The 115,343-nt window shown below is 60.6% G+C and carries 69 protein-coding genes and 18 pseudogenes (2 of these 87 only partly in view); 41 read left to right on the top strand and 46 right to left on the bottom strand.

The window, feature by feature from the left end:
- Positions 1-1,334 (top strand): annotated as a pseudogene (locus ACZ89F_RS23710) (ISNCY family transposase) (its annotated part extends 52 nt beyond the left edge of the window); the annotation flags it as partial.
- Between the two features lie 633 nt (positions 1,335-1,967).
- Here ACZ89F_RS23710 and ACZ89F_RS23715 read toward each other — a convergent pair.
- Together ACZ89F_RS23715 and ACZ89F_RS23720 are read right to left on the bottom strand one after the other, a co-directional pair.
- Positions 1,968-2,544 (bottom strand): annotated as a pseudogene (locus tag ACZ89F_RS23715) (restriction endonuclease).
- Positions 2,516-3,067 (bottom strand): hypothetical protein, encoded by a 552-nt coding sequence (locus ACZ89F_RS23720; protein WP_476094463.1) that lies wholly within the window; start codon positions 3,065-3,067, stop codon positions 2,516-2,518. The pseudogene ACZ89F_RS23715 and the gene ACZ89F_RS23720 overlap by 29 nt, the downstream one beginning before the upstream one ends.
- 117 nt (positions 3,068-3,184) lie before the next feature.
- Between ACZ89F_RS23720 and ACZ89F_RS23725 the strand changes: the two genes are divergently transcribed.
- Genes ACZ89F_RS23725 through ACZ89F_RS23735 form a run of 3 tightly spaced genes read left to right on the top strand, consistent with a single transcriptional unit; the run spans position 3,185 to position 8,963 of the window.
- Complete coding sequence (locus ACZ89F_RS23725) at positions 3,185-5,677, top strand: ABC-three component system protein (RefSeq protein ID WP_476094464.1); 2,493 nt, start codon at positions 3,185-3,187, stop codon at positions 5,675-5,677.
- Positions 5,674-6,357, top strand: a complete 684-nt coding sequence (locus ACZ89F_RS23730; RefSeq protein ID WP_476094465.1) for an ABC-three component system middle component 1 — start codon at positions 5,674-5,676, stop codon at positions 6,355-6,357. The genes ACZ89F_RS23725 and ACZ89F_RS23730 overlap by 4 nt, the downstream gene beginning before the upstream one ends.
- Complete coding sequence (locus tag ACZ89F_RS23735; protein ID WP_476094466.1) at positions 6,354-8,963, top strand: AAA family ATPase; 2,610 nt, start codon at positions 6,354-6,356, stop codon at positions 8,961-8,963. The genes ACZ89F_RS23730 and ACZ89F_RS23735 overlap by 4 nt, the downstream gene beginning before the upstream one ends.
- 444 nt (positions 8,964-9,407) lie before the next feature.
- Here ACZ89F_RS23735 and ACZ89F_RS23740 read toward each other — a convergent pair whose 3' ends face one another.
- Positions 9,408-9,539: a hypothetical protein gene (locus ACZ89F_RS23740; RefSeq protein WP_476094467.1), complete on the bottom strand. Its 132-nt coding sequence runs from the start codon at positions 9,537-9,539 to the stop codon at positions 9,408-9,410.
- 134 nt (positions 9,540-9,673) lie between these two features.
- Here ACZ89F_RS23740 and ACZ89F_RS23745 point away from each other — a divergent pair, with 134 nt between their 5' ends.
- Positions 9,674-10,993 (top strand): DUF2130 domain-containing protein, encoded by a 1,320-nt coding sequence (locus ACZ89F_RS23745; protein WP_476094468.1) that lies wholly within the window; start codon positions 9,674-9,676, stop codon positions 10,991-10,993.
- A gap of 151 nt (positions 10,994-11,144) precedes the next feature.
- Positions 11,145-11,446: pseudogene (locus tag ACZ89F_RS23750) on the top strand (Y-family DNA polymerase); the annotation flags it as partial.
- A gap of 46 nt (positions 11,447-11,492) precedes the next feature.
- Here ACZ89F_RS23750 and ACZ89F_RS23755 read toward each other — a convergent pair.
- Together ACZ89F_RS23755 and ACZ89F_RS23760 are read right to left on the bottom strand one after the other, a co-directional pair.
- Positions 11,493-12,266 carry a GIY-YIG nuclease family protein gene (locus ACZ89F_RS23755; RefSeq protein ID WP_476094469.1) on the bottom strand — a complete coding sequence of 258 codons (774 nt, stop codon included), beginning with the start codon at positions 12,264-12,266 and terminating at the stop codon, positions 11,493-11,495.
- Positions 12,196-13,398, bottom strand: coding sequence for a DNA cytosine methyltransferase (locus ACZ89F_RS23760; protein ID WP_476094470.1), 1,203 nt, complete (start codon positions 13,396-13,398; stop codon positions 12,196-12,198). Before ACZ89F_RS23760 ends, ACZ89F_RS23755 begins: the two co-directional genes overlap by 71 nt.
- A 96-nt stretch (positions 13,399-13,494) precedes the next feature.
- On the opposite strand from ACZ89F_RS23760, the gene ACZ89F_RS23765 reads away from it, so the two are divergent.
- Entirely contained in the window at positions 13,495-13,911 is a 417-nt protein-coding gene (locus tag ACZ89F_RS23765; RefSeq protein ID WP_126038273.1) for a very short patch repair endonuclease, read from the top strand.
- Positions 13,912-14,646: 735 nt separating this feature from the next.
- Here the strand turns inward: ACZ89F_RS23765 and ACZ89F_RS23770 are convergent.
- Genes ACZ89F_RS23770 through ACZ89F_RS23785 form a run of 4 tightly spaced genes read right to left on the bottom strand, consistent with a single transcriptional unit; the run spans position 14,647 to position 19,598 of the window.
- The gene (locus ACZ89F_RS23770; protein WP_476094471.1) at positions 14,647-15,555 is read right to left on the bottom strand and encodes a protein NO VEIN domain-containing protein; all 909 of its coding nucleotides are present in this window, start codon (positions 15,553-15,555) and stop codon (positions 14,647-14,649) included.
- Positions 15,548-17,440 (bottom strand): DEAD/DEAH box helicase, encoded by a 1,893-nt coding sequence (locus ACZ89F_RS23775; RefSeq protein WP_476094472.1) that lies wholly within the window; start codon positions 17,438-17,440, stop codon positions 15,548-15,550. Before ACZ89F_RS23775 ends, ACZ89F_RS23770 begins: the two co-directional genes overlap by 8 nt.
- Positions 17,437-18,756, bottom strand: a complete 1,320-nt coding sequence (locus ACZ89F_RS23780; protein WP_476094473.1) for a ParB N-terminal domain-containing protein — start codon at positions 18,754-18,756, stop codon at positions 17,437-17,439. The genes ACZ89F_RS23775 and ACZ89F_RS23780 overlap by 4 nt, the downstream gene beginning before the upstream one ends.
- Before the next feature lie 2 nt (positions 18,757-18,758).
- Entirely contained in the window at positions 18,759-19,598 is an 840-nt protein-coding gene (locus ACZ89F_RS23785) for a hypothetical protein (protein ID WP_476094474.1), read from the bottom strand.
- A gap of 869 nt (positions 19,599-20,467) precedes the next feature.
- Between ACZ89F_RS23785 and ACZ89F_RS23790 the strand changes: the two genes are divergently transcribed.
- Complete coding sequence (locus ACZ89F_RS23790; protein ID WP_476094475.1) at positions 20,468-20,851, top strand: hypothetical protein; 384 nt, start codon at positions 20,468-20,470, stop codon at positions 20,849-20,851.
- Positions 20,794-21,393, top strand: coding sequence for an HNH endonuclease (locus ACZ89F_RS23795; protein WP_476094476.1), 600 nt, complete (start codon positions 20,794-20,796; stop codon positions 21,391-21,393). The genes ACZ89F_RS23790 and ACZ89F_RS23795 overlap by 58 nt, the downstream gene beginning before the upstream one ends.
- Positions 21,394-22,038: 645 nt before the next feature.
- Here ACZ89F_RS23795 and tnpC read toward each other — a convergent pair.
- The 4 genes from tnpC to ACZ89F_RS23815 all read right to left on the bottom strand — a co-directional run bounded on the left by tnpC (position 22,039) and on the right by ACZ89F_RS23815 (position 25,578).
- Positions 22,039-23,658 (bottom strand): IS66 family transposase, encoded by a 1,620-nt coding sequence (gene tnpC / locus ACZ89F_RS23800; RefSeq protein ID WP_476094477.1) that lies wholly within the window; start codon positions 23,656-23,658, stop codon positions 22,039-22,041.
- A gap of 70 nt (positions 23,659-23,728) precedes the next feature.
- Entirely contained in the window at positions 23,729-24,073 is a 345-nt protein-coding gene (gene tnpB / locus ACZ89F_RS23805) for an IS66 family insertion sequence element accessory protein TnpB (protein WP_206079223.1), read from the bottom strand.
- The gene (tnpA, locus tag ACZ89F_RS23810; protein WP_476094478.1) at positions 24,070-24,489 is read right to left on the bottom strand and encodes an IS66-like element accessory protein TnpA; all 420 of its coding nucleotides are present in this window, start codon (positions 24,487-24,489) and stop codon (positions 24,070-24,072) included. Before tnpA ends, tnpB begins: the two co-directional genes overlap by 4 nt.
- Positions 24,490-25,251: 762 nt before the next feature.
- On the bottom strand, positions 25,252-25,578 hold the full coding sequence (locus ACZ89F_RS23815; protein ID WP_476094479.1) for a hypothetical protein: 327 nt from the start codon (positions 25,576-25,578) through the stop codon (positions 25,252-25,254).
- A 299-nt stretch (positions 25,579-25,877) separates the two neighbouring features.
- Between ACZ89F_RS23815 and ACZ89F_RS23820 the strand changes: the two genes are divergently transcribed.
- The 3 genes from ACZ89F_RS23820 (at position 25,878) to ACZ89F_RS23830 (ending at position 30,092) form a co-directional block, all read left to right on the top strand.
- Positions 25,878-26,930 (top strand): hypothetical protein, encoded by a 1,053-nt coding sequence (locus ACZ89F_RS23820; RefSeq protein WP_476094480.1) that lies wholly within the window; start codon positions 25,878-25,880, stop codon positions 26,928-26,930.
- A complete protein-coding gene (locus ACZ89F_RS23825; RefSeq protein ID WP_476094481.1) occupies positions 26,927-28,579 on the top strand; it encodes an ATP-binding domain-containing protein in 1,653 nt (550 codons plus the stop codon). The genes ACZ89F_RS23820 and ACZ89F_RS23825 overlap by 4 nt, the downstream gene beginning before the upstream one ends.
- A gap of 613 nt (positions 28,580-29,192) precedes the next feature.
- Entirely contained in the window at positions 29,193-30,092 is a 900-nt protein-coding gene (locus ACZ89F_RS23830) for a hypothetical protein (protein ID WP_476094482.1), read from the top strand.
- A 285-nt stretch (positions 30,093-30,377) separates the two neighbouring features.
- Here the strand turns inward: ACZ89F_RS23830 and ACZ89F_RS23835 are convergent, their stop codons facing one another.
- A complete protein-coding gene (locus ACZ89F_RS23835) occupies positions 30,378-32,720 on the bottom strand; it encodes a S9 family peptidase (RefSeq protein WP_476094483.1) in 2,343 nt (780 codons plus the stop codon).
- Between the two features lie 497 nt (positions 32,721-33,217).
- Here ACZ89F_RS23835 and ACZ89F_RS23840 point away from each other — a divergent pair, with 497 nt between their 5' ends.
- A complete protein-coding gene (locus ACZ89F_RS23840) occupies positions 33,218-33,937 on the top strand; it encodes a hypothetical protein (RefSeq protein WP_476094484.1) in 720 nt (239 codons plus the stop codon).
- 883 nt (positions 33,938-34,820) lie between these two features.
- On the opposite strand, the gene ACZ89F_RS23845 is transcribed toward ACZ89F_RS23840, so the two are convergent.
- Both ACZ89F_RS23845 and ACZ89F_RS23850 read right to left on the bottom strand, forming a co-directional pair.
- Positions 34,821-35,120, bottom strand: coding sequence for a DUF982 domain-containing protein (locus ACZ89F_RS23845; protein WP_476094485.1), 300 nt, complete (start codon positions 35,118-35,120; stop codon positions 34,821-34,823).
- 523 nt (positions 35,121-35,643) lie between these two features.
- Positions 35,644-35,814 carry a hypothetical protein gene (locus ACZ89F_RS23850; RefSeq protein ID WP_476094318.1) on the bottom strand — a complete coding sequence of 57 codons (171 nt, stop codon included), beginning with the start codon at positions 35,812-35,814 and terminating at the stop codon, positions 35,644-35,646.
- A 464-nt stretch (positions 35,815-36,278) separates the two neighbouring features.
- Here ACZ89F_RS23850 and ACZ89F_RS23855 point away from each other — a divergent pair.
- Positions 36,279-36,635: pseudogene (locus tag ACZ89F_RS23855) on the top strand (TCP-1/cpn60 chaperonin family protein); the annotation flags it as partial.
- Positions 36,636-36,755: 120 nt separating this feature from the next.
- Complete coding sequence (locus ACZ89F_RS23860; RefSeq protein WP_476094486.1) at positions 36,756-37,106, top strand: hypothetical protein; 351 nt, start codon at positions 36,756-36,758, stop codon at positions 37,104-37,106.
- Positions 37,107-37,172: 66 nt separating this feature from the next.
- On the opposite strand, the pseudogene ACZ89F_RS23865 reads toward ACZ89F_RS23860, so the two are convergent.
- Positions 37,173-37,271, bottom strand: a pseudogene (locus tag ACZ89F_RS23865) (IS5/IS1182 family transposase); the annotation flags it as partial.
- 7 nt (positions 37,272-37,278) lie between these two features.
- Entirely contained in the window at positions 37,279-37,887 is a 609-nt protein-coding gene (locus ACZ89F_RS23870) for a CDP-alcohol phosphatidyltransferase family protein (protein ID WP_476094487.1), read from the bottom strand.
- 50 nt (positions 37,888-37,937) lie between these two features.
- Between ACZ89F_RS23870 and ACZ89F_RS23875 the strand changes: the two are divergent.
- The 9 genes and pseudogenes from ACZ89F_RS23875 to ACZ89F_RS23915 all read left to right on the top strand — a co-directional run.
- A pseudogene (locus tag ACZ89F_RS23875) lies at positions 37,938-38,390 on the top strand (isocitrate lyase/phosphoenolpyruvate mutase family protein); the annotation flags it as partial.
- A gap of 354 nt (positions 38,391-38,744) precedes the next feature.
- On the top strand, positions 38,745-39,674 hold the full coding sequence (locus ACZ89F_RS23880; protein WP_476094488.1) for a TauD/TfdA dioxygenase family protein: 930 nt from the start codon (positions 38,745-38,747) through the stop codon (positions 39,672-39,674).
- 23 nt (positions 39,675-39,697) lie between these two features.
- Positions 39,698-40,783, top strand: a complete 1,086-nt coding sequence (locus ACZ89F_RS23885) for an ABC transporter substrate-binding protein (RefSeq protein WP_476094489.1) — start codon at positions 39,698-39,700, stop codon at positions 40,781-40,783.
- Positions 40,784-40,885: 102 nt separating this feature from the next.
- Positions 40,886-41,668, top strand: a complete 783-nt coding sequence (locus ACZ89F_RS23890) for an ABC transporter permease (protein ID WP_476094490.1) — start codon at positions 40,886-40,888, stop codon at positions 41,666-41,668.
- Positions 41,658-42,446, top strand: coding sequence for an ABC transporter permease (locus ACZ89F_RS23895; RefSeq protein ID WP_476094491.1), 789 nt, complete (start codon positions 41,658-41,660; stop codon positions 42,444-42,446). Before ACZ89F_RS23890 ends, ACZ89F_RS23895 begins: the two co-directional genes overlap by 11 nt.
- A complete protein-coding gene (locus ACZ89F_RS23900) occupies positions 42,443-43,333 on the top strand; it encodes an ABC transporter ATP-binding protein (RefSeq protein ID WP_476094492.1) in 891 nt (296 codons plus the stop codon). Before ACZ89F_RS23895 ends, ACZ89F_RS23900 begins: the two co-directional genes overlap by 4 nt.
- Positions 43,334-43,761: 428 nt before the next feature.
- On the top strand, positions 43,762-44,472 hold the full coding sequence (locus ACZ89F_RS23905) for a sulfotransferase family 2 domain-containing protein (RefSeq protein ID WP_476094493.1): 711 nt from the start codon (positions 43,762-43,764) through the stop codon (positions 44,470-44,472).
- Between the two features lie 574 nt (positions 44,473-45,046).
- Positions 45,047-45,481: pseudogene (locus ACZ89F_RS23910) on the top strand (TCP-1/cpn60 chaperonin family protein); the annotation flags it as partial.
- 397 nt (positions 45,482-45,878) lie between these two features.
- Positions 45,879-46,136, top strand: a complete 258-nt coding sequence (locus ACZ89F_RS23915; protein ID WP_476094494.1) for a hypothetical protein — start codon at positions 45,879-45,881, stop codon at positions 46,134-46,136.
- Between the two features lie 35 nt (positions 46,137-46,171).
- On the opposite strand, the pseudogene ACZ89F_RS23920 reads toward ACZ89F_RS23915, so the two are convergent.
- The 3 genes and pseudogenes from ACZ89F_RS23920 to ACZ89F_RS23930 form a co-directional block, all read right to left on the bottom strand.
- Positions 46,172-46,471, bottom strand: a pseudogene (locus ACZ89F_RS23920) (ProQ/FINO family protein); the annotation flags it as partial.
- A gap of 747 nt (positions 46,472-47,218) precedes the next feature.
- A complete protein-coding gene (locus ACZ89F_RS23925; RefSeq protein ID WP_473489902.1) occupies positions 47,219-47,410 on the bottom strand; it encodes a hypothetical protein in 192 nt (63 codons plus the stop codon).
- 623 nt (positions 47,411-48,033) lie between these two features.
- Positions 48,034-48,210 (bottom strand): hypothetical protein, encoded by a 177-nt coding sequence (locus tag ACZ89F_RS23930; RefSeq protein WP_476094495.1) that lies wholly within the window; start codon positions 48,208-48,210, stop codon positions 48,034-48,036.
- A gap of 1,863 nt (positions 48,211-50,073) precedes the next feature.
- Between ACZ89F_RS23930 and ACZ89F_RS23935 the strand changes: the two are divergent.
- Positions 50,074-51,527 (top strand): annotated as a pseudogene (locus ACZ89F_RS23935) (ISKra4 family transposase).
- Positions 51,528-51,538: 11 nt separating this feature from the next.
- Here ACZ89F_RS23935 and ACZ89F_RS23940 read toward each other — a convergent pair.
- Together ACZ89F_RS23940 and ACZ89F_RS23945 are read right to left on the bottom strand one after the other, a co-directional pair.
- Positions 51,539-51,736: a hypothetical protein gene (locus tag ACZ89F_RS23940; RefSeq protein WP_476097480.1), complete on the bottom strand. Its 198-nt coding sequence runs from the start codon at positions 51,734-51,736 to the stop codon at positions 51,539-51,541.
- 253 nt (positions 51,737-51,989) lie between these two features.
- Positions 51,990-52,889 carry a hypothetical protein gene (locus ACZ89F_RS23945; protein WP_476094496.1) on the bottom strand — a complete coding sequence of 300 codons (900 nt, stop codon included), beginning with the start codon at positions 52,887-52,889 and terminating at the stop codon, positions 51,990-51,992.
- Between the two features lie 117 nt (positions 52,890-53,006).
- Here ACZ89F_RS23945 and ACZ89F_RS23950 point away from each other — a divergent pair.
- Both ACZ89F_RS23950 and ACZ89F_RS23955 read left to right on the top strand, forming a co-directional pair.
- Positions 53,007-53,162, top strand: a pseudogene (locus tag ACZ89F_RS23950) (IS6 family transposase); the annotation flags it as partial.
- 439 nt (positions 53,163-53,601) lie between these two features.
- A pseudogene (locus ACZ89F_RS23955) lies at positions 53,602-53,688 on the top strand (hypothetical protein); the annotation flags it as partial.
- A 205-nt stretch (positions 53,689-53,893) separates the two neighbouring features.
- On the opposite strand, the pseudogene ACZ89F_RS23960 reads toward ACZ89F_RS23955, so the two are convergent.
- Positions 53,894-55,358: pseudogene (locus ACZ89F_RS23960) on the bottom strand (DUF4158 domain-containing protein); the annotation flags it as partial.
- A 213-nt stretch (positions 55,359-55,571) separates the two neighbouring features.
- Between ACZ89F_RS23960 and ACZ89F_RS23965 the strand changes: the two are divergent.
- A pseudogene (locus tag ACZ89F_RS23965) lies at positions 55,572-56,673 on the top strand (IS1595 family transposase).
- Between the two features lie 93 nt (positions 56,674-56,766).
- On the opposite strand, the gene ACZ89F_RS23970 reads toward ACZ89F_RS23965, so the two are convergent.
- The 3 genes and pseudogenes from ACZ89F_RS23970 to ACZ89F_RS23980 all read right to left on the bottom strand — a co-directional run.
- Entirely contained in the window at positions 56,767-57,399 is a 633-nt protein-coding gene (locus tag ACZ89F_RS23970) for a 4'-phosphopantetheinyl transferase family protein (RefSeq protein ID WP_476094497.1), read from the bottom strand.
- Positions 57,400-57,610: 211 nt separating this feature from the next.
- The gene (locus ACZ89F_RS23975; RefSeq protein WP_476094498.1) at positions 57,611-78,220 is read right to left on the bottom strand and encodes a non-ribosomal peptide synthase/polyketide synthase; all 20,610 of its coding nucleotides are present in this window, start codon (positions 78,218-78,220) and stop codon (positions 57,611-57,613) included.
- A gap of 659 nt (positions 78,221-78,879) precedes the next feature.
- Positions 78,880-79,114: pseudogene (locus ACZ89F_RS23980) on the bottom strand (hypothetical protein); the annotation flags it as partial.
- Between ACZ89F_RS23980 and ACZ89F_RS23985 the strand changes: the two are divergent.
- A pseudogene (locus tag ACZ89F_RS23985) lies at positions 79,114-79,365 on the top strand (IS30 family transposase); the annotation flags it as partial. The pseudogenes ACZ89F_RS23980 and ACZ89F_RS23985 overlap by 1 nt on opposite strands.
- 227 nt (positions 79,366-79,592) lie before the next feature.
- Here the strand turns inward: ACZ89F_RS23985 and ACZ89F_RS23990 are convergent.
- Complete coding sequence (locus ACZ89F_RS23990; protein ID WP_476094499.1) at positions 79,593-79,820, bottom strand: ArdC family protein; 228 nt, start codon at positions 79,818-79,820, stop codon at positions 79,593-79,595.
- Between the two features lie 143 nt (positions 79,821-79,963).
- Positions 79,964-80,749 carry a hypothetical protein gene (locus tag ACZ89F_RS23995; RefSeq protein WP_476094500.1) on the bottom strand — a complete coding sequence of 262 codons (786 nt, stop codon included), beginning with the start codon at positions 80,747-80,749 and terminating at the stop codon, positions 79,964-79,966.
- A 285-nt stretch (positions 80,750-81,034) separates the two neighbouring features.
- Here ACZ89F_RS23995 and ACZ89F_RS24000 point away from each other — a divergent pair, with 285 nt between their 5' ends.
- Entirely contained in the window at positions 81,035-82,375 is a 1,341-nt protein-coding gene (locus ACZ89F_RS24000; protein ID WP_476094501.1) for an anti-phage deoxyguanosine triphosphatase, read from the top strand.
- 54 nt (positions 82,376-82,429) lie between these two features.
- Here ACZ89F_RS24000 and ACZ89F_RS24005 read toward each other — a convergent pair whose 3' ends face one another.
- The 5 genes and pseudogenes from ACZ89F_RS24005 to ACZ89F_RS24025 all read right to left on the bottom strand — a co-directional run bounded on the left by ACZ89F_RS24005 (position 82,430) and on the right by ACZ89F_RS24025 (position 87,151).
- A complete protein-coding gene (locus ACZ89F_RS24005; protein ID WP_476094502.1) occupies positions 82,430-83,011 on the bottom strand; it encodes a hypothetical protein in 582 nt (193 codons plus the stop codon).
- Between the two features lie 138 nt (positions 83,012-83,149).
- The gene (gene ltrA, locus ACZ89F_RS24010) at positions 83,150-84,409 is read right to left on the bottom strand and encodes a group II intron reverse transcriptase/maturase (RefSeq protein WP_476094503.1); all 1,260 of its coding nucleotides are present in this window, start codon (positions 84,407-84,409) and stop codon (positions 83,150-83,152) included.
- Positions 84,410-84,664: 255 nt separating this feature from the next.
- Positions 84,665-86,285 (bottom strand): annotated as a pseudogene (locus ACZ89F_RS24015) (ISL3 family transposase).
- Positions 86,286-86,600: 315 nt separating this feature from the next.
- Complete coding sequence (locus ACZ89F_RS24020; protein WP_476094504.1) at positions 86,601-86,936, bottom strand: type II toxin-antitoxin system RelE/ParE family toxin; 336 nt, start codon at positions 86,934-86,936, stop codon at positions 86,601-86,603.
- On the bottom strand, positions 86,933-87,151 hold the full coding sequence (locus ACZ89F_RS24025) for a ribbon-helix-helix domain-containing protein (RefSeq protein WP_476094505.1): 219 nt from the start codon (positions 87,149-87,151) through the stop codon (positions 86,933-86,935). The genes ACZ89F_RS24020 and ACZ89F_RS24025 overlap by 4 nt, the downstream gene beginning before the upstream one ends.
- Positions 87,152-87,653: 502 nt before the next feature.
- On the opposite strand from ACZ89F_RS24025, the gene ACZ89F_RS24030 reads away from it, so the two are divergent.
- From ACZ89F_RS24030 to ACZ89F_RS24050, 5 genes are read left to right on the top strand one after another with little or no spacing between them, the layout of a single operon-like run.
- Complete coding sequence (locus ACZ89F_RS24030) at positions 87,654-89,708, top strand: multicopper oxidase family protein (RefSeq protein WP_476094506.1); 2,055 nt, start codon at positions 87,654-87,656, stop codon at positions 89,706-89,708.
- A complete protein-coding gene (locus ACZ89F_RS24035) occupies positions 89,695-91,692 on the top strand; it encodes a tyrosinase family protein (protein WP_476094507.1) in 1,998 nt (665 codons plus the stop codon). The genes ACZ89F_RS24030 and ACZ89F_RS24035 overlap by 14 nt, the downstream gene beginning before the upstream one ends.
- Before the next feature lie 39 nt (positions 91,693-91,731).
- Positions 91,732-94,386, top strand: coding sequence for a LodA/GoxA family CTQ-dependent oxidase (locus ACZ89F_RS24040; RefSeq protein ID WP_476094508.1), 2,655 nt, complete (start codon positions 91,732-91,734; stop codon positions 94,384-94,386).
- Entirely contained in the window at positions 94,383-94,799 is a 417-nt protein-coding gene (locus ACZ89F_RS24045) for a hypothetical protein (protein ID WP_476094509.1), read from the top strand. Before ACZ89F_RS24040 ends, ACZ89F_RS24045 begins: the two co-directional genes overlap by 4 nt.
- Positions 94,780-95,928, top strand: a complete 1,149-nt coding sequence (locus tag ACZ89F_RS24050; RefSeq protein WP_476094510.1) for an NAD(P)/FAD-dependent oxidoreductase — start codon at positions 94,780-94,782, stop codon at positions 95,926-95,928. Before ACZ89F_RS24045 ends, ACZ89F_RS24050 begins: the two co-directional genes overlap by 20 nt.
- Positions 95,929-96,313: 385 nt before the next feature.
- Here ACZ89F_RS24050 and ACZ89F_RS24055 read toward each other — a convergent pair whose 3' ends face one another.
- Complete coding sequence (locus ACZ89F_RS24055) at positions 96,314-96,967, bottom strand: helix-turn-helix domain-containing protein (RefSeq protein WP_476094511.1); 654 nt, start codon at positions 96,965-96,967, stop codon at positions 96,314-96,316.
- Between the two features lie 356 nt (positions 96,968-97,323).
- Positions 97,324-97,452, bottom strand: coding sequence for a hypothetical protein (locus ACZ89F_RS24060; protein WP_476094512.1), 129 nt, complete (start codon positions 97,450-97,452; stop codon positions 97,324-97,326).
- Positions 97,453-98,629: 1,177 nt separating this feature from the next.
- Here ACZ89F_RS24060 and ACZ89F_RS24065 point away from each other — a divergent pair.
- Positions 98,630-99,796 (top strand): annotated as a pseudogene (locus tag ACZ89F_RS24065) (M16 family metallopeptidase); the annotation flags it as partial.
- The gene (locus ACZ89F_RS24070) at positions 99,793-100,221 is read left to right on the top strand and encodes a hypothetical protein (RefSeq protein ID WP_476094513.1); all 429 of its coding nucleotides are present in this window, start codon (positions 99,793-99,795) and stop codon (positions 100,219-100,221) included. The pseudogene ACZ89F_RS24065 and the gene ACZ89F_RS24070, both read left to right, overlap by 4 nt.
- Before the next feature lie 72 nt (positions 100,222-100,293).
- Here the strand turns inward: ACZ89F_RS24070 and ACZ89F_RS24075 are convergent, their stop codons facing one another.
- Positions 100,294-101,334 carry a carbon-nitrogen hydrolase family protein gene (locus ACZ89F_RS24075; protein WP_476094514.1) on the bottom strand — a complete coding sequence of 347 codons (1,041 nt, stop codon included), beginning with the start codon at positions 101,332-101,334 and terminating at the stop codon, positions 100,294-100,296.
- 420 nt (positions 101,335-101,754) lie between these two features.
- Between ACZ89F_RS24075 and ACZ89F_RS24080 the strand changes: the two are divergent.
- Positions 101,755-101,856, top strand: a pseudogene (locus ACZ89F_RS24080) (IS630 family transposase); the annotation flags it as partial.
- 47 nt (positions 101,857-101,903) lie between these two features.
- Here ACZ89F_RS24080 and ACZ89F_RS24085 read toward each other — a convergent pair.
- The 9 genes from ACZ89F_RS24085 to ACZ89F_RS24125 all read right to left on the bottom strand — a co-directional run bounded on the left by ACZ89F_RS24085 (position 101,904) and on the right by ACZ89F_RS24125 (position 110,204).
- Positions 101,904-102,395 (bottom strand): isochorismatase family protein, encoded by a 492-nt coding sequence (locus ACZ89F_RS24085; RefSeq protein WP_476094515.1) that lies wholly within the window; start codon positions 102,393-102,395, stop codon positions 101,904-101,906.
- A gap of 65 nt (positions 102,396-102,460) precedes the next feature.
- A complete protein-coding gene (locus ACZ89F_RS24090; RefSeq protein WP_476094516.1) occupies positions 102,461-102,601 on the bottom strand; it encodes a hypothetical protein in 141 nt (46 codons plus the stop codon).
- Between the two features lie 145 nt (positions 102,602-102,746).
- Complete coding sequence (locus ACZ89F_RS24095; protein WP_476094517.1) at positions 102,747-103,190, bottom strand: MarR family winged helix-turn-helix transcriptional regulator; 444 nt, start codon at positions 103,188-103,190, stop codon at positions 102,747-102,749.
- A 367-nt stretch (positions 103,191-103,557) separates the two neighbouring features.
- Positions 103,558-104,589, bottom strand: coding sequence for a 2,5-dihydroxypyridine 5,6-dioxygenase NicX family protein (locus tag ACZ89F_RS24100; RefSeq protein ID WP_476094518.1), 1,032 nt, complete (start codon positions 104,587-104,589; stop codon positions 103,558-103,560).
- A gap of 147 nt (positions 104,590-104,736) precedes the next feature.
- A complete protein-coding gene (locus ACZ89F_RS24105) occupies positions 104,737-105,381 on the bottom strand; it encodes an N-carbamoylsarcosine amidohydrolase (RefSeq protein ID WP_476094519.1) in 645 nt (214 codons plus the stop codon).
- Between the two features lie 10 nt (positions 105,382-105,391).
- Positions 105,392-106,144, bottom strand: coding sequence for a maleate cis-trans isomerase family protein (locus ACZ89F_RS24110; protein WP_476094520.1), 753 nt, complete (start codon positions 106,142-106,144; stop codon positions 105,392-105,394).
- Entirely contained in the window at positions 106,141-107,004 is an 864-nt protein-coding gene (locus ACZ89F_RS24115; RefSeq protein ID WP_476094521.1) for an alpha/beta fold hydrolase, read from the bottom strand. The genes ACZ89F_RS24110 and ACZ89F_RS24115 overlap by 4 nt, the downstream gene beginning before the upstream one ends.
- Positions 107,001-108,131 (bottom strand): FAD-dependent monooxygenase, encoded by a 1,131-nt coding sequence (locus ACZ89F_RS24120; RefSeq protein ID WP_476094522.1) that lies wholly within the window; start codon positions 108,129-108,131, stop codon positions 107,001-107,003. The genes ACZ89F_RS24115 and ACZ89F_RS24120 overlap by 4 nt, the downstream gene beginning before the upstream one ends.
- A 756-nt stretch (positions 108,132-108,887) precedes the next feature.
- Complete coding sequence (locus ACZ89F_RS24125; protein ID WP_476094523.1) at positions 108,888-110,204, bottom strand: MFS transporter; 1,317 nt, start codon at positions 110,202-110,204, stop codon at positions 108,888-108,890.
- Positions 110,205-110,643: 439 nt separating this feature from the next.
- Between ACZ89F_RS24125 and ACZ89F_RS24130 the strand changes: the two genes are divergently transcribed.
- From ACZ89F_RS24130 to ACZ89F_RS24140, 3 genes are all read left to right on the top strand, one after another.
- Positions 110,644-111,153 carry a (2Fe-2S)-binding protein gene (locus ACZ89F_RS24130; protein WP_476097353.1) on the top strand — a complete coding sequence of 170 codons (510 nt, stop codon included), beginning with the start codon at positions 110,644-110,646 and terminating at the stop codon, positions 111,151-111,153.
- The gene (locus tag ACZ89F_RS24135; protein WP_476094524.1) at positions 111,150-114,680 is read left to right on the top strand and encodes a molybdopterin cofactor-binding domain-containing protein; all 3,531 of its coding nucleotides are present in this window, start codon (positions 111,150-111,152) and stop codon (positions 114,678-114,680) included. The genes ACZ89F_RS24130 and ACZ89F_RS24135 overlap by 4 nt, the downstream gene beginning before the upstream one ends.
- A 223-nt stretch (positions 114,681-114,903) precedes the next feature.
- Positions 114,904-115,343 carry the 5' portion of a pyridoxal-phosphate dependent enzyme gene (locus ACZ89F_RS24140; RefSeq protein WP_476094525.1) on the top strand. Its footprint extends 106 nt past the window's final position, so only the first 440 of its 546 coding nucleotides appear in the window; it begins with the start codon at positions 114,904-114,906; its stop codon lies beyond the right edge, outside the window.

The raw sequence follows: 115,343 nt of genomic DNA on the forward strand, positions 1-115,343 counted from the left end.
CGAGGGTTAGTGAGCGAAGAATGACCAGCGCCACGGCTGCGGGTTTGCTTGGCGTCTCGGCCAGGCAAGTCCAGCGGCTAATGAAGACGTTTCAAGGCGCGCCGGCTCTTCGCCACAAGGCGCGTGGCCGTCCCTCCAACAACCGCATTCTTGATGGCGTTCGCGACTTTGCGCTGGAGCTGATTCGGGAGCATTACGGCGATTTCGGTCCAACGCTGGCGCGCGAGAAGCTGCTTGAGCGGCACCAGCTTGCGGTAAGCAAGGAGACGTTGCGCAAATGGATGACGGAGGCGGGCATCTGGACATTGCGCCGTGAGCGCAAGCGCCGGCTGCACCAGCCGCGCGGCCGGCGCGACTGTCTCGGCGAGATGGTGCAGATCGACGGCTCGCATCACTGGTGGTTCGAGGAGCGCGGGCCCAAATGCGCCCTGCTCGTCTTCATCGACGACGCGACCGGCCGGCTCCTACATCTGCCCTTTGCCGGGTCGGAGAACACGTTTGACTACTTTCACGCGGCGAAGTCCTATCTGCAGGCATGGGGCAAGCCGTTGGCCTTCTACAGCGACAAGCACGGTATCTTCCGGACGACGCATGGTTCCAAGTTGGACCGCGGCAGCGGCCTGACGCAGTTCGGCCGGGCGCTCTACGAGCTCAACATAGACATCATCTGCGCCAACTCCCCACAGGCGAAGGGCCGCGTCGAGCGCGCCAACCAGACGCTGCAGGACCGGCTTGTGAAGGAGCTGCGCCTGCGCGGCATCAGCACGATCGAGGCGGCCAACGCCTATGCGGCTGAGTTCATGGCGGACTTCAATGCGCGCTTTGCCAAGGAGCCACGCAACCCGAAGGACATGCACCGTCCCTTCGCCGATCACGAGAACCTGGACGGGGCCTTGTGCCGCAAGGAGGTCCGCACGCTGACGCAGGCTCTGACGCTGCGTTACGACAAGGTGATGTTCATTCTGCACCCGACCGAATTGGCGAAGAAGCTTGCCTGCAAGAAGGTGGTCGTCTGCGACTATCCTGATGGCCGTCTCGAGATCATGCATGAGGGTGTCGCCCTGCCCTACAGAGCCTTCGATGAACTGCGCTCGGTTCACCGTTCGGCGATCGTCGAGTACAAGCGGCTGGACGCTGCCCTGGAGATGGTTGCCGAGATGCAGGTCGGCCGCGATCTGCAGCGCAGCAAGCGCGGGCCGCGCCGCACCGGCCAGACCGACCACATGTTCGGAATCCCTGATGGCGCTGAGAGCAACGGTTATGTGAAACGCGGTCGCAAGCCCGGCAGGCCGCCTGGTTACACCCGGCGTGAGCAGGCGCCCACCGAGGCGCCCGTACCGAAAGTCGGGCGCGCATCCGTCGACGTCGATCTGCGGCTGACGGAGAGTGAGAAGAATCGTATCGCCGATGTCGTCACGATGCTGAGCGAGTATCGGATCCCGCTGCGGTCGATGCCGGCCAACAAAGCTAGTCCGTAGCGGCGGCTCTCTAATCTAAAGCCGAGGGGTGCCTGACTGAACCGCACCCGATCGGGCTGCGCAATCCCGACCAGCTGACGCCCGATCGGGCGCTCTCGTTGTGGCCGTCCCCACCGCCATGCGACATTTCTACTTTGCTGGCGCCGCGACATTCGAACTTGGTTGCAACATGACCCTAGGTTGGTTGCGATCCTGCCCAAGGTCGACCCGGTTCCGAAACGGCACAATGCGCCAAGAGCGGTTATCGCCGAACCACTACTCAGACGTCGCGTTTGTGGGACCGTTACTGCCGGACCGCTTTCGGATGAGCATACGGGTAAGCTGCCCTTCGCACTTCCGGCAAGTCGAGCCTGAGAAGATCCGCGACCGCTTCACACACTAGGCAGATCATGGTCAGAATTACAGCGGCCCTTCTACCGACAGAGTCAGACAGGGCTTGGAGTAGGCGCGACATCGGCCATAAACTGACCAGCACGTCAGCCATTCCGGCTAGTGCTCTTTGTAATACTCTTTGAACACGCAGCGCATCCACGGACCAGGATTTTCTGGGTCGAACGGCGCGGCAAGTTGAGCAATTTCGAGGGCTTCCAGAAGGCGCTGACCATCATATAGCTCGACCGGAAGCCCGCGCACGCGGGCTTTGCCCGCTACCTGCCTGGCACCGCGCCGAAAGCGCGAGGTGGTGACAAAAATCCCCGACGTGCAGTCGTTCACCAAGAGGGCGCCGGTGAGCGAATTGACCTTCGATTTCGATCGGGTTCTTAGTCCGCTTGACCTGGACCCCGACTAGGCCCTGGTCGCTGTCGAGATAGACGTCGATGCCGCCATCGGCGCGATACGCTGTTACCCGCGTTCGATAACCGAAATCTCGGAAGATGCTGCCGACGATGTCCTCGAGGCGCTGCGTGCAATTTGAGCGCGTCCTCAGGACGCAGCATGAGATGTGCGCGGCTCGCCTCGATCGGCGCTGCCACATCGGCGGGATCGAAGGCGCGGAGCGCGCCGTAACCGACCTCCGCCATTGTGGCCGCCAGTGTTCAAATATGGGCTTTTTGCGGCCCACCATCCGCAATAGGGACACCGCCAAACAGTGACCGCTTCCTCGTCCGCCTCCTGCGATGGTGGATGTCGAGCGCGATCGAGTAACGCATCTTCCGCGTCAGCTCGCCAAGGTTGCTGATCGCTCGCGAGCAGAAAAGGCAGGTTGAGAATCTTTCGATCCAACCGGTCACAGCCTTTGCATTGTCGCTGTTCAAAGCTTCATAAAGATAGGACATCGCGATCGCTCTTTGCTGGCAGCCTAACTGACGATCACGCTCGCGTTCGTTGCGAACATTTCCAAGCGTATCCCGGCCCTTAGATTCCGCTTCTTTACCATATTGAAGGGGGCAAACGAATCCGCCGCGAAAGAGCGCGATCCAACCATCACTGGTTAAACGGCCCGCCGAAATGGATCGGCCCTTTAGCCCCCAGTGCCTCGACGCCGTCTTCGCGCCTTCCGGCAGCTCGACAACCCTCGCGACCCAAGCGGGCCGCTTGACAAAACTGTATTGCCTTTCGCTGGTGGGAAGGTGATTAAGGATATCCAAGCTATCGTTGGTGGACTACCGCACAGCAGCGTTTCGCTTCGTTGATGGGGAGGACATTGACGTCGATGTCTTCAAAGACACCGACGGGCATCTAAATCGAAGTGGGGAGGCCTGCCTTTGCCTGATCCGGCGTTGCGTCCCATCGACGTGATCGATGGCGCCTCAATCAAGGGGCGCAAAGGTCTCTATGTCCTCGGCTGTTTCGACCAGCGAATTACCTTTTACTCCCAACAGGTCCGTGGACTTGCGTTGATCCATGCGCTGGCTGAGCAGGACTATCTGCGGGAAAAACCTCGCGTTGCGGTGATCGGCGGTGGTGCTGCTGGGCTTGCCGCCGCAGCGGCGGCTGCTCTCGCCTCGGACTCCGAAGTGGTCCTGTTCGAAGCGGCCGACGATCTGCTGAAGCTGCAGATGGCTACCGACCGCCGCAAGCTCGATCCGCATATCTATAACTGGCCCCGTAGCGGTGCGGACGATCCTGTTGCAGACCTGCCGATTTTGGATTGGGAAGCTGGGCCATCGAGCAATGTGCGCGATGATGTCGTGCGGCAATTCGAGGATGTCGCGGGACGACGCGGGAACCTGGTTGTGCTCAAGCGTCACCGGGTGACTGGGGCGCGCGAGCTTGATGCCGGCGGCTACGAGCTCACGGTTTTCGACAAGGCAGCAGGTCGTCTGCGTACCGAGGCCTTCCAGATCGTAATTCTCGCTTTCGGCTTCGGGCTTGAAGCCAGCGAGACCGTCCATGGCATCGGTGACAAGAGCTACTGGGACAATGCCGGCATTCCCGGCGCTGAATTCCGCGGCCGCGCCAATCCCCATTATTTCGTCAGCGGGAGCGGTGATGGCGGCCTCATCGATTTTGTGGCGGCAGCCTCTAAGGATTTCGATCATGCCGCGATGATCCAAGCTGTGACGAGCTATCCCAACATGGAGCCCGTAAAAACGGAACTGCTGGCGATCGAAACGGAAGCGCGTAACGCGAAGGGCCTGGGTGATCCTTTCAACCTATTTGAGGCTTTTTCGGATAGAATTGGTCCGCTCATCCAAGCAAACGGACTGGTCACACACCTTGCTCGGCAACTCCGACCGGGGGTGCAGATGACCTTGCAGACCAGGGACGAGAGCGTTTTCACCCTAGGCTCTTCGATTCTCAATCGTCTCGCGGTTGTCGCGACAATCATAGCCTGCCAGACGACTGAGGGGCATGGTTTCAATCACCTTACATGCGAGAATTTTTCGCGCGTCGCCGGCTATAAACCAGCTGCCGACGAGCCGACATACAAGCTAAACTGTGACGGCCAAATAGTGACGGCCGACGAGGTCATCGTACGTCGAGGCACCGACCGGGATAGCGTTCGCCAGCCCTTCTGGGATCTGATGACCGGCTATGAAGCGCAACATTGCGATTGGCTCGATCGGCTCGGCGAGGCAACGCTGATTCCGAAGCTGTCGAACGACGCGCAGGACTTCTTCCGTGAACTGGCCCGCAGTGCCCACGTAGCGGGTTCACGCCGTCGCATCGCGCTTGCCCAAGCGGCAATGCCGATGATCGTTCACCTCAGCGCCGTGGGTGAGGAGATCAGGTGGGCCGGCGCTCATAATCCGGACCGGATTGCCGAAGCATGGGATGACGGCAGCGCGTTCGATGCGACGCTTGCGCAGGGGCCGGAGGCACTCGGCAGCATTGCCGGCGCAATTTTGCGTGTCGCCGTACATGCGCCCCAAGCCACGGTGCACGCCACCCCTCTCGACTGGCTCGAGCCATGGCGCCAGTTGACCGCGATGTCGCCGTACGGCGGCGGCATTCTCATGCCCAAGCTCGTCGGAGACAATCCCGGCGGCGGCGCCCAGATCCGGATCGCCACTGGCGGGGCGAGGCTGGCAACCATGGTACACCGTGCACTCGACAAGTGGTTGTTGGCACGGATCGACGCGCATCTGACAAGCTTCTTTCTGACTGGGGAAGATCAAGGTGCCTACGTCGACCTCGAGATTCATTCCAGTTTGCGAAACTTGATGCGCGGCACCTGGACGACCTGGCGAGAGGCATTCACCGACGATTCGGCGCTGCTTGGTCGTTTCCTGCGGCTCGTCGTAAGCGCCTCGGATGACGATGGTGATGCGGTGCAGGTGTTGGTAGGACGCAGCAAGCTCAAGCAGATCATTGGGGGAACGGCGTTATCGCTCGCGATTGCCGCAGTTTGGGGCCAAACCTCGCCCCGAGGTATGCGGCCCGGCAACCTGCTGCGCCAGCTCGCCGGCAACGAACACACGGGCCATGGGTGCGCGCCGGATCGGATTCTCGGCAAACGGCCAAGTCTGTCTGCGGATACCCATAACTGGCAGACCAGCTTCGTCCTGCTCGCTCTGGAGGGCAGTCTTGACCTAGCGCGAAAGGCTGAAGCTCCGTTCGCCATTGTCGAAGCCTGGCAGCCTTCGCTTGCCGAGACCACGGGATCCGGTCCCATGATGATGTGGATAAGTCAGGAATTTATCGATGCACTTGCCGGCGGTGTCGGCGCGCTGAAGGCGCTTATCGAAGAAGTCGAGCGCCAGTACACTCTGCCAATGTTGGAGGCCATCGAAAGGCTGGGGGAGACCACATGAGCGAGGGCCCGGGACCGCTAGATGACATCGTGCGGCGCGTGAGCAGTGCCGCCGCAACTCTGAAGTTGCCCGTGAGCGAACAGGCGCAGCTCGTCGGTCGCAGTTTCAATGGCGGCAGCAGCGCTGCGACCACGCTAGAACCAGGGGAGCTGCCGCCCGAGGCGCGTGCGCTCAGGATCGGACGCTATACCGTGATCTTCGGCACGCTCCCCGATACGCCGACACTTCCGGGCGTCAGGGAAACCTTACGGCGTTACCGCAATCAGTGCGTCGTGGCACGTTCCTTCCTCAGTTCCAACGAGAGCCTCGACCTGCAACTGTTCCTGGTGGGTCCACGTGGGTCAGAATGGGAGCGCAAGTGGAAGTCGCTGGGCCTGTTTTTGGAGCGCGATGACCGGGTGGCGCGCAAGCTTGCTTGGTTGAGACCGCGCGATGCCGCGCGTGACGACGACAGCTTCGACGATTTCGTCCGACGGACTTTTCTTGCCCGACCATGGCAAGAGGACGATGGTGAATTGCACGACAACCAATCCCTCGACCTTGACGAGCCGGCCCCGACTGGGCTGGCCCGCAGCACGGCAGAAGATTTCGATAACATCGCACTCGATGGCGATGCACGTACCCCCGACGAGATCGTCGAATTTCTCGTACGGGCTTGGGAGCGGCGGGAAACATCATGAACGACGTTTACCTCTCCAGCATCAACATCGAGGATTTCCGCACTTTCGGCGAGTTCAGTGTCGAATTGCCGGCGGCTCCCGGGTTGCTGCTGCTCACTGGCACGAATGGCTTGGGCAAGAGCAGCTTTTTCGATGCGATCGAGTGGGCCCTGACCGGCAATATCCGCCGGTTCACCCCCTACGTCTCGCGTCAGGGTAAGACCGTTATTCCAGACAGGGACTACCTTACCCGCAATGGAGCCGACCCGGATAGCCATGCGGTAACGCTGCAGTTTTCCGAAGGTGAATCCATACGGCGCAGCGCGAGCCAAAAGCCATCGGCTGCCGAGGTGGCAGCTTTGCTCGCCCACCCAGGACGGGGTCAGATTACTGACCTGGGCACACATCTGGCCATGACGCATTTCCTCGGTCAGGCAGAGCGGCAGCGCTTCACCAGCCGCGAGTCTGATGACCAATGGGCAGCTCTCAAAGGTCCGAGCGGCGTCGACCGGCTCGAGCTGATCCGCACCCGACTTCGTGGCAGGTCAACCACCATTGCGTTTAACAACCGCGTAAAGGCCGAACAGGCGCGTATTGCGGACATCGAGAAGGAAATTGCCGACTGGCAGGGCTGGCAAGCTCGACTTGAGCGCTTGCGCACTGCAGTTCGGGCTGGCGGCGGCCTCAGCGAAGGAGACGTCCTTTCCGGCGCAAGGGTGATTGAAGCCGAAATCGAAAGCATCGCTGGACTGAAGCCAGCTGGAATATCGGGAGAAACAGCCAGCCAACTCCTCGCGCGGCTGGCGGGGTTGCTCGACACAGGTACCAAACAGGTGAGCGAGCGCGTCGCAAGGCTGACTGGTGCGTCCGCTCTGATCGAGCGTTACCAGTTGCAGGCCGGGCTGGCTCGGGAGGACAGTCCCAATCTTCTCGGTGCAAGGCAGCAACTAGACGATGCGCGGAAGGCGACTGCCGATGCACAGGCAAGGGTAACCAACTCGAATGGCGCAGTGACCGCGCAATCGGAGGTGCTCACGAGCGCCGGGGCCGAGATAGGTCGACTTGAGGCGGCTCGGGCCGATCTCGTCGGCCAAGACGAACTAACGACGATGATTGAGGCCGCTCGTGCCGAGCTTAACGCGCATACTACCGCCCTTGATGAACAGCGGCGCCTCTTGAGCGAAGCCGATGGCATCATTTCCGCGCATGCATCGGCAGCGGCCGAGGAGGCTCGGCTGCAGAGTATAGCGGCGCAGACCCGCGCGGATCTCGATATGTCGAGCCGCCTCGCCGAGCTCATTGCTTATGCCCGTGATCGACAGGCCGAGCTTAGCGAAGCAGTATCGGCCGCCGCGGAAGTCAAAGGTAATTATGACGATGCTGTTGATAGGCGCCAGCAGCTTTCTGTGTCCATTGGGGAGCAAAGGGCCGAGCTGGCGGAGGCAGAGCGACATGCCAGTGCCATCACGGCTGCCGTCGCTGCCATTGCAAGCCATATCCACGACGACGATGAAACGTGCCCGGTCTGCCAAGCGAATTATCCCGCCGGCGAGCTGAAACTACTCGCAAACGAAGCGGCGCGCTCGGGCAATGCCCGGGTCGCGGAAATCACCGGACGGGTAGAGGACCTCGCTGTACAGATCGCCGTCGTTACGCAACGCATAGCTGAAATATCGCCCACGCTTGCGCGTCCTACATCACTCGAACCCGATGCCAGCCGGGCTCGACAAGCAGCTTCCGATCTGGCGGCGGCACTGCGGCAATCCCTCAAGGCGGACGACCGTGACGATCTTGCCAGTCTTGCCGTATCACGCGACACCGCGGCCCAATCGCAGCTTGCCGATGCACGTGGGCGGGTCGTCGCGCAACTTCCGACCGCACTCGCGGCTGAGCAACGCCGTGCCACCGCCACGACTGAAATCGTTCAGCTTACCAATCGTGCCGCTGCCGCAACGACCCGGCTCAATGGCCTTGTTGCGGAGGGACGCGACGGGAGGGAGCGCATAGCGGCACGGGGGATTCCCACGCCAACTGTCGACGAGATCGGCAAGCTCCTTGCGACGCGGCGCGGCGAACTCGAGGCCGCCCGGAAACGGCTGGGCGAGCTTGAGGGAGATGCTGCGGCAGCCCTCGCGGCACTGAAGCCGTTAGAGTTGCAGCTGGTCGCACGCGAGACGGAGCTGGCGAATGCGGAAAGTGCGCAGAACAACGCCGTACAGGCTACTCAAGAACTCACCAGGCAGTGGATCACGCTGGGTCTCGCCGGCACGCCAAGCCGCGCCACCCTCGAAGCAGCGCAGAGTGCGGCCGAAAAAGTGGCAACCGATCTGGCGCTACTCGGCAATGCCCTCAAGGGACTTTCTAGCGTCACCCAAGATCTCCTTCTCGAAGAGGAGATGGCTACGGTTCTCGCACAGATGCTTGCGGCCGGGGGAGACGACGGGGTCAATGATTCAGATGCGTATCTCAAGACGCTGCAATCGAGATTGCAGCCAGCGAGGGTCGCCTTGAAGCTGTCGCAGGACGCTCAGGATGCGATCAATAAGTACACGGTCACGCTGGGTGAGCGGGCTCGCCTGCACAAGGGTGCTGCTGACGGCCCCGGCCGAGACCGGTGTGGTCTATGATCCCCCATCTTTCAATGTTGCCGCCGGCCGGGCACTTAGCGCCAGAACTGGCGCTGCCTCCGCAACTTCGGCCTAGTTAGCGTGGCGTACGCATTGGCTAGCCGAACATCCGGGACAAGATCGGCAATGCCTTTGGCAAATGACGATCACGATCTTTGGCTGAGCATTGTCTTCATCACGTGGAGCGGGCCGATTGATGCAGTTACGGGCCTCTAGTGCCGTCATGTCCGCTTTCGGGAAGGGACGAGGCCAATGTGAATGGCCGAAATTGGGCGCGAAGCAGCCATTCGCCGTGCGCAAGACATAGGTCGCCTTCGGGTCAAAGGCGTGAATTCGACGACATAACAGTTTCAATCAGCGCGGAAAGTTTCGAACAGAAACGGGAAGCTGAAATGGCTGGCAGAACTGCCGGTGCATGAAAGAATCAGTCCCGCGATCTTTCAGCTACGTCCAGGCGAAAAGACGGAATTCGGCATTGCTCGCGTTTTCGACGTTTCGGACATACACGTAGAGATAGTCGACCTGCTTGGCAATCGAGTCGAGGCTGATGCCGCCGCCGCTCGCGCAGGCGACCATTCCACAAAGAAGCGCCTCCCCTAGCTTTGCGGCAGGGGATAACCCATCAGTTCACTCTTTGTTCTTTCCCGAAAACGCCTGGCGCGATATAGTCTGGCGTCCTTCAACAGATTCCTCAGGGAGGCAGCGCGCAGATGACCGTCCAGCCCACTAATGCCATGCTGCAGGGGGACAGAATTCTCAATGAACCGACAATCAGCTGCCCAAGCTGCAAGACGGAAATCAAGCTCAATGAGTCACTCGCGGCCCCTTTGATTGCCGCCACGCGCGAAGAATACGAAACGCGCCTGGCGCAGAGCAACGCGTCGATGACGGCCAGAGAGGAGGAGCTTAGGCGCCAGCAGGCGGCAATCGCTGCCGCCAAAGAGGACATCGACAGCCAGGTGGCCGAGAAAGTTATGCTTGAGCGTGCCGGAATCGCGGTCGAGGAGGCTCGCAAGGCAAAATTGCTGCTTTCTGTAGACCTGGAGGACAAAGATAAGAAGCTTGCCGAGCTCGAGGCGACGTTGAAGGCGCGCGACGAAAAGCTCACCGAGGCCCAGCAGCAACAGGCGGAATTCCTGAAAAAGCAGCGCGCGCTTGACGACGAGAAGCGGGAGATGGCGCTGACTATCGAAAGGAAGATCCAGGAGGGATTGAATGCCGTTCGCGTCAAGGCGAGATCCGACGCCGAAGACGGCCTCAAAATGAAGGTTGCGGAAAAAGAAGAACAGATCGCCGGCATGCAGCGCCAGATTGAGGAGCTGAAGCGCCGTGCGGAACAGGGTTCCCAGCAGCTGCAGGGTGAAGTTCTGGAGCTCGAGCTGGAAGCCCTCATTGCCAGCCGGTTCCCGATGGACATCATTGAACCGGTTGCAAAGGGTGAGTTCGGCGGCGATGTCCTGCACCGGGTGGTCGGACCGGCTGGCCAGCCGTGCGGCGCCATTTTGTGGGAATCGAAACGCACCAAGAACTGGAGCCAGGGTTGGCTGGGGAAGCTCAGGGCGGATCAACGGGCCGCCAAAGCGGATATCGCGCTGATGATCTCGGAAGCTCTGCCTTCCGGTGTGGAAACCTTTGATCTTCTGGACGGGGTCTATGTCGCTCATCCCAAATGCGCGATGCCGATCGCCATTATGCTCCGGCAATCCCTCATCGAGCTGGCGAACTCCCGCCTCGCCCAGGACGGCCAGGCTACCAAGATGGAGCAGGTCTATGGCTATCTGACCGGTCCCCGGTTCCGCCATCGCGTCGAGGCCATCGTCGAAAAGTTCTCCGATATGCAGGAGGACCTAGCCCGGGAACGCAAGGCCACAACACGCCTGTGGGCCAAGCGGGAGGCTCAGATCCAAGGCGTCATCGTATCGACCGTCGGGATGTACGGCGACTTGCAAGGCATCGCCGGAAAGGTGATGCAGGAAATTGAATGCTTAGAGGTCCTGGCCATTGAAGGATCTCCGCCCGATGCCGAATAAGCAACCGGTATGCAGCTCAACAGGAAAACGAATGGCAATCTGGAGCGGCTTTCCCAGACGCGCTCAGAGGCACCGCAGGTGCAGGTCGACGTCGGCGGGAGGATGAGAGGCATGAGCCGGCAATCGAGGCAGACGCGCGTTCTACGCTTCGGTGAGCAGCGACAGACCGGAGCTGCGGGGCAAACCGGTCGGCGTCGGGCACGCCCTCGACCGTGGCGTGGTCGCAGCTGCGAGCTAGGAGGCTCGGAGGCTCGCAAGTTCGGCGTTCACCCGGCGATGCCCTCCGTGACTGCGAGGCGCAAATGCCCTGATTTGATTTTTCTCAAGCCCGGTTCGACGTCTACAAGACGGTCTCGCAGCAAATCCGGGAGATCTTCGCCGAGCACACGCCGCTGATCGAACCCACTTTCGCTGGACGAGGCCTATCTCGACGTGACCGAAAACATGCAGGGATGGCCACGGCGACTTAGCCTACTTTCAACGCCATGCCCTCAGTTCGTCAGTGTGGAATCGCAGTTCCGTCCCCGTCTCCCTTTGTGTCCTCTTCGTCCTCGGCTCCTTCCTCGACTAGGCTCTCGCCGCCGAGTTTCTCGAAGCGCCTTTCCGCCAGCCAGTTCATGCGCCTAGTCTGGGTCACGAGCACACGTCGAAGGCCCATCTTCACCTCGCGTTCGGAGATGACCTGCGACAGCTTGGACACGATGAGCGCCCGACGTGCCAAACGGGTGTCCGGATGGCCGCGCAACTCCTGGATCCGGTCGGAGACAATCGAACCACGCATGGAGGGCGGCTCGGTGATTTCTACAGTCGGCGCCGGCGGGTCCTTCTCATTCAGGATCGCCTTGAACTTGCTCTCGTTGCGTAGCCGAGTGAAGACAAGGTGCTCGAGCGCGTTTAGGTGCGCATTCGCCGTTTTAAAGTCAGGGTGCTTCGACCCCACGGCCTCGAACTGCGGCAGTGGCCAGACCTGTATCTCCGCCACCTCAAAAGGGTCCAACACCGACATCGCCACAGCGTCGGTGCGCTGGTTCGTCAGGTGGCGCCCGACGCGGCCGGAAACCTTTTCCTTGGTCTGGCCGACGTAGATCGGCTCACCGTCGTAGTCGTAGAACGCGTATACTCCCCAGCGATAGCTGCCGACGGGACGCTTCTCGCCCGAGGAGTCGTCGTAGAGCGTTTCGCGGAAGAACTTCCGAATGGCATTACGCAGCTCGTCTGTTTCGAGCGGCGGTGTTTTCGTGCTGTCTGTTGTGCTGTTCGGGAGTTTCGCCATGTTGTCCCTCGGTCGCTCGGAGGACCGGCTCGAACAGGTGCTGCGCCAGAAAGCGAACGACCGGAACTGCCACCCCGTCCCCTGTAAGGTGGTAGCCCTCATTGTATGCGCGAGGCAACTTGTAGTCGTCCGGAAGTCCCATGAGCCGTGCGGTCTCCCTCGCGCTGATCAAGCGCGACCGGACACGGGCGCCGTCCACGACCATGATCGTCTGCCGGGACGACCCTCCCGTCGGTGTGCGCAGGCAGCCCGCGATCTCGTCGAAGCGCACTTCCGCTCTTACAGCTTTGCCGTTAGGATTCTGCGGTCTCGTCCGCTTGTAGACGGTCCCCACCATGCGGCGCCCGGCCCGCTTCGCGGCCTCAAGCTTCGCGATATTCACCGGAGACATCTGGGCGATCAGCCGCGCGGTCTGTTCCGTGGTGTGCCATTCGACGCTCGAGGGATTTTCTTCGACGAGGTCGGCGAAGCATGTGTTGCGGACAGGCGGAGAAGGAAGATTCCACCACAGCCACCGCTTCCGCGCCTTTGCAGGAATCCTTGCGACCGCGTTTTGAAGGCCGCGGGAATGGAAGGGCGCCACCGGCTCCGGCGATAGCATGGCCTCGTCGACCTCGAAATCCCCCCGGACGCCGATGACGAAGAGCCTTGGGCGACTCTGCGGGACAAAAAGTTTTGCGTCGATGACCATGGCACCGTAGCGGTAGCCCGCTTTCGCAAAAGTCTCGGCGATCGCCACGAAGTCAGCGCCTCCGTGGCTGGTCAGAGTCCCGTTAACGTTTTCCAGCGCGACGATCTTCGGACCGCGGCCCTGTGCGATCAGGCCGTTCATAATCGTCCAGAACGGATAGAAGGTTCCCGAACGCTCGCCTTTCAATCCAGCGCCGCCTCCGGCAAGCGACAGATCCTGACAGGGGAATGACCCCCAAGCTAAGTCGGCAGTGCCGGGGAGCTTGTCGATCTTGACTTGCCGAATATCACCGATAGTCAGCTCGCCGCCGGTCCCCCAGTTGACCTGATACGTCAGGCCTTTTTTTACATCGAAATCGTTAGCGAAGCCACACTGCCAGTTTGGACCAAGTCCGGCACGCGCCATCCCTCCGCCGGCGAAAAACTCATAAAATGTCCGCATGATCTCCCCGTGATTCGCGCGTAATGCTAGCATACCCCACGCCGAAAATGGTTTACGGTTTGTTCTCATCCGTAACATGCTCACCATGAATTTTCCATGACTGCGAACGTTGATCCTGCCAGAAGCCGACAAATGTCCTTGGTCCGGTCAACCGGCACAAAACCGGAGATGGCCGTCCGCCGCCTCGCGCACGCGCTCGGCTATCGCTTCAGGCTGCACCGCAAGGACTTGCCCGGGAAGCCCGACTTGGTGTTCTCCCGGCGACAGGCCGTCATCTTCGTACATGGGTGCTTCTGGCACGGACATGGGTGCAAGCGCGGCGCGCGTATGCCGAAAAAGAACCGGGAATACTGGTCGGCGAAGATCGCGAGGAACGTCGAGCGCGATGCCGCGAGCGTCGCAGCGATCGAGGCCGACGGATGGCGGGTCCTAGTGATCTGGGAATGCGAGATGAAAGACGCGGACCGCCTTGCTCGCCGACTGGCCGACTTCCTGGGCAAGCATGCTTCTTAAAAATCCCGGAGTGGCTGACTGCCTTTCTTACCTCTTACTGCGTCATAAATATCGTTCAATTGATGAAAGGCTGCGTTTTCTATTGTGGCGTTTTTCGCCCAAACAATTCGACACAAATCGGGCATGGTGGCGCTTACTTTCCGCAGCGATCACAGCGCGGAATCGGATAATGCATCCGAAAGTTGGCGTAGAGCTCACGGTGACGGATGCCGAAAACTGCCTCATGGCAATATGAATGTGACAGATGCCCCTTTTCCTGACAGTCTTCGGCAAACCTTGGCCCAAAGCGAAAAAGGTCTTCATTCATCTGAGACGGTCTGATCATGGCCCATGCCGTGCCGCCAGCAAGGCAAAGCAAGAATTACTACGTTGCCACGTGACACTCGATCTTTCGCCCACGGAGACCAATGAAATCCGACCTGAATAGCCAAACGACCCCCACGCCCGATATCGCGCCCTCCCGTGATTTCGCGCAGGTTGACAGGGTGAACTCGGCAACGAAATTGGCACCCTGTCGCGTCAGCTTGAGCTCCTTCTGGATCATGGTGGTGGAGACCAGCGGGCCGCGACAACACCAACTCGATCAGCCGCGGCAGTTTGAACTCGATGCGTCGCTCCATCTGCTCCCGGGCTGTCACACTGCTAGGCACCGGGGCGTTTTATGAATGTGCGGTCTTTCCAGATGGATGGTCTTACAGTTCTCCGGAGGCGCAGCGACAACGAGGCGCGCACATCTTACCTACACTCCAATGAAAAGGTGTTATCCACGCGCAGTGCGCTTGGAATCCACATATCGGGGGTCGGGCGAAATTCAGCGGAATCGGTCCATTGGAACGTCGGCGATGGATCAGGAGCCAACGCTTGGAGCGCGCCGCTGCTAAGTTCACGGACCTCCTCTACATGAGCGGCTACGACGGTTCGTTCCACCATTACACTTGACGAAAATATCACCTGAATGAGCCGCCATTCGGACCCGAACTTTGCTGCTTTGTCGAATTCGTTGCGCGACACGAATACACGGTCTGCGGTGGCTCTTACGCACGCCTTCACCTCCAAGCGCTCGGTAGCAGAGGCCCGACGGTTCTCAATGTCATAGCCGTACCAATCAGAGAGGAGCGCCACATGCACCGGTGAGTATCTGTCATAACGAAGGGCCGACATGATTGCGAGTTCGCCAGCATTGCCGAGCATCTTTCTGCGCTCGTCAAAGGCCGCACGTGTTAGCCGATGATGTATCTCGACGAGCAGCGGTTCCAGGTCCGGCCCCAGCCAGGAAAGGGTTTCTAGGTCACTATCGGGAATGAATTCTGGGGCCAGACGCCCGTCGACAATTGCAGCTCCAATCCACGCCGGAGGGCATCTCTGCAGCAAGAGACGGGCAATGCCCAACAGACTATGTCGATCAGCCTTGCTGTCGAAAGCGGCAAGTACGGGATTGATCGCGACGACATCGGTTATGCTAGCGAGGTTGATATCTACGAGCAGCCTCGCGGTACCTAGGACGTCAGTTGAGGCGGCCATGATGGTCGACTTCCCGCTCGCGGATATCACCCAAGAGTTGAAGTCACCTGAAGGCCTCAGCCGCGCACTGTAGGCCAGCAGGAAGGCAGCATGACAGCGTCCGCGACTTGGCAACTCATACATCTATGGTTCCGACGTGTCCGGCTACGGCCTGCCAATCATCCTCGAACGCAGGTGCACCGCCTTCGCCCTCATCTGGAGAAGGTAGTGAGATCTGGACTAGGCCGGGATCATCCATCAAACGGGAAAGCGCCCTGACCTTGTCGTGAAGCCTTCCGTCAACCGTATTGTCGATGGTGTTCGAGCTGATGAGTAGCGTGAAGCGCGTTTTTACATCCGCCGACAGCCCAAGCCTGTGAATGCGATCCTGGCTCTGCAGGAAGTGGCCCGCATTGAACGTCCTATCCAGGAACACAGCGCTGTGACACCAGTGATGGAGGCTGATGCCCTCGCCGCAGGCTGCAGGATTTGCCAGGAGCGCAACGCAGTGGGCATCATGTCGGAACCGCCGAAATTCATTCTCGCGCGTTAGGTCGCCAGGGGGAGCACCGTCGTCGGAGGGAACTCCTCCATGCACTATTGCCGGCTGATATTGCGCAAGCATTCGAGCCAACACCTTCAGGTTGCGCACGAAATTGGACCAGATCAGGACCTTCTCGCCGCGTTCGGCTGCTGCCGCTACAATGGAAAGCACTTGTTGGTATTTCCACGGAGTCTCAAAGTTTTTGTAGCTTTGTAGCAGGTTGACGAGCGGCTCGCTGCTCGACAACTCGAGCGGCGGGTGAAGGAATCCTGGATCATCACTCTCATCCGAACCGGCCGTTAACAGCATGGGGTTTGTCGCGGCCTCGAGCAGGTACATTACTATGCGGCCAAGGCGCTGCATCTCGTGCCGACCCCGGTCGGGAAGCGAAAAAGTGGCGCGGTAGCGACCCACGAGCGCATCATAGATCGCGCTTTGAATGGGTCCCATTTGTCTGCGGATAACCTCGAATGTTGTGGGAGGCAGCTCCAGCTCGCTCTTGGGAGTTCGAACGAAGTACCGCGTAATCGCTGCGTGAGTCTCGCCGAGAACATTGGGATCGCGCCCCAGCCTTTCGATGTAAGCAGACCTCGGAAGAATCTGGCGGTCCTGGCCCGGGTATAGGAACTTCACCAGAGCCACGAGATCGTGCGCGCCTTGGGGGGCCGGCGTACCAGTTAGCACGTCTCGGCGATGAGCCGCATAGGCCAAATCCAACACAGCACGACCATGCACCCCCGAAGCGCCGCGCTTCACGCGATGGGCTTCGTCGAGCACAACCTTGGTAGCCCCATTCGCTACGAAGGCTCTGATGATGTCATAATCGCTTGCGACGCGATTATAATTTGAGAGCAGGATCTCCGTGTCTTGCGGGATAATTGTTTCGGGACCCCCAAAGATTACAACGCGCGGTGGCTTTTTGAAGCAAGCGACTGCATCCTCATCCCAGGCTCCGAAGGCGGCGATTGGCGCAACGACCATAAGACGGTCGATACTTCCTCGAGCGCGACCCAAAGCAAATGCCGCCAGCGCCACCGTCGTCTTACCCGCTCCAGGAACCGAAAAGTCCGCAGCATGCGGCAGACGCATGAGGCGGGCGAGATTTCTCAGTTGAAAGGGCTTCAAATTCCTTTTGAACCCGGCGGCCTCAAGCTCGGTCGCGAGGGCCTCAAGCTCGGTTTCGCTTGCCTCACCGGCTTCGATCGCCACGGAACGGGCACGGCGATCATCAGCCATTAATCGCAACTGTGATGTGAGGGTCGGTCCTAACTCAACCCGCTCTGCAAACACTGCCCGAATGTCGCGCAGGACATCGAGTTCCGCCATAAACACATCCGGGTGCACCACTGACTGCCGTGCCGATCCAGTGAGGATGCCGCGTGCAAAGGCTTCCTGCAGCCGGGCCCAGGCACCAGGATTCGTGTCGTCCAAACGATCGACGACGACCGTCGGACGGTCCTGCCGATAGAGCTCGGCACGGATCATCCGCGTGCCTCGAGCTTGCTCACTTCGGCCTTGAGCGCGGCCACCTTGGTTTGGAAGTCGGCTTCATTCCATCCGTCAAAGCTACGCGCCCGTTCAAGCGCAGCAGCTGCGCGGCCAACCTGCTCCTTGGCGGCGGCAAGACGGCTCAATGGAGCCACGAGCGCCTTTGCGTCCTTAGAATCCTCATCGGCTTCCTGTGCCGCGACGGCGACGGCAGCCCCTACGGAAGCAATTAGATCGGATACGACAGCGCTCTTGCCATCTGCGAGAGTCACTATCTCTTCGCTGCGCTTGCGCGCGAAGAAGGCGAGGATATCGGAAAGGTCCTCTTCCTGTGCTGCATCACCGAGGGCGTCATCGAGAACATCGCCGCCATTGTTGGGCACATCATGCCTGATGGCACAAAGCAGCGGTGCGATTGTCGGATCCGATTCCAATTCCTGCCTTACTAGTGCGGCGGCATCCGGCCGCTGAAGGTGGCGAAGATCGCGGTAGTTGACACCGGTCAGCGTGCCAAGGAAGTAGGCGCCGCGAACGGAATTGGCCTCAGCCTTAGGCTTAGTTCGGATGTGCCTAGTGAGTTCCTCAAAAGCCGACTCGTTCTCATCAAAGTCGGCGTGGTGGCGAGTGCCGTCTGACAGTGCCACCAGCTGATGCAGCTGCTGCAGCTTTTCATACTGCGCCCGAACCTTGGGTACATCCTTGTGCATCCTCGCCGCGACTCGATCCCAGTTCTGGGCTTCGCGGTTGAACAGTTCCTCGATCAAGAGCGCTTCATTGACCCACGAATAGTCTTCGCGGAAGTCACGTGCGATCTGCAGCTCAGTCTCGAGATCGACGAGTTCATCCATGGTCGCATCGGCCGGAAGGACGAGGCAGCGGACATATCGAGAAGGCGCATGCTGATCGTCTAAATAGAGGCTACGAAGCGCAGCGGACCTACGGTTGCCGTTTACAAGAACGCCCTCCGCAGTAGCTACGGCCGGCTCCTGCTGACCACGTTCTCTCAGATCAGCCTTGAGATCATCGAAGCCCGGCTGAGATTTCAGGATACGAAGCTGTGCCGCTTGTGCTTCCGACCCCATCGGGTCCGCCGAAAACAGGTCTGGGCGCCCCTTCGTCTCAATCTCTCGCATCTGCTCAGCCTTAGTCCGGTGGTTCAGAGTGGAGAGCCGCACCCACGTCACCTCCAGGTCCACCAGCGGCAGTTCGCGATCTGGCCGCGACCAGGCGGCCAGCAGCGCGCGTCGTTTCGACGAGCTCTGGCGCGCGACAAGGTGTTGGACTCGTTCCTGGTCTAACACAGGGTTCATCATTTTTAGCTCCTGAAGGTCGTCAACCGTCCCGGACCAAACCGGGAGGCGACTGTGGTCCTGATGCCGCGGACGCCTTGGTGAAACCCGATGTACCCGGTCAAAACACTTGCATTGCCTGCATCGACATTGAACGAAGAGAGCAGAACTGCCGGGAATCGCCGTTGGCGGCGACCGTCCCAGTTGAAGTCAGGTCCTTGGCCCCGCTCCGGCATGATCCAGATACACGGAGGAGGAATGCGGTTTCCGCCAATCTCCACTGCCCGGCCCATCTTCGGACACGGTCGAAGGTCTGACCCGCAGAGGTCATTGTGGAAGATGATGCCATCAAGCGTATCTGGTGCATCCGAGAAAAAGCGACGGCGGAGTCGGTTGACCCCTTTGAAAACATGTTCTCCGGGTTCCGAGGCCAGACTCGGGCACAACCACCAAAGGTAGGTCTCGACCGCCCATGAGGGAACAGACCATGCAACGCTGCTGTGAGCGCCGTCGGGACACCCCTTCTGGATGATGGCTACGTTACCAATGTCAGGCACGGCCAGTTGGTAAACCGTATCCTTTCCGTAGACTGGGCGAACCACACTGGCTATCGCGCCCACAGCCAACATATGATCGAAGATCATACCCAGAAAGTCACGCCGATCGGCATTGCTGGCGGCCGTGCTGCCGCGAAGCTTCTCGATCGCGGCAGGAAGGGCCAATCTAAACTCGCCCGCCGAAAGTCCTCGGTGATAAAGATACTGCGGGTCATCGGCGATGCCGCTGACGATTTCGGCAACGCGATTTACCACCTCCTCCGGCGGTGCCCCCCGATGGCGACATGGTGCAGCTTCTTCACCAGCCATTAATACCCCCCCATATCGCCGGTATTTAACGCGCCGGCCGACGCGATGTGTTCAAGCGTTATAATGATGTGAGGTCGGACTGCAAAGAGTCGGCCTCAACAAAACGATGTTCGCGGCTATTATTTGTCAGGAGTTCTGGCTTTCGCGCCCGCCTCTCTCATTGACAACGGGTACACTCTTAACCGATGCGGGAGAGAGCACTAAGTGCGGGCCGCAGCACTGTCGCTTTGCAGTTAATGATGAGAATGGCTTGCCAACGATTTCAGTATGTTAGCTATACACCTAATTTGAGAATGTGCACTTAATTTGATGCTCGAGCCCGGCCATTGGCATTTAATTTGAGAATCAACGTCAACACCTTATCGGCCTAGTATTTCTCGAAGACGGCTTATGGAATTCAATTGATTCACGGCCTTTCGGCAAATACGATTGCAATCTAATTTGAGAATCCGAACTTCAATATTCTCAAATTAGATGCCAATCCTGGTCGAAACGACTGCTTTCTTACAGTTAACTGCCAAGCGACAGATTTTGATGTGAACGCGGCAACTGAACTCATGGAGCGTCAGATACTATACCCTGCTTGCCGAGTCAATCTTACTCTTCAAATAATGTAATGATTTCAAGTCTATAACAGAATGCGATGTGGTTCTGGACTCAACGTTTACGCTTTTAGAAGCTCACCATTTTTGAGATGGCAGGCTTACAACGGGTGGTTTCTCGGTTAAGCGGAGATTGCAGAATGCGAGGCGGCTCTAAGCTGCCCATATGCACCGACTCCGCTACGACCCTGCGCCAATGCGGAGGCTGAGGCACTGAGATGGTTCATCTTAGGCTAATCGCAGCAACTACCATTTTGGAGGGATAATATGGAATACAAGCTACACAGGATCGCACCCAATTCAGAAGGCTGGGTTCGCCCGTCACGCGGCAGATTGAGCCAGAAGGGGGTCGGCAGCTACGTTTATGAACACGGGTTCGGGCACGAGGACTGGAATTTCAATATTGATTTCGTGATCGATGGACAGGTCCTCGGCTACACGGTAGCGCTTCCTGCCAAGAAATATGAGGGCCAGAGATTTGGCCTTGTCCTAGCGACCTTCGATGCTGGCGGCTGGCGAGCGGCAGGCTATTACGACGGAGCCATATTACTTGATAAACCCGCGCCGCTCCGTCAGCCTCAGCGGTGGAGCAGATGGCGATTGATGTTTTCGAACTCGCCAAAATCAATCAGGTTGCCCATCGATACATGAACCAAACACTTACCCAGATAGAGAACTCCATCCGAAGCGATTTTGTGTACTTTCGTTGGGCGGTCCCAAAAGATCGGATTGTCGTATTCCGGGAGTCGCTACCAATACCGCCAAACATTTTCGAGCCCGGCCGGCAAAGGATGGTAACTTCGTACAACTTGTCCGAAGAGCAGTTCAGGGCGATCACGAAGCTAGGAGCAGATGCTAGTGGAAGAGAGGGTGAACGTTCCGAAGAAGAAGGCGCACGCAGGCTCAGGCTTCATTGGGCCATTGAACGGAAGCCGCAACTGGTCGCCGCTTTCAAGGCGAGCCTGACTTCATTCGCATGCTCGGTTTGCGGCTTTGATTTCGAGAGAACTTATAAGGAGCGCGGCATTGGCTTCATCGAATGCCACCATACGAAGCCCGTGGCAGAAATACGGCCCGGCGAAAAGACGCGATTGAGCGACCTTCGTGCGGTCTGCTCAAACTGTCACCAGATGCTACACCGCAAACCCATGCTCACGGTGCAAGAACTCAGGGATGTAGTGGAAGGGAAATAAGCTGAACGTTCATCCTTTGCCCGACGGCTCAAAGACTATCACGTGGCAGTTGTGCAGGACTATGGCTAAGGCGAGCACCGGCATCGGCTGCCGCTCGATAACCGGGTGAAGTCGGCGCGAATCCGAGGCAGAGAAGGGGGGCGCCCAGAGTGTTACTTTTCAGCATGTCGCTTGGCCGCTCGGTCTGCACGTAAACGCGATTCGGGCCGAGAGGTGTTCGTTGACCGCGCTATCGACACCGCCATCACCAGAACGGCCAAGTTGGGCGACGCCGATGAGCGCCAGGCGCTTGTGGATGTCTCAGCCAGGATCCGTGTATCTTTGGGACAACAATCGCCAAGGTGAAGAAGATAGATCAAATGTCTCTTCCTGAAACGTGTCGGAGACTCTCAGCACATCGTTGGCGATTGTGAATGTCGCCGAATTGGACTGCATCATTGCACCGTCTCTGTTGACCCAATTCAGCGAAATCCGGCCATTGCCGACCGAGCAATTGTAGATTTGTCCCACCTCGCGTTTAAATGAGAACCATTGACCCTGCTGCTCCACGTATTCGGGCGGCAACTTTAAATAAAAATAGGTATGAACCCCGGCACTACATATGGCGTCATCCAGCCAACGCTGTAAGCGCCCAGCCGTGGCCGTTCAGTTTGCGTGATGATGCCAGGGCAGGAGTTGGTCGAGATCGCGGTTCGGCCAGCCGTTGGCGATGCGCTCAAGCGTTTTCGTGAGCCAAGCGAAGGGGTCGACGCCGTTCATTTTGGCGGTCTGCAGGAGTGTGGCGATCGTGGCCCATGTCTTCCCGCCACCGTCGCTGCCCGCGAACAATGCATTCTTTCTTGTAATTGTCTGGGGCCGGATTGCCCGCTCGACAGCGTTGGAGTCGATGTCGAGACGGCCGTCGTGCAGGAAGCGTTCGAGCGCCTCACGGCGGCTCCTGGTGTAGCGGATTGCCTCGGCGAGTTTCGATTTGCCGGAGATGCGGCCCAGTTCCTTTTCCCAGAACGGCCAGAGCTCGGCGACGATGGAGACCGACTGCTCCTGGCGTGCGGAACGGCGGACGTCGGGGTCCTGGCCGCGGATTTCTTCCTCGACCGCCCACAGCTCGGCCATCCGCTCGACGGTTTCGCTCGCCACATGCGAGACGCCGGACACGTGCAATTCATAGAACTTGCGCCTCAGATGCGCCCAACACGCCGCCAGCGTCAGCGGACCCCCGGCGCGCTTCGCTTCCGCGAGCCGGTTATAGGCACCCCATCCGTCGACCTGAAGCAATCCTGTGTAGCCGGAGAGATGGCGCTCCACGCAGTCGCCGCTGCGGCTGTCCTCGAAGAGGTAGGCGACCATGGGCGGCGCCGTGCCGCCAAAGGTTCGATCGTCCCGTGCGTAGGTCCATAGCCAGGCCGTCTTCGTCTTGCCGGAACCTGGCGACAAGGTCGGCAGCGTCGTCTCGTCGGCATAGACCCGCGCGCCCTCCTTGATCAGCGCCAGGATACGGTCGGCGAGCGGGGCGAGATGGAAGCCGACATGGCCCATCCAGTTGGCCATGGAGTTGCGGCTGATCTCGACGCCGTCGCGGGCATAGATGCCCTCCTGGCGATAGAGCGGCAGGCCATCGGCATATTTGGAGACGGCGACATGGGCGAGCAGCGCTTCGCTCGGCACACCGGCTTCGACGAGGTGACCCGGCGCCGGCGCCTGGCTGACGCCCTCCTTGCACTGCGCACAGCCATATTTGGGGCGACGGGTGACGATGACGCGGAACTTCGCCGGCGTCACGTCGAGCCGCTCGGAGACGTCTTCGCCGATCCTGACCGGTTGGCAAGCGCCGCAGGCGCAGGCGACAGTCTCCGGCTCGACGATGATCTCGACGCGCTCCAGATGCGCCGGGAACGCCTTGCGCGGGCGGGTCGCACGTCGCCGCTCGCCTGTCGACCTTGCCGCCTCGAGTTCGGCCTCGATCGCGCCAAGCCCGGTCTGGACCTCGTCGAAGGCGAAGGCCTGCTGGTCGGCATCGAGCTTCTCGGAACTACGGCCGAAGCGGGCGCGCTCCAACTGCTTGATGATCACATGAAGATTGGCGATCCGCTCTTCGGCGCGCTCGTTGAGCGTCGCCATCCGGACGATCTCGGCCTTGAGTTCCGCCGTTTCGCCCCGGAGTTGTCCCGCCTCGGTCTGCAGTTCGGCCTTTTCCGACGCCATGGCGACGAGCATCGCCTTGAGCGTGTCGACGTCGTCGGGAAGGGCCGAAGCGCTATTCGTCATAGGCCAACAGAAGCATATTCGACCCGCTTCCGGGACTGCTTTTGTGCCGCCTGAGTCACTTCGCCACGGTCTATCCGGCAGATGTCGGGCGTCGCCTCCGCTCGGCCCGAACACGCGTCCAATCCATGCCTTCAACGAGCGCCATCAATTGCGGCGCGGCAAGCCGGATCACCCCATTCTCCACCCTTGGCCAGCGGAACTTATCCTCGTCCAGCCGCTTGGCGAACAGGCATAGACCCGACCCGTCCCACCATACGATCTTCACGCGGTCCGCACGCTTGGCTCGGAACACGTAAAGCGCGCCGGAGAACGGATCAGCGCCTGTGTCGCGCACCAGCGCTGCCAGACCGTCCGGACCTTTTCTGAAGTCGACCGGCCGCGTCGCCACATAGACCTTGGCTCCGGTAGGGATCATGCCGATCGCAACGCACGGATCGCCTCGACCAGAAGGGTCGCTGCTATACCGCTGCCCACGCGGATCGTCGCATCGCCGATGACGATCTCCAGACCGCCCGCACGATCGCCATCCCCAGGCGCCACTTCCACTGGCGCGAAGCTCTGCGTCTGGATCTCCGGCTTTGCCGACAGGATCGCGAGGGCGCCGGAGCGGATCGCTTTCCGCCGCCAGGCAAACACCTGCTGCGGGCTTACTTGGTGCGATCGCGCTACCGCCGAGACATTCGCGCCAGGCGTCATCGCCTCTTCCAGAATCCGCGCCTTTGCTTCATCCGACCAGCGACGGCGCGGCACCGCCGGGCTCGCGTCGAGACGATCGGGAACCGCCTCGATGACTGTAAATGTTCCAGGTCTGGACTTGGGTGCAGACTGCAAACAAACCTCCCGTGAGAATCATCACGAGAGTGTCGCGTCCTTCATCGGTCCGCGAAACACGGGGCCTGCTTGGCGCTTACCCAACGCTGGCCATTCGTCAAGGATGATTTCCCTCTTGATGAGTTTGACGTCACAGCTACGGAGGTCATCGCAATACTCGCTGTGGCCGGCTGAGCTGAGATTGTCGATCCTCTAAACCAAATGAAGCAACACATCCCAACAAGCGCAACCATCAGCCAGCCGGTCAAGCCGCCGGGTTTCTTGGCCTGGAAAGGCCGTTCGCTGCCTCGAATTGTGATCTCAGGCACGGAGCGGTCCGGTGTTGTGTTGTGCAGCGACCCAAAGCGCAACACGTGGCCCTTTGCGAGATCGTATTCCTCGTCGGATAGTCTCCCAGCTTTGCGAAGTGCAGCCGATTCCTTAAGTTCTAGTTTCTGTCTGGCCAGCGCACTCAAGGGCAAGATGGGGCAGTAGCTGGCCGTGTCGAACGCTGCTCAATACGGCATATATACGTGGCAATTCCCCTACGGGTGTGTAGCGTCTATAAACCGCCGCCCCGATGCCAAAAGCAAATATGTTGTGTGGGTTCAGATCGGGTATCCGCGACGGCGTCTGCTACATCGGCCTCGTATTCAAGAGAACGAACAACCCCGCCGACAACAATGAGGCTTGCTGCGGGGCGCAGATTTTCCTGCATACCGGCGAAGGTATTGTGTTCAAGGGTGCTGTTGGGGCATTGGGGGTCTGATCGCATCGGTAGTTTCACCTCTCTAAGGAAAAGCTGCGGAGATCGTCAGCCGCTGCGCTGACAGCTACATCAGTGGGCACGGCAAGCCGCCGCAGGAGATTTTTATCCACGGCCGCACCCGGTTCAATGATGCGGAGAGTGAGGGCTTCCGCAGCGCGGTTCCGGCGGGAACGACTATTTCCGGCATCCAAATTACCAAGCCGAATGACCTCAAGCTTTTTCGCGAAGGCGGGCGTGCAGTTTTGCGGGGCCTGGCGCTTGAGATCGACCATCGCAACGCATTTTGAGAGGTTCCAACGCCCTTGAAGGTGCTCATTGTTTTTGGTGACACGCGGCTCCATCAGGTGCTGGCTGATGTTCTCGCTCTGACGAAGCTGAACTTCAATGCGTGCCTTTTCAGCGACGGTTAGCCGGACACTCTGCGATTTGCCGACGACATCGGGGAAATCTTGACCGCGATACCGGGCGTGGGGTCGAAACCGCTATCGTTTCGGCACTACATTTAGCCAGCAATGACGCCTGCAAAGGTTAGGCGGCACTGGGCGCAGCTTTCCATATAATATTTTACGGTTCTCGCTTCCGTATTTGGTTGCACATAGCAGCCCAATCAAAGAATAAGAACATCGGCAGGGAGATGGGAATGGTCACGAACTACCAGGATCAGATCGAACGGGTTTCGAGCGAAAGCCTCGACGTTTTCGAGAGAATTTCCAAGGACGCACGTTCGGCGCTTGGCGAGCCCTACTCCACCGGCCCGACGGCGCTCGCCAGCGTGAACACCTTTACGTCAGGCGAAGCCGTCAAGGCCCTGGGCAACGTCGACAGCGCAAACCGCCGTGCTCTCGAACTGCTCGCCAAAGAACCGGCCATCGCCAGGGTGGTAGCACGTCAGGACGATGGAAAGATCGTCATCTATTACATCTGCCGTGGAACGGCTTCAGGAAGCCCCGGCGGAGACAAACGCTTCGCTGGACGCAATTCGTTGATGGGCCGGCTGGCGTCCTTGGATGTGGGCGACGATTTCGATATCCGAACCCCTGGTGGCGTTCAGTCTGTCGAGATCATCGAGAAGGCGATCCTTCATCCTCATCAGCGCCAGGGCCAGTGGGACTCGCGTAACTCCATTCTGGAGGGCGAATACTACGGGCCCATTACCGTCATCTCCATGCTCGATGCACTCGCCGTGCATATTGCCGTCGGGGAAGATAGCTCCATCCTCGACAGTATTTTGGCTATCGATGAGCAAGCAACCAACATCATTGAAGGCATCCGGCGCAGTGTCATCACGAAGATGGGCCTGCGTGACCAACCGATCCTGGATCGCTATCAGGACGAGATTTTCCGGTTGCCCCTCAACAGTCAGTTGCTGATTATAGGACCGCCCGGCACGGGCAAGACCACGACCTTGATCCGGCGTTTGGGACAGAAGGTCGATCGTATCTATCTTGATGACGATGAACGGCGCTTGACCGACAAAAGCAGTGCCGACAATGCCGTGGATCACTCTCACAGTTGGCTGATGTTCACTCTCCCACGGACCTGCTCAAGCAGTATCTCAAGGAGGCCTTCGCGCGCGAAAACATTGCTGCGCCCGACCAGAAGATCGCGACATGGTCAAGCTTTCGGCAAGGCCTGGCGCGAAACAGGTTTCGCATCCTCAAAGCTTCTGACGGCGGCGGACCTTTCATCATGAAGGAAGGTGAATCCTATGTCCTTCCTGACGTGCTCAACAGGCAAACAGCTTGGTATGAGGATTTTGTAAGCTGGCAGGCCGGCGACTACTGGGAGGATTTAGGCGGTGCAGCCGACCTCCTTGAAAAGAATGGAAACTCGGAAGCCGCGCTCCTCGGGCGGAGGCTTAGAGAGGCCGTCGCGGAAGCGCCTACCATTTCGCTTCCTCGCGCCTTACTGGAACTGGTGAGCGTTTCCTCTGACGTTGAAGGTTTCCTCTCCAGCATGAGGGAAGAAACCGACACCGCGTTGCGGCGGCGCCTCAATACCCTGGTCAATCAGGACCGAAAATTTCTCGAAGGCCTGGCGGCATTTATCGACGGGCTCAATACGCCCGACGACGACAATGACGAGCAAGACGGCGACGAGGACGAAGATGTCCAGACCCAGGCACCTCGTCCGCGCATGGCGGCAACTGCGGCAGCCTTTATGCGAAATCTGCGCAGCCAGGCCCGGGCGCGCTCTGGTCGACGTGCATTGGGCCGAACCACGCGATCTGGCCGTATTGCGGAATGGATAGGCGACCGCACTTTATCCGAGGACGAGCTCCGTGCGATAGGCGAGAGCCTGCAAATCCAGACGGCGCTCCGAAAGTTCACCAATCCTATCCGGAGATACTTGAACGGCATACCGGCAAGGTATCGTCGGTTCCGACGTCTGCGCCAGTCGGAAGGTGCCTGGTATGTCGCAACTCCTATTCCCGTGAGTGATGTCGACCCTCAAGAGGTGGATATCCTGTTGTTGTGTACGATGCGTACGGCGTCGAGCCTGGTCCAGGACCGCACAGTTCGACGCAATATCGATCAGCCGGCTTACGGCATTCTAAAGGACTTTCAGAGCGTCGTTCGCAATCAGATCATGGTCGATGAGGCGACAGATTTTTCGCCGATAACGCTTGCCTGTATGGGCGCACTCAGCAATCCGGCTATTCAGTCATTTTTTGCCTGCGGCGATTTCAATCAGAGGATAACAAGTTGGGGAAGCAGGAGTGCCGACGAGATGCGTTGGGCTTTCCCCAAAATCGACCTCAAGCCGATCCAGGTTTCATACCGTCACACGCGGCAGCTCAATCGCTTGGCATCGGAGATTGTCCGTCTGTGTTCCGGCGAAACTGTCGAAGCTGTTCTCCCTAAAAACGTCGAGAACGACGGTTGGGCTCCAGTCCTGGGCGTTGACCTCACTGGGCGTGATGAGACCGTATCGTGGCTTGCCGCTCGCATCATTGAGATCGAGCGGTTGACGAACCCCCTCCCTTCCGTCGCAATCCTGGTGAATGACGAGGCGGAAGTTGGGCCACTTGCCGATAGATTGAAAACTGCGCTTGCAGATCAGAATCTCAACGTGATCGCGTGCTACAAAGGCCAGTCTGTTGGGCAGGACAGCGACATCAGGATTTTCGATGTTCAGCACATCAAAGGCCTGGAATTTGAAGCCGTGTTCTTTGTTGGCATCGACACCTTGGCGACACTGCGCCCCGAGCTGTTCGACAAATTTCTCTATGTGGGCGCAACCCGTGCCGCGACCTATCTCGGGCTTACATGCGTCGGAAGCGCGTTGCCTAAGAAGATCGGCTCCCTTCAAAGTGACTTTGTTCAAGGCTGGAGCACCTAGCGGTATCTCTATGGCGCATTCAACGCCCGATCGCGGCCAATCCTTCGCAGGTCGTTGCCTGTAAGCCTGCTTCGTCTGGAGCCGTCCGTCGCCTCACAGGAGGCGGGCTACGGCGCTCCAGCGAACACGCTGCCGGTCTGCTTTGGTGGTGTGTTCCCGAGCCTCTTCGCGCGAAAGATCGTCAGCCGCACGGGCCGAGACCCGGCGAAGCAGGATCTCGAGGCAACACCTAGAGCTTGGTCCCATCGGGACGCGCCCTACCTCTCCCTCTCAAAATCATCATCCCGCCTACTCCCCCGCTCGCTCCGCCGTTCCGCCCGCCATCGCTTGCGGGGGGTGTCATTGACATCGATCTGTAGGACCATACCCTCGCTGACCTGTATGTAATGAGCAGGAAGGGCGACTCCGCGATGGCGAAGCTCGGCGGATAAGCGGGCCGGGAAGGCAGGTCCGAGGAGCTTGGGTTGAGCAAGCTACGCGAATACGATTTGGAGAAGGGCCAAGGACGGCGCATCCCGTCACCGGGCGGATGTATCTATTGCCTGGGTGCCCATTCCTCTGGCCAAGCTGACCGACGGGCATGTGATCCCGTTTGCGATCGGGGCAAACGCCATTGCAGTCCTCTTTATGGCAGCGCCGTTTCCTCCGGGTGGACGACGCCTCCCGGAACGCTTATCGCAGCGCGCTGCTGACCCGGAGCCGCTACATCTGGGCCCGATCGACCCCGTCGACGCGCCGAGGGTATTTTCTGCCAGGCCTCGGCCTTGAAGCGGGCCACGCGCTCGACGCTGTCGCGCCGGAAGCCAACCCGTTCGCGCCCGATCCGGTTCCCGACAACTGGCGCGCCATCTTGCGTTGTTGGCTGCTAGGGCAACCACTCGCAGGTCTAGTTGCTGGGCAGGAGGGCGATGCGCTGGAGTTCATCGAGGGCGGCCTCGTCTATCGCCTTCCCTGGGCGATGAAAGCGCTCCGCGTTCGCGCGGCGGCGAACGGTGACGTCGTTGGGCAGTTCGGTCTGGCCCTGGACGATTATGAACTCGGCCTGGCGGTCCCGGCCGTCGAGACTGGCTCGATGAACCGCTCTGCGTCCATCTTAATCCAAGCCGGTTTCAACTCGCGACTCGCGGCCATCAATGCCGTGACTGATTCCGGTGCGACATTCACGACTGGCCAGGAGCTGCAAACGTGGCTGCGGTCGCCCGAGGTCGCCGCATGGTCAGCTCGACCGGACTGGCCAACTCCCGAAACCCGGGCAATGTGGGTTGAGTTCACCCAAGAGTACGCCCCACGCGACAATCGCACCTGGGCGGAAAGACGCTATCACGGCCAAGCTCATTGGTACGGCCCCCGCCGCCTCCCGGAGCCCCAGTTGCTCTCCACCACTGGAACGGCAATCCCTTGCTGCTTTCCGGTGAGGGACTCCCGCTGGGCCGCCTCAATCACTCGCTCAACCCGAACCAGCGCGGTCTTGTCCGCGCCACCGTTGCCACCGAACTTGGTCAGGTTGATTTGAGCTATCTCGGTCCGGACGATCTCTGGACCGCTTAGCCGAGCGGAGGACACTTCGCCGCAAGCCCTCGCAAATGACAGATATCAGCATCGCTTAGTCGGAACGGCCTCTACCCGTGCAGTTCGTCCCCCTCTATGAGCGGCGGCATAATGATCAGTCAGCCTCCGGATGGACACGAACTGGTTCGAAACCTCCGTCACAGAACTCATCGTTGCCGGCCAGCGCGCGATATCATAGCAACAAAAGGCGGGCGAGGATTGCTACAGGCAGAAGCTGCCTGCGCCATCATCATAACGATTTGTCCTTTTGCAGCTCGATCGGTGTGGTGTTCCAGTCGGGCGGGGTCTGACCGAGAATGTTCCGAACGAAGAAGTCCAGGAGTTTGCGCTGGGTATAGGTGCCTGGCGCACCGTGATCGGCACCAGGCACATAGACCATGTCGAAATCTTTTCCTGCCTTGATGAGCCGATCGGCAAGCTGGAACGAGGAGGACGGATCGACATCGTGGTCCAATTCGCCGACCACGATCATCAGCTTGCCCTGCAGCCTGTGAGCATTGTCGACGGCGGAGGATTGCGAATATTCAATGCCGACTGGCCACCCCATCCACTGTTCGTTCCACCATATGTTGTCTATCCGGTTGTCGTAGCAGCCGCTGTTGGCGACCGCGACCTTGTATAAATCGGGATTGAAGAGCAGCGCGCTCACCGCGCTTTGGCCGCCGGCGGACGTGCCGAAAATGCCGACATTGGAGATATCGTACCACGGATACCTCGCGGCCGCCGCCTTGTGCCACAGGATGCGATCGGGAAAGCCTGCGTCCTTCAGATTTTTCCAGGCAACATCATGGAAAGCGCGCGAGCGGTTGTTGGTACCCATGCCATCGATCTGCACGACGACGAAACCTAGCTGCGTGAGCGGCTCTATCCTGGTTGAGAAGGATTTTGGGACGAAGGAGCCCTGTGGCCCGGCATAGATATCCTCTACCACCGGGTATTTCTTCGTCGGATCGAAGTTGGCTGGCAGGTGGATCACGCCCCAGATATCAGTCTTGCCGTCGCGCCCCTTGACATGGAAGCTGAGCGGCGGCCGCCAGCCGGCGGCGACAAGCTCGGACATGTCGGCGGTCTCGACCTGCATGAGTTTGGCATTGTCGCTGGCCCGGTAGAGCACCATGCGCGGCGGCAGATCGATGCGCGACCAGAGATCGACATAATAGCGGCCGTCGGGCGAGAACTCGATATGGTGGTTGGCCGGTTCGGGTGTGAGTGCAGTCAGCCCCTTGCCGTCGAAGCCGATGCGGTAGGCATGGACGAAATAGGGGTCCTCCTCCGGGTTCACCCCGCTCGCCTCGAACCAGATCTGGCGCTTGACCGGATCGATATAGTTGACCCCCCGGACCACCCACTCACCTCGGGTGATCTGGTTCTCGAGTGCGCCCGTCCGGCCGTTGAAAAGATACAAATGCTCGTACCCGTCGCGCTCGGACGCCCAGATGATCTCCTTCCCGTCATCGACATCGTAACGAAAGGTTTTCCCGGTACCTTCCTGGTTCATCACCAGCGGCTGGTAATCAACGAAGGTCTTACTGGTCTCATCGATCAGCGAGCGCGCGCGGCCCGTGGCGGCATCTACCTCGACCAGACGATAGAGCTGATGCCCGCGCTGGTTATATTCGAAGGTGAAGCCGCGGCCGTCCTCCCACCATTGGAGAGAGGAAAGTTCGAAGGGATTCGAAAACAGGGCATTGTCGATCGCGATCTGGCGCCGGCCGGCAATGTCGAACAGCACCGGCTGGGGTAGCGGAAGGACATCACCCGGCTTGGGATAGGCCATTGTGGGATATTCAGGTTGAAGCTGGTCCGTCGTCGAAGAATTGACATAGTGGATCTCCCGCTCGTAGCCGGGGCGAATGCGGTAAGCCGCGAGGTGGCGCGAGTCCGGCGACCAGCTCAGCGTCGAAAAGACGTAGTAATTGCCTTCGGATCCGTCCCAGCTCAGCGGGACATCCTGCAATCCGTCCTTGCTGCGCAGGAAAACATTGTAGTTCCTGATATAGGCGATCCATTTGCCGTCGGGTGACACGCTCCTCTGGTCGGGGTTATTCTCAGCCGGTGGCGTGTAGTAGTGGCTGAGCTGCTGAAAGTGCGGGGCGTCCACATCCAATGTGGTGCTGGTGCAGGCATAGCTTGCAAGGTCGCAGCTCCACCGGACCTGCTCGATCAGGAAATCGAGCCTGCGACCATCGTCGGTCAGTTTGAAATGGTGGAAGGGAAGATCGCCGGCCTGATAGCTCTTATGGCTCGCCTTATTTAGCGCCGCCGCTAGGCGGGCCTGATCGAAGGCGGGCCGCTTCACACCCGTGGCAGCATCGACCAGCATGAACTGGTGCTCGCCGTGGGTAGTCCGGCGGTAGACGAACGCGTCGGCCCCGGTCACCCAGAACGGCACTTTGGGGACATTGACAGTGAGCCCGCCATAGCGACCGTTGATCGTGAGTGCCCGCTCGAAATCGGCCGGCGCTACCGGCGGCTGCACAACGATCGAACCGTTGGCCAGCGCCTGAGCGGTTGCCGATCCCGATGCCCCGTGAGTTGATAGCGCGAGCGTCAAAGCGCCGATCTTGTACATATCTGTTTATCTCTTTCGGTTTTCGGAATACGCATTTTTGGATTTGGCGTCTCATCGCCGGTCTGCAGCAGCGCCGAGCGTCTCCTTTGAAGGAGCCTCCACGCGGGTGCAGCCAGGGCCGGAGTCACCAGACAGGGCGCCCTTTGAGGACATCCAGGAACTAGGGGGGTGGACCGATTACAGAGTTGGCATCCGCGCCAACTCGGGAATTTTCGATGCTCACAATCAGGAAATATTCAACGCCTGAGACTTGGCGATCACGGTCCCTTCCTTCTTCTGCATCTGGAAGGTCCTGCTGTAGTATGGCCGGATAGGCCCCGGCAGAAAGCATTGGGCTACATTTCGACATTCTCAGCATGACTATCGTGGTCCGTGACGCGTTTGCGGATGACACCCTGCAATATGCGCGCCATAGGAAAACCCGTTTAAATACAAGGCAATCGATCGGACCGGCTATGTCGCATGTCCGACATTCGTCGGGCGTCGGACAATGCCAGGTGACTGACCTGTTGCACGCCGGGTTGCCAAAAGTGGGCCGCCGTCCAATCGGCGATGGCGGCGGCCGTCCCGGCATTGGACAGGAGGCCTTCCTGATCTGGGCGAACATCCGTATGATCGAAGTCCTCTGCGAAGATGGTCGGTTCCGTAAGGCCATACCCGTCGGCAACATGTCTGACGCGGGCTTCATCGGCCGTCTGGCGCGGTACGTCAGCAAGGTCGCGGATTTCAAGCACGCCGTTTCCGAAGGTGAACTGAATCCCGCCGAGCTGCAGAAGCGGGTCGAGGAGGCCAAGAGCTACGACAAAGAATTCTCGGGAACTAAGCGCGAGGGGCGCGGCGGAACGTACGCTTACGAGACATACCATAGCGAGATCGTCGATTTGGTCGTCGCCGAAAGGCATGCGCCGCGTAAGCTGGACGAAAAGGTCTACAACACCCAGCTGATCGACTGCTTCGTGCGTCGGGCCGGAGAGATCACCGAAGTCTATGCGATCAAAACGGGCGTCGGCAGGCAGCAACTCTACACCGCAATCGGGCAGTTGGTGACGCATGCTGCTGCCAGCGATTCCGCTAAGTTTCTCGTTATCCCGACTGACGAAGATATCCCCCAGGGTTTCGACAAGGCCATCAAAGCGCTCGACATCACGGTCCGCGGGTTCAGGCTGTCAGGGACGAAGCGGAAGCGGATCATCGAACTGGATCCGGTCCGCACCTGATGGCCACGAAAATGAATTGGCAGCGTACGCAGCCTGGCCGCGGAGCTCTCGACGAACGCACAGCAAGCGAGTGGCGCAGCGGTCCGAAGCTGACTGAATTGGACCTGACAACCATGCCGGATAGCCGGTCGGCGGACCTGTTGCTGCCGCCGAACATCTACTGGTCCGTCAATCTTGCACGAGCATTCCCTGAGGCGGACGAAGCCAGGCATCAGCGCTTGCGGCAGGCAGCGATCACAACGGCCGCAGCGGTCTACAAGTGTCTCACGGGATCAACAGGCTGCTCTCGCGGTCACTGGCGCTGTACGAGCGGGCTAGTGGATCGAAGCCATTTCCGAGCGCATACTTCGCTCTGTATTTCGATCTTGAAGCCATGAAGATCGCGTTCAATCGCCGCTTCACGCACGATCCGCTACCACGCCGCAACCTTCTACAGATAAGTGGAGGTCATGAACCGAAGCCGATGCTGGAGTTCGGAGTATGACGGTTTCAACGGGTCAATGGAGGGTATGTTAGGAGCACCGGGCAAGATCAGAGCGAATGGGTTCTCCGGTCCGTGACCATGACAACGATCATGTCGCCTTCCTGCCCTGCTGATGGGCCTCATCGCCTCGAACACCTTGTCCAGGCTAACCAGGCTGAACCCGTCCACCCTGAACTCCTATGATCCCCGCAGCCCGGCCGGCTCCGCCCATATGCCGCTTGCCGCCGTTCGGGCGACCGTCCTACAAAACAAGTTTTAAGAAGCGCCTCGGCCCAAGCTGCAAGACGGAAATCAAGCTCAATGAGTCTCTCGCGGCCCCTTTGATTGCCGCCACGCGCAAAGAATACGAAATGCGCCTAGCGCAGAGCAACGCGTCGATGACGGCCAGAGAGGAGGAGCTTAGGCTCGTTCTTTTCCGCTGCCCGACTTGCAGGCAGCGAGCCATTGCATGGCGGAGGTTGCATCCTCCAATATGGCGGCCCGCTTCGCAAAGCCGAAAAAAGCATTGCGCGCTGCACTTACAGGCTTTCGCCCGTCGTATGCATCATAGCACGCCTTGAGGGCGGCTTCGTGGATCAGGCCTCTGCGACCTTGTGGCCATTCATTGAGGAAATCGACAGCATCCGCGAGACTGGCAATCTCTTGCACTATGTACGCTGCACGTCTGACGAAGAGCGGGCTGAAAGCCTCAGGGTCCATTCGATCCTCCCGACCTGCTGAACAGCTAGTAGCGTGAACTGGCACCTCATCAACACCCGTTGACCATCGCAAAATGTCTTGTCAGGGCGATGACGATTTCAAGAGAAAGTAGCGGCGTGAAGTCCCCGGTAGGCGAGCAAGCCACTGCGGTGGCTCACCAGGGGGCATATCTTCATGGTCCCGACGAACAACCATTAGAACATCGTCCGGCTTTGACCCGCCACCAGAACACGGCTTCATCTTCTCCCTTGCTGCGCCGGCCAGATATGACGAGCGGCCGCCGCTGACCTGCATGGCCACGCACAGACGCATCGGCGCAGCGAATCTTCTGCCTGTACGAGGAGCGGAGTTTGACAATGAATAGACGTCAGCGGAAGCCTGCATTCCCGCAGGCCCGGATGTCATGCCGTTCTTGTGGCGGACGCCGTGATCAGGTCTGACAAGCAGAGTGTGTCGCCGCCCGTTCACCCTCATTTACGCCAACAACTCCTTGTAACCGGTTGTCATCATCCAGTTCGCCCGATCAAGATGGCTTCGCGCGGATGACCCGCGCCATCTCCTCATAAATGGCATCGTCGGCGGAGGCATCCAGGAACCTCAGGTAAGTCGTGACGTGCTGCTTGTCGTAAGCGGTGAGGCTGTCCGACCATGGAACTTCGTCTTTAAGGTCTGGTTCAACGTCTGCATATTTCATCACGATATCGGGCTCCGGAAATAAGGAATCGAAGATTTCGCTTCGATAGGCTACCCGAACCCGAGGGGAACATCGTCCTTAAGACGACATTCCGATCATGGTCTGCAAGTGCCTGCCGAAGCGATAAGCGCTCCTTTTAGCGATGCAACTTCAGGTTAGGGATGAATTGCAAAAAAGCTCAAGACTGTTCGGCTGGCCGTCGATTCTGGCCGACTGCTCGGCCATCAATTTCACATAATTTCACATTCCAAACAGAGACGAAAGTCGGCCCAAAGCTTAGTCGAAAGACGCGTAGCGGCTGACCGCACCTGTTGCGGAAATGCGCCACCCACCGCGGCAAGAACGCCGAAACCGCCGGATCGTGGACCCTCTCGCGGGCGATTTCCTACAAAACTGCTTGGCGCGCAGCATATTGATTCTAAAATATTTTGCTCTTCGCCCTCTCCTCGTCCGCCCCTCGCTCCGACCAGACCGCTGGCATCAGCATCGTGCGTCGCGCGCTGCAGGCCCCGGCCCGTCAGATCGCGGCCAACGCCGGTGCGGAAGCATCGATCGTTGCCGGCAAGATCCTTGAGAACACGGGCCCGACCTTCGGCTTCAACGCCCAGACCGGCGAATATGGCGACATGATCGCCATGGGTATCGTCGATCCGGTCAAGGTCGTGCGCACGGCTCTCCAGGACGCGGCCTCGGTCGCCGGCCTGCTGGTCACCACCGAAGCCATGATCGCGGAGGCTCCGAAGAAGGAATCGGCTGGCGGCGGCATGTCAGGCGGCATGGGCGGCGGCGGTATGGGCGGCATGGGCGGTATGGATTTCTAAGGTCCACGCATTTCGACAATTTGGAAAGGGCGGCAAGCAATGCCGCCCCTTCTTCGTGCCCATTCCGCCGGTTGTCAGTGACTCGCAAGACGGGGTATATGCCCGCCAAGGTTGGTGCTTATGCTTGAACGGATTCTGCCCTTTTTCGTGGGGCTGGCTTTACTGTTGGGTAGCGGCTGCGCGCGCAGCGATGATGGTACGGTGATTATTCCGAGACCGCTTGATGCCAGGCGATTCTTTGACAAAGAGCCGCCCCACCTGCAGCAGCCACAGATCGAAACCAGCGTGTTTCCGGTTGCGCCGCAGGAGGCGGAAAGGCTCGAACCGCGCCGTACGGCAAGTCACAAGACATCAAACAGACGCGCATCGCGGATCGCAAGTCCTCCGCTTTCCTCTTATGAGCCGCACAAGCCGCTTGTCTGCAAGAACTTCAGCGAGCCCGGCAAGCGATACCGTGTGGTTTGCGAATAGGGCGCTTGGTTTGGCCAGCGGTCTACCCTTCAGAGCCTCGCGGGCGCCTTTCCGGATCAGGTTGTGCCCGGCCCGCTCGCGGTCGTCCATCAGGGCGGTGTTGTGGATCGTGTGAAACAGCATCACCCGTACAAAGCGCCGGAACCACCAGTAGACCGTCTGCCACGCGGCATCAAATTGCCCCCCGGTGAATGAGGATAACCGACGCAATCACCGCGAAGAGCGTGATCGCCAGGTACATGGCCCTGTTCGGCGACGGCACGCGAACCGAGGCGACGTGGGAAGCGCTCAAAAGAGCGAAGACGATGTTCACGGCTGGCAGGAACGTCCCCGAGGACATGAAGGGTTGGACGAGGACCAATGCTGCCATCAAAGGAATGTCGTAGGAGAGCGTCACACCGAAAAACCGGCCATCATCGGACTTTCCGAAGTTCGCGAAATAGCCCAGGCGAATGGCGCCGGCGAGCAACAGCGCCGTGGCGACGAAGAAGGAGACGAGGGACGCGCCATTTAACTGCACGACGACGGTCGCGGGAAGGATGGCGCCATAGATGATGTCGCCGAAACCGTCGAGGCTCTTGCCCATTTTCGCCATGTCCGGCGAGCGGTTTCGGGTTCTCCTAGCGACTACCCCGTCCAGGTGATCCGCGAGGACGGCCCACAAAGCAGCGCCGACCGCCAGCTCGATCTGCCCCGCCAACGCAAAATAGAGAGCAATCGAGGAGCACAATAGCCCGACCGTGGTGATGGCATTGGGGGGATCAACGAGGTAGCGAAGCATTTTTTCACTCTCCCAGACTTGGTCGTCAGCATGCGATTTCCCGTGCCGTCATGAACATGGCCTTTCTGATGGAAGCACATGACGTCATTCCGCGGCGATCGCCGAACGCGCCGGGTTCAAGGCCTCTGGGCTTCCGGGCTTTCGATCTCCTCAGCTCTCGGTTACCGGGATGCCAACGAAGCGAGCTGGACGCAGGTCGTCGACGTCGTCTAACGCATGGTGGATGCGACCCATTCCGGTCCTCGTCGACGGCGAAGTGGATTAGCAAAGATGCATCTAGGCGCCAGGAAACTCCAGCAGCGTGGCGCCGCCGGCATTTGCCTCGAGGACAAGGGCTTCCCAAGATGAACTCCTTCCTCGGCAACAGACATCCGCTGGCCAATATTGACGAATTCTCCGGCCTTCTTAAGGCTGTCAGAGGCACGACCTGATCCGATTTTATCCTAGTTGCCCGTATCGAAGCTCTAATCGGCGGCCATGGCCTGGACGAATCGCTGCTTCGATATCGGATCGGAGTGCCAGGGGCCGCGAACCAGGCAGAATGTGACATTCCAGCGCTTGAGCGGCAATGTGCGTTCGAAAAGAGCGCAACACCGATGCCGCTTCCGACAAGATTGATGATCGAGGCCGGCCCTGTTCGCAGAATGGCAGTTTGAGAGAATTCATGAGCCGCAGCACAGGAATGAGGCTGCTGTTTCGCGGGACCGCAACTATTTAGAAAATTCTGTCTATGGATTTTGTAGATTGTTCTATTCCATAGCTCTGTCGACTTTTCGCCACGAGACTTTCAACGCCAGCGGACGTCGCGCTGGCGGATGCGACTTGCTGTCTTCTTCAAGATCACCCAGGAGAATCCCATGAGCAATCCAGTCCTTGTCAATCAGATCATCCCCGAGTCGGACGTTGTGCCGCTGACCGGTCGTGTCGGAGCCGAAATCAGAGGCATCCGCCTTGGTGGAGATCTGTCGGACGCGACCATAGCATCCATCAACCAGCTTCTTCTGAAGCACAAGGTCATCTTCTTCCGCAAACAGGAGCATCTCGACGATGAGGAACAGGAACTGTTCGCCCGCCGTCTGGGTGACCTTGTCCCTCATCCCACACAGGGTCCGATTGCTGGCACCGCCTCGATCCTCAATCTCGATTCCAGTCGCGGCGGCGGCAGGGCGGACCAGTGGCACACCGATGTGACCTTCGTCGATGCCTATCCGAAATTCTCGGTTCTGCGCGGCGTTGTCATTCCGCTAGCGGGAGGCGATACGATCTGGTCCAACACCCACGCCGCGTACAACAGCCTGCCGGCGCCATTGAAGCTATTGGCCGACAATCTTTGGGCGATCCACAGCAATGCCTACGACTACGCGGCCGTGCGCCCGCGCGCCACCGCTGAGGAGAAGAAGCACTTCGAGGAAGTCTTCACCTCGACGATCTACGAAACCGAGCATCCGGTCGTGCGCGTCCACCCGGAAACCGGAGAACGGACGCTGCTGCTCGGCAATTTCGTCCAGCGCCTCGTCGGATTGTCGAAGAGCGATTCTGTAAAGCTTTACGAGGTGTTCCAGTCCTACGTCACCGCCCCGGAAAACACCGTGCGGTGGCGCTGGCAGGCAGGTGATGTTGCCATATGGGACAACCGTGCCACCCAGCATTATGCGGTCAACGATTATGGCGACCAGCACCGGGTCGTGCGCCGCGCAACCGTTGACGGGGACGTTCCGGTCAGTGTCGACGGCCGCCGCAGCGTGATCCATGTCAAGGCAGCCAAACCAGCCGCGAAGGCCGCCTGAGCGGCCGAACAGGGGGAAAGACCATGAAACTTCACATCGTCGCGGCGCTTGCCGCACTTCTCACCTCCGTCGGCTCAGTCTCAGCCGAGGAATTGACGATCCGCTTCGGCCACCCCGGTGTTGGCCTTGATAACAGGCAGTATTCGCTGGGGGATGCGACATCCTATGCGCGGGCCCGGGAACTCATCGAGAAGGAATTCGCCGCAGACAAGGACATGAAGATTGAGTGGACATTCTTCCGCGGCGCCGGTCCGGCGGTCAACGAATCCGTTGCGGCAAAACAGCTCGATTTCTTCCTGCTCGGTGACCTGCCGGCGATTGTCGGCCGGTCACGCGGGCTAGATCACAAGTTCGTTTTCGCCACCAGCCGGCATGAGCCGATTTATCTCGCCGTACCGGCCGACAGCGATATCCAATCGATCGACGACGTGAAAGGCAAGAAGGTCGCGCTGTTCAAGGGGACCAATCTGCAACTCGCCACGGATCGCGTCTTGTCGGTCCACGGTCTCACGGAGAAGGACGTCCGCTTCATCAACCTCGACACCAACGCTGCCATACCGGCACTCACCTCCGGCAATGTCGATGCCGTGTTTGGCGGTCCGGAATATCTGGCGCTGGCGAAGAAGGGGATCGTCAAGATCGTCTACACGACCAAGGGAGACGATCCGACACTCGGGCGGAATACGTCCTATCTGGTCACCACCGCCTTCGAACAGGCCCATCCTGATGTGACGCAGCGCGTGGTCACCACTTTCGTGAAGGCCGCGGCCTTCGCCTCCGATCCGGCCAACAAGGATGAGGTCTTCGATGGTTGGGCTCTGTCGGGCTTCCCCAAGGACGCCTTCGAAGCGGATATCGAGGGCGATACGCTCGCAAACCGCCTCAACCCGCTGATCGATGACTTCGTCATCGCCCGCTACAAGGACCAGGTTGCGCGGGCAAGGGCCTATGGGTTGATCAAGGGCGACGTCGACGTTGATAACTGGCTGGAGCCGAAATACCTGCAACAGGCGCTCAAGGAGCTGAAGCTGGAGAATTATTGGTCAAGCTACGACGCCGACGGCAACATCGCCAAGCTCGGCGATCTCAACAAGAAGCAGACCAACTGAATCTCGATAGAGCCGCCCGCGCTACCGGCGCCGGCGGTCCTTTGTCAATGAGGGCGAGAGATGACCTTGACCGCTTCGGCCCCTCGGCCTGTAAAGCAAAGATTGACCAACCTGTTGCCGGCTTTGACCGACGTGGCCTACGCGATCTCGTTGCCACTTGTCCTGTTATTCGCGTGGGGAGTTTCCGCGCGACTCGGCTGGCTTCCAGAGCAGATCCTGCCTGCTCCCCAGGTGGTTTGGGCAATGGTCGTCGAGCTGTGGCGTGATGGGTCGCTCATCGAGCACACCGTTCAGAGCCTGCGGCGCGTCGCCGTCGGTTTCACAATCGGCGCGCTGTCGGGTCTCCTCGCCGGGGCGGCCCTCGGGCTCCTGCCCGGGATCAGAGCATTCGTCTGGCCGGTCTTCACCGCCGTTGCACAGGTCAACACGCTGGCTTGGCTGCCGCTCCTCGTTTTGTTCGTCGGCATCGACGAGGAGCTCAAATATGTCTGCATCGCGTGGTCGACGGCGATACCGGTGATATTGGCGACCACACGCAGTATCGCCACTATCTCCCCGAACCTTGTGGAACTCGGTCGCGTCCTCAATTTCACACCGTTGCAGCGGGTGTCGGCAATTGTCCTGCCGGCCGCGCTGCCGTCGCTGTTCACCGGCCTTCGCGAAGGATTGGCCGCCGCCTGGCAGAGCCTGGTGATTGTCGAGCTGTTCGCGTCGTTCGAAGGGCTTGGCTATCTGATGACTTGGGGCCGCCAGCTTTTCCAGCTGGAACTTGTCATCGTCGCCATGCTGGTCATCGCGGCGATCGGCCTGTCGCTGAACGCCATTCTCGAATACCTCGAACGCTTCGTCCAGCCTTGGAAGACGGAGGCACCCCATGGCCGCTGACACCTTGCCCGCCCGGCCGCTTCGAAACGTGGCACGCCACTGGCGCCCGTTTGCAGCTTTCGGGGCTGTCTTCTTGCTCTGGCTGGCGGCCGTCCGCTTCGGCTGGGTCGATCCTCGCTTCCTCCCCTCGCCGGAGGCTGTCGCCGCGCGCGCCGGAACGGAGTTCACCACCGGGACGCTCGCCTTCGATATCGGTGAAAGCCTGCGACGAAACCTCACCGGCTTCGCGATTGGCGCAACGGCAGGGCTCTTCCTCGGCCTGTTGCTCGGCTTTTCACGCACGGTGGAGAGGATCGTCGGCCCAACCTTGCTGGCTTTTCGCCAGATTGCGCTTTTCGCCTGGGTACCGCTCTTGTCCGTATGGTTCGGCGGCGCGGATGCGGGAAAGATCGCCTTCATCGCCGTCGCCGGATTCCAACCGGTCCTCATCAACACTTGGCAGGGCGTGAGAGGACTGCCGCCGGCCTATCGGGAGCTGTCGAACGTGCTGATCTTCAGCCGGATCGACTTTGTCCGTCTCGTTGCCCTGCCTGGCGCCCTTCCGGCCATTTTCACTGGCCTGCATGCCGGCCTGATCTACGCTTGGCTCGCCACGCTCGGCTCGGAACTGTTTCTCAATGTGACGCCCGGAATCGGCGGCCGGTTGAATGAGGCGAGCCAGCTCTTCGAGATGGATCTGCTCTTTCTCGGCATCATCCTCCTGGCCTTGATTGGCCTCTTCTACAACAGTTCGGCGCACTGGCTGGAAACGTGGTTACTCAGGAGAAGAACGAGATGATCCAGATATCCCCATCGTCCGCCTTCCAGGCCAACGTGGCGCCTGCCCTTGAAATTCGCGGGCTCGACAAAGGCTTCACCGTCGCCGGGCGACAGGTGAAGGTGCTGGCTGACGTCAACCTTTCCGTCGGGCATGGCGAATTCGTCACCATCGTGGGAGCCTCAGGCTGCGGGAAGTCCACCCTGCTGCGGCTTATTCTCGGCCTGGATCTTGACTACGGCGGGGATATTTTTCTCGACGGCACGCGCGTCCATCGGCCAGGTCTCGATCGCTCGATTGTCTTCCAGGATCACAGGCTGTTGCCCTGGCTCACAGTCGACGGAAATGTCGCAGCCGCTCTTCGCCGCAGTCCGCTGTCGCGGACCGAGAAGCAGGAAGCCGTGCGCCAGCATCTCGAACTCGTCGGCCTGACGCAATTTGCCAAGGTCTACCCCGCGCAGCTGTCGGGCGGAATGGCGCAGCGCGTTGCCATTGCGCGCGCGCTCGTCAACCGGCCGCGTTTCCTGCTCCTTGACGAGCCGCTTGGCGCGTTGGACGCCTTGACGCGTTTGAGGCTGCAGGGTGAACTCAAACGCATCGTTCAACAGGACGGCACGACGGCGCTGCTGGTCACTCATGATGTTGACGAGGCGGTTCATCTCGGGCATCGGATCGTGGTCATGCAGCCCCATCCCGGCCGCATTGCCACCATCCTTTCTATTCCCGAGCCAGCGCGGTTGGACCGCTCGAGCCCGGAGTTCATCCGTCTGCGGGACAAGGTTCTCGGACTTCTGGGCGTCGGTGCCGCGGCACGCCAGATGCCGAAACAAGCCGGAGGCGGCGGAGTAATCTCGGTGAAAAAGTGTAAGCCGACCGCGCCGGCGATTTACCGATCAGCTATGAGCTGAGCCGCTTCCTCATCGCCAACCACAAGGACAGACAATTCCTCTGCTCGAGACAAGATTTCTGGACGCGTCGGCGAAGGAAGGCGCGGCGAGCGAAGATCGAGGTCGAAGCAAACCGCTCCTCTTACCTGATTCAGGCCGCCGCCGAGTGCCACCGGTTTGAGAAATGCACAACTGGGATGGCGAAAATAATTTAGTAGTTGGAGCGAGGGGGAGAAGGAGCGGGTTGTCGCCGAGCGTAGCGGGGGTCCGCTGTCGGCCCGTGACCGAGGTGAAGAAGAGAGAAGTGCCAGCACACCATCGGAATGGCCCAACACTATCGAAGCGCGGCTGCGTTGTGCGACTGCCGCCTCTTCGCTTCCGGGCTGGACCTGTACGTGGAATCAGCTATCACAGCCGGGTCACCTTCGGGATCGGAGTCAATAAGGTCCATGATTATCTCACATCAGCACAACTTCGTGCTGCTCGCGCCGTGGAAAACGGCCAGCTCAACCGCGCATGCTCGTCTTGAGGCTCTCAATGAAAGCCCGTACAGCCGTTTTTTCCACTTTAACCCATTTCTCAACCGTGTAGTTCATCAACACATTACCTACGCCGAATTCGCATCGCTCCCTGAAAGTAGGTTAGGCTACAGGGTTGCCGCGTTTGTCAGAAATCCATACGACAGGGCTTACTCGGGGTTCTTGCAGTTACAGCGTGATATTAACCTTCAACCGTCGCTTGAATTCCCAGCCGAATGGATAAAAGCTTTAGTAATGAAACAGCTGTCCGAGAATCAAACTAAACTATTTGAGGCGCGCTATGACTTCGACCTTTGGATTCAGCTATTGCAGGATTACGAAGTTTTCGAGGTGGGGCGAAATACGAACCTGCCTATACACCCGGCGAACTACTGGACCCACTATAATGCCATGCAGGCAGTCGACTTCGTTGGGAAGGTCGAAGAATTCGAAGCTGATTTCGCTGCATTCTGCCGCCTCGTGGACATCGATGTTCCGGAACAGATCAACCAAAACGTATCTAAACAATTTCCCGTAGGAGATCGATATAGGTACGCAGCGCAGATGTCTGCGTCAAGTATTTCTAGAATAAACCAATTGTTCAAATCTGATTTCGATCTCTTTGGATATGCCAAAATTTGACTTTATGCAGCTTACGCCACGAGAGGCATCAAAGTAAAACGTGAATCGCCTGGGTGGTGCGCTACTGTGTCCGAGCAATAAGGTGGCCAAGCTCTGGCAGAGTCGACGAGATCGTGCTCGGTTAAATTCCAGACAAAGGTGTTTCGGCGTGTCACGCAAAGCGCCTGCTGCAGCGAGCAGGATCCAGTAACAATCACGCCGAGCCGTCCCCGGTCGAGTTCATTGCCAAGACAGTAGGGTCAGTGGAAAATGCTCTTGCCCCATGATTTCGCTTCGATAGGCTACCCGAACCCGAGGGGAATATCGTCTCAAGACGACATTCCGATCATGGTCTGCAAGTGCCTGCCGAAGCGATGAGCGCTCCTTTTGGCGATGCAACTACAGGTTAGGGATGAATTGCAAAAAGCTCAAGACTGTTCGGCTGGCCGTCGATTCCGGCCGACTGCTCGGCCGTTAACTTCACATAATTTCACATTCCAAATAAGACACAAAAGTCGGCCCAGAGCTTACGGCCGAAACGCGCTTAGGCATTGAGATGCGCCGTAATGGGGGCCAGCCTTCCGTGCCGATTTGCGCGGCCGTGGAAGAAGGCATCGTTGCCGGCGGCGGCGTTGCCCTGCTGCGCGCTTCAAGCGCTCTTAAGGCCACCAGCGCAAACTCCGACCAGGAGGCCGGTATCGCCATCGTTCGTCGCGCACTGCAGGCTCCGGCCCGCCAGATCGCGGCCAACGCCGGTGCCGAAGCTTCGATCGTTGCCGGCAAGATCCTTGAGAACAAGGGCGCGACCTTCGGCTTCAACGCCCAGACCGGCGACTATGGCGACATGATCGCCATGGGCATCGTTGACCCGGTCAAGGTCGTGCGCACCGCTCTCCAGGACGCGGCCTCGGTCGCCGGCCTGCTCGTCACCACCGAAGCCATGATCGCAGAGGCTCCGAAGAAGGAGTCGGCTGGCGGCGGCATGCCTGGCGGCATGGGCGGCGGCGGCATGGGCGGCATGGACTTCTAATCCAACCCAACCTCATACGCTTCCGGAAGGGCGGCAGCGATGCCGCCCTTTTCTTTGAAGTCGGATCCGGCCGAAAATATTTGGCGCGAACGCCGGCCGTATGGCCGTATTAGCGATAGTTGCGAAAGCAGGACAAGCGCGGGCCGGGGGCGCGGAGAGCCGCTGGCATCGTGGCTTATTCGAAAGCCGTTCAAGAGTATGTGGGAGCGGTGGCGAAAACCGTGCGATCGGCCTGGACCGCTTGTCGTCGATATCAAACAGAAGCGTAGGCTCGTGAGGCGGCCACAGTCAATCTGGACCGGCATCGACGTGTCTGCCATCCCGAACGATAACGGTCGCAGCGGTGCCAGAACGACCATCGGAATAGCGTCCGGCCTTCGTTCATCTCGAAGAAGGGATGACCGACCACTTCGCGCACGAATGCGTCAGCTCCATTGCGATCGCGGCAATTCGGATCGGCACGGGGCGCCATGTTGCTCCGACCCTCAGGGGCTGTCCCGGTCGGCACAAGCCATCGCTCAGCGGCGATCAAGCCATCGGCTTTCGGAATGACCGGCGACGCTTCGTCTCAACGACTATGCCGGTCGGGCTGTCGGCCGTATTCTTCGCCTTGAACACGGCGCTTCGCTTCGGTTTTGGTTTGGGTGGCGCTTGAGGCTCTGCCCTTGGCTCCGGCGTTTGCCTGGTCTCTTGCTTGTGCTTGCGGGAGCAAAGCAAAGCCTTGGCGGTCGCCGCGTCCGCATCCGAGACCACGCCGGCCGGCTTGCCATCGAGATCGATCCGTGCGGCGCCGGCATCCAGTCTCGCCAAGTATTTGGCCATCCTGGTATAGGCGAGCAGGGCTCTCCTCAATTCATCATCAGGCAGTTCGCCGTCAAGCACCCGAATGTCATGATGAATGCCGATCTTGAGCGGCCTGGGCGCTTTCGGATTGAACGCCGCAGGCCACTTGGACGATAGATAGCGGAAAAGCTGTGCAGGCGATTTGATTTGCCTCGGCTAGCGCTCAACATGATAAGCTTCGCCCGGTTGTTTTCGTTTTCGATTCGGACCTTCCTAGCACTGATATATGCATGATTGTGGAAAAAGGGCATTCGTCCCGCAGGGCGAAGCAGCAGGGCGCCTCCTCATTCGGGCAGACGACTTTGCTGGTGGACCGAGCAGGATCGGCACCAATCACGCCGAGCCGTCCCCGATCGAGTTCATAGCAGTAGGGTCAGCGGGTCTCTTGCCCTATATCTCCGCCAGCCCATTAGCCCTCGGCAGCGTATCTGAAACGCCGGTAGCGAAGACTCGATGGCCCTCCGACAAGCGCCCGTCGACGAGTAGGACGCCGAAAGCGTCGCGGCTCCCCCTCACCCGTCCGTTCCGTTCTACCAGGCGAGCGTCTCGTAGCGCGACAGCTGCTCACGCGACCGTTCGCGATCTCGGCCGGATCGATGCCGTCCTAGGACCAGAAACCATACGAATGGCAGGTAAAACGGTTCCGCCGCAGTCCGGCGTCGATCACGAGAACCCGGCGTCGGGCGTGGAGCAACCTGCAGTGCGGTGGCCATTCCGGAATAGCTGCCGCCGATGGACGATGAGGGAACCTTCAGCCGAGGCAGCTCAATTCGAATGGCTGTGAGCGACCCGCTTCGGGTCCCATTCGATTGCCCGACCCGGCTCATGCCTGGACGGGCAGTATTCTGAGGGTGTTTGCACACCATGTTCATGGTTGCCACAATGGAGATAGCCTCAGAAGCGGCGCTCAATCGGAAACGTTAGCACCTCCGCGTTTTGGCGCGGCTGCTTGAACTCTTCGACAGCAACCGCCTCGATCAGCAGATCCAAGGCTTCGCGCCCCCTCCGGCTCATCGGGTCATCGCCGCGAAGGTAATGATACGCTCGATCTAGATGCACTCGCGCGGCGGAAAAATCGCTTGTCATATGACCCTCTCAGTTGCCGCCCGCGTTAGCCGTCTACGAGGTGAGGGTCGCGCAATGGTCAATATCCACAGGCGCATTTGATTTAAATCGCAAATGATCCGGGAGAAACCAAACACCGGCTTGCTATACGAGAGCCCCTTGATTATGTCGCCGGCCGGGCCCAGTTGACTCTGCAATAGGGGTTTCGTTGTGTGCGCCGTCATGAAATGTCGCACGTTTTACGCGATGGTCGTTATTGAACCTCGCATCGGCCGCTACCGCTATGTTCGGTCGGCGGCCGATACCGGGAAGTGCTCCTCCGCGAATGACCTGACCACCGTGGAAGCATGGGTCCTACCTCGTGCGGGAGATTGTCGCAGGCGCGATCGAGTTTTTGGAATGGCCGCGGAAACGCCGCAGCTTGCATGAACCAGCCCCTTCGCACGTGCTACCAAGCACACGACAGCCGTCAGCCGATAAGCGTGGCGCGCAATGCCTTTGCCGTTAACGGCTCGTTAATCATGCGGGGCGTAGCCAAGAAGCGTCACAGCACCTGCCCAATCACATGTGACCTTAAAGACCCGGCACCCAGATTGTGCCGAGTCTTTTTGTGTCGTTAGGGTAGCCTGATCCAATTGAGCGGGTCAGGAATAATGTCCCAGTGCGGCGATCAGGAACCTTCTTAAGCCGGTCACCGATTTTATAAAGCCGACGGGAGCTGCAACGACTTGACTAGGAATGCCCTCCGAGCTTGACGGTGTCAGCCCCGAACGCGCCTTGTTGGCCGTGTGCCAGTCCTGACCGACAGCGGATTGCGACATGACAGCTTCTCCACATCGGAGGTAACCGTGGCGACGTTGCCGGCGCGCGAGCGCCAGGGTAGGCCGGTAAAGAGCCGACCCGCTTGCAGGCATCGAACCCAGGATGACTGAGGCCTCGGCATCCTCGACGCCCATTGCTTGGCAGGACGCCATTATGGCGTTTCTGCGTTCTGTCTTATCGCTGTGACATTTGCCGCACAGGATGACGTTAACGACATTCTTTCCCGCGTGAGGTAAGGCGATGCGAGCAGGGTAGAGTGACGCGCGGCAGGGGGGCAGGAGGCGATGGCAAAGGCTGAAACTCGGTAAGACGGCGCAGACCGTCACGCTCTCTAAAAGAGACTGTTCTTCAGAGAGTATCGTCATAAGCGATCCGGCGTCGGGAGGCTCGGCCGGCTGAAGGAGGACGATGGCAATGATGCGGTCAGGGGATGGATGGCAAGATCCCACGCCGGCACCTGCACGAATCACCCCGCAAAAGTGGCGGGTGGGACCTGGAATCGAGCCGCCATTGCGAGATGTTCGCGGCCATGGCGGCTTCGCTGTCTGCTGTCCCGCAGGGCGAAGCGCGCATTAGATGGGCCAGCGGCGGATGCACGCGAACCGCGGGGATGACGAACACGACCGTCGCTGGCTAGGACAGCGGCACCGCGAACCCAATGTTGGAGGCTCTACGCCGCTCGATCTGGCGGGGGCGCGGCGGTCGATGCGGCCGGCAGAACCCGCGCTACCGTGAGGCGCTGCCATCTCAATATAGGAGCTGTTGACTTGCAGAACACTGCACTGTCTGCGAACGCATCCCGACATGCCCCGACCCTGTGACCCGCTTCCGCGCGAGGCCGCGCTGGTCTTGACCAGGCGCAGTTCGACGCAGGGCGGCTAGCGCCGGCCGGTGTCCTAATGTCGGGGCGCCAGCAAAGTAGAATGTTATATGGCGGTGGGGACGGCCACAACGAGAGCGCCCGATCGGGCGTCAGCTGGTCGGGATTGCGCAGCCCGATCGGGTGCCGTTCAGTCAGGCATCCCTCGGCTTAGACTAGAGAGCCGCCGCTCGAACTAGCTTCGTTGGCCGGCGTCGGCCGCAGCGGGATCCGATACTCGCTCAGCCACGTGACGACATCGGCGATACGATTCTTGTCACTCTCCGTCAGCCGCAGATCGACGTCCACGAATGGCGCGCCCGACTTCCGGTAGGGGCGACTGAGTGGGCGCTTGCTCAAGCCGGGTGGAACCGGCGGCCTGCCGGGTTTGCGACCGCGTTTCACATAACCGTTGCTCTCATAGCCATCAGGACGACCGGGCCTGAGATCGCCGGCGCAATGCGGGACTCGAATAGCATTCGATCTTGGAGAGCGACCGCTCGATGCGGCCGAGTTCCCGAAGAGCTTTGGCCAGTTGGCTGAGGCACCAGGCGCATCCGGCGCCGATCGCAGCCAATGAAAGCGTGTCTGGCCAATGATCGGGTCACGGCGTTGAATTTCGGCTTTGACCGATATCCAACCCACGCCGACCGTCACAAGAGCTCGGGCGAATTCGTAGACGTGGTGGCAAAGCTCTGGGACAGTTGGAGGATGATGCGCTCATCGCGAACCCGGAGGCGCCCGTCTGCCAGACTAGTGGTCGTAGGGAACCGGCCCACGCTCTCAGTTAAATCAGGAGAAACATGATCCAAAAACCGAAGCTTTGGGAGCTCAGTTACTGCCCCGCTAGTGCCTATTTGTGTGCGCTATTCTGCCATACGCCGAATGAGATTGTCCCACCTGATGACCGTCCCTAACTTGAGACCGGTAATTTCTCTGGGGTCGAATACAGGTTGTTAGGCCCGCGTAGTCCATGAGCGCCGCTTTGTTCGGAGGGAAAGCGATGGCGGTGGAATGGACGATCACGATCGAGGGCAGGAACGAGTTTGGTGACGTTTGCCGGAAGAGGCGGTCCGCATCGACAAGAGCTGGGAACGTCTGTTTGACGGCGACCTCGGCCTGTCGATCGAGGACAGCAAGACCATCATGGCGGCGCTGCAGAGCGCGGTCGTGAACCATGAGGCGGAGACGTATTCCCTCTTTCGTCGGGTCTGCCCGGATTGCCACAGGTTACGGCCGGTCAAGGACTACACGACGCGACGGATCCGGACTGTCTTTGGCATCGTGGAGGTGCGCAATCCTCGTTGGATGCTGTGTCGGGATTGTTACCCAGGCATGGTCGATGCCTTTGCGCCGCTGCGGGAGATCTGCCCGGATCGAGCGACATCCGAGCTGATGGAACTGACGGCGCGGCTGGGGAGCATGATGCCGTACCGGCAGGCTGCGAGAGTGCTTGCCGAATTCCTGCCCGTTGAGCCGACCGAGACGCATGCCACCGTGCGCAAGCGAACCATCAGGATTGGCGAACGGCTCGACGATCAGGTTGCTGAGGAAGAATTGCACGCAAGGCGCAAACGGACGAACGACGCCAGCTTGAAATGCAGCTTCCCGGCGATCGACGCAAAGAGTTCGTCATCAGCATCGATACTGCGCATGTTCGCAGCGCCGATTCCAATTCCGCGCGCAACTTCGAGCTCGTTGTGGCCCGATGCGGCCGCGGCGGGCGGGGCGAAGGCGGCGGTCGCTATTTCGTGACCGGCAGCACCGACCAACGGGCAATCCGGGATCGCGCCCTTCATGCCCTTCGGGAAGTAGGCTATCGCGGCTTTGGCGATGTGACGGTGATTTCGGACGGCGCCGAAATCCTGAAGCGGCTACCCCGCGCAATGCCGAAGCCGAGGCCCACATCATCGACTGGTTCCACATCGCCATGAAGGTCCAGCCGATGCAGCAGATCGCCGATCATATGGCTCGATCCCGATCGGGTCTCTCTGAAGCGCTTCCCGCAATCGACCTGACATCAGAGCGGTGAAGTGGCGCCTGTGGCATGGGCGGGTCGATCGCGCGATCACCGATCTGGAGCAACTCTTGGAGAGGGTGAAGGCTTCGCAGGGAGACAGCGAGTTCTCCGTCGCCCGACTTCAAAGCCTCGGCTTGCAGCTCCTGACCTATATCCGTTCGAACCGCGGCGCGATCGTCAACTATGGCAAGCGCTACCAAGCCGGCCTTCGCGTCGCAACGACTCTGGCTGAATCGGCGGTGAATTCACTTGTCGGCAGGATGGTCAAGAAACAGCAGATGCGGTGGTCGCTCCACGGTGCTCACATGCTTATGCAGGTCAGGACGGCAGATCTCAACGGCGAGCTTCGCAATCGATTGCGGGCACCGTTCCGACAGCCAGAGCCGAACGTGCCACCACTATTCAAGCCCAAACCGCCTCTCCTGCGCGCCGCCTAACCCCAGAGAAGTTACCGGTCTCCCAGCAGATCTTCTACATGACGCAGGCTCAGCGGAAAGCGGAAGTAGAGCCACACCGCATGCGCTATGATCTCAGCGGGAAAACGATGACGCTTGTAGCGTTGCGTCGTAACATCGGTCGGCGGGTTCGAGCTCATGCCGGTAAATACCGCCGAAAATGTTAAGGCGACAGTACCGGAAAGCTGCATCGTCGTCGTCCGGTTGGGTTCGGTGCGATTGTCGCAGGATCAGCAGGAGTTGTTCAGACCTACCTTAAATTACTCCTCATACTTCTGTAATAATTTTTGACTACCATTTTTTTCTTGATTGACTGCAACACTAGTCATTTTATCTACGGCTTTGCTCCCACTTAGACGACTACTTGAGTACTTTGTACTCGGGTCGGTAGATCTGCGTATATCGTATAAGTGTGTTCGCGGCCTGACATTTTCATCAATATATTCAAGAAGATGCCCCGATGGCCGGCATCCAATTTTGAACGAGCATTTGATTGACTTCCGCAATACTCACTTGCTGAACATCGCTCAAAATATCAACTGCTTCCGAATCTGGAAGCGAGTTCAGTGGCCTTTGGGCTGCTATGTTCCCAGGTGAATATTGCATCCCCCCTGCTTCGGCAAGGGTTGTAGGGCTAGGAAATCGGACCCATGGGTCTACTACTACGGTATTGCGTTCACCATATCGGGAATCTCTTGGGTCGCCAATTAACGAATAGGCATGATCAACACCTGCATCGCTCACTTGCATGACGGGGGCATCAATTACGCGCGTCGAAAGTGCAGCGTAGGCAAGACTGGCATGCTCTTTGCAAGCACCGCCTTGTGCTTCCGCGCCTGCACGAGCGTATTCTAAAACAGTACTACTTCTGCCCTCGCTCGATCGCTGACGAGCAACAGAGGCGCGCGCCCAGGCTTCACCGTTTGACGCAATCACATTTGCCTCCTGATTTCCAGGGCCATATGGGATCATATGTCTCACTTCTCGTAATACTTGAGATGCTGTCTGAAGGTTCTTTAATGTGCTGCTTCTAACGTTTACTTTTCGATAGCCGTAACTACTAAGCCCTAATTCATCAGCATTGCATTCGCTATGAATTTTAACAACTGATTGCTCATTAAGGCCGCTTAGCGGGTTAGAGTAACGGCGTTCACCAGAACCCTGCTCAGGTGATCGTCTAGGAGGTTCGGAGGTGAGGGAATACGGCCGTGTCGCCGACGACGAACCAGTCCCCGCGCGTGCAAGCGATTCCGTAAACCTCTGATTATCTGCTGCCGGCTCCGATTCATCGGCATGGCCTGCGCTTGTAGATTGGCTGGATGAAATAGTGATTCTGCTATACACGCGATTCGCTCTCCTATCGACGGTACTGCACTGTAGTCAATATCGGTCTACTTAAGACCTGTTAGCAGGGTAAGCGAGCGAGCTGACAACAAGCTGACGTACAGAAGAGTGCATGGTCGATCAATCGGGAGCCTGCAACATTTTGTTTCGCTGTTCTCCGCCGTTCGCAATCTCTTCGTTCCAGATCACACAAAACTTTCTGCCAACCAAATTCGCAATCACCGACTGCAAGCCATGGCCCAGTTGAAAGCCGTCACCGGCCAGCCCGTCTGAAACTGTCCGCACGGCGATCTCACTTTGTCTGGCTATGAACGCGCTGAGAACTGCGGCGCTGTTGTAGCTCAGTCACGCCATATACAGACATATCGGTATTCATCGTTTTCTCCTTATAGAACATGCAGATCAGTCAAGGTCGACTGTCGGAAGGCAGATCGCCGCCGTGCAATGAGAACATCAAGACTCGTGCCAACTGCGCAGGAAGCTTCAGAAAAAATCTCTTTCAGCGGCTAAGGTGGTAGTGGCGCCGACCAGCGCTTCCGGCGAGCGCCAGGCCGTTGCGCCTTAACAACTCTTAACAATACACAACCCACCGCAATGAGAGATCGGGATTAATGCCGCCCAGGAGCGATTGCGAATAACGATCTCCATACGCGGTGCTGCCGATGGAGATCTAGATGTTTCCGCTGGGTGGCGGTCCCGCAACAAGGCGGCCGGAACCGCCTTCCGACGAGCCTGCCGCGACTTGAAAATCGAAGATCTGCATTTCCACGATCTCAGGCACGAAGCTGCAAGCCGCCTTTCGAGGCGGGCTTGGCGGCCATCGCCGCCGCGATCGGCTCCTGCAGCAGAGATATCCGATTGAGCCCTGCCATCGTTGCGGCCCTCATCGTGGCCTCTGATTGCATCTGTTGGATGCCGCTGGAATGGTGATAACCGCACCCTCGATTTCCATTTCCGGAAGATCGCGACGGGCCACACCAGAGTCTTGATGACCTCTGCACTGGCCGCGCTCTGTGCGCAAGACGCTTCAGGTTGAAGTCGAGCATCTGACGCGCTTCGGCAAGCCACTGCGCGCCGTCACCTTGGACGCCCAGTCCAAGGCGGTCCTCCTCCTTCATGGAGGTGAATGTTGACCGCGGCATAAGGTGCTCGTCGATCGCCGGAAGGATCGGCTGCCGTCGACCCAAATGTCCGCAGATCCAAGCCGGTCCCGCAAAGCCGCGAGCGTCGCAATATCATAGAGGCGATGATCAGGTTTGTCCTGGCCGAAGATGAGCTTTCGATCGGACTGGCTAAGGTGAGTGACCGGGACGCGATCCGGAAGTGTCCGACGCTTCTTGGCATAGAGGCATTTCAGGACCGAAATTGCCGCAAGAAGCGGGTCGTGGCGGCGCGCTGAGCGGAACGTGAACGCCCTGTAGGAACGCACCGGCGTATTTGTTGACGGTCGCATAATGGTCTGCCGCCAAGGTCAAGGGTGACGCCTCATTGTCTTCGACCATCGACTCAAGCTCAGGCTTGATGGTGCACTCCACAACTGTCCGGGAATTAGCGGAACCCCTGTCCGGCTTTTGCGAAATACGCACATCGACACTGCATCGTCTGTGAGCTTCTGGCCGAGCTTGATCATCTGCGCCACGATCAGGGCGTGTCGACGGCTGGTACTGAAGTCGTTGGCCAGCCATGCCGGTGTGGCGTTGCCCTCACGGATCATCTGATCCCACCGTCCGGAGGATATGCGCATCTGCAATTTCGGATCGATCTCCAGCGTGCGCAAAAAGGCGATCCGTTCGGTCAGCCCAATCAGGTTCGAAGCACGCGGTGCATCCGGCGCTCTTAGCCAATGAAAGCGCGTCTGGCCGAGGGCCGGGTCAACCTCCAACAGCCTGTCCAAAAATGTAAGCCGATCGGGCGGGATACCTTCGACGAGTTCTTTCTCAGCCCGTCGGCGAGCTATCGCACGACCGCCGAGGCCGATCTTCTCGATGGAATGCAGCGAGGGCAGGAGTGCGTTTCGTTTCCGGAACTCGGCAATGACTGCTGTCGCGATCGGCAACCCGTGATCGCCATTGGCCGCCGCACGATTGCAGCCACAAGTGCGGCGCGGCGATCGTCTCTAGATGCAGTCCGGAGACCAAGGTAAGCCACCAACGATCGGCTGTGATCGAAGCGCGTCTGTACTCGATGTGCATAGAAGGCGTAGAGGCGCGCGTCGATACCAAGCTGATCCGCAAGATAGTCGATCACAGCCGCGGGTGGCTGCTCGTTGTCCCACAAGAGCCGACCCGTTTGTCGCATCGTGCAGAGTTGAACGGCGAAGCCCAGCTTGTTCTGCGGTCGCCGGCGGAGTTCGCATTCCAATCTATCTGCCGGGTCCAGTGTAAAGTGACGGATCAGACTATCCTCGTCCGTCGCTATGCCCAGAAGTATCGCCGCTTCCTTTGAACTGACAAGCCGTCTTCTACCCACTCGCCTTCTCCCTCGGCACACTAAATTCCAAGGGGAAGTGGTTCGCCATCGGCCGGAGGCTTTCAACCAGCCCAGTGGCTTCATCTACAGATCTGCGTGTTCGCGCTTCGTTCGACCTTAGCGTGTCTGGCCTTTATCAACCAAAGACAGCAATAGGCTTGTGATCATGGCCTTCCCATGCGATTCTTGGAGCGTGATCTGGCGGAGATGAAAATGCCTGAAACGATGCTCGCAGCGCTTTCCAACATTCGGACCGTTGAAGAAATGATCGTGGCCTTCCGGGATGAAGAGCATTGCCGGCGATTGCTGGAAACCATGGTGTGGCCAGAAGGCAGAATCTGTCCGGCCTGCGGGTATAAACGCTCGATCGCGCTTGCCGGCCGCGATACAGGCAAGCGGCGTGCGCGACCGGGCCTTTATCAATGTTCCAATGGCGATTGCCGGTTCCAGTTCACAGTGACGACCCATACCCCTCTGCACTCGACCAAGTTGCCCTTGCGTGTTTGGCTGAAAGCCATGTGGCTGATGCTCCAGTCGGACAAAGGCTTGTCCTCGGTCCGGCTCGCCGAGATCCTTGGAGTGAGCCAACCGACGGCCTGGCGGATGGGTCACGCACTGCGGCTGATGGTGGCGCGGGAAAAACATGCTCGACGGCACGGTTGAGATCGACCATTTCCATCTCGGGGGAAGTCCCCGAAAGCGGCCGGATGACCCACCTCCGGGACGGGGCCGGAAAGGTCAGGCGAATACGGAGAAAGCGCCGGTCATGGCGATGGTGCAGCGGCCGACCGACGTCACGCCCGGCGCTCCGGCCGGTGACGCACGTGCCGCGGTCGTGACCGGTCTTTCATTGCGTGCGGCCGAACGTGCGATTGAAACACAGATCGAAACCCACGCGCATTTGATGAGTGATGAGGCGAAGGCATTCATGGCCATAGGCGAGAGTTTTGCCAAGCATGAGACCGTGAGGCATTCCAGCAACGAATATGTTCGCGACACGGTCCACGTCAATTCGGTGGAGGGTTTCAATTCCCGCGTCCGGCGGACGATCGCGGGCGTCTTTCACCATATCAGCCCGCAACATGCCGACCTGTATTTCCATGAAATCGGCTTCCGCTGGTCTCAGCGCGTCGTGTCTGGAAGCGCCATTCGGAAAACTCGGCACGGCCGGGAAATCATGCGAACTCTCTGGTCACGGGTGCCACCAGCGCTGCAACTGCCGACTGTCTTTCGCGCTGCCACGGGACGCCAGATGCGCCGAAGTCCCGACGGCGGCATCACCATCAAATCGGCCGTAGCTGTCTTTGGTTTATAAAAGCCGCGTGTCTGCGGGAACGGTTCTTGTTCCGACCCTTATTGGCGCAAGATTTTGAACTGTTCTTGTCCTGGCCCCCAGTTGGCTTCTGGATTAGATCAGCGGGGCAAGGTCACCGCACGTCGGCCATGAATACGCCAACCCGATTACATTGTTGGAAATAAGTAACTCGAGCGAAAATGTGCAATCTTTCTTCGGCACGTATCCTAATCGCGCAGGGAGATCAATTTCCACATCCTGAAATTCAAGAAAATCATTGTATAGTGGAAAATAGGCTTTATATACAGCCTCCTTCAAAACGAAGAGGTCCCGCCGTTCAAGCAGGCGTAGATCGTACATGCGTTGCTCGTTAGGGGTAGCAATCAATTCGATCAAGTTCTCCGGCAGAGGTTCATTAGGCTCAATGTCGATGCCGAGCGCTGCAATCCTTTTCGTCCCTGCAATAGCGGCGGCTGCTACTGTATCGTGGTGAGCCAAAGATCCGACGATGCCGGCTGGCCAGATCGGAACACCAGAGCGCGTCTTTAAGATCGGCAGTGGTGGGAATCCCAGTTGCCCAAAGAGTGTTCTGGCGACTACTCTTGCAGCACCGCTTTGGCGGCGAACTTTGGTGACAGCGCGTCCCAACGAGGTAACTTCGGAAGCGTACAAGGTGGAGTCGTCAGCCGGCTCTATTGGACGGATGCCGACGAGTATGTTCTGTTGATCAATGGTGATAATCTCCATTCTATCTGGTCCCTTTGAGCTTTTCGAATGAGAAGCTCGGCCAATGCAGCTTGGCCTTGGAATTGCTCGACTCGGTCGTCGACCAGCAGCGGCGGCAGACCAAATATGCTTCCCATCTTTGGATCACCAAGCGAGAACTCTCCGACATTTGGGAATTATCGCGATCCGAGACTGAACCTCGTCTGGGTGCCAGAACCTTCGGTGCAGTTCGCTAGGGATCTTTTTCAAGAACCCCGGTTAAAGGTGTAGAAATAGCTCGGGCCAGAGCCTTGCGGTTTTCCATAACACTCATCATCGTCACGTGGTCGCCTGCAATCGGTACGGCAGTAATAGCCTCCGGACTCAAGACCCGGTCCCAGCCGCGCATAGGCGAACGAACCTCTGGGCCTGTTGAGGCTTTATCAGGTGGTATCCGACGGCTGATGAGAGGCTCCATGGCATAAAACTGATGTATCTCGATTGGCAGGGACGGAACTTGATACGACTGCAATGCCCTATGAAATTGGGCGGTTCTTTCCGACATCAGAATGTCATCGTGGAGATCACGATCCGGAGGTATCGCCCCAATTCTCTTCGCCTTTTCAAACAGCTGAGCAATTGAACATTGTCCAGCAAAGCGTTTCAAAACTTCGAAGGTTTCATCATTCAACGATTCGAAACGCTCCAACACCCTGTTTCGGACGATCAGAGAGGGGGACATGCTCGATCGATTCGCAAATAACGTAACATCGATGAACGCCATGAAGGACACGGTTTCATCCAGGGCCAGTAAGCGCTGGGCTATGGCGTAGGCGAGGATGCCGCCCGACGAGTATCCTGCGAAGCGGTATGGACCGTGGGGCTGAATTTCTTTGATTTCCAAGATGACCGTGTCAGCAATCGCTTCAAGGGTCAGTAGACGAGCTTCATCGAAAGACGGCCATGGCAAAGCAAAGACGGGACAGTCTACATTCATTTCTTTAACCAAACTGACGACATAGGAACAATCGCCGAAACCTGTGGGAACAAAGAACAGCGGTGGCTGCGATCCGGTTGCTTGAACGGAAATCACTCCCGCAATGCTGGGCTGAGGCTCCAAATGAACCTTCGATGCAAGGTCCTTCAGAACTGGGGCCTGGAAGGCATCGGCAGCGCTAAAATTCAGTCCAAGATCTGATGCTCGGCTGAGTAGCTGCACAGCCAGGAGCGAATGGCCGCCCAGTTCGAAGAAGTTGTCGTGGCGTCCGATGCGCTCCAGCCCGAGAAGCTCCGCCCAGATCTGTGCCAGCGCCGTCTCGATCGCGCCGCGCGGCGCCTCATAGGCCGCCCGCGCATAGGCCTCGTCGGCCGGCGCCGGCAGTGCCTTGCGGTCGAGCTTGCCGTTCGGCGTCAGCGGCAGCGCCGCGAGCCGCACGAACGCCGCCGGCACCATGTAGTCCGGCAGCCGCCCGCTCACATGCGCGCGCAAGGCGCCGGCAAGCGCGCCGCCATCGTCGTCCGAGCCGGCCTCGGGTCCACACACCACATAGGCGACAAGGTGCTTGTCGCCGGCCCGGTCCTGGCGCGCCATCACCACCGCCTCGCGCACCCAGGGATGCTCGCAAAGCCGCGCCGCGATCTCGCCCGGCTCGATGCGGAAGCCGCGGATCTTCACCTGGTCGTCGTTGCGGCCCAGAAACTCCAGATTGCCGTCCGGCAGATAACGCCCCAGGTCGCCGGTCCGGTACAGCCGGTCGCCGTCCACAAAGGGGCTGGCGATGAACCGCTCCGCCGTCAGATCAGGGCGGTTCAGGTAGCCCCGCGCAACGCCTGCCCCGCCAATGCAAAGCTCACCCACCGCCCCGAACGGCACCGGCCCACCATGACCGTCCAGAAGATACACCCGCGTGTTGGCAATCGGGCGTCCGATCGGGACAACTGTTCCGCTAAATCCAACGGGATGCTCCCAAGCTGTCGTATCAATCGTTGCCTCAGTAGGCCCATAGAGATTGACAAGTGCCCGCGATGTCAATTGCAGCCATTTAGCGACGATCTCATTCCTGAGGGGCTCTCCACCACAAAACATGTATCGTAAGCTACCGATTGCATTTTGCTCAACGTCCATGAGATCAAGCAATGCTGAAAGAAGCGACGGGACTAATTGCAGGACCGTCACTCTGTACTTATCCAGGAGATCGACAATTGTTCGAGAATCGAATTGTCGGTCGAGGGGAAGGAGAATTACACGAGCCCCAAACAACAAGGCTGTCCATAGCTCCCACACCGCGGCATCAAAAGAGAGGGAAGTTCGCTGCAGGAAAATGTCGTGGGCAGCAAGCTGGAATCGATCCGCCTGCCAACTTGTATGATTCACCACTCCCCGATGCTCGACCATGACGCCCTTAGGGGTTCCGGTTGAGCCGGAGGTGTAGATGACATAGGCGAGATGGCGCGCGGTGAGACCAAGGGCGCGCGGGTCGGGATCGCAGGCCGGCAGCTCGGCCCAGGTGGGAGTGGCCGTCTCCAGATCGACCACGCTGACATCGGCCAGCGCCTCGGCGCCCAGTGCTGCGCGGCCGGCGGCATCGGCCAGCAGCAGCCGCGGCGCCGCATCCTCGAGAACCTGCCGCAGCCGCGCGCAGGGATAGGCCGGGTCCAGCGGCAGATAGGCGCCGCCCGCCTTGAGGATCGCCAAAACCCCCACCACCATCGCCAGGCTGCGCTCCAGGCAGATCGCCACCGGCTGGTCCGGCTTCACCCCGAGCCCGATCAGGTGATGCGCCAGCCGGTTGGCCCGCGCGTTGAGCTCGCCATAGCTCAGGCGCTCGTCCTCATGGACCACCGCCACCGCCTCCGGCGCTTGGCGCACCTGCGCCTCGAACAGCTCGTGGATGCACCGCTCCGACGGATAGGCCGCCGCCGTCCGGTTCAGATCCTCCAGCAGATAAGCGCGCTCGGCAGCCGGCAGGATGTCAATGCGGCCGACCGGCTGCCCGGCATCGGCAACCATCGCCCGCAGCAGCGCCAGCAGATAACCACGCTGCCGCTCGATCGTCGCCTCATCGAACAGCGCCGTGGCATAACCAAACGCTCCGGCGATCTCCTCGCCACGCTCACCCAGGCTCAGCTCCAGATCGAACTTGACCTGATCATACCCCTCCCCGGCAGCCTCCACACTCAGCCCGGGAAGGTCCAATGACCCGACGGCGTTGTTCTGCCAGGCCAACATCACCTGGAACAGCGGCGTGTGATCAAGATGCCGGGGCGGCTGCGCGATCTCGACGACCTGCTCGAACGGCAGGTCCTGATGCTCCTGGGCGGCCAGCGCCGTGCGCCGCGTCCGCTCCAGAAGCTCCGACACGCTCGGCTCGCCGGACAGGTCGAGCCGAAGCGCCAGGGTGTTGACGAAGAAGCCGATCAACTCTTCGACCTCGCCCCGGCCTCGATTGGCGCTCGGCACGCCGATCACAAGGTCGTCCTGCCCCGACAGACGCGAAAGCACCGCCGCCCAGGCCGCCAGCACCGTCATGAACAACGTCGTGCCATGCTGCCGGCTCAGCCGCTTCAGACCCAGCGTCAGATCCGCATCGATGACGATCGGAACCGTCGCCCCGGCAAACGACTGCTGGGCCGGCCGCGGCCGGTCCGTCGGCAAGGCAAGACGAGCCGGGGCGCCTGACAGGGCGTTGCGCCAATACTGCGCCTGGCTCTGTAACCGTTCCCCCGACAGCCACTGCCGTTGCCAGGCGGCATAATCCGGGTACTGGATCGCCAGCGGCGGCAAAGGATCGTCCCGTCCAGCTTCGAACGCCCGGTAAAGCTGACTGAGTTCACGCACCAGCACGCCCAGTGACCAGCCGTCCGAGACGATATGATGCTGGGTCAGCAGGAAGACATGTTGCTCATCCGACATCCGGATCAGACACCCGCGGATCAGCGGCCCGCGCGCAAGATCGAACGGTAGGTGCGCCTCTTCATGGCACAGTTCCAAAAGCGCCGCCTCAGCATCTGGCCTGTCCCGCAGATCGTGCTCCAGCACCGGCAGCCCTGCGTCCGGCGGCAGGACCTCAACCCGGGGCTTGCCCTCCGGAGCGACAAAGACACTGCGCAGCGCCTCATGGCGGGCAAACAGACGGTCGAGGCTGCGCTGCCAGGCACTGCGGTCGAGCACACCACGCAGTCGCAATGCCAGCGGCATGTGATAGTTGGTGCTGCCCTCGTCCAGCTGCGCCAAAAACCATAGCCGCTGCTGCGCAAACGACAGTACAAGCGGCTCATTGCGCGACACGGCGGCAATCGCCGGCAGGTCTTGCGGACCGGAGCGGCTCAACACCTCGACGATGCTTTCGGCCAGATCGGAAAGCACCGGCCTGGCGAACAGCCTCGTCAGCGGCAGTTCGACCCCAACAGCCCGCGACAGCCGGCTCAAGAGCTGCACGGCCAGGAGCGAGTGGCCGCCCAGTTCGAAGAAGTGGTCGTGGCGTCCGACCCGCTCGACACCGAGAAGCTCCGCCCAGATCTGTGCCAGCGCCGTCTCGACCGCGCCGCGCGGCGCCTCATAGGCCGCCCGCGCATAGGCCTCGTCGGCCGGCGCCGGCAGTGCCTTGCGGTCGAGCTTGCCGTTCGGCGTCAAAGGCAGCGCCGCGAGCCGCACGAACGCCGCCGGCACCATGTAGTCCGGCAGCCGCGCACCCAGATGCGCGCGCAAGGCGCCGGCAAGCGCGCCGCCATCGTCGTCCGAGCCGGCCTCGGGTCCACACACCACATAGGCGACAAGATGCTTGTCGCCGGCACGGTCCTGGCGCGCCACCACCACCGCCTCGCGCAGCCAGGCGTGCTCGCAAAGCCGCGCCGCGATCTCGCCCGGCTCGATGCGGAAGCCGCGGATCTTCACCTGGTCGTCGTTGCGGCCCAGAAACTCCAGATTGCCGTCCGGCAGATAACGCCCCAGGTCGCCGGTCCGGTACAGCCGGTCGCCGTCCACAAAGGGGCTGGCGATGAACCGCTCCGCCGTCAGATCAGGGCGGTTCAGGTAGCCCCGCGCAACGCCTGCCCCGCCAATGCAAAGCTCACCCACCGCCCCGAACGGCACCGGCCCACCATGACCGTCCAGAAGATACACCCGCGTGTTCGCAATCGGGCGTCCGATCGTCTCGACGACAGCCTCTCCCCTCGGCATGCAAAACCAGGTCGAGTACGTCGTCGTCTCGGAAGGAGCGTACAGATTACAGATCTTCTCTACGCCGCTGCTCTCGAAGACCCTCTCGATCAGATCTGCCTTCAGCCGCTCTCCCGCCAAATTGATGACGCTTGTCGAAGCCGGCACCGCTTTCTGGTCGACCAGAGCGGCGATCGCCGAGGGGACCGTGTTGATCAAGGAGACATCCAAGGGCGTCTGCGCCAGCGCCAGCGCATCCTCAACAAGATAAAGCGTGCTTCCTTGCGACAGCGGAACGAAGCACTCATAGACGGACAGATCAAAACTGATCGAGGTAGAAAACAGCGTGCGGCTGAGCTCGGATTTCGCAAACACGCCGCTGCTCCAATGCAGCAGGTTCACGGTGCTGGCATGCTCGATCATGACGCCCTTGGGCGTCCCGGTGGAGCCTGAGGTGTAGATGACATAGGCGAGATGGCGGGGGGTGAGCCCCAGCGCGCGCGGGTCGGGATCGCAGGCCGGCAGCTCGGCCCAGGTGGGAGTGGCCGTCTCCAGATCGACCACGCTGACATCGGCCAGCGCCTCGGCGCCCAGTGCTGCGCGGCCGGCGGCATCGGCCAGCAGCAGCCGCGGCGCCGCATCCTCGAGAACCTGCCGCAGCCGCGCGCAGGGATAGGCCGGGTCCAGCGGCAGATAGGCGCCGCCCGCCTTGAGGATCGCCAAAACCCCCACCACCATGGCCAGGCTGCGCTCCAGGCAGATCGCCACCGGCTGGTCCGGCTTGACCCCGAGCCCGATCAGATGATGCGCCAGCCGGTTGGCCCGGGCATTGAGTTCGGCATAGGAGAGCGCCTCGTCCTCATGCACCACCGCCACCGCCTCCGGCGCCTGGCGCACCTGCGCCTCGAACAGCTCGTGGATGCACCGCTCCGACGGATAGTCCGCGTCCGTCCGGTTCAGCTCCTCAAAAAGGTAGGTCCGCTCCTCGGGCGGAAGAATGTCCAGCTCCCGCACCGGCCTGTCAGGCGCCCGCTCCAGCGCCTCCGCCAATTGCTCGAGCACGTGCTGCATGTAGCCGCAGACCCGATCGGCAGACACCGGCTCCACCACCTGCGCCGTCAGGCCCAGCGCCTCGCCAAAATCCTCCACCGACAGGGTCAGCGGATAGTTGGTGCGCTCCTCCCCGCCCAGCCATTCCATGCCGGACAGACCATCATCCGTCCCGGAGCCGGCCATGGCCGCCGGCGTGTTGTGACGGTAGTTCAACAGCGCGCCGAACAGCGGCGCCGGCGCCGCAACGCCGCTGCAGCGTTGCGCCAGCGCCAGCGAGGCATGCTCGTGCGCCAGCAGCTCGGAAAGCCGCGCATGCGTGGTCCGCAGGCTCGCCTCGACCCCGGTCCCGTCCAGGTCAAGCCGCACAGGCAGGGTGTTGATGAACAGGCCCAGCGCCCGGTCGGCGCCCCCACCCGCATGCATGCGGCCGAACAGCACCGTGCCGAACACCACCTGCTCTCGCCCGCTGCTGCGCGCCACCACCTGACCCCAGGCCAGATGGCACAGGCTGGCCAGGCTTACCCCCAGCCGCCGCGCCTGCTCCCGCAGCCGATCGTTGAGCGCCTGCGGCAGCATCCGCCGCGCCTCGCCGACCCCGCTGCCGTCGCCGTAGACCTCGCTCAGCCCGAACGGCATGGTCGGCTCGTCGATGTCGGCCAGCAACGCCTGGAAGAACTGCTCATGCGCCTTGGCATCAACACCCAGGCGCGCCTGCGCCACCAGATTGCGGAACGGCTGCGGTGCCGCCAGCTCATGCCCGCGTCCCTCCAGCACCGCCCGCACCTCGGCATGCATGATCTCCAGCGTCGTGTGATCGCCGATCAGATGGTGCAGCAGCTCCAACAGCAGCCAGCGCCCGCTGCCCGGCTCGCGCGCGATCACGATGCGCATCAAGGGCGCCCGGCCAAGGTCGATGCGGTACTGGCGCGGATCGAACCGCCGCTTCAGCTGCTCGGAACCGGGACCGCCATCCTCATCCAGCTCGACCTCGCGCACCTCCAGGGCCGCCTTGCGCCAGACCACCTGCGCCGGGCTCGACAGACCCTCCCAGACAAAGGCCGTGCGCAGAATGTCGTGACGATCCACCACCTTTTGGACCGCAGCAAGATAGCGCTCCAACAGGCCGCGCTCGGCAAAGGCCATCTGCGAGACCAGTAGGTAGGGATCGCCCTTCGTCGCCAGCAGATGATGGAACAGGATGCCGTCCTGCAGCGGCGACAGGCCATGGATATCCTGGATGTTGGCGACCCCGCCCGGCACCGTGGCGACGATCCGGTCGATCTCCTGTTGGGTAAGATCGATCAGCGGCAGCATCTGCGGCGTGATCGCCGTGCTCTGCTCGCCGATCAGGTTGGCCGGCACCGCCACCTCGCGATGGCTGCCAAGGCTTGCGGCCAGATCGCAAAGCACCGGCCGGACGAACAGGGTGCGCACCTCCACCCCCAGCGACAGCCGTCGCAGCCGCTCCATCAGCTGCACGGCCAGCAGCGAATGGCCGCCGAGTTCGAAGAAGTGGTCGTGGCGTCCGATGCGCTCGAGGCCGAGCAGCTCTTGCCAGATCGCCGCCAGCGCCGTCTCGACCGCGCCGCGCGGCGCTTCATAGGCGGTGCGCGCATAGGCCTCGTCGGCCGGCGCCGGCAGTGCCTTGCGGTCGAGCTTGCCGTTCGGCGTCAAAGGCAGCGCCGATAGCCGCACGAACGCCGCCGGCACCATGTAGTCCGGCAGCCGCGCACCCAGATGCACGCGCAAGGCGCCGGCAAGCGCGCCGCCATCGTCGTCCGAGCCGGCCTCGGGTCCACACACCACATAGGCGACAAGGTGCTTGTCGCCGGCCCGGTCCTGGCGCGCCATCACCACCGCATTGCCGACAAGCTCGTGCTCGCAAAGCCGCGCCGCGATCTCGCCCGGCTCGATGCGGAAGCCGCGGATCTTCACCTGGTCGTCGTTGCGGCCCAGAAACTCCAGATTGCCGTCCGGCAGATAACGCCCCAGGTCGCCGGTCCGGTACAGCCGGTCGCCGTCCACAAAGGGGCTGGCGATGAACCGCTCCGCCGTCAGATCAGGGCGGTTCAGGTAGCCCCGCGCAACGCCTGCCCCGCCAATGCAAAGCTCACCCACCGCCCCGAACGGCACCGGCCCACCATGACCGTCCAGAAGATACACCCGCGTGTTCGCAATCGGACGCCCGATCGGGACAACTGACCCATCAAAATCAGCCGGGCAATTCCAGGCTGTAACGTCGATAGCAGCTTCCGTGGGACCGTATAGATTGTGCAGGCCAGTCCAAGGCAATACGCGCCGAACCTTCTGCGCAAGGGAAGCAGGAAGCGCCTCACCACTGCACACGAGACGCTGCAGCGATGTGCAGCGATCAACACCATTCGTCTCCATAAAGCTGACCAGCATGGATGGTACAAAGTGCGCAGTGGTGATGCTTTGGCTGAGGATCACTTTTACAAGCGCTTCTGGGTCTTTGTGTGCAGCCGGTGGGGCCAGCACCAGGGTCGCCCCTTCAAGCAACGTCCAGAAGAGTTCCCAGGCCGAGACATCGAAGCCAAATGGCGTCTTCTGCAAGACGACATCAGTCGCATTGAGAGCGTAGGCTTTCTGCATCCAGATCAGGCGATTGATAATAGCCCGATGCTCATTCTGTGCCCCCTTTGGGGCTCCAGTAGAGCCTGAAGTGTAGATGACATAGGCGAGATGGCGGGGGGTGAGCCCCAGCGCGCGCGGGTCGGGATCGCAGGCCGGCAGCTCGGCCCAGGTGGGAGTGGCCGTCTCCAGATCGACCACGCTGACATCGGCCAGCGCCTCGGCGCCCAGTGCTGCGCGGCCGGCGGCATCGGCCAGCAGCAGCCGCGGCGCCGCATCCTCGAGAACCTGCCGCAGCCGCGCGCAGGGATAGGCCGGGTCCAGCGGCAGATAGGCGCCGCCCGCCTTGAGGATCGCCAAAACCCCCACCACCATGGCCAGGCTGCGCTCCAGGCAGATCGCCACCGGCTGGTCCGGCTTGACCCCGAGCCCGATCAGATGATGCGCCAGCCGGTTGGCCCGGGCATTGAGTTCGGCATAGGAGAGCGCCTCGTCCTCATGCACCACCGCCACCGCCTCCGGCGCCTGGCGCACCTGCGCCTCGAACAGCTCGTGGATGCACCGCTCCGACGGATAGTCCGCGTCCGTCCGGTTCAGCTCCTCCAAAAGGTAGGTCCGCTCCTCGGGCGGAAGAATGTCCAGCTCCCGCACCGGCCTGTCAGGCGCCCGCTCCAGCGCCTCCGCCAATTGCTCGAGCACGTGCTGCATGTAGCCGCAGACCCGATCGGCAGACACCGGCTCCACCACCTGCGCCGTCAGGCCCAGCGCCTCGCCAAAATCCTCCACCGACAGGGTCAGCGGATAGTTGGTGCGCTCCTCCCCGCCCAGCCATTCCATGCCGGACAGACCATCATCCGTCCCGGAGCCGGCCATGGCCGCCGGCGTGTTGTGACGGTAGTTCAACAGCGCGCCGAACAGCGGCGCCGGCGCCGCAACGCCGCTGCAGCGTTGCGCCAGCGCCAGCGAGGCATGCTCGTGCGCCAGCAGCTCGGAAAGCCGCGCATGCGTGGTCCGCAGGCTCGCCTCGACCCCGGTCCCGTCCAGGTCAAGCCGCACAGGCAGGGTGTTGATGAACAGGCCCAGCGCCCGGTCGGCGCCCCCACCCGCATGCATGCGGCCGAACAGCACCGTGCCGAACACCACCTGCTCTCGCCCGCTGCTGCGCGCCACCACCTGACCCCAGGCCAGATGGCACAGGCTGGCCAGGCTTACCCCCAGCCGCCGCGCCTGCTCCCGCAGCCGATCGTTGAGCGCCTGCGGCAGCATCCGCCGCGCCTCGCCGACCCCGCTGCCGTCGCCGTAGACCTCGCTCAGCCCGAACGGCATGGTCGGCTCGTCGATGTCGGCCAGCAACGCCTGGAAGAACTGCTCATGCGCCTTGGCATCAACACCCAGGCGCGCCTGCGCCACCAGATTGCGGAACGGCTGCGGTGCCGCCAGCTCATGCCCGCGTCCCTCCAGCACCGCCCGCACCTCGGCATGCATGATCTCCAGCGTCGTGTGATCGCCGATCAGATGGTGCAGCAGCTCCAACAGCAGCCAGCGCCCGCTGCCCGGCTCGCGCGCGATCACGATGCGCATCAAGGGCGCCCGGCCAAGGTCGATGCGGTACTGGCGCGGATCGAACCGCCGCTTCAGCTGCTCGGAACCGGGACCGCCATCCTCATCCAGCTCGACCTCGCGCACCTCCAGGGCCGCCTTGCGCCAGACCACCTGCGCCGGGCTCGACAGACCCTCCCAGACAAAGGCCGTGCGCAGAATGTCGTGACGATCCACCACCTTTTGGACCGCAGCAAGATAGCGCTCCAACAGGCCGCGCTCGGCAAAGGCCATCTGCGAGACCAGTAGGTAGGGATCGCCCTTCGTCGCCAGCAGATGATGGAACAGGATGCCGTCCTGCAGCGGCGACAGGCCATGGATATCCTGGATGTTGGCGACCCCGCCCGGCACCGTGGCGACGATCCGGTCGATCTCCTGTTGGGTAAGATCGATCAGCGGCAGCATCTGCGGCGTGATCGCCGTGCTCTGCTCGCCGATCAGGTTGGCCGGCGCCGCCACCTCGTTATGGCTGCCAAGGCTTGCGGCCAGATCGCAAAGCACCGGCCGGACGAACAGGGTGCGCACCTCCACCCCCAGCGACAGCCGTCGCAGCCGCTCCATCAGCTGCACGGCCAGCAGCGAATGGCCGCCGAGTTCGAAGAAGTGGTCGTGGCGTCCGATGCGCTCGAGGCCGAGCAGCTCTTGCCAGATCGCCGCCAGCGCCGTCTCGACCGCGCCGCGCGGCGCTTCATAGGCGGTGCGCGCATAGGCCTCGTCGGCCGGCGCCGGCAGTGCCTTGCGGTCGAGCTTGCCGTTCGGCGTCAAAGGCAGCGCCGATAGCCGCACGAACGCCGCCGGCACCATGTAGTCCGGCAGCCGCGCACCCAGATGCACGCGCAAGGCGCCGGCAAGCGCGCCGCCATCGTCGTCCGAGCCGGCCTCGGGTCCACACACCACATAGGCGACAAGGTGCTTGTCGCCGGCCCGGTCCTGGCGCGCCATCACCACCGCATTGCCGACAAGCTCGTGCTCGCAAAGCCGCGCCGCGATCTCGCCCGGCTCGATGCGGAAGCCGCGGATCTTCACCTGGTCGTCGTTGCGGCCCAGAAACTCCAGATTGCCGTCCGGCAGATAACGCCCCAGGTCGCCGGTCCGGTACAGCCGGTCGCCGTCCACAAAGGGGCTGGCGATGAACCGCTCCGCCGTCAGATCAGGGCGGTTCAGGTAGCCCCGCGCAACGCCTGCCCCGCCAATGCAAAGCTCACCCACCGCCCCGAACGGCACCGGCCCACCATGACCGTCCAGAAGATACACCCGCGTGTTCGCAATCGGGCGTCCGATCGTCTCGACGACAGCCTCTCCCCTCGGCATGCAAAACCAGGTCGAGTACGTCGTCGTCTCGGAAGGAGCGTACAGATTACAGATCTTCTCTACGCCGCTGCTCTCGAAGACCCTCTCGATCAGATCTGCCTTCAGCCGCTCTCCGCATGAATTGATAACGCTTGTCGAAGCCAGCACGGCTTTCTGGTCGACCAGAGCGGCGATCGCCGAGGGGACCGTGTTGATCAAAGAGACATCCAAGGGCGTCTGCGCCAGCGCCAGCGCATCCTCGACAAGATAAAGCGTGCTTCCTTGCGACAGCGGAACGAAGCACTCATAGACGGACAAATCAAAACTGATCGAGGTAGAAAACAGCGTGCGGCTGAGCTCGGATTCCGCAAACACGCCGCTGCTCCAATGCAGCAGGTTCACGGTGCTGGCATGCTCGATCATGACGCCCTTGGGCGTCCCGGTGGAGCCTGAGGTGTAGATGACATAGGCGAGATGGCGGGGGGTGAGCCCCAGCGCGCGCGGGTCGGGATCGTCAGCGCACTGGTCGGCCCATGGACGCGCGCCGTCCGAAAGGTCGACCGCCGTCAGGCTGGCGAGCGCCTCGGGGGCGAGGGCGGCGCGTCCGGCGGCATCGGCCAGCAGCAGCTTGGGGGCGGCATCGGCGAGCACCTGGTTGAGCCGTGGGCCCGGATAGGCCGGATCGAGCGGCACATAGGCGCCGCCCGCCTTCAGGATCGCCAGCAGCCCCACCACCATCGCCGGGCTGCGCTCGACGCAGAGCGCCACCGGCTGATCCGGCTTGACCCCAAGGGCGATCAGATGATGCGCCAGCCGGTTGGCCCGGGCGTTGAGTTCGCCATAGGAGAGCGCCTCGTCCTCATGCACCAAGGCCATCGCCTCGGGCGTGCGGCGCACCTGTTGCTCGAACAGCTCGTGGATGCAAAGATCCGACGGATAGTCCGCGTCCGTCCGGTTCAGCTCCTCCAAAAGGTAGGTCCGCTCCTCGGGCGACAGCAGCTCGATGCGGCCGACCGGCTGCCCGGCATCAGCAACCATCGCCCGCAGCAATGCCAAAAGATAGCCGCGCTGCCGCTCGATCGTCGCTTCGTCGAACAGCGCCGTCGCATAACCCAGAGTCCCGGCGATCTGATCGCCATCTTCGCCAAGGTCGAGCTCCAGATCGAACTTGACCTGGCTGAGCCCCTCCCCCGCAGCCTCCACACTCAGCCCGGGAAGGTCCAATGACCCGACGGCGTTGTTCTGCCAGGCCAACATCACCTGGAACAGCGGCGTGTGATCAAGATGCCGGGGCGGCTGCGCGATCTCGACGACCTGCTCGAACGGCAGGTCCTGATGCTCCTGGGCGGCCAGCGCCGTGCGCCGCGTCCGCTCCAGAAGCTCCGACACGCTCGGCTCGCCGGACAGGTCGAGCCGAAGCGCCAGGGTGTTGACGAAGAAGCCGATCAACTCTTCGACCTCGCCCCGGCCTCGATTGGCGCTCGGCACGCCGATCACAAGGTCGTCCTGCCCCGACAGACGCGAAAGCACCGCCGCCCAGGCCGCCAGCACCGTCATGAACAACGTCGTGCCATGCTGCCGGCTCAGCCGCTTCAGACCCCGCGTCAGATCCGCATCGATGACGATCGGCACACTGGCCCCGGCAAACGACTGCTGGGCCGGCCGCGGCCGGTCCGTCGGCAGCGCAAGACGGGCCGGGGCGCCTGACAGGGCGTTGCGCCAATACTGCGTCTGGGTCTGCAGCCGTTCCCCCGACAGCCATTGCCGTTGCCAGGCGGCATAATCCGGGTACTGGATCGCCAGCGGCGGCAAAGGATCGTCCCGTCCAGCTTCGAACGCCCGGTAAAGGCTGTTCAGTTCACGCATCAAGACGCCCATCGACCAGCCGTCGGAGACGATGTGATGCTGGGTCAGCAGGAAGACGTGCTCCTCATCCGCCAGCCGGATCAGACGCGCGCGCATCAGCGGCCCGCGCGACAGATCGAACGGCGTGTGCGCCTCTTCACGGCACAGATCCGAAAGCGCCGCCTTAGCATCGGCCCGGCCGGATAGATCGTGCTCCAGCACCGGCAGCCCTGCGTCCGGCGGCAGCACCTCGACCCGGGGCTGGCCCTCCGGTGCGACAAAGACACTGCGCAGCGCCTCGTGACGGGCAAACAGACGGTCAAGGCTGCGCTGCCAGGCGACGCGGTCGAGCGCCCCCCGCAGCCGCAAGGCCAATGGAATATGATAGTTGGTGCTGCCCTCGTCGAGCTGCGCCAGGAACCACAGCCGCTGCTGCGCGAACGACAGCGCAAGCGGCTCGTCGCGCGACACGGCAACAATCGCCGGCAGGTCTTGCGGACCGCAGCGGTTCGACTGGTCGACGATGCTTTCGGCCAGATCGGCAATAACCGGCCTGGCGAACAGCGTGGCCAGCGGCAGCTCGAAACCGACGGCCTGCGGCAAACGGCTCATCAGCTGCACGGCCAGCAGCGAATGGCCGCCGAGTTCGAAGAAGTTGTCGTGGCGTCCGATGCGCTCGAGGCCGAGCAGCTCTTGCCAGATCGCCGCCAGCGCCGTCTCGACCGCGCCGCGCGGCGCCTCATAGGCCGCCCGCGCATAGGCCTCGTCGGCCGGCGCCGGCAGTGCCTTGCGGTCGAGCTTGCCGTTCGGCGTCAGCGGCAGTGCGTCCAGCCGCACGAAGGCCGACGGCACCATGTAGTCGGGCAGCAGGCCACCCAGGTGGGTCCGCAACGACGCAGCAAGCTGCGCGCCATCGGCGTCCTCCGACCCGTCCGCCGGCTTCGCCACCACATAGGCGACAAGCCGCTGGTCGCCGGTGCGATCGGCGCGCGCCACCACCACCGCATCGCCGACAAGCTCATGCTCGCAAAGCCGGGCGGCGATCTCGCCCGGTTCGATGCGGAAGCCGCGGATCTTCAGCTGCTCGTCGTTGCGGCCCAGGAACTCGAGATTGCCATCCGGCCGGTAGCGGGCCAGATCGCCGGTCCGGTACAGCCGGGCGCCTGCCTCATCGCTGAACGGATCGGCCAAAAACCGCTCCGCCGTCAGCTCGGGACGGTTCAGATAGCCACGCGCAACGCTTGCACCGCCAATATAAAGCTCGCCCACCGCCCCGAACGGCACCGGCCCACCATGCCCGTCCAGAAGATACACCCGCGTGTTCGCAATCGGACGCCCGATCGGGACAACTGACCCATCAAAATCAGCCGGGCAATTCCAGGCTGTAACGTCGATAGCAGCTTCCGTGGGACCGTATAGATTGTGCAGGCCAGTCCAAGGCAATACGCGCCGAACCTTCTGCGCAAGGGAAGCAGGAAGCGCCTCACCACTGCACACGAGACGCTGCAGCGATGTGCAGCGATCAACACCATTCGTCTCCATAAAGCTGACCAGCATGGATGGTACAAAGTGCGCAGTGGTGATGCTTTGGCTGAGGATCACTTTTACAAGCGCTTCTGGGTCTTTGTGTGCAGCCGGTGGGGTCAGCACCAGGGTCGCCCCTTCAAGCAACGTCCAGAAGAGTTCCCAGGCCGAGACATCGAAGCCAAATGGCGTCTTCTGCAAGACGACATCAGTCGCATTGAGAGCGTAGGCTTTCTGCATCCAGATCAGGCGATTGATAATAGCCCGATGCTCATTCTGTGCCCCCTTTGGGGCTCCAGTAGAGCCTGAAGTGTAGATGACATAGGCGAGATGGCGTGAGGTCAGGCCAAGGGCGCGCGGGTCGGGATCGCAGGCGGGCAGCTCGGCCGCGGGGGTGCCCTCCAGATCGACCACGCTCACATCGGCCAGCGCCTCGGCGCCGAGCGCGGCGCGGCCGGCGGCATCGGCCAGCAGCAGCCGCGGCGCCGCATCCTCGAGAACCTGCCGCAGCCGCGCGCAGGGATAGGCCGGGTCCAGCGGCAGATAGGCGCCGCCCGCCTTGAGGATCGCCAAGACACCCACCACCATCGCTGGGCTGCGCTCGACACAGATCGCCACCGGCTGGTCCGGCTTGACCCCGAGCCCGATCAGGTGATGCGCCAGCCGGTTGGCCCGGGCGTTGAGCTCGCCATAGGAGAGCGCCTCGCCCTCATGCACCAATGCCACCGCCTCGGGCGTGCGGCGCACCTGTTGCTCGAACAGTTCGTGGATGCACCGCTCCGACGGATAGTCCGCGTCCGTCCGGTTCAGCTCCTCCAAAAGGTAGGTCCGCTCCTCGGGCGGAAGAATGTCGAGCGCGCGCACCGGCGTATTGGGGGCATGCTCCAATGCCTCAGCCAGCTGCTCGAGCGCCCGCTGCATGTAGCCGCAGACCCGGTCCGCAGACACCGGCTCCACCACCTGTGCGGTGAGGCCGAGCGCCTCGCCAAAATCCTCCACCGACAGGGTCAGCGGATAGTTGGTGCGTTCCTCCCCGCCCAGCCATTCCATGCCCGCCAGGACATCATCCGTCCCACCGCCGGCCATGGCCGCCGGCGTGTTGTGACGGTAGTTCAACAGCGCGCTGAACAGCGGCGCCGGCGCCGCAACGCCGCTGCAGCGTTGCGCCAGCGCCAGCGAGGCATGCTCGTGCGCCAGCAGCTCGGAAAGCCGCGCATGCGTGGTCCGCAGGCTCGCCTCGACCCCGGTCCCGTCCAGGTCAAGCCGCACAGGCAGGGTGTTGATGAACAGGCCCAGCGCCCGGTCGGCGCCCCCACCCGCATGCATGCGGCCGAACAGCACCGTGCCGAACACCACCTGCTGGCGCCCGCTGCTCAGCGCCACCACCTGACCCCAGGCCAGATGGCACAGGCTGGCCAGGCTTACCCCCAGCCGCCGCGCCTGCTCCCGCAGCCGATCGTTGAGCGCCTGCGGCAGCATCCGATGCGCCTCGCCAACCCCGCTGCCGTCGCCATGCACTTGGCTTAGCCCGAACGGCAGCGTCGGCTCGTCGATGTCGGCCAGCATCGAGCGGAAGAACTCCTCATGCGCCAAGGCATCGACATCCAGCCGCGCCTGCGCCACCAGATTGCGGAACGGCTGCGGCGCGGCAAGCTCATGCCCGCGACGTTCGAGCACGGCCCGCACCTCGGCATGCATGATCTCCAGCGTCGTGTGATCGCCGATCAGATGGTGCAGCAGCTCCAACAGCAGCCAGCGCCCGCTGCCCGGCTCGCGCGCGATCACGATGCGCATCAAGGGCGCCCGGCCAAGGTCGATGCGGTACTGGCGCGGATCGAACCGCCGCTTCAGCTGCTCGGAACCGGGACCGCCATCCTCATCCAGCTCGACCTCGCGCACCTCCAGGGCCGCCTTGCGCCAGACCACCTGCGCCGGGCTCGACAGACCCTCCCAGACAAAGGCCGTGCGCAGAATGTCGTGACGATCCACCACCTTTTGGACCGCAGCAAGATAGCGCTCCAACAGGCCGCGCTCGGCAAAGGCCATCTGCGAGACCAGTAGGTAGGGATCGCCCTTCGTCGCCAGCAGATGATGGAACAGGATGCCGTCCTGCAGCGGCGACAGGCCATGGATATCCTGGATGTTGGCGACCCCGCCCGGCACCGTGGCGACGATCCGGTCGATCTCCTGTTGGGTAAGATCGATCAGCGGCAGCATCTGCGGCGTGATCGCCGTGCTCTGCTCGCCGATCAGGTTGGCCGGCGCTGCCACCTCGTTATGGCTGCCAAGGCTTGCGGCCAGATCGCAAAGCACCGGCCGGGCGAACAGGGTGCGCACCTCCACCCCCAGCGACAGCTGCCGCAGCCGCTCCATCAGCTGCACGGCCAGCAGCGAATGGCCGCCGAGTTCGAAGAAGTTGTCGTGGCGTCCGATGCGCTCGAGGCCGAGCAGCTCCGCCCAGATCTCTGCCAGCGCCGTCTCGACCGCGCCTTGCGGCGCCTCATAGGCCGCCCGCGCATAGGCGTCGTCGGCCGGCGCCGGCAGTGCCTTGCGGTCGAGCTTGCCGTTCGGCGTCAAAGGCAGCGCCGATAGCCGCACGAACGCAGCCGGCACCATGTAGTCCGGCAGCCGCCCGCTCACATGCGCGCGCAAGGAGGCAGCAAGCTGCGCGCCATCGGCGCCCTCCGAGCCGGCCTCGGGTCCGCACACGACATAGGCGACAAGGTGCTTGTCGCCGGCGCGGTCCTGGCGCGCCACCACCACCGCATTGCCGACAAGCTCGTGCTCGCAAAGCCGCGCCGCGATCTCGCCCGGCTCGATGCGGAAGCCGCGGATCTTCACCTGGTCGTCGTTGCGGCCCAAAAACTCCAGATTGCCGTCCGGCAGATAACGCGCCAGATCGCCGGTCCGGTACAGCCGGGCGCCTGCCTCATCGCTGAACGGATCGGCCAAAAACCGCTCCGCCGTCAGATCAGGGCGGTTCAGGTAGCCCCGCGCAACGCCTGCCCCGCCAATGCAAAGCTCACCCACCGCCCCGAACGGCACCGGCCCACCATGACCGTCCAGAAGATACACCCGCGTGTTCGCAATCGGACGCCCGATCGGGACAACTGACCCATCAAAATCATCGGGGCGATTCCAAATCGTCGCGCAGACTGTTGCTTCGGTAGGTCCATAAGCGTTGACAATTGATGCCGGGACCAGACTTCGGACGAGTTCGGCTTTCGGCAGTTCTCCAGCCAGAATGAGGACGTGCGATGCCAAACATCCCGGATCCCTGCTTGCCTGAAGCAAGGCTGGAGGCAACGTCGCATGGGTGATGGCTTCGCTTCGCAGGTAATCCGATAGCTTGTTACTCGCCTGGCGGAGCTCGTCCGCAGGCAGGTGCAATGCGGCGCCTGAGCCAAACGCCATGACAAACTCCGAAGCACTCGCATCAAAACCGAAGGAGGCGAACTGCACAACACGGCTATTCGAACAGACGCCAAAAAGCCCGATCTGAGCCAACCCGAGATTGACCAGACTTCCATGCTCGACCATGACGCCCTTTGGGGTTCCGGTGGAGCCTGAGGTGTAGATGACATAGGCGAGATGGCGCGCGGTGAGACCAAGGGCGCGCGTGTCGGGATCGCAGGCCGGCAGCTCGGCCCAGGTGGGAGTGGCCGTCTCCAGATCGACCACGCTGACATCGGCCAGCGCCTCGGCACCGAGCGCGGCGCGGCCGGCCGCATCCGCCAGCAGCAGCCGCGGCGCCGCATCCGCGAGGACCTGCCGCAGCCGCGCGCAGGGATAGGCCGGGTCCAGCGGCAGATAGGCGCCGCCCGCCTTGAGGATCGCCAAGACACCCACCACCATCGCCAGGCTGCGCTCCAGGCAGATCGCCACCGGCTGGTCCGGCTTCACCCCAAGGGCGATCAGATGATGCGCCAGCCGGTTGGCCCGGGCGTTGAGTTCGCCATAGCTCAGGCGCTCGTCCTCATAGACCACCGCCACCGCCTCCGGCGCCTGGCGCACCTGCGCCTCGAACAGCTCATGGATGCACCGCTGCGATGGATAGGCCGCAGCCGTCCGGTTCAGATCCTCCAGCAGATACGTGCGTTCGGCGGCCGGCAGGATATCGATGCGGCCGACCGGCTGGCCTGCATCGGCCATCACGCCACACAACAGTGTTTGCAAATGCTGCGTCATGCGGTCGATCTGCTCCGGTGCCAATCGACTTGCATCAAAATGCCAGCGAAAGCTCCCATCCAGAGCGCAAACCTCAAGGGCCAGCAATTTGCCGCATAGGGCTGCCCCAGGACTTTGGCTCGATGTCAGACCGGCGACAGAACAGCTGTCTGTCGTGATTGTGGTGCCAATCGGCCAAGGCCGGTGTGATCGTAGCGCCTCCACACCTCGCAATGTCGGGGAGCGTGCGATAAGATCCCACGCAAAGCTGCCGTGCTCCGTCAGCCGAGCGAATTCGGCGGCCACCGCCCTGCGCACTTCTTCAAAATGATGTGCAAGATCAATGGTAACTTCCATCGGCACGACAGAGGCGATAAGCACCTCCGCCGCTTTCAAATCGGCTTGCGATCCATCCGATGCAGGCTTCCATCCCAGTTGAAGCTCTGTTTCTCCCGTGATGCGGGCGAGATAGATCAGCCAAGCCGTTACCAAGTATCCCGTGCGATCGAGTGGCGACAGTTTAGCCAAAGCACTTGGAACGCCCCCCGAACTCGACTGCCATCTGGGCGGCGGTTCAGCCACGGGCGACGACAGGAAAGGAAACTGCAATGTTTTAAACCGATCAAGCCGCCGTCGCCAAAAACCCTCTGAAGGCGCCAGCAATTCATGGGTGGAAGTTATGCTCTGCGCCTGTTCATCGCTCAAAATTGGCAGGCGATCACCTTCATTCAGATTGGAATGCCTGGCGAGGTCTCGCGCGTCCAGCGCCTGACCATCGGAGCTGCCAAAGCAAACCCCAACATCCTGCGTACCCGTCGCCACCCGCCAGTGGCTGGAGTGGATTTCAAGCAGGCAACCTGCCGCAAAGCCCGAGCGTCGAGGCAGCACCTCCAGGCGTCTGACTGTGACAACCCCATCGCCTACGAGCGCCTTGGGCAGACACAATGGATTGGGATGATATGGCCCAAAGTCTAGGGCACGCGTCATCGCTGACAGGTCTTGCGCGGATCGATCCCACCGCAGACAGCCTGCCGCATCTGGGCGTCGACGTCTCGGAAAATAGCTTCTGTTCACCAGCGCCTGCGGATAGGCAGTAAGCTTCCCGCTCTTGAGGTCAGCGAAAAGCTCGCGGAAACCCTCGACTGCAGCCTCAAAACATTTGAGGTTCAAGCTAAACGCCGTATCGGTGGGCGCAATCAGCACTTGGCGCTGAACCACGACGTCACCCGTATCAACACCATCATCGATACGATGCCAGGTGACGGCGTATTCGGTCTCTTGTGCCAGCAGCGCCCAGGACGTCGCGTGCGTTCCCGCATATCGTGGCAATGGACCGTCGTGGTAGTTGAAAGCACCTTGACGCACCCGCCCGAACACATCCACCGGCAATATGAACGGATTGGCAACGGAGAAAATCCAATCCACCGGCTCGGTGTTCAGGAACGTCGAGAGCTCTTCAACAGTCGCAACGCACAAGATGTTGGCGCGAGCCGCCCAATCCGCGAATATGGCATCGCCACACAGGGCCGCGCCAATGACGTGGCCCATCTCCATTGCCAGCTGTGCGCACGCGATAGCTAGCGTACCACTGCCAACAACGATGCTGGAAAAGATTGGCCGGGCTGCAGGATCCATGCCCTGCTCGCCTAGTCGGCAGTCATGGCCGCGCACCGGAGAAGACCGATATGCCATTTTCATCCCTCAGCCAGTCCCAATCTGGGCCGTTCCCGCCCTAACCGCCGCGCCGCATAGCGGTCTAAACCCGTGACACTGGTTCGGATCTGCTCGGGGGAAAGCGCGCTTAATACCAATCGAACTCGGCGCTCTGAGGGATCAACCAACACAAAGAAGGTCATCGGCATAACGATGACAATGTCACGCCTTGCACACCTGTCTGCGCTCTCCGCGGCGGCCCCCTCATCGGATCGCACCTATTGCAACGGGTTCGCTGATGATGCCGGCCGTATACTGCAACAACTGAGACTGTACTTGCCTACCTCGTTAGTTTCGAAGCTGAGCCGCCTCTCAAAGCGCGGTAGAATTCGGATCCTGTGTCGAACGCCGCTGATCTGGGTGGATTAGGTTTGGAACCTGCGTCCACGGAGACCTTGAGCTAGCTGGCATGCCGATGGGCGTGATCATGAGACGATTTCTCCTCAACCGCGGCCCGTATACATATTAACAAGCATGTGCCGTGCCAGAGGAAAAAACCATGTTAAAACAAGCGCCTGGCGCTAATAACACCATGACAAATGTCCGACAATGTCGGACACTGGACGTACCCTCCGCGAATAGAGACGGCCGAAGTGACCTGAGCTACGGAGCTTCTCCAGCAGGATGCTCGCCGTTCCGCAGTGGTCAACCCTCGCTTGCTCCCTCAGCGGAGACGCATTCCAGGCAGCCAATTCTGCCACCAACGGAGCGGTGTCTCGGTTTAGGGATGCGCATCTGAGTTGTCCGCTCTTCCTCCATCACGATTATTGCTGTGCCGGTCACGCCATATCCGATCTCAGCCATCCGCTGGACGCAGCGTCAGCGTCCGCCACGATACGATCTACCGCTTTGCCTTTTCGGCGGACGGTCAGGAGATGAGCTTTGGCGCGCTATCCTCCGGAGAGCCGCGCCCGACCCCGAGGCACGTCAGGCGGCGACATGGCCGTCGGTTCATCCCGGAGCTAAGCATTTCGAGGACATCGTTCGGGACAGAACTCAGCTCGGCCACTGGGGAGTGCGATGTGATCCAGTTCCGCAAGAAGTTTGGCAAGGCGAGCGTCACTTCGCCTGGTCGAACGATCGCGCCCGCGATTACCCCATGTTGTGCGATCCGCAGGCGTATAGCCTGATCCGACCCTCCGGAACGGTTTGATTTAGCGTTGCTGCATGGGCCTGCTCAGGAACGCTTCTATCCGCGAACCTTTTTTGCTTCGGAAGCTCGGCAAGAAATGTCGGAAGGGGTCGGAACAAGAACCATTCCCGCAGCCACGCGGCGTTTATCAACTAAAGACAGCTAAAGGCTTGTGGTCGTGGCCTTCCCATGCGATTCTACCGGGGTGCCTTTCTCGCCGTTGCGGACGCTGGCGCCCTTCTCCGACCACTGCCTGAACGTCGCCCAGGCATTTTCCGAATAACCTGCCTCTTTGGCGGCGATCCACAGCATGACCACGTTGGTGCCGCGATATTCGTGGCCGGATATCTCACGCTGAGACGACTCGACTGGATCGAGGGCAAGAGACATGTCCGCTGAGTGAGCCGAAGCGCACGAATCCGGCCAAAGCCGGGGGCAGTTCGGCTGCATGGACCCAGTCCATAGAGTTCTCGTGCTTTCGGTTTTTACGTGCGGATGATCAGAGCGTGGTCCGCTTCCCCGTGGACAAGCTTTCACAAAAAGGTCTCTCGCAACTCCGAAGTGTCCCCCGCTTTCATGAACTCGTCAAACGCTGCAATCGCATTGTCATCCGGGATTTCGGAGCGGTCAGCGAAAGCTCGGATCCCATCCGCAATCTGGCGGTGGTTCAGCGTACCGAGAATGACTTGACCGCATTCGAGTTGGTAATCGAGCGAACCCGTCCACATGTTCACTCGGCCATAACCCGGCGAGAACGCAACGGATTTGGCTTTGCCACTGACTTCATGTTTGGCCATCGACACCCGCAGAAACTCAATTTGCCCGAACAGAATATGAGTCAGGCGGAGATCTTCGCGCACGCGGTCGACGAGGGCAGGATTCTTCAGCACCCTCTCAAGCTGACCGGCGCGCGACAGCTTGTTGGTGTGGATGAAGCCCTTTTCCAGTCTCAATGCGTCAATCTTAAGTTTCAGTCCCCCGTTTTCATAAAGCTTGATCGCTTCCTTTACTCGCGCGCGCCACGTCCGAAGAAGTTCGTAAACGCTGAAAATCCACATCTGGGTTTGCGCATTCAAGAACATCAGGCGACCATAGTCTAGGCCTTCGATATCCTCCTCTAGAACCTCTTGCTCTATTTCGGAAATAAATTGGTCGACCATTGCCAGGTTGTTCGCTTGCATTGTCAGCAACATGTCATCGAATAGGCCGAGGGAGCCTAACGCTTGCCGAAAGGCGCTCCAATCGATGTCATCGAATGCTGGGTATTCCGGGCGTTCGTCGGGTTCATTTTCGAACTCCTCGTCGTGCTCGTTGGCCATCTTGCTTATCCTCTCGCCGGATCGAAGTCTCTGTAGAATACGCTCGGTAATTCGGCAGGCTGGAAATAGCCATGACGCTCAAGCATTCGCTCGGCAAAGTGCTCCCTATCGGACGCAAGATGGCACGAGCGACAACCGTCTCGCTCACCAATCGTAGCGGCCACGCCCATGAGTGCCTTGCAGAGCCTTTGACACTACCTTTAATGTCTTGGTCTACCTGGTGAGTTCGAGGTAAAAGGCCAGCTGAACAGGTCATCTTAGTTGTGTTGTTTGCGGGGAGCGGCGATGGTGTGGGCAGATCGCCGCGAGGCATGGTTACAACGATCATTCGACGCGCGCACGCCAGGCGATGTCGATTATGCGCGCGTCATTCATTCAGCTTCATTTCGGCGCCTCCAAGGCAAAACTCAGATCTTGAACCTGGGCGACAGTGACTTTTACAGAACACGTCTCACGCACTCGCTAGAGGTTGCGCAGATAGCTGTCGGGCTGACGATCCAACTCCGGCACAACCTGCCCAGCCACGAAGCAATTCATTATCTGCCCGAGCGAAGCATGATGCAGGCGATCGCCTGCACTCACGATCTCGGACACCCGCCGTTCGGTCATGGCGGCGAGGTCGCGCTAAACTACTGCATGCGCGATGCCGGCGGCTTTGAGGGTAACGGGCAAACGCTTCGTATCCTCTCGAAGCTTGAGAAGATGTCGAAAGCGGCTGGCTCCAACCTGACGCGCGAAACGATGCTCGGCGTGCTCAAATACCCTGTGGCGTACAAACAAGCGGCAAACACAAGCAGGAGGCCGAAGCTCCTGGAAAATACTAGTGGTACGCCAATCCTCGATCGAAAGGCGTCGAAACCACCGAAATGCTACCTCGATTGCGAACAGGGCGTCGCCGACTGGCTTCTCGAGCCACTCGCGCCATCCGATCGAGATGAGTTTCAAGCGTTCAACGAGGTGCCCGGTAAGCATCATGAAGCTCGGTATAAATCGTTCGCTTGCAGTCTCATGGATCTAGCAGACGACATCAGCTTCGGTATTCACGATCTCGAAGATGTACTGGCGATGCACCTTATTTCGCGGGCGAATTTCGAGAAGCACGTAAGGCCTCAGCGGTGCGCCGCGCTATTGGACTACCTAAATTCGGAGTACCCGGGCCAATACGGCAATGACGTCTATGCAGGGTTTGCTGACCGGCTCTTTGGCGACGGGAACGAGAGGAAACATCAGATCAATCGCGTTCTGAATATGGTGATCCCTTCCGTCGATATTCATGAGAAAGCGGAGTTCGACGAACCGCGGATAAAGTATCAGGCCGTGCTCCCGGCGCCGGTGATGGCATTTGTGGTGGCGATCAAGGACCTCGTACGGGAGGAGGTTATCTGCAGCCCAAGCGTTCAACACCTCGAGTTCAAAGGCCAGATGATGGTCATCGCAGTCTTTGAGGTAATGCGTTCAGATCCGGAAAAATTTCTGCCAGCCGACGTGTTTGAACGATATAAGGAGGCTTCCGATCCCTTGCGCCACATCTGCGACTATGTCGCCGGCATGACGGATGGGTATTTGCTGAGGACCTATGACCGACTGTTCAGCCCTAGGACGGGCTCCATATTCGATAGACTATAAGCGATGTGCCATTGCGTTGTTACAAGGAATACGCCGCCGAGCAATTTATAGTATTCACGAAGTGTGCAACAATCCTTGGTCATTAACTCTGGCATTGTCGCCCGCCAGCAGCAGCATCAGCGGCAGGTGATAGGTGCGCGTCGTCGGATTGGCATCGAGGCGGAACAGGTTCTCTTCGCCCGGCTTGCGCAGCAGGTCGAACAGGTACTGTCGCGCGGGACGGCCGGGATCGGTGGTGGCGTCCTTGGCTGCCGCGGCGAGTGCGCGGTCGAGCAACTGGCCGGAGCGGTATTCGAATGCCAGCCGCCGCAGCGCGGTCTCGATCGGCTCGTCCGGATCGGTGGTGCGGTCGGCTTCGCCCGGCTCCTGCCTTGACGAAGAGCGCGCCAGCTCCAACATCAGCTTCGGCGGCGGCGCAACAGCCGCAGCGATGCGCTCGATCACGCCGCTGACACCGGCGTGGAAGGCGCTACGTGCCGCGGCATAGCCAGGGTCGGCCACCGTATCGTTGTCGGCGAACATTTTTTGCCAGCGCGCGGAATAGGCCCGTGGCGCCTCACCATCTTTAGGCGGGGAAACCGCGCCGGTAAAAGCCGCCGCTGCTGTCTTGAGCGTGGCTCCGGCGTCGCCAACCACGACGTCTTTCGCCGCGCCTGGCGCCCGCGTTCCTGCGTTCCTGCGTTGCGTGCGCCTAGCCTTAGAAATCGGGTAGGAGGGAGCCTTGCGGCATCCCCCCTCCCACACCACCGTGCGTACGGTTCCGTACACGGCGGTTCATGAAGCGTGGTTTAGGCGTCGAAGCTCGTTTTGGAGCGAGATCAGCCCGAGCGCGTTGAAGAAGGCCTTGCGGAAGGCATCGTTCATGTGACTGGCCCCGGCGTTCCACCATGGGCCGCGGCCATTGCTGGCCGAGTCACGTGCGCGTTGCTCTGTCAGACCTCGTTGCACCAGTTGTGTTCGCCGGGTGGCTGGTCGTTTCCATTGCCGCCATAGCACGCAGCGCAGTTTGCGCCGCAGCCAGCCGTCCAGTTCCTCGAGAATCCCCTTGCCGTCGGTCAGCCGGAAATAAGCAATCCAGCCACGCAGGATCGGGGCGAGGTGTTTGACGGTGGCGGCAAGGGCGCAACCGCGCCCAGCCCGAAACGCGGTCCTCAGCTTGTCCCGCAGCCTCGCCACGCTCGACCGCGCAATCAACAGGCGCGGTGCTTTGTGGGCGGTCATGGTGTAGCCGAGGAAGGTGCGCTTCCACGGTCGGTCCACGGCGCTCTTGTCGCCGTTGACTTTTAGCTTCAGCCGCTCGGCCAGGAACCGGGTGAGCGAGGCCATGATGCGCTCGCCGGCACGCTGCGACCGTACATAGACGTTGCAGTCGTCGGCGTAACGGCAGAAGGCATGACCACGCCGCTCCAGTTCCTTGTCGAGATCGTCGAGCAGGATGTTCGACAGCAGCGGCGAGAGCGGCCCGCCTTGCGGCGTCCCTTCGCTGCGCACCGTCTCGACCCCGCCCGTCATCAACCCTGCCTGCAGGTAGCTGCGGATCAACCGCAGCACCCGCTTGTCTTTGACCTTGCGCGCCACGCGTGCCATCAGCACATCGTGGTTCACCCGGTCGAAGAACTTCTCCAGATCAAGATCGACCACGAAGCGGCGACCGCCGGCCACATGCGACCGGGCGGCACGAACCGCATCATGGGCGCTCCGCCCCGGCCGAAAGCCGTAGGAGGAGTCGGAGAAGCCCGGATCGAAGACCGGCATCAGCACCTGATGCATCGCCTGCTGAATGAGCCGGTCCAGCACGGTTGGGATGCCCAGTTGGCGCATTCCCTTGCCGCCGGGCTTGGGGATTTTCACCCCGCGCACCGGCGCCGGTCTGTAACGGCCCGCCAGCAGCTCTTCTCTGATGCGCGGCCAGTGCTCCGTGAGGTGGGGCTTCAGCTGTTCCACCGTCATCTCGTCGATGCCCGGTGCGCCCTTTTTTCTCACCACCCGGTGGTAAGCCACCATCATGTTCTCGCGGCTGAGGATCATTTCCATCAGTCGCTCGTCTGCCTCCGGTCGAGAGGGTGACGGTCCTGCCGTGTGGCTCGATGCAACCGATGCCTGCTTTCGCGGCTTCCGGCCGCTGCTCCAGGTTTCGGTACGGGGGTTTTCGGTCCCGTTTTCTGCATCTTGTCAAACCATCGAAAGACCGTTCTCCGTCCGGCACTTCATGTTCAGCCCTTCGCCGTTTGGTCCGGCTACTACGGCTCGCGAAAGCACCTGTCGCTTGGCAGTTAATTGGGTTCTTCCTCACTTTGTGTGGAGCGGTGGCAGCATTCGTGCCCTCATCAGTTCAGGACCTGCCCGACCGTACATTGCGCGCTTGAGGGTCTTGAGGCGGTTGACCTGGCCTTCGGCCTGTCCGTTGCTCCAGGGCAGCTCGATGGCATTATTGACGGCATCGAGGTCTCTGCGCAGGACACGGGCAAACCGCATGATCGGGATGAGTTCAGATCGCATCGTCGATCCACGCATCCAGTGGTGCGGATTTCTTGCCGCGGAGGATGCCGCTGAACCGCATCGCCAGGCGTCGCATCTCGGCGAAAGCCTCAGAACCCTGCTTCAGGGCATCGACCTTCCTTGCCTGCCGGTCCGTCAGCAGGCCTCGCGGCTTGATGCACAGCGCCGCGGCAATCACCGGAGAGATAGCATGGCCGGTGTCCGGATCTCGAACCGGCTCCGACTTCAAAGCCATGGACAGTACATCATCGGCCTGCTCTCTTTCGGCCCGCCGCCAGGCTCCGAGAAGCCGCTCCAGATTGGCGAAGCTGCCGGTGTAACCGCGCTGCTTGACGTCATGAAACAGATGCCGGCCGCACCGGTTCCCATCCTTCCAGCATTCGGCAAGGAAGGCTTCGAAGTACCATGGTGATGTGGGATTCAATGCTGCGCGCCGCCTGTCTGGCGGAGCCTTGAACTTGAGCCAAGTCGCCACGCTGCGACGTTCATAGCCGGTCCGTCGGGCAATCTCGCTGTAGGACAGACCCTCCTGGCGTAAGGCGTGAAGCATCTCGAATATCTCGTGACGAGATTGCCTATGCGCGAGACGAGCGCGCCGGCGATGTGTCGCAGCGTCAACAATTGCGTCCTCCGACAGTATGGCCCTGCCGGTGGCACGGCCAGAAAGGCTCATCTGTTCCTCGATTGCCGTACGAAGATTCTGGACCAGATGAAACCGATCGGGGACCTGCTGGGCCTGCGGTGCGCCTTCACGGGTGGCCTGCGCGTACAGGCCGCAGCGGTCCCGGCTGACGATCTCGATCGAAGGATGACTCCGAAGCCACTGGGCCGCACTCTCGACGCTGCGGTTGTCCAGTATGTCGACGACCGAGCGGCGCTCGAGATCAACCATGATGGTCCCATAGCTTGTCGCCCGCCGCCAACTCCAGTCATCGATACCAACCACCCGAATCTCGAAATTGCGTTGAGCACCCGCAGCATTCCGCTTCAACTGCCGCAGGATGGTATCGTCGCTGACCGGCATGCCGAGCCGCTGCATCAACCGCTCGCCAGGACGGCCGCCAGTGCTGTGGCCGAGCAAGCCGACAATCTCCCCAACCCTTCTCGTCCGGCGCGCATACGGAGCAGCGATCATCGGCAGCTGGTCGGTGAACGTTCGTCGTTCGCATTCCAGATTTGTACATCGCCAGCGGCTCAGCAGGAGCTTCACTGTCACCGGCTTGCCCTGGACCGGCAGATCCTGAAGGCTGCGGTTGGACCAGCCATGCCGATTTCGGCTACGCCGTCCACAATCGGGGCAGACGCCGATCGCGGACCCGGTAGCGGACACAACCCAGCCGTCATCAACGGTGAGCGCGACACCCAGTATCTTGACCCCCGGGCCGGGCGACCATTTCGATTTCCTTTGCATGCCTGCCCATAGCGACCCCGTCGCTAACGGCAGATGAACCACACAAAGTGAGGAAGAACCCGGTTAAGTGCCAAGCGACACACGCAGAACAAGCGCATACAATTTGCCGGAAATCGCAGCCTCTAGCCACGAAATTCGGCAATCTGAAACCTGAAATCAGGGGAAATTATTAAACGGAATCAAAGCATTCCGAGTTCTTCACTGACCACTATATACAATGGTTCGGTCCCGTTCAATCCAACGGGTGAGTACGCAATTTCGACCGTGCACGAGGTGTCGATTCTCTCTGGCGCTGAAGGCATGAAAATGTTGCCTCTACATGGGGGGCAAGTCGGGACCTTCCAACCAGGCTGGTATATCGCGTTTGGCATGCAGGACGCGCCAGACGTCTATGTGCGCGGCCAACTCGACATAAAAAATCAGATAAGGAAAGCCTTTGATCCGAACGTGGCGCAGATTGGGGACGCCGAGTTCGTAAGCGAAGCGCGGCGACCCGGCAGCCGGATAACTAGCAATTTGAGTGTAGGCCCGTTCGAGTTGCTCGACCAGGTTGGTCGTAACCCGTGGACCAGCTGTTTCGAGATAGTTTTCAACGGCCTTGTCAACGTCCTCTCGCGCTTGCTCGCGCGGAATAACCAGCTTCGCCGTCACGCTTTGGAGCGGCTTTGAATGCGATCGCGCAGGTTTTCGAAGTAGCGGTCGTTGATCGGCTCGGTCGGCGGCGATGATGCACCGTCCATGAGCAGGCCGCGCAACTGTTCGCGATCCCGATCACGCCGGATCAATTCGCGAACGTACTCGCTGCTTGTGCCGTACCCTCGTTCGGAGACCTGTTGGTCGACGAAGGTTTTGAGGTTGTCGGGCAATGATATGTTCATGGTGCTCATGCGCCCAAGGTAGGCGTTATGGCAAAAAATGGCAAGAATGACGTAGCCGCTACACCTTCACCACGTATTCCGGCTTGAGCGGCGGGATGTCGCCTTCGACGTTTTTCGAGGTTCGTAGAGCCTGCTGCTCGGGCGGAAGAACCCTTGTCCGTACGGCGAAAGGGATGGCCGAGTTCATCGAAGGCGGCCAAGTCGAGCTAAGTACGGGATAGAACCGTTTTGTGCAGAGAAAACAAGGGTTATTAGTGAGTCTTCATTCAACGATCGCATGGCAATTAAATAGAAGGCCCGCAATTAGACGCCGGCAAAAGAACCAATATGTGATAAGGCGCTTATATACATCTTCTTCCAGAAGTTATTTTTGCTTTTACCACGTTGCGAGCTAGACATACCCTTGATTCTGGATCACCATGTTGTCGGAAGCTATATTTGAATCAATGTCTTTGGGAGGGGCGCCATGTCATGCGGTACGCGACTGCTGATGATTTTTGTTGGTGGTTTGGGATTGGTCGCGACGCGGCCCGCGGCCGCGCAGATCGTCAATCCGCCGATACTGCAGGACGAGGGCACGCAGACCGTCAAGCCTGATCTAAAGGCAGCGCCCGGCGCGCCGAAGCCCGGCAACCTGCTCCCGCTACGCGGCGACCGGCTGCTCGATCTCAAAATCGTCTATACAGACAGCCAGCTCTACAACCCGTCGACCGGCGGATACGACAAGGTCCATCTGCGCAGCTACACGGGCAAAGGCGTCGACCCCAAGGCTCCCTATGTCTCGCCAACGATCGAGGCGGTTCCTGGCGACACCGTGCGGGTGACGCTGGACAACCAACTGCCAGCGGGACCCCAACCCGGCGATCCCGGCTGCATAGCCGCCGGTACGATGCCCGACACGCCGCACTGCTTCAACGGCACCAATCTCCACACCCACGGCCTGTGGGTGAACCCCTCGGGCAATGGCGACAACGTGCTTTTGTCGATCAACCCCCAGACGCAGTTCACCTACGAATACAACATCCCGTCCGACCACCCATCCGGCACCTTCTGGTACCATACCCACCGGCACGGCTCGACCGCCTTGCAGGTGTCGAGCGGGATGGCCGGTGCGCTTATCATCCGCGGCAATCGCTTCCCTAGCCCAACCGCGCATGGGGACATCGACACGCTGATCCCTACCTCGGCCATCCCTGAGCGCATACTGGTGATGCAGCAGATCCAGTATGCCTGCCGCGCGCCCGCGACTACGCCCGGACAGCTTGGGCCGATCAAGCAGGACGTCAACGGCCGCTATATCTGCGATCCTGGCGATGTCGGCGGGATCGAGGGTTATGACCAGTTCGGGCCTGGTACCTGGCCAGCATCGGGGCGCTACACCTCACTCAATGGCAAGGTGTTTAATCCCAACGATACCCTCAAGGCGACGCAGGGCCAGATCGAGCGCTGGCGCATGATCCATGCCGGCGTGCGCGACACGATCAGCTTGCAGTTCGTCAAGGTGCGCGAGGGTAAGCTCGAACCCGGAACGAAGACGCTGCTCAGCGCCGAAGCCACCGCGGGGTTCATCAAGGACACGTGTGGCGATAGCCCAGTGCCGTATACGCTGATCGCGGCCGACGGGCTCACCTTGGCCGCGGCGCAACCGACAACGCTTGCGACCTTCCAGCCCGGCTATCGCTTCGACGCGCTGGTCGTGTTTCCCGATGCCGGCCGCTACTGCGTGATCGACGCCTCGGCACCCAAAGCGGGCTCGGTCAACGCCCTGGACGCGGGGCCGCAGCTGCTCGCAGTCGTCGACGTTGCGGCGGGAACGCCGGTCGATGACGTTCAGGCCTATATCAACGAAAATCTGATCGCGTCGGCAGAGGCCAACATGCCGGACGAGATCAAGTCCGTGGTCGTTGCCGATCTCAAGGCGGGGACGAAATTTACCAGCTTCACGCCGCACCCCGACGTCACTGACGAGGAAGTGAAAGGCAACGGCACGCAGGAACTGACCTTCTTCATCGACACCTCCACCGCAGACACCAAGTTCGAAGTCGGCAACACGCTCAACACGGCCGACGTGAAGCCCTATGACCCCACCCGCATCGACCGCTTGCTGCCGCTGGGCAAGGCGCAGGAATGGACGCTCCAGTCGCATTTCGTCAGCCATCCATTCCACATCCACGTCAATCCGTTCCAGATCGTCTCGATCATCGATCCCAACGGCAAGGATGTCAGCGCGCCGGGAGCGATAGACGACGCTGGCGGTGCGCCCTACGATCCGCAATATGCCGGGCTCAAGGGCGTGTGGAAGGATACGCTGTGGATCAAGAGCCTGATCCCGCAGTCTCTGCCCGCAGGCTTCTCCGGCATCTACACGGTCAAAGTCCGGACCCGCTACGAGCGCTACATCGGCGAGTACGTGCTTCACTGCCACATCCTCGACCATGAGGACCAGGGCATGATGCAGAACGTTGCCGTGGTGCTGCCTGACCAGGTGGGCAACACAACCCAGAGCACCGCGATGCAGATGGGTGGTCACGATGGCCACAAATGAGGCGCAGCCAGTGCCCGTCGGGCCGCTCACCTGGAGCGAGGTAGAGGCGATCCTCGCCGCGGCGGGCGGCAGCGAGGGAACCGGCAGCCTGACGGGACTGACGCTGGCGGAATTCCTGGCGCTCCAATTACAAGGGATGCCGCTGATCGCGCCGCTCTCGACCACTTGCTGCGGCAAGAGCGATGCCAAGGGGCGAGGCGCGCGCTCAGCCCTGATCCGCGGGCTGCGCGGACTGCCGCCATTCGACGGCAAGCAGTTCCCCCGCCTGCCCTGGGGCGGCAAACCGGTCGCCGGTGAGGACATCGACCGGATCGAGACCTGGATCGACGAGGGCTGCCCCGGCGCGTTGATCGGATCGATCGAACTCGCCGGCGACGTGAGCGTAACGACCGAGGCGCGCATCGAGGTGAGAGGGATTGCCGGCCCCGTCTTCGGCCCGGCGTCCGATCCGGCGGCGTGGCGCTACGCCAAGGGCGAACTGCGTCAGCGAATGGATGTCGATGTGCTGGACGACGCGCAGAAGGAGCGGCTGCGCCATGCATTTCGCGAGCTCTACAACCTCAACAAATGGGTCGGCGACAAACGCAGCTACAACAATCTGGCCTTGATCCACCAGAACCACTGTCAGCATGGCTGGGAGCGTTTCCTGCCGTGGCATCGCGTGTATCTTTATGAATTCGAACAGGCTTTGCAGGATTTCTGCCCTGATGTGACCATGCCGTGGTGGGATTTCCCGGCTTTGCGCTACAAGCCGGAGGATCCGGCCAGCGGCGCAATCCTGCCCGATGCATTCAAGGGCTATCTGACCGAGGCTTCGGTCCGTTTCCTGCGCGATCAAGGGTTCCCGGCCAAGATAGGCACGCTGGTCGGCAAGCTGTGGGCCAATCCGACGCAGGCCTACGACGCGGTCAGCAGCGCCTGCGGCAAGGGCTATGTGGAAGGTGAAAACCGCAAGCGGCTGATCGACGCGCTGCTCGAGGCCAATTCGCTATGGTACCCGCTGCGCTATTCCGGCCAATTCGGCAGCGGCACGATCAACAACGTCATCCACTACCATTACCCGGCACAGGAGGACATCGACGAAATCCTCAGCTTGCGCACCTTCCGCGATTTCGGCGGCGGCAGTCTCTATGTCGACAGCTTCGGTTTCCTCGACCAGAACCCGCACAATACAATGCACATCTGGACCGGCGGCATGAATCCCGCGTTCAAGACTGACGCGCCAGCCAATCGCAACACGGCGGTGCGGGTTGCCGGGCGCAAGTTCCACCAGCGCGACGATCTCTACTCCGAGCCGCAGTTCGGCGACATGTTCTCGAACCTGACCGCGTCCTACGATCCGATCTTCTGGCCGGTGCACGCCAATATCGACCGGCTCTGGTGGCGATGGCAGCAGGACCATCCCGACGGGCTGCCCGCCGATCTCGATTCCGCGCTGACGCCATGGAGCTACGCGGTGCGCGATACGCTCGACATGAATCGCTTCGGCTATGAGTATGTTCGCGGCGGATGCCTGATGCCGGTGGAGCTCACCAACCCAGTCGGGCGCTTCGTCTCGGCGCCGATTGCAGTGCCGGAAGCAACGAAGAGCTTCCGCTCGGCAGAGGTGCGGCTGCACCGCGTGCCGCAGCTGCCGCGCTCCTGCTTCATCCGCGTGTTTCTCAACACGCCGGATGCCGACGCCAGCACGCCGCTCAACGTGGCAGGCTATGCCGGTTACGCCGCGATATTCGGCCATGGCGAATGTTTCGGCGGGCCCGGACATTGCGAAATTCCGCCGGCGGAGAACCGCAAGTTCGATCTGCGCGAGCGCAGCATGAACACGCCGCGCAACCACCGCATCGACGTGACACGCGCGGCGCGGCGGCTGATCGCGGCCGGCGCCACCAGCCTCACGGTGAGCCTGGTGGTGATCGGCGCCTCCTATGAGGAAGACCGTGAGCTGCTGCGGCTCGATGGGGTCTCGCTCAACTTTCTCGACTGACCAGAAGATACGGCCGGCGCAGGCGCAGGGGGAAATCACATGGCCGACCCATCGATCTATCGCATCCACCCGGCGGTCGGCATCGCCCGGCTCGGCGACAGCCCCGAGGGTTTCTGCATCTCGCCGGAAAAGCCGGCGCAGCTGCCGATCGAATGCGACGCCGACGGCAATGCCGCCAAAGGCGACGCGCCGATCAAACACTTCAAGGACAGCAAGGGCCGCATCAAACGCCAGGCGGCGCGTTTCCAGATCTTCGCCTATGACGATGCCAACCCTGAAGGCATTCCGCTGAAGATCGGCGACCATGTCGAGGGCGGCGGCAATCGCGGCAAGCTGGTCGACATCCAGTGGCGCGTCCAGCTCGCCAACAAGAAGGCGGCATGGTTCACCTTCGACGGATTGCGCGGCGAGGCGGGCTATCCATCCGACGCGCCGCTGCGCAACGCCGGCATCACCGATCCGGTCGAACGGCAGAAGCTGATCATCGACGCCGGACCGCAGGCGGTGGATTGCACGGCGCGGCGCAAAGCGAGCTTCGGCCGGGACAGCAACCCAGCCTATGCCGTCACCTTCCCGCCGACCGGAATGGCGCCGCACGACATCGACACGCTCGGCGGCATGATGACGGACGACAGCGGATGGCTGCTGGTGCTTGGCGGGCACGGCAACAGCGGCTCGTTCCTCAGCGGCTTCGGGCATCCGCGCATCGAGACCTACGCCAACAGCGACGGCTGGTTCGACGACATCTCGGACGGGCCGGTGATGGCGCGGCTGGTGATGATGGAGGAGCGCGTCCAGGCGCTGCGCTACGTCGATGTCGAATACCCGGCCTGGGTGCTGGTCGGCTATCCGCGTTATGCGCCGGAAGTGCTCGACATGATCACGCTGGAAGACGTGGTCGAGGACATGTCGATCCGCGAATTCGCCTATCGCACCGACATGTACGGCACAGCCGGGACGTTCAACGCGCCGCAGAAGATCGATCCGACCGACACGCCGGCCTTGCTTCACTGGAAGGCCGGACCGGTGGAATGGAACCCGGCCTATCGCCCCTGGTTCTGGCGCGACATCTGGCCGATCCTCTTCCGCGCCGACGAATTCTCCTATTTCGCCAACATCCTCCAGCAGTCGAATTTTCCGCACAATCAGTCGAGCCGGGGCACGTTCGATCCCTATCGCTTGTGCATCCCGCCGCGCATCGCGCCGCGTGCGCTGGCGCGAAAGGAAGGTCGCGCGAAGGACGATCATGTCGGTGGACGGCTACTCGAGGCAGCGGTGGAACCGAGCCTGATGCTGCTCGACGCAACGCAGGCGCCGGGCGCGGCGAAAGATGCCGTGGTTGGCGATGCCGCTGTAGCGCTCAAGGCGGCAGCGGCGGCGTTCACCGCCGCGATCTGCCCGCCTGACGACGGTGAGGCGCCGCGCTCCTATGCCGCGCGCTGGCAAAAAATGTTCGCCGACAACGACACGGTGGCCGACCCCGCCTATGCCGAGGCACGCAGCGCCTTCGACGCTGATGTCACCGGCGTGATCGAGCGCATCGCCGCGGCCACCGCGCCACCGCCGAAGCGGATGCTGACGCTCGCCCGGGCCTCGTCGCGGCAGGAGCCGGGCGAACCCGATCGCACCACCGATCCGGACGAGCCGATCGAAGCTGCGCTGCGCCGCCTGGCGTTCGAATATCGTTCCGGTCAATTGCTCGACCGCGCGCTAGCAGCGGCGGCGAAGGACGCGACCACCGATCCCGGCCGGCCCGCGCGGCAATATCTGTTCGATCTGCTGCGCAAGCCGGGAGAGGAGAACCTGTTCCAGCTCGAGGCCAATCCGGCGACGCGGACCTACCATCTGCCGCTGATGCCGTTGCTTGCGGGCGACAATCCGATCACCAACAAGACAGTGAGCAAGTTCCTGCGGCTGACCGACACGCAGCTGTTCCTGCTCCGGCAATGGGCGGCGGGTATCTTCATCGACGAAGTGGATGCCGGCTTTGCGCCTGCGATCGATCCATGGCAGCCCTACAAGGACTGGAACGTGCCGGGCGGCCGGGGGCTCGACCAGGGCGTGCTCTCGAACGGGCTCGGCGGCGCCTTCTGCCCGGGCGGTGAGGTGACCTGGATCATCCGCAATCCGGCGATCTGGCGCGAGCCCTACCGGATTAAGGCCGATCCCGAATGGTACAGCTTCGCGCTGACAGCCGCGCAGGAGAATGCCAATCGCTGGGGATTCGGCGTCAGCGAGGAAGGCTATATCGCCTATGCATCCGACCCGCTGTCGCTGGGCAGCGACTTCGATGTGGGGTTGCAGCCGGGCGACCTGACCAAACTCAGCGGATTGCCGTGGCAGGCCGACTTCAACGAATGCTCCACCCAGACGATCGACGTCACCTATGAGGAGTGGAACGTCCTTTACCCCGACAGCGTTGGCAACTCGCTGATGGAGCGCGAGCAGCGGGTGTGGGAAACCCTGTGGTGGCCAGCACACCGGCCGATGCAGGTCTATTACCCCGTCGGCAAGGACCTTCAGTTCCGCAACTGGGCGCGGGGCATTCCGCAGACACTGGCGGGCGACCTCAAGATGGTGACCGAGTGGTCGAAGCTCGCCTTCGTGGTTCGCAACCCCGAAGGCGGGCTCGATCAGCCCTCGCCGGGGGCCAAATATATCTGCGTCGAAGATTCGGGAGAAGGAGAAGCATGACCAATCCGTTTGTCGGCAATTGGAGCTATCGCAGTTTCAACAACGATCCTGACCTGTCCAGGGCAGCCAACGACTTGCTGTTTGGCGAAGGCACGCTGGCCATTTCGGAGGCGTCCGAGACCGAGCTGTCGGGAACCATTGGCGGGCCGGGCTGGTCGCTCGATCTGCGTGGAAGCTTCGGTTACGGCTCGCCGATGCAGGTCCGCTTCCAGGGCAAAGGCGTGGTCGGCGGCGAGCAGTGGATCTACGATTATATCGGCTGGCTCGTGCCCGTCTGGCCAAACAGCACCGACAAGCTTGAGGTAACCGCAATCGTCGGCTCGGTGGTACGCACGATCCCGCATTCAGGCGAGAGCGGCGTTACGAATCCGGCCGGGGTGGTGGCGTCGTTCTATGCGGCCCGCGCGAGTTGATTTTGCTGTGGTCGGAGGCGGCCCGGCAGGAGCCGCCGCCGCACTGACGCTGCAGCGCCACGCACCCGGACGACGCGTGGTGCTGCTCGAGGCAGGGCGGCATGATCGGGTGAAACCGGGTGAGATATTGGCGGCAGTGGCGCAAGGGCTGCTGCGCCAGATCGGAGTTTGGCCGCCGTTCCTTGCCGCAGCTTTCGTCGAGAGCCGCGCGGTTGGCTCTGCATGGGCCGGCGAGGCACTCGAAGAGCGGCACAGCATCTTCTCCGCCCAGGGCGCGGGGTGGCAACTCGACCGAGCACAGTTCGACCGGCTGCTCGTGAAGGCTGCCGCAATGGCAGGCGTATGGGTGCGAATGGGCACCGCAGTGCGTTCGGCGGTGCGTGATGGCCAGGGCTGGCAGCTCAAGCTGACGGACGGGGAACTAGCCGCCGACATGGTGATCTGGGCGACCGGGCGGAATTGGAAGCTGGCGCGACCTTTCGGTGCGAAGCTACGGGCGCACGGCCACCTCTCAGCCTACACCCGGTTCTTCGACCGCGCGCCAGGCGATTGTCGGATTGTTGTCGAGGCACGCCCGGAAGGCTGGTGGTATACCGCCGACCTGTCCGACCGGCAACGAGTTGTGGCCTGCTTTACTGATCCCGATCTGGGTAGGGAACTGCGTGATCCGCAATCCTGGTATCGCACTCTAGCGATGACGCGGCATATCGCTCCCCTTCTGCCTCCTTCGGCACGCGAAACCGCCACATTCGTAAAATCGGCGGGGACTGCCACAATCGATCCAGCCGCTGGTGAGCGCTGGGTCGCGGCTGGCGACACTCTGTTTGCTGCCGATCCGCTATCGTCGCGCGGGATCGTGCATGCGTTGCGCTCTGGCATGCTGGCCGCCTATGCTGCGTCCGACATGCATGATGGTCACCATGAGCGCGCCCGGGTTCGGTACGCCATGATCGCAGCGCAGGGATTTGCCTGCTACGCCTCCGCGCTTGCTGCGCATTATGCCGCCGCCGCCCCGCGGTGGGATACGGCTTTTTGGCAGCGGCGCTTGCCGCAGCCCGAAGGCGAACGTGGCGCTATGACCGCGACGGCTATTCCAGTCTACAATCCGGATGCTGGACGCAAATCCTGATCCAGTCGGATGTGGTCAAGGCCCAAGAGGCCTGATCTCTGACCAGGAAACGCTGGCTGGCGCTTTTCTCGTCAGATCGCCTCAGCGACTGGAACACGAGTGTGTCGCCGCCATCTGGTGCTCAGACTTGCGCGATCAATTTTGCCATGGTTCAAGGAACTTGCCTTCGCGAATGTATTCAAGAGCCGTGCGTAGTCGCATTTCGCTCCGTCGATATTTGACGCGGCGCCCGCGTCGAGTGCCGGGAATGCTCGAGCACCCAATATAGCAGCCGCTTGCCGGTTTCTTCGGCGGTTGCCTGGGAAATATAGCCGGCTGGATTTCGAAGACAGGCCCGATCTCGCGCATGCGAGGGAGCGTTTTTTCCTTCGCAGCCTTGTATTCGTCAGTGTCCATGCCGAAGGCCTCGACGATAAGGTTGACAGGCTCGTAGTTGCCGTAGGTTGTCTCGAGCACGAAGTCGGGACGGCAGAGTCCCGAAGGCGTTACCCATGCAAAGAGCGGTTTGGTGGGGTCGGAACAGGATCTGCTTCCTCAGACACGCTAAGGTCGAACGAAGCATGAACCACTGGTGAAAGCTGCCGGTCGATTGCGATCGATCCGGCGACGAACCATAGGCTCGGCTCTTCGCAGCGAGGAGACCATTCCCCACGCCCGATAACGGCCCCGCCCGGTCACCTCCCGGAATGCCGAGCTCGGCGACGAGGTCGAGCGCGGCGCGCTGGCTGACTTTGAGCTCGGCCGCGATCAGGCCCGCCGACACCACCCGCCGTGCCAGCATCAGCTCGATCAGCGCCGGCAGGCTCGAATTCTTTCGCCGGTTCCTGAGCCGGCGTTCCATCTGGCCTTTGGCCAGCGCCAGCCTGTCGAGTTCCTTCAGTCCGGCCGCCTCGGCCTCCGCAAAAGCGTCGAGCGCGGCCAGCAGCCGCGTGGTCGTCTCGCGGCGCACTAACTTGAGCTCGTCGGTGGTGGCGGCGCGCGCCGTTTCAACCTGCCAGCCAGCGATATTGGCGTGCGGTGCCAGGGAAACACCGGACACGAAGCGGCGGACCTCGCGCTGGATTCGATTGGTAGAGTTCTCATTGTCCCTCGCATGAAAAAACGGCGCGCCCGCCTGGGACTCCCGCTGCTCGGATTAGAGACAGAAGCCGCCAGCACCGGAAGATGCGCCGATCGTCGGATCGGAAAAGCCGCAATAGCCGAGCCGCGGATGATCGCAGCGTTCGTCGAATGGTGCCGAGCGGCTTGGCGCGCTTGCAGTTCGGATCGGTCTTGTAGGGATGACCGGCGTCCTGCACGGCGGTTTGGGTTGTGGAGGTCGTCGCGGAGCAGTTCGCCACGAAGAGCGACGGCGCCAGGACGGCGAAAATTCTGAGCATTTCCATTTTCTCCAGGTCAGAGTTCGGAGATCAAGGCGGGCGACTGCTCCTGGCGCTCGGAGTGGCGGACGTGGGCATCCTGACCGCGGAGGCTCTCCTCGACCGCCCAGAGCTCGGCCATCTGCTCGACGGTTTCGCTCGCCACATGCGAGACGCCAGACACGTGCAATCGTAGAACTGGTGCCTAACTGCAATGCATCTGGATGCTATTCGCGCACCTTTCGTGCCAAAGGTGAAAATTGTTCGCCATCAAAATAGCTTCATGAACGCTGGGTCTCATACCCGAGATTGTTAGATTGCAGACAAAGCGAAATTCGGGGTCGTCCCGCTGAGTGGCGAGGCCGGCGGTGACGAAGCCGCTCGCGAGCGCGCCCTCAACAGCGCTGAAGCGAGCGAGCGGCGTAGGTGGTCATCGATGTTCCCCGGTAAAGGCCGGGTTGCTGCACCTACCTAATTCGAAGGGACCACCAATGACTGACCACTGAAGCAGAGCACGCTCGTCGAGAAGACCCCGACACTAAAATTCGAGCTTTGATAAACAGCACCTGCTACGGCGGCAATTCGTTCAGCTTAAGCGGCTCCGGCCAATTGCCGAAGATGGGGTGAGCGGTCATTCATCTGCTCGAGCGGAATGCTCGGTGCAGCGCACTTCCACTCCCAGTCGCCTGGCGGCCGGTTCCCGTTCCCTAACGGCCACGCTCCTGACTCCTCTGCTCGGTGCGAGCAGCCTGGCCTGCCTGTAGCGGAAGCGTTCCACGGTACCACCATCGTCTCCAGGCCTGCACCAACTTCGCCACTTAATTGCAACACTCTCAAGTGCCCGCGGCCCAGTTCGAGGCGCGTCCTATCGCGCTTGCGCGGCAGCACGCTCAATCCTCGTCCGCACGAGCGAGATATCGTCCCTACCGGCAAGCGCTTCGCGTGCGCGCTGTCCAATGTCCGACAATATCGGGTAGGCAACGTAGCAGAGGCAAAGCTATCACGGTTGCCTTTGAATGGTTTTCTCATTTGGCACGGTACATGCGCGGTCATCCGCAACATGTCAGGGACCAAGGAGAAGACGTTCCATGATCACCTCACCGAAAGCTACCGCCGCCGCGGGTCTTCCGATCCATCCAAGGGTGACGCTCGAGTGAGGCCTCGCGACATGAAGACGGTTTGCTCATCCGGCTCGGCGCTGCCCGCCCATCCACCTTCTCCGACAATCGGGTACGACTGGGCCGCAGCGCCTTCAAACTAAGGAACAAATCACTTTGCCTCGAACCTCGCCTCTCGTCCCCACCACAACCGGAGCCATCGATGAAACTTCCGTCTGACGGGCTATCATCACCACGCACTTCGTCTTCGATGGCGGCACCACGCAGGATCCGGTCGGCCAGGAGGGACTCGCCAATCTGACGAGCGGCTTGTTCGTCGAGGGCGCCGGCGATCTCGACAGCGATGCCTTCCAGGTAAAACTCGACGATGCCGGGGCCGAGATGGGCTTTATGGCGCGGCGCGACGGCATTTATGGCTGGATGCGCATGCTGTCCGAACAGCAGAACGCCGCTTTCGAGCTGCTTCGGCTCGCCGTCAACAGGCCGCGCTTCGACCAGGAGCCGATCGACCGCACCCGCGCCCGGATTCTTTCCGGCATCATCGCCAATGAGCGCGACCCCAAGGCGATCGCCGAGCGCAAATGGCTGCGCGCGATCTATGGCGCGCATCCCTATTCGAGGCCGGCCGAAGGTACCAAAGAGAGCCTCGCTGGCATCACACCGGCCGATCTCAACGCCTTCCACAAGGCCACTTTTGCCCGCGACGGATTGCATTTGGCGGTGGTCGGCGACATCGATGCGAAGACGCTGCGTACAAAGCTCGACCAGGTGTTCGGCGATTTGCTTGAGAAGCAGACGCTCGCCCCCGTCGCCGATGTCGATCCCAAGCTCGGCCAGCTGGTGGAGGTCGACTACGACCTGCCGCAGACGTCGCTGCAGCTCGCCTTTCCTGGCGTGAAGCGTAGCGCGCCGGATTTCTATGCCGCGGAGTTGCTGAACGAAATCCTCGGCGGCGCGCCCTTTAATACCTCCCGGCTGTTCGAGGAGGTGCGCGAAAAGCGCGGCTTGACCTATGGCGCCTATTCCAGCTTGGTCGACTACCAGCATTCCAACGCGATCATCATCAAGACGGCGACGCGCTCGGACTGTGCAGCCGAGACGCTCAGCCTGGTGCGCAAGGTGGTGAGGCAGATTGCGCAAGAGGGTCCGACGGAGGCCGAGCTCGATGCGAGCAAGAAATATCTGATCGGCGCCTATCCCATACGCAATCTGCGTTCCTCCCGCTCGATTGCAGCCACGCTCCTCGGGTGGCAGCTCGACGGTCTCGGCATAGACTACATTCAGCGCCGCGCCGCCCTCATCGATCAGGTGACGCTTGACCAGGTCAAGGCAGCGGCGAAGAAGCTGCTTTCCGCCGAGCCCGCCATTATGGTCGTCGGCCCGCCGCTATGATCGCCGCCACGGCCGCTCCAAAGCCATTGTCTGCGGCGGGGTCTCCCCGGGGATCGCAGTACGAGACAGTGGATCAAAGGGCGCTGGCTCTTGGCCGAAAGGCCAGCTTCCGAGACGCCCCCAATCAGGATCGCGTTCGCTTCTCCAGGAATGCAGTCGTCGAACTGCGCGACCTGCCGCGGAAGCTGGTCGTAGCCGCCGGCTTGATAAACATTGAGCTCGAGCCCAAGGCGTTCCGCTTCGTTCCCCATGCCATAGTTTGCAGCGACCCGGTAGATGGCGCCCATTTATCGGCGGCGAAGCTGGTCGAGGAGGACAGGAAGGCGACCGCTGCTACAGCCGCGCACGAAATCTTACGCATGATATTCTCCCAGTTGATAATATTTTACAGAAAAACGGGGACAACCAAAGTTTCTACACTTTAGCGCCTTGGCAGCAGTTCAACACGGGCCGCTGGTAAATTACGCCAGCGACCCGATTGTATTGGCAGCGATCTGTTATTCCGCCGCGTCAATCAACAGTTGAGGAAAAGCGCCAGCGGCCGGTTGCTCACCCGTTTCCTGCGCAACCGCTTGCTGCGCCTTTCTTGGCGCGAGCGAAACTTCGTCATGCCAGATCTGATTTTGATTGACCTGCATCTTTAATATTTCAGGCCGCGCATAGTGCCCTTTCGCGTCTAGCCACACTTTGACGGCCTTAAGGTCGTCTAGATTGATCTCGCCTATTACAAGCTTCTCCTCAAGGCCTGTATGCGGTCCACCGAGATACGCGTTGAACGGGTGGATGACGGCGCTCCACCCGCCGCCCTCGGTGACGTAGTTCTGCGGCCCGAGGTTCTCCTCCATCCAGTCAAGGCAGGAACGGTCAACCGGATTCCCGGCGGAAAGGACCCAGCACTGGGCCGTGAGTGCGTGCGTTTTCATCATGGCGTCGATTTGTGTATCCGCCACAGCTTCGAAGCCTTTCATGGTAGACAGGCCTGGCCAAGCAGCGGCATGAATCTGCTCATTCTGCAAGATGAGAGCTTGGCGCGCGAGGTTCATCGTGTGCTCCCAGCAGGCAAGCCCGCCAAGCACACCGAGCGAACTCTTGTAGGTGCGCAGTGTGTAGCCGCCGCCTTGAGCCCAAACCGTGCGTTCGGCATAGGTTGGCTGCAGCTTGCGATGGACACCGAGTAAGGTGCCGTCGGCGTCAATGAATGCCTGGGAATTGAAACAAGTCCGCGTATCAGCCATTCGCTCGCTGATGCCGATGATGATTGCGACGCCCGCGACCTTGGCGGCGTGCTGAAGGCGGGCGATCTCCGGACCGTCGATCTCGACCGAAGCATCCGCATATTGGGCCAGCGCACCGATCTGCGTCAGGGGCGGATAGCATTCGACGAAATACGGATAGCCTGGGATAAAGGTTTCAGGAAACACAAGGAGTTCAATCCCTTCCTGCTTTGCCTGATTGATGAAATCGACAGCCTTCTCCGTCGTTGCAGTTTTGTCCATAAAAACCGGAGCCGCGTGCACGGCTGCTGCTTTGAATGCCATTTTTACCTCCACTGTCGAAGATGTTGAAACGCTAAGACAGGGGGATCGTACGGGTCAAGGCGCCAGTAGACTGCGCCAACGACGACTCGTTCGTCGGGCGTAAGTGGTCCGCTAGTTCTCTGACTTGCGACGCGTCTTCATCCCCTCTGGTTTATTGGGAGCGTTAGCTCCAACGCTGATGATACAGTGTCTGCACTATAACTCAATCCAAATTTGCCAGGCTGCTTACATCTTTTTGAAGTGTCTAGGCTTCGTTCTTGGAAAAGATAAGGCCGAACTCACCGGCCTCCAGGGGAGTTTTGATTCACCGTGTCATGTTGCTCCCGGACATGACGCAGCCCCTGGCCGAAGCCCGAACCGCGCCTCGCCTGCGACCTCGGTTCGGCATCAGCCTCCTGACATCCGATCCCGACCGCACACGCCGGTCCGAGGCTGATGTTCCTTCCGCCCTACAGCCCCGACTTCAACCCCATCGAAAACGCCTTCGCAATCGCAGCCCTATGGGACACCGTCGGCACGCTAGCTGCCGAACTCAAGTCCGGCCGCCTTCGTTTTCGACGATTAAATACCTATAACGTTGCAGGTTGTCGGACGGCCAGATGGCCATCGAGCCAAGCAATGACTTCATCTAAAGAAGCGACCCATCCGAACTTGCGATGAATATTTTCCAATGCACAGGAAGCGAGTTCTAATGACGACGACGAGACGGCGTCCGATACAACGACCGCGTTGAATCCGTACTGGAATGCCTCTCGGGCCGTCTGGTCGACGCAGATCTGCGTTACGGTTCCGGTCACAACGACGGAACCTACATCGAGCGCGTAGAGGAGCTTCAAAAGATCGGTTTCGTGGAATGCACCGTAATAGTTCGTGTCGATGATGTAATCGCTTTCTTCCGGAGCCAAATCGTCGATTACGGCGACGCAGTCTTTCGGCTCCGCTTGTCCCTGGTAGACCCGAGTGTGTCCGAGCCAGCAGCAACGTACCCTCGGATCGCCTTCAGGCGACCACCGCCAGAAGTGCTTGTCGGTCGGACGGCTAACGAACCGCGTAAAGATCACTGGTAATTCCGTTTGCCCGAAAATACCTGATCAGCTTTCGATTGACCGCAAGGGTCGCGCGAGCTTCAGGCACCTTGCGGCGCACCCGGAACTACGAAGTCGTTCTGAAGATCAACGACAATCAAGGCCGGACGGCTGATCCGCTCCGCAGGAGCGACGTCCGCCGAGGTGAATCCGAGAGGATAGTCATCTTCCAGTTCGGACACGCGTAGGACCTTCTTTCGCAGTATAGCAGGTTACACATTTTACCTCCCTACTCCCTCCGCAAGGCTAACCGGATCTGAAGCGACTACGCTGAAGATCTGAAGAGGTCACTGCTGATGAATCGCATCGAACGAGCTCATTGGGGCATCACTCGTCAATCACTTTGCGCAGTAGGTAACTGAAGGCGATACGTTCGGCGGGGTTGAGGTTCTTGACGGTCAGTTCGGATATTTTGTGGGCGCTCGCATACATCTCGTCGACCAAGGCGTCGCCTTCGGGCCGGAGCGACATTATGACCTTGCGTCCGTCGCTGTCGTCCCGCCCTACACTTATGAGCTTTCGAGCCTTCAACCGATCGATAATGCCCCTGATCGTCGCCTGATCAATTGCGGTTAGCTTGACCAGTTCAGCCTGGGAGCTAGGCCCCTGCTCCCGCAAGACGCATAGCGTGACAAATTGGACAGAGGTGAGGTTTGGATCAATCGCGTTTTCTTGAAATATCGCCAGATGCCGCTGGTAGGCCTTGCGGAGCAGATGTCCGACCTGTTCGGTCACCACGTAGGCGTCCTTGTTTTGCTGTATTGCGGACATTTGACTCCCCTCAGTACTAGCCGCTGCAACGGCGAGGAAACTTGCATCCCCGCGGCCGCTTCTGCGACGTGATCGAAATAGCGGCTTCACTCACCGCAAAGAGCAGAACCCCGCTTCGCTCAGCCAAAACAGAGCATTCCGGCGCACACAATCCACATTTGTCGTAAAAAGAAAAGCGCCCTCGCTACTCTTTCGGCAATATAATGGAAAGAATTTGCGACGATCCGGCTATACGGTGCGAGAGCCAATGCACTTTCGGCGCTTCCCCGCGGGAAGTCTGGGACGCGAAGTGTATAATTCAGGAATGGTGTCGACAACGTCGAGCCACCTCGCAAAAAAGCGGCCCCGAAGGGCCGCAGTTGGAGAACTAGGCTCGCTGGAGCTGGAATTCTTTTACGACAATGTCTCCGTTGATGACGATGGCTTCGTCATCCAGGAAGAGCGAGCAATTGCGCATCGGGATATCAAGATGGCAGGCGGTGTCGTTGGGACCTCCGAGTTCGTTGTTGGGCCCGGTCGAAAACATCACGTTGCCGTAGAAGCTGCGCGGCTCCATGCCCATACCACCTGGGAACTCGCCGGGAACCAGGCGATGCCACTTGGCATGGGGGTTCATCCCCCAACCGACGTGGCTCATCCCAAGGCCGCGCTTGTCATTGAAGCTTTCCATGTAACCCTTCACGAGCTCGCAATCGAGACCACCGCGAATATCTTCAATCCAGCCGTTCTTGATCGTGTAAATGATAGGCTCACGAACATAGATGTTTTGCGGCAGCAGAATATCGCCCGGCGCTACAACGATCTGGCCATCAACGCCGTCGTCGTCGCCGCCGGTGAACACAAAGCCTGACGGCCAATGATCCCAGCGCCCAGGCTCGTCCGTGCAGGCGTATTCGGTAACCGCGGGATATGTGTTGAGCTTGTAGGTCACTTCGGTTCCATGTGGGGACGTGATCCGCATGACCTTGGCTTTGCCGAGTCGCTCGCCGGCGACTTCGACTTTTTCGCGCAGTTCCTTGTAGGGGAGCATGCGCGCGAGAAGCTCCGGCGGCTCAACGGCCGTCAGGACACGCGTTCCAGCGGCCTGGATCGCCATCTGCTCGGGCGAGAAGAGGAGGAAAATGCAGTCGATCAGCATGTCACAATTCTTCAACGCCTCGACCGCCTCTGGCATCGCCGCCAGCCCCGTCTGCCCGACATTCCAGCCGCCGGTCGGGAGGGGAGCGGGAAGACGCATATGATACATGTTCGCCCGCAGCCTTTGGCCGGCGGCGAGAAATGCGTCAGCATAGTCGAGCCGCTCATTGCCCTGAGTAAGGACAACAAGCTTCTCACCCTCGTGCACACCCGACATCTTCAACTGATGCAGGCAAATCTCGGTGAAACTCGTATGGTCCATGACAGACGTCTCCTCTCTTGTTGCTTCAAGAATTTCTCATGGTAACGCCGAAAACTGGCCTTTGGCGACAGATTGGCCGATTGCTTGGGACAGCCTGAGCGGCGGGACTACTAGGCGCGTGTGCTCGTCGTTTCTTTCCGACAATCATCAGTGGCCCACCTCGGTTTCGGCCCTGGCAAACGCCGCAAGGGTCTCATTGATGGAGATAACATCACCGTATTTGCTATCGATATCGAAGAGGTTCGCCTCATGCGGGTCAGGGTGACGGTCACCCACACAGTCACGAACAACGATGGTGTGAAATCCGTGCTGCACGGCATCGACGGCAGTCGCTCGGATGCACCCACTCGTCGAGCATCCCGCCAGGACGACCGTGTCGACACCTGCGGCGTGGAGATAGGATGCCAAACTCGTTCCGAAGAACGCGCTCGCATACTGTTTTGTGATGACAAGTTCGCCGCCAGTCGGCTGGACCTCGTCACAAAATTCAGCGACCATGTTGCCCTCGATCATCGCCTTCATGACGGGCGCTTTTTTCACCCAGGCGCCCCCATCGGCGCAATTCTCGGCAAAGTAGAGAATGCGTGTATGGATGACCGGGACGCCATGGTTCCTCGCAGCCGAGATCAAACCCGGTGCCTTCCGGACGGCCTCCACCACACCGGGTGCGTAAAGCGGGGCGCCCGGGGTCGTGTAGGCTTTCAGAAAGTCAATCACGAGAAGCGCAGGCTTCTTTCCAAATCCTATGCGATTTCCCCAGACACCCTGGTAGTTCGTGGAAGCGTCTTGCATCGTCCTGTCCTCAATACGCGCCCGACAGAAGGGCCCCCGCGCCGGGAACGATTGGCTCGAGATTAAGTGTCTTCAGCATGCAGTAGGTCGTTGCCACGGCCGCCGTGACCACCGGCTTGCCTGTTAGCGCCTCCACCTTGGCGATGACCGGCAGTGACGGCATCTGCACACACGCAGAAAGCACGATCACGTCGACATCGCTCAGATCCATGGACTGGACGATCGCCGGCAGGTTGTTTGGATCGTGCCGAGCCACATCGAGATTATCGGGAATTTCGAGAGCTCGCCAATCCCTGACCTCAAAATCTTCCTCGCGAATGTAGTTCACGACGAGGTCAGTAAGCGGTTTCATGTAGGGCGCAACGATAGCCAGACGCTTCGCCTTAATAACCTTTAAGCCTTCGATCAGGGCGCCGGCGCTTGTCACCACCGGAATGTTCTCGCCGTTTTCGATGGTGCGATTTTTCAGGCGCTCTTCCGATTTGCGGTGATAGCCTAGCCCCATTGCCATGATCGCGACCAGGCAGGCGTAGCCGAGAACATCGACCCGGGCATCCGACAGTTCAATGGCGCAGCGATCCGACTCGCCGTCCATCGCGGCGAGCTCTTCCTTCTTGACCGTCTTCATGCGCATCCGGCTCGAATGGAAGGTGAAGCGCTCCGGCCGGATCGTCTGACGCAAGGTCAGCATGGCGGGAATTTCGGTTTCCATCGTCGTATTCGAGCTCGGGACAATCTGCCCGACGCGGTACAAATTTTTCACAGGGGCGTTTCCTCCCAATTTTGACCGCCGTGGCGCTGGCCGTCTAGCGAATTTGTCGTGACCTTCAACTGGCTCCGTCCGATAGCCTGGAAGAACCCTTCGAAATCGTCCCAAGGGATCATGTGGCCCGCGTTCGGAACACGTACGATCTCGATGGCGGAGTTCAACGATAGGATCTCTTCCTCGTCCTTTTCCTGAATGACGCCGCCCTTTCCGGCGACGATCAGAAGCGTTGGAAGAGTGAGCTTCGGCAGATCGGGGAAGATGTCGTCTTCGTGAAAGCCATTGAACGCGTCCACGATCGCGGGCTCATAGCAAGTGTGCAGCCATTCGGCGCGGAGCCTCAGTTGCTCTTCCGTCCAGCTCGGACAGAACTTCCGCATTTCTTCCAGAGATATGCCTTTTTCGGCAAGCCGGATCGAGTCGACGTACCAAGGCAACTGACTAGGGTAGCTTCTGCGGCCTGGACCCGAAACCGGCGGATCGACCAGAATGATCCTTGCAAAGTTACTTTCGCCCAAGGTCGTCGCGCGAATTGCAATCCGGGCACCCATGGAATGTCCCAACACGATGGGATTGCCGAGGTCCAGCGCGGCTACAAAGGCGCGCAGGTCCCGAGCCATCGTGTCGAGATCATATTTGAGGTCCGGACCGGTCGAGGACAGGCCCCGACCGCGCACGTCCACAACGAACACGTCGTAGTCCTGAGAAAGCCGTTCCGCGACGAACTCCCAGGTTATCGCCGGACTGGTAATCCCGGGAATAAGGACGAGCTGTGGACCTCGGCCGCCGTAACGCAGATAGTGCTGCCGGATGCCATTCGCCCGGACGTTTCCACCGTAAAGGAATCGCCTACTCATGCTGCCGACTCAATCTTCAACGGTTCGGCATAAACATCGTAGCCGTAGACCCAGGATGGATCTTCCTGCTTGAGGAGCCAGGTGTTTGCATTGGATACTGTCTGCACACGCGTAGCACGGTCGCGACGGCTGGCCTCATAGAGCGCGAACGCGGTGCGATAGTCCGTGGGTCCGACTTCCGAAAGGCAGCGTGTAAGGACGGCAGCATCCTCGATTGCCATCGCGGCACCTTGTGCCATGTGCGGCTTCATCGGGTGACATGCGTCGCCGAGAAGCACCAATCGCCCTCTGCTCCAAAGCGGGAGCGGGTTCCGGTTGAAAAGCGGCCACTTCGTGACCGTGTCGGTGCTCTCAATGAGCGCTTGAACGACCGGATGGTAGCCGGCGAAAGTTTCAAACATCTCCTCGCGGGAGCTGCCAGTGAAGGCACCGTCGAAATCCCAGGCTGGATGCGGTACGCCAGTAACGTAATAATACTCGCTGCGGTTGGTGTAGTACACCATCATGTGCCGATCCGGTCCCCACCACTTCACGCAGTCTTCGAAATGCAAATCGTATTTCTTCAGCTTTTCACCCGAGATCAGGGCTCTGTGACCAACCCATCCGCTGTAATTGGGCTTTTCCGCACCCAACAGAACTTCGCGCACGCGCGAATTGATCCCGTCGGCGCCCACCACGATATCAGCGTCGGCCGATGTGCCGTCCTCGAATTCCAGATGGACGTTGCTTCCGTTGTCATCGAGGGACTTGAGGCGCTTGCCGAAATGTAGGCCGACCCGATCGATAGCCGAGATTTGGAGCGCATGAAGGTCACCACGGTGCACCGTGCAATAGGTTGCGCCATAGCCCGTCAACGGAATTCGGGACAGATACTCACCAGTCAAGCCGTCGCGGCTGTACCAATGTGACGGCTTGTTGCTGATCGCCTCGAGCTGTTTCGCAATCCCGATCTTTTCGAAGATTTTGAGGATGTTCGGCCCCATGTGGATGCCGGCGCCGAGCCGCGTAAACACAGGAGCCTGTTCATATACATCGACCTGAAAACCAGCGCGCTGCAGCAACGCGCCTGCTGCCGCGCCTCCGAGCCCGGCCCCGATGACGGCGATTTTTGTTTGTTTCTTAGTCACGGCACACTCCTTAGATCAAGATGCTCATAACAATAGCGTATAGACTGAAAATTGGCCCGGTTTTTTTCGTGTCCGCCATTCCATACTGTGGATTCCAGCGGTTGCGCCGGGAAAGAGTGAGGCAATTTGCTCGCCGGCGTATCACGCCAATCCTTCGGTCCCGCTGACGCTGTGGGACTGTCCTCTGCCGACGGCAGCCACCCGCATAGTTTTTCGTCCAGAACTGAAAAAGGAGTGTACACTCTTTTCTTTTTAATACAAGACCGAAAGATCATTTTCGACAGGCACCGATATTCAGTTTTCAGGGCGGACTAGCGGTGGCAGGTTCAGGCCGCACGCTCAATCTGCAATCACACGCCCAGTCATCTTGCCACACTTGCCGTTGCGCTTCAGTCGACAAGGTTCCTGACGGCACTGCCAGAAGGTCACTCCCGAGCACCATCACCGACCTGCCTTCCAAGAGTTCCAGATGGTGCCGCGGCAGACTTTCTCGTCCTTTGCAGGAGAAGCGTTCACTCTTTAGGTCGCCTCACCGCCGGCCTCTCTTTCTTGCCGCGGGGATCAATGAAGCTTCCGCCGTGGGGGGGGGGAAAGATCGGCCCGACGTGCACGCGGCAATTCAGGCGATGAAGTCGGCGCGAATTTCTACGGCCTCATTGCGTGCGGCCGACGGCCATTTCGCACAATTGAGCCCCGCCGACGCGCGACAGGGCTTCTTGTCGTTTTCGCTGAAAAACAGTCGAGTTCACAGCGGTCCTATTCCAGGGCCATGTTTTTCGTCTCGACGTCTATGAGCGACACGCAGACCGCGGCCACTGCAAGAAGGGCCGAGATCATGAACAGGGCAACGGTGAAGTTTGTCGTGATCATCGGTGCGATCAATGAAGGAGCAAGCAAACCTCCGACCCGCGCCATGGCGCCGGCGCTGCCCATACCGCTCGCCCTCAAGGATGTCGGATAGATCTCTGGGGTGAAGGCGTAAACGCCCGCCCATGTGCCCAGAAGCGCAAAACTCATAAGAAGGGTCGCGCCGACCACGATAAACGCGTCCTGGCCCAAGCTGTAGATAAGGCACCCGACGGCGCTGAGCAGCAAGAACCCGATAAGGGTCGGTTTTCGGCCCCATTTCTCGACGCCGTAAGCGGCGAGAGCGAAGCCTGGGATCTGAACCAATGCAATCAGTACGAGAAAGTATTGGCCTCGCATAAAGCCAAACCCTTCAATGGACAATCGGATGGGTAAGTATACGAACACGCCGTAGTAGCAAAGCGAGATCGTAAACCAAGCGGCGAACAGAAGTATCGTGCGACGCAACAACTGCCGAGAAAAAAGTGCGAGCACCGATTTCTTTTCCACCCGGCCCGGTGTCAGCTGGCCGATCTCGGCTTTAGAGCCGTTTTTCCTGGCCATCTTTTGGAGCACGGCGCGCGCTTCTCCGGAACGTCCTTGTTGATTCAAGTAGAAGGGCGATTCCGGAACATAGAAGCGTACGAAAATGCCGATGAGAGCGGGGATTCCCGTAACGAAGAAAATCGTGCGCCAGGCTTCTCCGCCCTGAGATCCGGCGAGCAGCGCCAGGATCGCGAGGATAATGGTACCGACGGCCCAGAATGATTCCAGCCAGACGAGCCAGCGACCACGGCGGTTGGCCGGCAAGAATTCCGCCATCATGGCGTAGTCGACGGGAAGCGTTCCGCCGACCCCTATACCTGTGAGCAGTCGGAGGATGAGCAGCCATTGCAGGTCAGGAGCAAACGCGGAAGCGACCCCGAAGACGGCGTCGATCAAAACCGCCGTCAAAAGCACGGGACGGCGACCGATCCGGTCCGCCAGTCGGCCAAAGAAGAATGCGCCCAGCAGCATTCCGACAAAGAACATCGTGCCGGTTTGAAGTGCCTGGGGTACCGTCACGCCAAAGCTCGCCGCGATGGATGGTGCGCTGAACCCGATTGCAAGGACCTGCATTGCATCGGCGGCCCATACAAGGCCGAATATGAGGAACAATCGTCGCTGGAATTTTCCGACCCCGGCGGATCGGATTCCCTGTTCGACTGAGATGAGTGCCTGTGTCATTTTCTTTATCCCTCTGGGTAGGTGGTTCGACCGCCGCGCTTCGTAGACGCTAGTCTCGACGACCCGGATGAACGGATCACACTTGAGTTGGTGTCGCTTGACGTCCTCTTTGCCGAGGCTTCTTGTCCGGGCGCTTGTTGTGCCGCTTCCTGCAAGATTCCGACCCTGTGCAGCGGAGCGATGTGATGGCCAGGCGCGTTTCAAAAAAACGTCGAGAAATAGCGTAGGCACTTTAATGTTGAGAAGGCAAGAAAAAAACATCTTGCAGTGCAGCAATGCCGGGGGCGAATTGGAAGCGGAAAACTGGGCTTCAGAGCTACACCTCTTCCTTGTTGACAAATGCTGTCTTTGAGAGATTAATAGCTTATACGCTTTTGTGAACCTTGTCGGGGTCTGCGCGATTGTAATGGTGGCTCCTCATTGACGTGGTAGCCAAATGATAAAAAAGTCGGTCGAAGTCACGTTCGAAGTCAACGGTCGCGAACATCAGTTCGTCGGCGATCCCTGCACCCCGCTGCTTTACATCCTGCGGAACGACCTGCGCCTGAACGGTCCCAAGTATGGTTGCGGGCGCGGCGAGTGCGGCGCCTGCGCGGTCCTGGTCGGAAGCTCTGCCGTCCGCTCGTGCACCGTGCCGCTCGGGTCCATGAACGGCCGACAGGTTACGACTCTGGAAGGTCTAGGCTCGGATGCTGCTCTTCATCCGGTTCAGGCGGCCTTCGTTGAACATCAAGCTGCGCAGTGCGGCTATTGCATGAACGGCATGATAATCGCCGCTGTGGCTCTCTTGAAAAGAAATGCTTATCCTGATGAGTCCGCCATCCGAGAGGCGCTGCGCCATCATCTATGCCGCTGCGGCACGCACATAGAAATCATCAACGCAGTGCGGGCTGTTTCGAGCTGTCCGATGGCTTCGCGAGGCGAAAGCTCCAAAAGGAAAGCCCGATGAATCCGCTATATAGCCGCTCGCCAGAACAGTATAGTGCGGATCCTGACTCACTTCTTGTCTTCCGCCTCACCGACAGCGGTGAAAGAGAACTTTTCCTCGCCGTTGACCATGATGGATCTGTCACCGCCTTCAGTGGCAAGGTTGATCTGGGCACCGGTATTCGCACAGCTCTTGCCCAGATTGTCGCGGAAGAGCTGGGAGTTCCCTTTGAAGCGGTCTCGATGGTGCTCGGTTCAACGGCTAGCGCGCCAAACCAGGGCGCCACGATTGCCAGCGAAACCATTCAGGTTTCGGCGATCCCCCTTCGACAGGCAGCAGCAACAGCTCGCCAGTTCCTGATGTCTCAGGCATCGGCGCGACTCGGTGTCCTACAGGATCAGCTTGTTGCCGATAATGGTGCGGTCCGTGTTACTCGCGCCGCAAGTGGCGGTACTGACAACCTTTTCGTGTCATACCAGGACCTGATTGCCGGACAATCCGCACGCCTGACGATCGACCCCAATGTCTCGCTCAAAGCCACCGGTGACTATACGATCGTCGGGCGGCAGAGAGCACGGACGGATATACCTCTGAAGGCCACGGGAGCCTTCAATTACGTCCATGATGTTCGTCTCCCTGGGATGGTTCACGGGCGCGTCGTTCGTCCGCCCTATACGGGTTTCGATGCCGGGCCGCACGTCGGCACCAGTCTCGTTCGCGTAGATGAAACATCGGTGGAAGACGTCCCCGGGCTTATCTCAGTAGTCGTCATCGGGGATTTCGTGGGCGTCGTGGCGGATCGTGAAGAACACGCCGCCGAAGCCATGAACAAGCTAAAGGTGGTCTGGGCTGCACCACCCCTCATTCCTAATCTCAACGCTCCCGAGCGGCCGCTGCGGGACCATAAAGCAACCCCGCGCCTGCTTATCGACAAAGGAGATGTCGAACGATCCTTGAAGCATGCCGGCGATCCGCTCGAAAGGACCTACGTTTGGCCTTATCAAATGCACGGCTCGATTGGTCCGTCATGTGCTGTGGCTGATTGGCGCGACGACGCCATTGCTGTCTGGTCTGGAACGCAAAACCCATTCACCATGCGCGGTGATCTGGCGCGACTTCTTGACATTCCGGAACAAAGGGTAACCGTCGAACGATTCGAGGCCGCGGGCTGTTATGGGCGGAATTGCTCGGATGACGTAACAGCTGATGCTGCCCTTCTGTCGCGAGCAGTCAACCGTCCGGTACGCGTCCAACTTACGCGGGAGCAGGAGCATGCATGGGAGCCCAAGGGGGCCGCGCAGGTCATCGACGTTCGCGGGGCACTCGACGCCGAAGGGGGGCCGGCTGCGTATGATTTTGAGACGCGGTACCCGTCCAATCTTGCGCCGACGCTTGCGTTGATTCTGACTGGAAAGGTGTCTCCCGTCGCCGACGTTGGTCAGATGGGTGACCGAACCGCCATTCCGCCTTACCTGTTTTCGAACTTACGCGTGGCCGTGCACGACATGCCGCCCATTGCCCGCGCGTCCTGGTTGAGGGGCGTTTCTGCTCTACCCAACACTTTTGCGCATGAGTCGTTCATCGACGAACTGGCGGTAAGTGCGGCAGTGGATCCGATCGAGTATCGCCTGAGATATCTGACCGACACACGCGCCATCGATCTTATCCGGGCAGTTGCTGAACGCGCAGAGTGGAAGCCTCATACAGGTCCGTTCTCCCATGGCGGCAGCGGAGATATCCTTTATGGCCGGGGCTTCGCCTATGCTGTCTATGTTCACGGACCGTTTCCCGGAAAGGCGGCGGCATGGGCAGCGTGGGTCGCCGATGTCGCGGTCAACAAGGTCACCGGGGAAGTGGTCGTCGCCCGCGTCGTCTGCGGCCAGGATAGCGGCCAAGTCATCAATCCCGATGGAGTCAAACATCAGATTCACGGGAACGTCATCCAGTCCACGAGCCGGGTACTCAAAGAGCAGGTCCAGTTTTCCGACACCGGAGTGGCGAGCCTCGAATGGGGGACATACCCCATCCTGAAATTCCCTGACATTCCGGATATTGACGTTTTGATGATCCCCCGTCCCGACGAGCCGCCGCTCGGCTCCGGAGAGTCTGCCTCGGTCCCAAGTGCTGCGGCGATAACAAATGCTATTTTTGATGCGACAGGCATTCGGTTCAGGGAACTGCCGCTGACACCGGAGCGCGTGCGGGCCGCCTTGAACTCTAATAAGCTGCCCGAACCCGAACGCCCGATTAAGGCGTTGCGCAAACGTTGGATCTGGCCTCTTGCCGGCTCCTTGGCTGGAGCCATCGCAACAGGCGCTTCCATTCTTCCCTGGCGCGTTCCAATCCCTCCGATCCCGGGTCCGGCGCACAACGTATTTTCTCAGGCTACGCTTGAACGCGGGAGGATCGCTGCAGCTGTCGGCGCGTGCAACGTATGCCACGTTGGCGAAGACGGGCTGCCATTCGGTGGGGGTCGTGCTCTCGAGACCCCCTTTGGAGTTGTCTACGCTACCAATATCACGCCAGACCCTGATGCCGGGATCGGAGCCTGGAGCTATCCAGCCTTCGAGCGGGCGATGCGCAGAGGGGTAGCTCGGGACGGCCGTCACCTCTATCCTGCACACCCCTACACCTCCTTTTCCAGAGCAAACGAAGCGGACTTGCAGGCGCTCTACGCCTACCTCATGGCGCAAAAGTCTTCCAGCAAAGCTACTCCGGCAACCAAACTCCGATTCCCGTACAACATGCGTCCTCTGATGGCCGGCTGGAACGCCCTGTTCCTCTCAAAAGCGGCTGTCGCTTATAAACCGAATGAAAGCGCTATGTGGAACCGAGGCGCAGAACTCGTCGAAGGACTTGGCCACTGTTCGGCCTGCCATTCCCCGCGCAACGCGCTCGGTGCCGAGGCCAAAGGTGGCGCTCATCTTTCGGGCGGAAGCGCGGACGGTTGGGACGCGCCCGCTCTCAATCGATCATCCTACTCTCCAATCGGCTGGTCCGAGCAGGCGTTTTACGACTATCTTCGAACAGGACGCTCACATGAACACGGCTCAGCTGCGGGCCCGATGGCACATGTTATCGAAGCGTTTGCTCCACTTCCTGACGCTGATATCCGAGCGATGGCGGTATATCTTGCTAGTTTGGCTGCTACTCCAGAAACCGCGACGGCCCGGAATGCGGTAGATGTCGTTGCCGAATCGAAGCCTTCGGCGGATTACGCGGCACAAATAGAGCCGATCGGGGCGCGGGTATTCGAAGGCGCGTGCTCTGTCTGCCATGAGGCCGATACTGGGTTGGCTTCACTCGCGCTTAACAGCAACCTTCACGGATTGTCGCCCACAAACCTCATCGAGGTGATCAAGCATGGCATTCCTCTGCCCGTTGGCAACAGTGATCAGGTGATGGGCATGCCAATGTTTGGCGACGTCCTGGATGACGCGACGGTCTCTTCCCTCGTCCGATATTTGCGTGCCCGGTATGCGCCGGATAAGGCTCCTTGGGAAAACGTCGAGGACGCCGCGAGCCAAGCATCCAAGGGCGGTCATTGACTAGCCACCTCGCGTCCGGCGCTGTCTGCCATCGTCCCAACAAATGGGCACCTACACCTCACGCCAGCGCAATGAGGCTCTCCATCGTCGACGCGTCCGTAGTGCCGCCATCCCGCGCGCTAACACAAACCTGCCGACGCTGATGATCGCGGAAAGATTTGCGACCTAATCAACGTGACTGATCGCCGGCGCCAGCCATATTGCTACCCTCAGCAATACCCCCTTGGTTCCGCTGCGCCGGGTGGTGCCGCCGGGCCATGCGCGTGTGCTGGTCAAAGTGGAATCGGCCAATCCCACCGGCAGCATGAAAGACCGGGCCGCGCTGGCGATCGTGCGTCGCGCCGCGCAGGCCGCAAAGCTGCAACCCGGCGATACGATCGTCGAATGCACCAGCGGCAGCACCGGAACCTCGCTGGCCAGTGTGGCGGTCGCATTGGGCTACCAATGTCTGCTGGTCTCCTCCGATGCGTTCAGCGCAGAGAAGCTGGCGCATATGCAGGCCCTTGGGGCCGACCTCGGACTTCTGCGCAGCGACAACAAGAAGATCACGGCGGATCTTGTGACAGCCCTGATCGAGACATCGCGGCAGCTCAGCCAGCAGCCAGGCCATTTCTGGGCGGATCAGTTCAACAACGCCGATGTTCTGACCGGCTATGCGGATCT

Source organism: Mesorhizobium sp. USDA 3734 (assembly GCF_056279665.1).

Coding starts and splice junctions, on each gene's coding strand:
- ACZ89F_RS23730 (WP_476094465.1), top strand. CDS start 5,674: ATGAGCGAGGGCCCGGGACCGCTAGATGACATCGTGCGGCGCGTGAGC.
- ACZ89F_RS23735 (WP_476094466.1), top strand. CDS start 6,354: ATGAACGACGTTTACCTCTCCAGCATCAACATCGAGGATTTCCGCACT.
- ACZ89F_RS23740 (WP_476094467.1), bottom strand. CDS start 9,539: ATGGTCGCCTGCGCGAGCGGCGGCGGCATCAGCCTCGACTCGATTGCC.
- ACZ89F_RS23745 (WP_476094468.1), top strand. CDS start 9,674: ATGACCGTCCAGCCCACTAATGCCATGCTGCAGGGGGACAGAATTCTC.
- ACZ89F_RS23755 (WP_476094469.1), bottom strand. CDS start 12,266: ATGGCGAAACTCCCGAACAGCACAACAGACAGCACGAAAACACCGCCG.
- ACZ89F_RS23760 (WP_476094470.1), bottom strand. CDS start 13,398: ATGCGGACATTTTATGAGTTTTTCGCCGGCGGAGGGATGGCGCGTGCC.
- ACZ89F_RS23765 (WP_126038273.1), top strand. CDS start 13,495: ATGACTGCGAACGTTGATCCTGCCAGAAGCCGACAAATGTCCTTGGTC.
- ACZ89F_RS23770 (WP_476094471.1), bottom strand. CDS start 15,555: ATGTATGAGTTGCCAAGTCGCGGACGCTGTCATGCTGCCTTCCTGCTG.
- ACZ89F_RS23775 (WP_476094472.1), bottom strand. CDS start 17,440: ATGATCCGTGCCGAGCTCTATCGGCAGGACCGTCCGACGGTCGTCGTC.
- ACZ89F_RS23780 (WP_476094473.1), bottom strand. CDS start 18,756: ATGATGAACCCTGTGTTAGACCAGGAACGAGTCCAACACCTTGTCGCG.
- ACZ89F_RS23785 (WP_476094474.1), bottom strand. CDS start 19,598: ATGGCTGGTGAAGAAGCTGCACCATGTCGCCATCGGGGGGCACCGCCG.
- ACZ89F_RS23790 (WP_476094475.1), top strand. CDS start 20,468: ATGGAATACAAGCTACACAGGATCGCACCCAATTCAGAAGGCTGGGTT.
- ACZ89F_RS23795 (WP_476094476.1), top strand. CDS start 20,794: ATGGCGATTGATGTTTTCGAACTCGCCAAAATCAATCAGGTTGCCCAT.
- tnpC (WP_476094477.1), bottom strand. CDS start 23,658: ATGACGAATAGCGCTTCGGCCCTTCCCGACGACGTCGACACGCTCAAG.
- tnpB (WP_206079223.1), bottom strand. CDS start 24,073: ATGATCCCTACCGGAGCCAAGGTCTATGTGGCGACGCGGCCGGTCGAC.
- ACZ89F_RS23815 (WP_476094479.1), bottom strand. CDS start 25,578: ATGGAGCCGCGTGTCACCAAAAACAATGAGCACCTTCAAGGGCGTTGG.
- ACZ89F_RS23820 (WP_476094480.1), top strand. CDS start 25,878: ATGGTCACGAACTACCAGGATCAGATCGAACGGGTTTCGAGCGAAAGC.
- ACZ89F_RS23825 (WP_476094481.1), top strand. CDS start 26,927: ATGAAGGAAGGTGAATCCTATGTCCTTCCTGACGTGCTCAACAGGCAA.
- ACZ89F_RS23835 (WP_476094483.1), bottom strand. CDS start 32,720: ATGTACAAGATCGGCGCTTTGACGCTCGCGCTATCAACTCACGGGGCA.
- ACZ89F_RS23845 (WP_476094485.1), bottom strand. CDS start 35,120: ATGGACCCTGAGGCTTTCAGCCCGCTCTTCGTCAGACGTGCAGCGTAC.
- ACZ89F_RS23850 (WP_476094318.1), bottom strand. CDS start 35,814: ATGAAATATGCAGACGTTGAACCAGACCTTAAAGACGAAGTTCCATGG.
- ACZ89F_RS23860 (WP_476094486.1), top strand. CDS start 36,756: ATGCTTGAACGGATTCTGCCCTTTTTCGTGGGGCTGGCTTTACTGTTG.
- ACZ89F_RS23870 (WP_476094487.1), bottom strand. CDS start 37,887: ATGCTTCGCTACCTCGTTGATCCCCCCAATGCCATCACCACGGTCGGG.
- ACZ89F_RS23880 (WP_476094488.1), top strand. CDS start 38,745: ATGAGCAATCCAGTCCTTGTCAATCAGATCATCCCCGAGTCGGACGTT.
- ACZ89F_RS23885 (WP_476094489.1), top strand. CDS start 39,698: ATGAAACTTCACATCGTCGCGGCGCTTGCCGCACTTCTCACCTCCGTC.
- ACZ89F_RS23895 (WP_476094491.1), top strand. CDS start 41,658: ATGGCCGCTGACACCTTGCCCGCCCGGCCGCTTCGAAACGTGGCACGC.
- ACZ89F_RS23900 (WP_476094492.1), top strand. CDS start 42,443: ATGATCCAGATATCCCCATCGTCCGCCTTCCAGGCCAACGTGGCGCCT.
- ACZ89F_RS23905 (WP_476094493.1), top strand. CDS start 43,762: ATGATTATCTCACATCAGCACAACTTCGTGCTGCTCGCGCCGTGGAAA.
- ACZ89F_RS23915 (WP_476094494.1), top strand. CDS start 45,879: ATGACCGACCACTTCGCGCACGAATGCGTCAGCTCCATTGCGATCGCG.
- ACZ89F_RS23925 (WP_473489902.1), bottom strand. CDS start 47,410: ATGACAAGCGATTTTTCCGCCGCGCGAGTGCATCTAGATCGAGCGTAT.
- ACZ89F_RS23930 (WP_476094495.1), bottom strand. CDS start 48,210: ATGTCGCAATCCGCTGTCGGTCAGGACTGGCACACGGCCAACAAGGCG.
- ACZ89F_RS23940 (WP_476097480.1), bottom strand. CDS start 51,736: ATGCAGCTTTCCGGTACTGTCGCCTTAACATTTTCGGCGGTATTTACC.
- ACZ89F_RS23970 (WP_476094497.1), bottom strand. CDS start 57,399: ATGGAGATTATCACCATTGATCAACAGAACATACTCGTCGGCATCCGT.
- ACZ89F_RS23975 (WP_476094498.1), bottom strand. CDS start 78,220: ATGGATCCTGCAGCCCGGCCAATCTTTTCCAGCATCGTTGTTGGCAGT.
- ACZ89F_RS23990 (WP_476094499.1), bottom strand. CDS start 79,820: ATGTCTCTTGCCCTCGATCCAGTCGAGTCGTCTCAGCGTGAGATATCC.
- ACZ89F_RS23995 (WP_476094500.1), bottom strand. CDS start 80,749: ATGGCCAACGAGCACGACGAGGAGTTCGAAAATGAACCCGACGAACGC.
- ACZ89F_RS24000 (WP_476094501.1), top strand. CDS start 81,035: ATGGTGTGGGCAGATCGCCGCGAGGCATGGTTACAACGATCATTCGAC.
- ltrA (WP_476094503.1), bottom strand. CDS start 84,409: ATGGAAATGATCCTCAGCCGCGAGAACATGATGGTGGCTTACCACCGG.
- ACZ89F_RS24030 (WP_476094506.1), top strand. CDS start 87,654: ATGATTTTTGTTGGTGGTTTGGGATTGGTCGCGACGCGGCCCGCGGCC.
- ACZ89F_RS24035 (WP_476094507.1), top strand. CDS start 89,695: ATGGCCACAAATGAGGCGCAGCCAGTGCCCGTCGGGCCGCTCACCTGG.
- ACZ89F_RS24040 (WP_476094508.1), top strand. CDS start 91,732: ATGGCCGACCCATCGATCTATCGCATCCACCCGGCGGTCGGCATCGCC.
- ACZ89F_RS24045 (WP_476094509.1), top strand. CDS start 94,383: ATGACCAATCCGTTTGTCGGCAATTGGAGCTATCGCAGTTTCAACAAC.
- ACZ89F_RS24050 (WP_476094510.1), top strand. CDS start 94,780: ATGCGGCCCGCGCGAGTTGATTTTGCTGTGGTCGGAGGCGGCCCGGCA.
- ACZ89F_RS24070 (WP_476094513.1), top strand. CDS start 99,793: ATGATCGCCGCCACGGCCGCTCCAAAGCCATTGTCTGCGGCGGGGTCT.
- ACZ89F_RS24075 (WP_476094514.1), bottom strand. CDS start 101,334: ATGGCATTCAAAGCAGCAGCCGTGCACGCGGCTCCGGTTTTTATGGAC.
- ACZ89F_RS24095 (WP_476094517.1), bottom strand. CDS start 103,190: ATGTCCGCAATACAGCAAAACAAGGACGCCTACGTGGTGACCGAACAG.
- ACZ89F_RS24100 (WP_476094518.1), bottom strand. CDS start 104,589: ATGGACCATACGAGTTTCACCGAGATTTGCCTGCATCAGTTGAAGATG.
- ACZ89F_RS24105 (WP_476094519.1), bottom strand. CDS start 105,381: ATGCAAGACGCTTCCACGAACTACCAGGGTGTCTGGGGAAATCGCATA.
- ACZ89F_RS24115 (WP_476094521.1), bottom strand. CDS start 107,004: ATGAGTAGGCGATTCCTTTACGGTGGAAACGTCCGGGCGAATGGCATC.
- ACZ89F_RS24125 (WP_476094523.1), bottom strand. CDS start 110,204: ATGACACAGGCACTCATCTCAGTCGAACAGGGAATCCGATCCGCCGGG.
- ACZ89F_RS24135 (WP_476094524.1), top strand. CDS start 111,150: ATGAATCCGCTATATAGCCGCTCGCCAGAACAGTATAGTGCGGATCCT.